This window comes from Pseudomonas sp. AP3_22 TE3818, assembly GCF_053628995.1.
This window is the reverse complement of the sequence record NZ_JBRJHL010000001.1, coordinates 1,632,224-1,746,359: the sequence shown is the minus strand read 5'-3', so window position 1 is coordinate 1,746,359 and position 114,136 is coordinate 1,632,224. Positions and strand designations below refer to the sequence as shown.

Here is a 114,136-nt window from a genome sequence, read left to right as displayed (position 1 = left end):
CCGACAGCAAACCGGACCGGACTGACAGCCCCTGAGCCACGCCGCTGACGGAAAAGTCTGACAAGCAGGTTGATTGTAGGGACGAGCTGTCAGGACGCGGAGAATCGCGGCCCGAACAGGATGATACTCGCGCCCATCACACACAGCGCCACGCCGAGCCAGTCCGAACCCAGCGGACGAATCCGCTCGACCACGGCCAGCCAACCAATCGAGGCAATGATGTAGATGCCACCGTAGGCAGCGTAGGCGCGGCCGGCGTAGGTGGCCTCGATACGGGTCAGCAGCAGCGCGAACAGGGTCAGGCTGAGGAGCGCCGGCACCACCCACCACATGCTTTTGCCCTGGCGCAGCCACATCCAGAAGGCGAAGCAACCGGCGATTTCGAACAGCGCGGCGAGGAAAAACCACAGGTAATTGAGCATGCAAGCGTCTCGCAAGGATGGCCGATGGCGGCCACCCTAACCACAGCGTTGCCTGCGGGCAAGATCAGCTTGCCGATTGCCTGGCCTTGGCGCGCATTTTGTCGGCCATGACGGTCATTTCGTTGTAGAGCAATTGCGGGTTCTTCTGCTTGATCGCCCAGGCCATGCGGCCCTGTTCGTGGGGCAGGATCATGAACTCGCCGGCAGCGACCTGCTGGTAGATGTAGTCGGCAATGTCGGCGGCGCTGATCGGCGAACTTTCCAGCAACTTGCCGACCTGGGCTTTCATGGCCGGGGTCGGGCCGCGGAAGGAGTCCAGCAGGTTGGTCTGGAAGAACGACGGGCACACCACATGGACGCCGACTTCCTGATGCGCCAACTCGATCAGCAGGCTTTCGGACAACGCCACCACGCCCGCCTTGGCCACGTTGTAGTTGCTCATCGCCGGGCCTTGCATCAGTGCGGCCATGGACGCGATGTTGATGATCTTGCCTTTGCTTTGTTCCAGCAGCGGCAGGAAAGCCTTGCAGCCCTTGACCACGCCCATCAGGTTGATCGCGATCTGCCAGTCCCAGTCCTCCAGGGACAACTCACTGAAGAAGCCGCCAGAGGCTACACCGGCGTTATTGACGATCACATCGATGCCGCCGAACTTGACCTCACAGGCCTGGGCGAACGCCGTCAATTGGCTGTAGTCGCGCACGTCACAGCGCTGGATAAAACCATCGCCACCGGCTTCACGGACCAGCTTCAGGGTTTCCTGCAAACCGGGCTCGCTGACGTCCGACAAGGCCAGTTGCCAACCTTCACGCGCCCAGCGCAGCGCGATTTCGCGACCCAGGCCAGAGCCTGCACCAGTGATCATCATGCGATTTTGCATAGCAAACAGCCTTGTTGTTCTCGGAAGATGCATCGAGTGTAGCGAAGGAAATTGCCCGACCCACGCTCCATCAGATTGCTGAATGGCCCGAGCAAACCGCGGGCGCGTCACAAGCAACTAAGGCAATCAAAAAAGAAATAAGAACCTGTCCGAAATACTTCAAAAAAACTTGGAATTTTCCTGCAGGTGCGAGAGTCGGAATTTTTAAGCAGCTCGAATTTACTTCATTCCCGCTGAGCTGATTGGCATGGTCATTCCACTGCATTTTCAACAAGGAAATAAACATGGGCACAATACTGATCATCATTCTGATCCTGTTACTGATTGGTGGTTTACCGGTCTTCCCGCACTCCAGAAGTTGGGGTTACGGCCCGTCCGGAATCATCGGCGTCGTGTTGGTGGTGCTGTTGATCCTGCTACTGCTCGGCCGAATATAAAAACCGCCAGGCAAAAAAAAGAGGCCCTCGAAGGGCCTCTTTTCTATTGCGTCACAACTTAGTCCGGCTTGCCGTCAACGACACCTGCGGTGTTGTCCAGCAGGCTCTTGGTCGCTGTTTGCAGGAACGCTTCGAGCTTGAGTTTCAACTCGGCGGTACGCGGCGCGTCAGCAATGATTTCGGCGCGAGGCGTGGTCCCCAATTCATACTGATACAACTTCGGCGCCATGTCCTTGTCCTTCGGCAGGACCAGAATCTGGTCGGCGGTGAGGATGGCCGTGGTCTGCTCGCTGCCCGACGGCTTGATCACACCAATGCCGAGGTCGCCTTGTGGCAGGTTGAGCAGGTCGCGTCCCCAGCACTGATGGCGCACTTCGCCACCGATGCGGCCCATGATGGTCGGCACGATGTCGATCTGGGTGCCCACGGTGTGGTCACGCTGGCCGAATTTTTCCTGGATGCCCGGTGCAATCATCAGCATCGGCACGTTGAAGCGGCCCAGGTCCATCTCGGTGATCTGCTGTTCGTTACCAAAACCGTGGTCACCGACGATGACAAACAGGGTTTCCTTGAAGTACGGCTCCTTGCGGGCCTTTTCAAAGAACTGGCCCAGTGCCCAGTCCGAGTAACGCATGGCGGTCAGGTGTTCGTTCAGGCTGCCACGATCGGTGACGCGCTCGACCGGCAATGGCGTCGGCAAGGCGTAAGGCGTGTGGTTGGACAGCGTTTGCAGCAGGGCATAGAACGGCTTGCCGTTTTCCCGCGCCTTGAGTTCGACCAGGCCACGGTCGAACATGTCCTGGTCGGACACGCCCCAGGTCGGATCAGAGAACACCGGGTTCACAAAATCGTTACGACCGATGAAGTTGGTCATGCCCTGGTTGCTGAAGAAACCCGACTGGTTGTCCCAGGCGAAATCACCGTTGTAGACATACACGTCGTCGAAGTCACGGGCACTGAGCAACTGCGGCAGACCAGACAGCTTGTGGCTGCCTTCCGGGGTCTGCATCAGGTATTCGAAGCCCGGCAGGTTCGGGAAGCAGGCCATGGTGGCGAACATGCCCTGGTGGGTATGGGTGCCGTTGGAGAAGAAGCGGTCGAACAGCAAGCCTTCCTTTGACAGTTTGTCGAGGTACGGCGTGATGTTGCCCGGCCCGCCCAGCGCTCCCACCGAGTGACCGGCCATGCTTTCCATCAGGATCACAACGACGTTCTTGATCGGCAGGGTCTTGTCGGCCGGCGGGGTGTAATCGCGACGTACCGCTGCGGTGTCGGCATCCACCAGTTTGTCGGCCGGGACCACCAGCATGTCACGCACCACTTGCTGGGCTTGTGGCTGAGGCAGGGTCGCCTTCCAGATATTGTCGCGATCCTCGGACATCCGGCTCTTGGCTGCGGCGACCAGCGACAGCGTGCCGTTGAGGCCCAACTGGTTGGCGAAATTCGAGTCGGTGGTATAGACGTCACCCCACCGTAGCGGCGGGCCCTGGCGCAGCGTGCCGCGCGCGGCGACCACACAGATCAGCAGGCACACCACGAATACCGCAATACGTGCGTACCACGGCGCAACCTGGCGAGTGCCGATGCTGCCGCCACTGAACGGTCCACGAGGGCGGGTCGCACGGTCGGCGCCCTTGAATGCCAGGCTCAGGATCCAGGTGCCCACGGCCCATGCCAGCAGGTAGCGGACCACGGGAAAACCGTACCAGAGCATGCTCATCACGGTTTTCGGATCTTCCTTGACATACTGGAAGACCAGGCCGTTGAGGCGCTGGTGGAACTCACGATAGAAGTCCATCTCCATCAGTCCCAGGAACAGCGCAATGCTGGAAACGACCGTCAGCCAGAGACGGAACAGCCCGCGTGCGGCCATGGCCCGGGCACTGAACAATGCCAGCAGCAACGGAATACTGAGATAGACCACCAGACGCAGGTCGAAACGCAGACCGTTGGCGAATGCCTCGAGGAAGGTCGAAGCCGGTGTATCGAGGATCATCGAGCGGTTGTAGACCAGCAGCGCGACGCGCAGCAGGCTGAACATGACCATCATGACCAGGGCACACAACAGCGTGTAGGCCAGATGCGATTTGACGGTCGGTTGCAGCAGGCGACTAGAAGCTCGCTGCTGATTCAGGGCGTCCGGGATTGCCATGTCGTTTTAGGACCCATTGGAAGTTGAAGTTTCAAAAATACAGCTGCGCCTGGCCCTCTTTTCGGCCCATACAAGGCCCGGGGGTTTGCGCGGTGCGCAAATGTTGCACGATCAACGGCTGTATTGCCATTGATTACTACCCTCATCCCGACTGTTTCATCCTGCACTCAGGAATACGCTGCGTGTGGCGGGAGAGCCGGCGAATTGTCTTGGAGACTTGGTGAAAATTTCGTGCAACGCATATCCGGAAACAAATTAAAGCGCCCTGCCCGGTCAAAAACGCAAACGCCCCGAACCGGTCGGGGCGCTGCGAAGTCACCTTGAAAGCACCACGCCGTTACTTCTCGGCGCGTTCCTTGAGGGCTTTCAAGGTATTGAACGGGGCATCCACCACGAACTTGTTGGCCACCATCGACGGCACGCTGCCGCCCGGTTCGGTGTGCACCTGATAGGTCACTTCGATCTGGTCGCCCTTGGGTACGAACTTCCAGAATCCGTCGACCTTGGCGACCCGGACAAAGCCTTTTTCTTCAGGAATGTATTTCGGTACGCCTTCGAGCTTGCGGGTCAGGCTGCCATCGGCACCTTCGGTGGTGGTGATATGCAGCACCGAATCACGCGGAGTAACCGGCCATGGGGTGTTGAACTGAGTGTAGGTCCAGCTCTGGTTACCTTCGTGCTTGAGCAGTTTCTGGGTTTTGCATTCGTGAATCCAGGCGCAGGCTCCAGTCACGTCATCCTGCAACGCACGCAGCTTGGCCATGGTGGTTTTCATCAGCGTAACGCCCTGGTAGGCCTTGTAGTCGGACCCGGCCACTTCACTCAGGGAGATTTTGATGCCGTCTTCGTCTTTCTTGACTTTCCAGTCTTCGGCCTGGGCTGTCGAGGTAACCAGCACAACCGTCAAACCACACAGCACAGCCATACGATGCAGCAAACCCATAGTCTTATTCCTTATTGTTGAAGTTCCGTTCGTTGGAACACATCACGCCGCCGTCATTTGCTCCCACCAGCCAATCAGCCGGATGGCCTCTTCGCTGCTGCTTCCGCACACCTCGGGGTCGGCCTCGAAGGCAGAACACACCGCCGGCCGTTCCGGCTGGCCGAAAATATTGCACAGGTTGTCGGCGGAAAGTTGCAGGCAACGCTGCCCCGCGGCCTTGCCGTTAGGCATACCGGGGATCGGTGAACTGATGGACGGGGCAATGCAACAAGCGCCACAGCCCTCACGGCATTTCATGACGACAAGCTCCTCGCGACGAGCAATGTGTAAAAGTACGGGGCACAGAGTACCCGCTAAAACAGTTGTTTTAAATTACTTGCGAGCGGGTTTTTCGACGTAAACGGGCATGACCGACCAGTCTCCGACAAAGCGTCTGGTCTGCGGCTCGCGGATCTTGCTGGTGTTACTGCTTGAACTCGAAATCCAGGGCTGCCCCTTCAACCTCGCGGCGCTCTTCATTGCGCAGTTGCAGCTGCATTTCATTGGTGAGCAGGCGGCCATTGAGCTGGAACGGGCTGCTGCCGCTTTTGTCACCGAACATCTGGGGCAACAACGGCTCGCGTTTGGGCATCGGCACCGTTCCGACCGGTTTCAGCTCCTGTACCATATCCTTGGGCAGGCTCAGGTCCAGCTTGGCGGATGGAAGCTCGGTCTTTACCACTTCGCTGGCCGCTTTCGATTTGGAAGCAATGGGTGGGCGTTTTTTCGCGGGCGTCGCGGGTTTCTTGGCCGGCGAGGCTTTTTTTGCCGGTGTGGTTTCTATCGGTGCAACGTGGAAACTGCCGGTGGCCTGCTGATCCTGCTCGGTGGCGGCAACGACGGATACTGGCTGAATACTCGCAATCAGGCAGAGCAAAAGCCAGGCGGCAGGAAAAATCGGTTTCATGTATCCCACGGTGGGTGCAAACGGCAGAGGTGCCTATGCTCGCCTGTTGCAGCCCACAAGACAAGCGCAGTAGCAGCCCGTTACAAACCGCCAGCCATCTCTTGGCAGAGTTGGGTGGCCAGCATGCCCAGGGTCATCAACGCGCGCTCGGCCTCACGATTCCAGGGCGTGCCGCAGTTGAGGCGAATGCAGTGATTGAATTGCTCGGTATTACTGAAGATCAGCCCGGGCGCAATACTGATGCCCTGCTGCAATGCCCGCACGTGCAACTCCTGGGTGTTGACCCGCCCCGGCAGACTGACCCACAGAATGAAGCCACCGGTAGGCCGGGTCATCTGCGTGCCTTCCGGGAAATACTGCTGCACGGCCAGCTGGAAGGCACTGAGGTTCTTGCGGTACTCCTGACGAATGAAGCGCAAATGCCGGTCGTACCCGCCATTTTCCAGGTAAGCGGCAATGCCCATCTGGGTCACGCTGCACGCTGAATGCGTGCTGAAGGTTTGCAAGCGCTGGATTTCCTGCTGGTACTTGCCGGCAATCATCCAGCCGATCCGCACGCCGGGCGACAGGGTTTTCGAGAAGCTCGAGCAATAGATCACCCGATCCAGCCGGTCATAGGCCTTGAGGGATTTGGTGCGCCCCTGCTCGAACATCAGCTCACCGTAGATATCGTCTTCGACAATCTGGATATCGAAGTCCGACGCCAGGCGCAGCAGTTGTTTCTGCCGTTCTTCAGGCATGGTGCCGCCCAACGGGTTACTCAGCCGGGTGGTCAGCACCAACGCCTTGATCGACCATTGGTTGGCTGCCAGTTGCAGGGCTTCCAGGCTCATGCCCGTGGCTGGATCGCTGGGGATCTCGATGACCTTGAGGCCCAACAGATCGGCCAGTTGCAGCAACCCGTAATAGGTCGGCGACTCGGCTGCGATCAGATCGCCCGGACGGGTCAGCACGCGCAAGGACATCTGCAGCGCATCGACGCAGCCGTGGGTGATCACCACTTCCGACGGGTCGACCACCACGCCGGCATCGCGCATGCGGATCGCCACCTGCCGGCGCAACGGCTCGAAACCGGGGCTGAACATATAACTGAAGGCCCGCGGGCTATGGAAACGAGTGACTTTGGCCAATTGCTGATGCAGCGCCCGCACCGGCAAATAGTCGACACTCGGCACCGCCGCACCCAGCGGGAAGACACCTTCACGACGGGATTCGACCAACACTTGTTGAATGATGCTGCTACGGGTGACCAGGCCGGGGCGCTCGACCCGGGCGATGTCCGGCGTCGGCGCCGTGAGTGCCGGTGTCTGGTGCACGTAGTAACCCGACTGCGGCCGGGCACGGATCAGCCCCTGATCTTCGAGATTGGCATACGCCTGCAACACGGTCGCATGACTGACATTGAGCTGCGAGCTCATCTTGCGCACCGAAGGCACGCGCTCTCCCGGCTGATAGACCCCGCGGCGGATGTCTTCGGCCAGTTGTTGAGCAATACGTTGATAGAGCAAAAGATTGGTCATGACGCAGCACTCGATTTCACGGGCATTTTATTCTTGTGTAAAACAATACCGGAACAGTTTAGAAGTGTACGGGGACAGTTACCACAATAGTCGACCGTACAGTGCAGTGTCAGCAAAATCTGTACTGTTTTGTGCAGTAATCGGCAGGCGTAAAAAAACCCGGCGCTGCATGGCAGGCCGGGTTTTCCATCGATGCCCCCCCTACCGGGCGGCGCCGAGCTGGCCGCTTTCGTCGGAAAACACGATTTCCACCCGACGGTTCTGCGCACGGCCGCGTTCCGACGCATTCGCGTCCACGGGATACTCGTCGCCATAACCTTCGACCTGGATGCGCTTGTCATCGATACCCAGGTCCATCAGCACGTCAGCCACCGATTGTGCACGGTCGCGAGACAGCTTGAGGTTTTCCTGCTTGCCCCCGGTACTGTCCGTGTAACCTTCGATCCGCACCACACGCTTGGGGTTGAGTTGCAGGAACTGCACGATCTTCAACACCACGCGGTTGGCCGAAGGTTTCAATTCCGCTTCGCCGGTGTCGAACAGCATGTCGCCCAACGTCATCACCAGACCGCGGTCGGTCTGGGAGGTGGTCAATGCCAGGATCTGCTCTTCAAGCCATTTGCCTTGCTGCTGCACACTGAACAGTTTGGACTCACGCAATGCCAGTTGCAGGCGCTGGCGTTCCAGTTCGAGTTTTGCCGCTTGTTCTTCGTTGAGCGCCTGATTGGTGTGTTCCCGGGCAATGGCGCTATAGCGCTGGCTCAGGTAGGCGTAATGCACCACGTCCGAACCGCTGCCCCAATAGCTGGACAGGCGATCGGCACGGGCCAGGGACTCACCGGCGCGAATCACGTCCTTGGGGGCGATTCGCAGCACATTGGAGTCTTCCTTGACCTTCTGAAAGTCGGTTCCGGCTTGCTGCAACGCGGTCTCGCTGTGCTGGCTGACGCAACCAGACAGGCTGGCGGCCAGGATCAAACCGCCAAGGGTTTTGCGCTTGAGGCTCATTGAGCATCTCCCAGTTGCTTGTGCAGACGGGCGATGCGGGTGTTAAGCACGTTCAATTGTTCCTCGCTCTTGGCCGTAAGCACCTTGGCTTCAGCCAGGCGCGCATCCAGTTCGGCCTGTTCGGCGCGCATGCGTGCGTTCTTGAACGATTGATCAGTCATGTTGCCCTTGGCGCGGTTGTACTTGTCCTCGGCCAGTTTCATTTCCGGCACATCGTCGGCTGTGGCACCCACGGCCTTGGCCTGTTCGAGTGCCTGTTCAGTCAGGCGCATTTGTTCGTTCGGCGCCGGATCGGTTGCACAACCCGCCAGGGCGACAATGGCCACGGCAGCGAAAAGAGGTCGAATACTCACTAAATATCCCTACTGTTTTGGGGTACTGACGGGTTGTTGCGAGGGTTGCTGCGGTTGTGAGCGCTGTGCCTTCCAGCGCTCGATATTGCGCATCAGCACGGCTTCCGTCAGTCCGGACGCGGGCAATTCTGTCATCTTTTTGGCCAACTGTCCGCGCAACCACGGATCGTTGCAGGCCGAGTTGTGGGAAATCGCCAGGAACAGGCCAGGCTTGTCGACCGGTTGCGAACGCGCGCTCAGATCACCGGCCATGCCCAGTGCCTGTGCAGTCGCCATGCCCGAGTAACGTCCGGCCAGGACAAATTCGACTTCGCCCAACAACAGTTTCTGAAAGGCCAGGGTCAGGTTGGACGTGCGCGTGAGGGTTAATTGCTGTGCGGCAAGGGTGCTGAATTCGGGGGTCAATCGAGCCTTTTCCGACACGGCACCCGGATGGCCGTGCAGATCTGCTGCTTCGTTGTAGACCAGTGTCGAATCCTTGCGCGTCCAGACCAGGTAGTCGTTTTCCAGCAAGGGTGGATGGATGTAATCCAGGGTTTCCAACTCGCTGACGGTCAACGTTGCGTCCGCCAGCATGTCCATGCGTCCACTGCGCACTTCGTCCAGGGCCTGGGCGCGTTTGCCGGCATACAGCAGTTCGACCTTGAGCCCCAACTCCCCCGCCACTTGCTGCAGCAAATCGGCACTGGCACCGATCAGGTGTTTGGGATTCTGCGGGTCTTGCCACAGGTACGGCGGCGCGTCGGGGCTGCCGGTGACCACCAGGCGTTCGCATTTGCCTGCGGCGAAAGACAGCGTCGGCAACAGCGTCAATCCCAGCAAGCGCCACACACAGCGCAGATCCATGGCTTCACACTCCACTCATACCCGGTTATGCCCCCCCTGTAGGAGCGAGCCTGCTCGCGATGGACGTCAATGCGCCGCGTTTTTCCAGAATGAACGCGTCATCGTTAACGTCCATCGCGAGCAAGCTCGCTCCTACAGAGAGCAAAAAAAAGCCCGGCCAAAAGGCCGGGCTCTTTATAAGTCAAGCCGCCAGGTTAGACCAGCTTCTCGAACTCAGGGATGGCTTCGAACAGGTCCGCCACCAGGCCGTAATCGGCCACCTGGAAGATCGGCGCTTCTTCGTCCTTGTTGATCGCAACGATCACTTTGGAGTCTTTCATGCCGGCCAGGTGCTGGATCGCGCCGGAGATACCGACGGCGATGTACAGCTGTGGAGCAACGATCTTGCCGGTCTGACCGACCTGCATGTCGTTCGGAACAAAACCTGCGTCGACCGCAGCGCGGGAAGCGCCCACAGCAGCGCCCAGCTTGTCGGCCAGGGCGTACAGGTGCTTGAAGTTGTCGCCGTTCTGCATGCCACGGCCGCCGGAAACGACGATCTTGGCAGCGGTCAGTTCCGGACGATCGGACTTGGCCAGCTCTTCGCCGACGAAGCTGGAGATACCAGCGTCGTGGGCAGCAGCAACCGCTTCAACAGCAGCCGAACCACCTTCAGCGGCAACCGGGTCGAAACCGGTGGCACGCACGGTGATCACTTTCACTGCAGCGTTCGATTGAACGGTAGCGATGGCGTTACCGGCGTAGATCGGGCGCTTGAAGGTGTCAGCGCTTTCTACCGAGATGATCTCGGAGATCTGGTCAACGTCCAGTGCAGCGGCAACGCGCGGCAGGATGTTTTTGCCGTTGGAAGTGGCGGCAGCCAGGATGTGGCTGTAGCCCTTGCCCAACTCAGCAACCAGAGGAGCGACGTTTTCCGGCAGCTGATGCGCGTAAGCGGCATTGTCAGCGTTCAGGACTTTGCTCACGCCAGCGATTTTCGCAGCGGCTTCAGCCACGGCGCCAGCGCCCTGGCCTGCAACCAGAACGTGGATGTCACCACCGATTTTGGCGGCGGCAGCAACGGTGTTCAGTGTGGCCGGGGCCAGCACTTTGTTGTCGTGTTCAGCAATAACCAAGATAGTCATTTAGATTACCTTCGCTTCGTTTTTCAGTTTCTCGACCAGTTCAGCCACCGACTTGACCTTGATACCCGCGCTGCGTGCAGCTGGCGCTTCGACTTTCAGGGTCTTGTTGGTGGAGGCGGTGGAAACGCCCAAAGCGTCCGGAGTCAGCACTTCGAGAGGCTTCTTCTTGGCTTTCATGATGTTTGGCAGAGACGCGTAGCGCGGCTCGTTCAAACGCAGGTCGGTGGTGACGATGGCCGGCAGCTTCAGGGAAACTGTCTGCGCGCCGCCGTCGATTTCGCGAGTCACGGCAACGCTGTCGCCGCTGATTTCGACTTTCGAAGCGAACGTGCCCTGACCGTAGCCGCTCAGTGCAGCAAGCATCTGGCCAGTCTGGTTGTTGTCGCTGTCGATGGCTTGTTTGCCAAGGATCACCAGCTGAGGCTGTTCCTTGTCGACAACGGCCTTCAGCAGCTTGGCAACGGCCAGGGAAGTCAGGTCTTCGGCGGACTCGACGAGGATGGCGCGGTCGGCACCCAGAGCCAACGCGGTGCGCAGTTGCTCTTGAGCGGTGGACGGGCCGACGGAGACGACGACGATTTCAGTCGCAACACCTTTTTCTTTCAGGCGTACGGCTTCTTCCACGGCGATCTCGCAGAACGGGTTCATCGACATCTTGACGTTGGCAAGATCGACGCCGGAATTGTCCGCCTTGACGCGAACCTTGACGTTGTAATCCACAACGCGTTTGACAGCTACAAGAACCTTCATGGATTCCTCGTTACTCTCCGGTGAAAAGAAAGTCGCCTAGGCGAACCTGGCGGTTGATGCTCATCGGGCGCAAGGGCACCTCCAAAAACGCCGGCAAAGGTGTCAAGTGACCAGCGCTCATGATCTGCATGACCGTTCGTCAGTGGTGACTGACGAGTCATTCAACATCGCGGCGTGTAAACTGCGCATCAAACCCGCGCAGCGCATCACTCTCTACTGCCATCGCCCTGTCTTTAGAGGTGCTCTTGAAACCAACTGCCAGCCTACGGCGAGCGCAAAACCGCCCGTATCTTGACCGGAACGCCTATTCCGGTCAATACGCCAAAATGGCCGTTCATAAGGCGCGTGACTTTGATTTCTCTGGCTTTGAGCCAATTCAAACAAACGTTTGTATTGGACGCTGAGAGTGGTGTAGATATAATGCGCCACCCAAAGAGAAAGGTGGTCAATCGATTGTCCGCTTTCGGCGTTGCGCCGGAATTCATGGATGCGACACCCAACCTCCAAATTAGAAAAAAAACTGTTGAGCCTTGAGTAGGAGATAACCTGTGGAACGCGAATACATGGAATTCGACGTGGTCATCGTCGGTGCCGGCCCCGCTGGTCTTTCCGCCGCCTGCCGCTTGAAGCAGAAGGCCGCCGAAGCCGGTAAGGAAATCAGCGTCTGCGTGGTCGAAAAAGGCTCCGAAGTCGGTGCTCACATTCTGTCCGGTGCCGTGTTCGAACCACGCGCCCTGAACGAACTGTTCCCGGACTGGAAAGAACTCGGCGCGCCGTTGAACACCCCCGTCACCCGTGACGACATCTTCGTGCTGAAGAACGCTGAAAGCGCGCAGAAAGTTCCAGACTTCTTTGTGCCCAAGACCATGCACAACGAAGGCAACTACATCATCTCCCTGGGCAACCTGTGCCGCTGGCTGGCCCAGCAGGCCGAGAACCTGGGCGTGGAAATCTACCCGGGCTTCGCCGCTCAGGAAGCGCTGATCGACGAGAACGGCGTAGTTCGCGGGATCATCACCGGCGACCTGGGCGTCGATCGCGAAGGCCATCCGAAAGAAGGCCTGTACACCCCGGGCATGGAACTGCGTGGCAAATACACGCTGTTCGCCGAAGGTTGCCGTGGCCACATCGGCAAGCAGCTGATCAAGCGCTTCAACCTCGACAGCGATGCCGACGCCCAGCACTACGGCATCGGCCTGAAGGAAATCTGGGAAGTCGACCCGGCCAAACACCAGCCTGGCCTGGTGGTGCACACCGCCGGTTGGCCGATGGACATCATGGGCACCGAGAACACCGGTGGCTCGTTCCTCTATCACCTGGAAAACAACCAGGTCGTCGTCGGCCTGATCGTCGACCTGTCCTACAGCAACACCTACCTGTCGCCGTTCGACGAGTTCCAGCGCCTCAAGCATCACCCGGTGCTCAAGCAGTACCTGGAAGGCGGCAAGCGCATCAGCTACGGCGCTCGCGCCATCTGCAAGGGTGGCCTGAACTCGCTGCCGAAGATGGTCTTCAAGGGCGGCGCGCTGATCGGTTGCGACCTCGGCACCCTGAACTTCGCCAAGATCAAGGGCAGCCACACCGCGATGAAGTCCGGCATGCTCGCCGCTGAATCGGTGGCTGACGCACTGTTCGCAGAGAAGGACGGCAGCGAAGAACTGACCACCTACGTCGACGCGTTCAAGAAGAGCTGGCTCTACGATGAACTGTTCGCCAGCCGTAACTTCGGACCGGCGATCCACAAGTTCGGCGCCATCGTGGGTGGCGGCTTCAACTGGCTGGACCAGAACATCTTCGGCGGCAAACTGCCGTTCACCTTGCACGACACCAAGCCGGATTACGCTTGCCTGAAACTGGCGGCCGACTGCAAGAAGATCGACTACCCGAAACCGGACGGCAAGATCAGCTTCGACAAACTGAGCTCGGTGTTCATCTCCGGTACCAACCACGAAGAAGAGCAGCCGTGCCACCTGAAGCTGACCGATCCGAGCATCCCGATCAGCAAGAACCTGCCGCTGTACGATGAGCCGGCACAGCGTTACTGCCCGGCCGGCGTGTATGAAGTGATCACCAAGGAAGACGGCGAGAAGCGCTTCCAGATCAACGCCCAGAACTGCGTTCACTGCAAGACCTGCGACATCAAGGACCCTGCACAGAACATCACCTGGGTGACGCCGGAAGGCGCTGGCGGCCCGACTTACCCGAACATGTAAGCCGACCGCTGAACATCAAGGCTCCCGAAATGGGGGCCTTTTTGTTGCCCGCTATTAAAGATCACACAACCCTGTAGGAGCCAGCTTGCTGGCGATAGCGGTGTGTCAGGCACCTATGATGCTGAATGACATACCGTTATCGCCAGCAAGCCGGCTCCTACAAGGTTATGTGTCAGACCTTGAGGCCCAGCTCCGCCGAGAGCCGCGCCGTAACACCCTTGATCAACGGAATCAGCTCGGCCATTTTTTCCAGCGGCATGTACGGCACGGTACTGGCGATGCTGATGCCGGCGACGATGCGCTTGCTGGCATCGCGCACCGGCGCTGCCACGCAACGGATCGACGGCTCGTTGTCTTCCAGATCGAAGGCGTAGCCGCCGGCCACGTACTCGACCATGCGCTGCTCGAACTGCTCCCAGGATTGCTCCGGGTGCTGCGGCCAGAATTGATTTTTCCCACCCACCGGCAGGCTGACTTGGTACAGGCGTTGCCACTCTTGCGGCGAATCGTCGAGCATCAGCGCCTTGCCGATCCCGGTGCGCGCCAGCGGCATGCGATGGCCGACCCGCGAACGCATTTCCGGGCCATTGCGCCCCGGGTTCTTGTGCAAGTACAGCACTTCGTCGCCTTCACGGATCGCCAGATGAACGGTGTCGCCGGTCAACGCCGACAACTCATCCAGATACGGCCCGGCCAGGGTCACCAACGGCAACTCTTCACGGGCCTGAAAGCCCAACTCGATCAGCTTCGGCCCCAGCAGATAACCGACTTGCGGCACCACCCGTAGGTAACGCTCGTCCACCAGGCAACTGGCCAGGCGATGGGTAGTGCTGCGCGTGGTGCCGATCAGTCGGGCGATTTCCTTGAGGTCGCGGGCGCCGCTGGCCACGGCATGAACCACCCCCAAACCGCGAAGCAGGGTCTGGGTGCCGGTCGGTGCGGCGTCCTTGGCGATTTTTGGGGCGTCTTCCTGCATATCCAGCCTTTACCGTTGAGCGAGTGAACGGGCGGCATTATGGTCGCCCGCGCGACACGACTACAACTTGATACGCTCGACCTTGCCCACCAGCAAGATGTAGGACAGTGCGCCGATCAACGCCAGCACCGAGATGTAGGTGATCGCCGGGGCAAAGGAATCACCCGTCGCGAGGAAGCCGATCACGATCGGCGTGGCAATCGCCGACAGGTTGCCGATGAAGTTGAACACCCCGCCGGTCAGCCCGAGCAAACGCGCCGGGGCGAGCGTCGACACCAGCGACCAGGTGATCGAAGCCAGGCCGTTGCCGAAAAATGCCAGTGCGAGGAAGGCAATTACCAACGGCGTCGACTCAACGAAGTTGGCGCCGATGATCGAGGTGGAAATCAGCAGGCCGCTGATGATTGGCAACTTGCGGGCGAAACCTACCGTGTAACCGCGACGGATCAAAAAGTCCGAGAAGAAACCGGAACACAGTACGCCGACGAACGCCGCGAGAAACGGCAGCGACGCCAGCAGGCCGGACTTGATGAAGTCCATGCCGCGGTATTTCACCAGGTAGGTCGGGAACCACGTCAGGAAAAACCACAGGGTCGAATTGAGGCAGAACTGCCCGAGGTAGATGCCCCAGAGCTTGCGCTTGGTGAGGACAATCCCCAGGTCGGTCCAGCTGAATTTGGCTTTGACCTTGGCCTGCTCGGCCTGGATATCCACCAGCCCACCGCCCTCGCGGATCAGGTCAATCTCTGCGTCATTGGCGCCTTTGAAATCCCGTGGTTCGCGATATACAGCGTACCAGATCACTGCCCACAGAATGCCTACCGCACCAGTGGTGACGAACACCATGTGCCAGCCGAATTCGTGCTGCAGCCAGGCCAGTACCGGCGTCAGGAACGCCAGGCCGACGAATTGCCCGGAGGTGTAGAAACCGATGGCCGTGGCGCGCTCGCGCTCAGGGAACCAGGTGGTGACCACGCGGCTGTTGATCGGATAGGCCGGCGCCTCCAGGGCGCCGACCGCCATGCGCAACACGAACAGCGCGATGAAGCTGCCGGCGAAGCCGAGCATCACGGTGGCAATCGACCACAGCAACAGCGCTGCCGTGTAAAGGATGCGTGGCGGGACCCGGTCTACCAGCCAGCCGCCGGGGATCTGCATGGCGGCGTAGGTCCAGCCGAAGGCAGAGAAGATCAGGCCGACATGAATCGGGTCGATGCCCAGGTCACTGGTCAATGCCGGGGCGGCAATCGACAGGTTGCTGCGGTCCAGGTAGTTGATCACCACGGTGATGAACAACAGCACCATGATGAAAAAACGCTTGCGGCTGGGCGTCACCAACGACGCCTGCCCTGTGAGGGTTTGCGGTTGCATGGGAGGGTGCCTCTTCTTATGGTTATTGAGGTCGGCCTGTGGCCTTGCACCGAACCCTGTGGGAGCTGGCTTGCCAGCGATAGCTGTGGATCTGTCACATCAATGTTGAATGTGCTGCCGTCATCGCTGGCAAGCCAGCTCCCACAGGGTTATTGGTGAATCAGAACGGGATCACCACTCGGCAAAACTGCCATCGGCGTGGCGCCAGATCGGGTTGCGCCAGCGGTGGCCGATGGCGGCGCGTTCGATCACGTATTCCTCGTTGATCTCGATGCCCAGGCCCGGGCCGTTCGGGATCTTCACGAAGCCTTTGTCGTAGTCGAACACCCGTGGGTCTTTCACGTAGTCGAGCAGGTCGTTGCTCTCGTTGTAGTGGATGCCCAGGCTCTGCTCCTGGATGAATGCGTTGTAGCAAGCCGCGTCCAGTTGCAGGCAAGCTGCCAGGGCAATCGGACCCAGCGGGCAATGCAGCGCCAGCGCCACGTCGTAGGCTTCGGCCATGTTGGCGATCTTGCGGGTTTCGGTGATGCCACCGGCGTGGGACGCATCCGGCTGGATGATGTCGACGTAGCCTTCGCTGAGCACGCGCTTGAAATCCCAGCGCGAGAACAGGCGCTCCCCGAGGGCAATCGGTGTGCTGGTCAGTGGCGCGAGTTCTTTCAGCGCTTCGTAGTTTTCGCTGAGCACCGGCTCTTCGATGAACATCAGCTTGTACGGGTCGAGTTCCTTCATCAGCACCTTGGCCATGGGCTTGTGCACCCGGCCATGGAAATCCACGCCGATGCCGACGTTCGGACCAACCGCATCGCGCACGGCAGCGACATTGGCCAGGGCCTGGTCGACTTTGTCGAAGGTGTCGAGGAATTGCAGTTCTTCGGTGCCGTTCATTTTCACCGCAGTGAAACCGCGCTCGACCGCTTCTTTGGCCGCGCGCGCCGTGTCCGCCGGGCGGTCGCCGCCGATCCACGAATACACGCGAATCTTGTCCCGCACCTGACCACCCAACAGGTCGCTGACCGACACCCCCAACGCCTTGCCCTTGATGTCCCACAAGGCCTGGTCGATACCGGCCAGGGCGCTCATGTGGATCGCACCGCCACGGTAGAAGCCGCCGCGATAGAGCACGGTCCAGATGTCTTCGATGTTGCGCGGGTCCTTGCCGATCAGGTAGTCGGACAATTCTTCAACGGCTGCGGCTACGGTGTGGGCGCGGCCTTCGACCACGGGCTCGCCCCAACCGGTGACGCCCTCGTCGGTTTCGACCTTGAGGAAGCACCAGCGTGGCGGAACGATGAAGGTGGTCAATTTGGTGATTTTCATCTGTTGTCTCTCTTATGGATGCAGCGCTCGCAGCGCCAAAAGTCTTAGCGAAGGGCTTTCCAGGCAGCGACATAGGCCTTGGCATTGGCCGCCACTTGCTCCGGGGTCATGCCCGGCTTGAACAGACCGGAGCCGAGGCCGAAACCTTTGACGCCCGCGTCGATAAACACCTGCATGTTGTCCGGGGTGATGCCGCCTACAGGCGCCAGGATCGTCCCGGCCGGCAGGACCGCCAGCCAGGCCTTGACGACTGCCGGCCCCATTTGCTCGGCCGGAAACAGCTTGAGGATGTCCGCGCCTTCGGCCAGCGCCGCGAAGGCTTCGGTCGGCGTGGCGACACCGGGCGACAGGTACAGCCCCGCCGCTTTCGCCGCACGCAGGACCTTCGGATCGCTATGGGGCATGACGATCACTTGGCCCCCCGCCGCTTTCACCCGTTCGACCTGTTCCGGCGTCAGCACCGTGCCGGCACCGATCAGGCAATCGGCAGGCAAGGTACTGCGCAGGATGCGGATACTGTCGTACGGCTCAGGGGAATTGAGCGGCACTTCGATGACGCGAAATCCGGCGGCGTACAGGACTTCGCCGATAGCGGCAGCTTCCTGTGGACGCAGGCCGCGCAGGATCGCGATCAGGCCGTTTTGCGCCAGCGCTTGTTTGAGCATGTCAGACCTCCAGGCAGGTTTAACGGGATGCGGTGGACGTGACCAGACCGGCGGCGAGCGCCAGTTGCCACAATCCGCGTTCGGTGGCCTGTTCGGCCAGGGTCACCCGGGCAAAACCGCAGGCGTCGAGCGCACGGCGGTAGCGGGCACAAAGTTGGGTATTGCCGATAAGGATGATCGACGGCAGATGGACGCTGTTGCGCCGACGTCGCTGGACAATGGCCAGGGCCGACAACTCATGGCCGATCAGCAGGCCGGACAGATAGTCCGCCTGAGCGGTGGCGCTCAATTCGCCGGTCAGGCCCAGGCTACGGGCGCTGAACAGGGTCGACAGCGGACCGGTTTCACCGTCCGTCGACAACGCAACCTGCACGCCGCGATCAAACGCGTCGCCATCGAAGGACCCGCCCCGCTGCTGGGTGCGTCCGAGAATGCTGTGCTCGCTGAGCACGGCGAAGACTTCGCCGGTCATGAAGGTATCGAAATGCACGATGCAGCCGTCGGCCACTTCCACCCATTTCGAATGACTGCCCGGCAGGCCGATCAGCAGGTCCACGCTCGCCTCGCCCGGCAGGTTTTGCAGCACACCGAGCACCTGGGTTTCTTCGCCGCGCATCACGTTCGGCAGACGCGAACGCTCGATGACGCCGGGCACGATGTGCACTTCCACGCCACGCAGGCTGCGCACGGATTGCAAGGAAGTGCCGAGCGTGGCGACGTTCGCCGGCGTGTCGCGGTAGGCCGCTTCGCACCAGCCCTGGGCGCTGCCGACCATGCCACAGGCAATCACCGGCAAATGCGGCTGGGCATCGAGCCAGTCACCGCATGCCTCATCGAAGGCCAGTTCAAAACCGTCGGTGCATTCCTGGCCGCCAATGATTCGCGGCGTCTTGGGCAACTGCATGATCCCCGACGCCAGCGAACGCTGTTCGAGCACCTGGCCGTCTTCAGCCAGTTTGTAAGCACGTAATGAGGTTGTCCCCCAGTCGAGCGCGATCAATTGCGCCTGCATCGCTTCACCTGTTTTGTTTTTTGGCAGTGAGTGAGCAGGACTATAAACCCATGCGCCGGACAATCTCAATATATAAATATCCATCCCATATATTGAAACGAGAGCAAAAAAAAACCACCGCCTACGGTAGCTCCCTGGAATGCATTCCCCTGTAGGAGCTAGCTTGCTAGCGATGGTCGTCAACGATAAAGCGGAAAACCTGACACCCCGTGGTGCTTTCGATTTCTTCGCGAGCGGGCTCGCTCCTACAGGGGGATACCGCTCAACGGCCCTCGGCGAACTCGCGCAATACTTTCCCATCCATCCGATACCGAACCCACTCCTCCTGCGGCTGCGCACCCAGGGACTTGTAGAAGTCGATGGCCGGCGTATTCCACTCCAGCACGCTCCACTCGAAACGGCCGCAGTCGTTGGCGCAGGCGATTTTCGCCAGATGCCGCAGCAGGGTCTTGCCTGCACCACCGCCGCGCTGTTCCGGCGTGATGTAAAGGTCTTCGAGGTACAGGCAATTGCTGCCCAACCAGGTGGAATAGCTGAAGAAGAACACCGCGAAACCGATGGCGGCACCTTCGCGCAGGCAGATCAGGCCATGGGCAGTGGCGCCTTCGCTGAACAGGCTGCGCTCGATATCGGCAACGCTGGCGATGACTTCATGGCGGGCACGTTCGTAGTCGGCCAGTTCAGTGATGAACGCGAGGATTTGCGGTGCATCACTGGGGGTCGCCGGGCGGATTTCGATCGTCATGGACGTGCCTTGTCTAAAGTTGAAAACGCCATACTAAGGCGACACGATATTTGTGGCGAGGGGGCTTGCCCCCGTTGGCCTGCGAAGCAGGCCCTTTCTCAGCGATCGCATTCCACCAGAAAGATTCCAGGGTTCTTATTGGGGTTGCTGCGCAACCCAACGGGGGCAAGCCCCCTCACCACAAGCAAGCTCCCTCGCCACAAAAGCTGGATCGCCACAACAACGCAGAGGCTTCACTCCGCTCGCCACTAACCCTGGCATCGATAACCTTGGACCTGACATTCGGGCACCGCGTGGTTAGATAGCGGCGCTGCTCACTTATCCGGTCAAGGAACTGCGTCATGTCTACCGCAACACCCCCTGTCTCAAGCAAGTTGTTCGGCCTGTTTTGCCTCGCCAGTTACCTGTTGTCGTTGTCCTACGGCTCGACCTTCCTGCTGTCGCTGTTGATCGGCTCGCGTGGCGGCAACGAGCACGACGCCGGCAGTGTGATTTCGGCGGCGATGCTCAGCACCTTTGCGGCGGTGATCGTTTCCGGCCATCTGTCCGACTTGCTCGGTGCTGCCCGGTCGGTGGCGCTGTTCGGTGTGTTGCTGGTAGCGGCCAGCCTGGGCTTCGCCCTGACCCCGGGCTTCGGCCATCTGCTGTTGTTTTTCGGCCTGCTGTTGGGCCTGGGTTGGGGCGTGTTCTACACCCTCGGGCCGATCATCGTGGCAAGCCTGGTGACACCCGCACAGCGCGCCAGATACTTCGCCCTGCTGTCGGGCAGCATGATGACCGGGATCGGCAGTGGCCCACTGCTCGGTCGCGCGGCGAGCGCCCTCGGTTATCCGGTGACCGCTGCGTTTTATCTGGCGGCGCTGGCCAGCCTGGTCGGTGTGCTGCTGTTCTGGCGCCTGGATCGGCAGTTGAAACAGGCACACACTCAATCGACCAGCGTGTCGCGGATTTCCTGGCGAGCAGCAGGTCAGGTGTTGTCGTCCCGGGCGGTGCTCCCGATCATCATGGTCGGTCTTGGCGGCTGCGTGTTCGGCGGGCTATCGAGTTTTCAAACCAGTTATGCCGCAGCCCGCTCACTCGACTACTCGCTGTTTTTCCTCGGCTTCATGAGCGCGGCGATCAGTGGCCGAATGCTGGTTGCCGGATTCGTGGTCAAGTGCGACCCATTGCGTGCCTCGTGCCTGCTTTCGGGGCTGATGCTGGCGTCGATCGTCATGTTCGGCTTTGTCGTCGACAGCAGCTTCAGCTACGTGCTCGCGGCGGTGATGCTCGGGACCGGTTACGGCCTGACCTACTCGGTGATCAACGGCCTGGCTGCCAATGAGGCGCCGACCGGCACCACCGCGCAATCCTTGCTGCTGTTCAGCCTGTCGTACTTCATCGGAGTGTTCGGCTTTCCCATGCTGGCCGGGAAAATCATCGTCGAGCAAGGGATGACCACACTGCTGCTCACCGTGCTGGCGGTTGCTGCGCTCAACTGGTTGATCACCGCAGGCCGATTGATCTGGCGAAGGGCTGCAGCGGTCAGGGCATTGACACAGGCCCGAGCCGTCCGTCGCTAACAACGCACCTATCCCGGTCGAGGACGGACTAATCAGGTAAGGACTCTACCCGTTGGAGACAACACCATGATCCTGTCCAGGTTGATCGCCCTCGCCCTCACCGCCCTGCTGCCTTTTGCCTCGTTCGCCGGGACCCTCGGCTCAAGTACCGGCCCGACCAATCCGGTGGAAAAGCCCAGGGCGCCGGCCATCCAGAGCGCCCCCGGCATGAACACCGATGGCACCACCATCGACCATAACCTGCCTCCGTCCACCGGCACCGACCCACGCATCCAGGGCAATGACACGGGGCGTCAAGGCGGGGCGGACTTGCCGGACAAAAAAACGCCCGGCAGCGGTGGTCTCGGCTCGAGCACCACCGAGGACGAGGACCGCAATATCAGCCAATAGTGAAGCCAGGATAAATGTACCGAAGCTGATGGCCCCTTCGCGGGCAAGCCCGCTCCCACAGGATCTATGCCAGACCAGCACTCAATGTGTGAAGGCAGAACCCTGTGGGAGCGGGCTTGCCCGCGAAGGCGTCTTCATATCCACCATTTACATTTCAGACAGACCTTCGCAGGCAAGCCCGCTCCTACAGAAAAATGAGTGTCAGCGTTGCTTGAGGCGGTCAATAACCACCGCCAGCAGCAAGATCGAACCACGAATCACATACTGATAAAACGTATCGATGTTCTTCAGGTTCATCGCATTCTCGATGATCGCCAGAATCAACACCCCGGCAATCACGTGCCGGATCATGCCGATACCGCCACTCAACGATACCCCGCCCAGTACACAGGCCGAGATCACGGTCAGTTCAAAACCCTGGCCGATCATCGGTTGGCCGGAGGTCATGCGCGACGCCAGGATCACCCCGGCCAACGCGCCGATCACGCCATGCACGGCAAAGATGATGATCTTGGTCCGGTCGACATTGACCCCGGCCAGCAACGCCGCCTCCTGATTGCCGCCGATGGCCATGGTGTTGCGCCCATAGGTCGTGTAGTTCAGCAGCCAGCCGAAGAACAGGAAGCAGACGATGGTGATCAGGATCGGTACCGGCACGCCGAACATCTGGCCGTTACCGAACACGAAGAACGACTCCTGGGACACCCCCACCGCTTTGCCGTTGGCGAAGATGTAGGCCAGGCCGCGTACAATCTGCATGGTCGCCAGCGTGGTGATCAGCGCGTTGACCCGCAGCTTGGCGATGACGATGCCGTTGATCAGCCCGACGATCAGGCCCATTACAAGCGCCGCACAGACACCGAGAAACACGCTGTTGGTGTCGCGCATCACCACCGCCGCAACCACCCCGGCACAGGCAATCACCGAGCCCACCGACAGGTCGAAATGCCCGGACGCCAGGCAATACAACATGGTGCACGCCGCAATGCCGGTGGTGGAAATCGCCAGGCCCAGGCCACGCATGTTCAGCGGCGACAGGAAGTTGTCGATCATCAGGGTACAGAGCACGAAGATTCCGACGGCCGCCAGCAGCATTACCCAGTCATCTAGAAAACGCCGCATATCCAGCGGTTTGCGTGTAGTCGGCAGGGTGTTGTTTTGGGTTGTCATCATAGTCACCTCTCAGTTCGCCACGCCGTCGGCGCGTTGGCGCGGCAAAGCCAGTTGCAGCAGGTTGGATTCGTTGGCCTGGTCGCGGCTCAGTTCGCCACGCAGCGCGCCTTCGCACAGCACCAGGATGCGGTCGGAAATGCCCATGACTTCCATCAAGTCGCTGGACACCACAATCACCGCGATCCCCTCGGCCGCCAGGTTATGGATGATCTGGTAAATCTCGGCCTTGGCACCGATGTCGATGCCGCGGGTCGGTTCGTCGAGCAGCAGCACTTTCATCGGCATCGACAGCCAGCGACCGAGAATGGCCTTCTGTTGATTGCCGCCGGATAGAAACTTGATCGGCTGCCCGGCGTGTGGTGTTTTCACCTTGAGCGCCTTGATCTGCTGGTCGGCGTTGCCTTTCTCCCACAAGCCACGCAACAGGCAGCCGAAGGTGGAATGGGCGCCGCGGGCGCTGATATTGATGTTCTCGGCGACGCTGGCCAGCGGCAGAATGCCTTCCTTCTTGCGGTCCTCGGGGCACAACAGGATCCCGGCGGCAATCGCGTCCCGGGGTGAACGCAGCTTCAGTTCATGGTCACGCAGTTTCAGCTGTCCGGCGCTGTTGCGTGCCAGGCCGCTGAGCAGGCGCAACAGTTCGGTGCGACCGGCGCCCACCAGCCCGAACAACCCGAGGATCTCGCCTTTGTGCACCTCGAAACACACGGGCTCGCGTAACCCCGGCCCGAGCAGACCGTCGACCTTGAGTGCCACCGCGCCGCGCTGGCGCGGGCGGTAATCGTAGATGTCCTGGATGTCGCGCCCGACCATGCAGGTGACCAATTGATCGTGGGTCAACTCGCTCATGTCATCGAACGTGCGCACGTATCGCCCGTCCTTGAACACCGTCACGGCATTGCAGATGCGGAACACTTCTTCCATACGGTGGGAGACATAGAGCACCACTTTGCCCTCGTCCCGCAGGCGGCCGATGATCGCCATCAAGCGGTCTATCTCCCGCGCCGAAAGGCTGCTGGTGGGTTCGTCGAAGGCAATCACATGGGCGCCACGGGACAACGCCTTGGCGATTTCCACCAGTTGCCGTTGCCCCAGGGACAGGCGCCCGACTTTCTCCTGCGGGTCGATCTCATCGGCCAGGCCTTTGAGACAGGCCAGCGCCTGCTGGCGCAAGGTGCCGCGATTGATCAGGCCGAAACTGGCTGGCAGATGCCCGAGAAACAGGTTCTCGGCCACGGTCATTTCCGGCACCAGATGCAGCTCCTGGTGGATCACCGCGACGCCACTGCCGATGCTGTCGGCGGTGGACTTGAAGTCCATCGTCCGCTCGCCGATCTGCAAGGCTCCGCTGCTGGGTATGTAGGCCCCGCCGAGGATTTTCAGTAGCGTTGATTTGCCAGCGCCGTTCTCGCCCATCAAGGCATGAACCTGCCCCGGATAGGCGACGAAGCTGATGTTGTCCAGCGCCTTCACCCCGGGAAAGGTCTTGCCGATCCCGTTGAAGCGCAAGCTGCCGCTGTGTTGTTGTGTATGTGTTTGCGCGTGCATAACCCACCTCTTCAAACCGGACAGGCAACCTCGTCACCGAGGCCGCCGCTGAAATCAATGGCCGTCAGTTCCACAGGCCGATCTTTTCCAGTTCCTGCTTGAAGTTGTCGCGGGTGATCAGCGTCACGTCGTCCATGGCAGTATATTTCGCCGGTTCAGTGCCGGTGGTGACCCACTCGTACATCATGCTCGCGGTGTTGTAGCCCTCGATGTGCGGGCTCGGCAGCATCGAACCATAGAAGCCACTGTCGGGCTTCTTCAGCTCGCCGATGGCGTCGGTACCATTGATGCCGATGCCGATCACGTTGGCCGCAGCGAACCCGGCGCTCTCGGTGGCGCGCACACCGCCGAGCACGGTGTTGTCGTTCATGCCGCCGATGATCAGGTTCTTCGCTGCACTCGGCAGTTTCACCAATGCCGAGTTGGTGGCGTCCATGCTGCCCGGCACGTCGAGGGTCTTGAGGGCCGAGAACAGGATGTGGTCCTTCGGCATGCCGGCGTCTTCCAGGGCTTTCACCGAACCGTCAGTGCGCTTCTTGCCGGTGTCGAGTTCGTTATAGGTGTTGATCACCGCGTACGTGTCTTTCCAGTCCCAGCCGCGCTTCTTCGCCTCGGTGGCCATGGCATGGCCTTGCTTCTGGCCGACTTCGAACGCGGCCATGCCGAGGTACGGCACGTCTTCCATGAATTTGCCGCTGGCATCGACGAAACGGTCATCGACGGCGATCACCTTCAACCCGTTGAGCCTGGCCTTGGCCATGATTGCCGGGCCGAGGGACACGTCCGGCGGGCAGATCACGAAGCCTTTGGCGCCATTGGCCGCGAGGCTGTCGATGGCCGACAGGGTTTTCTCACCGTCCGGCACGGCGATCTTGATCAGGGTGAAGCCTTTCTCTTTCCCGGCCTTTTCGGCAAACGCCCACTCAGTCTGGAACCAGGGTTCTTCCGCCTGCTTGACCAGGAAACCGATTTTCACTTCCTCGGCCGCCAGCAGCGTGCTGCTCAGGCTGACCGCCGATACCGCCAACGCGGCACAGCACAGGGAACGGATAGCATGACGACGATTCATAAGCTGACTCCTTGTTATTTTTCTTGAGCGTTCTTTGAAAGCGTTCTGTAAAGCCAAGGCGGTAAACCGTACCACCAATAGTCATATCGTATGATGATTGGATTTCAGACGTACCAGGACGCCTGAAAGCCCGGTCACTTAGTCGTGATACATCACCGAGCGCCCGCCATCGATGGTGATGCACGAGGCATTGATGAACGGCGCTTCATCACTGGCCAGGAACACCGCGGTCATCGCCACTTCAATCGGCTGGCCGATGCGCTTGGGTGGATGCAGGTCAAACGCACGCTGGCGCTCAGCGTGAGGGTCGGCGAAACCGTTCCAGTAATCGATATTGATCTGGGTTTCGATATAGCCCGGTGCGATGGCGTTGACGCGGATGCCCCTGGACGCATATTCGATACCCAGCGCGCGGGTCAGGCCAAGCAAACCGTGCTTGGCCACCGGGTAGGGAAAGCAGCCCGGAATGATGTGGGAGGAATGGGTCGAGGCAATATTGATGATGCTGCCGATGCCCTGCTCGATCATCTGCGGCAGCACCGCCTTGCAGCCATACCACGCGCCATCGAGGTCAATGGCAAAGCAGCGACGCCAGTCATCCTCGGTCATTTCCAGCGGATCACGGAACACGTTGACCCCGGCGCAGTTGACCAGCACATCGATCCGGCCGTGTCGCTCGACCGCCAGCCTGGCCATCGCCTGCAGATCCTGCGGCTGTGAAACGTCAGCCTTGATCGCCACCACGTCGGCGCCCTGTCCGCGCCAGTGCGCCGCGACCTTCTCGACCTTCTCGGCCTGAATGTCGCTGATGATCAGCCTGGCCTGCTGGGACGCAAAGGTTGCCACAATGGCCTCGCCAATGCCCTGGGCGGCACCGGTCAGCAGCACGACTTTGTCTTTGAGGCGCTCACCCTTGGGGGGTTCGGGCACCGGGGGCAATGACAGCGGTTCAGCCATGGTTCAAGACTCCTGTTCGAAAACACGACGAAAACCGGACATCAGTCGATGGCCGGTCAAAAGGCGTTGTGGAAGAAAACAGGTAAGCGCGAAAACGTTTCAGCTTGAAAACGCTTTGCGGCACTGTCTCCGCAAGGGAGCACGGGGGAGTTTCGCTGCATCACTTCACCTGTTTTGTTTTTTTGAGTGTGAGTGCATGTAACTGGTGAGGCCGACTATAAACCTGGCCCGCGATAAATCTCAATATATATATTTGCATCCCATATTATGGGACTTAACCCGCAAAACGTGTGCAACGCTTCCCGGGCACATCCACTGGAATCGACAGCACCGCCCCATCCAGCGGATGGCCCAGCGGACTCGCCGCACTGGTGATGTACAGGGTTTTCAGGTCTGCACCACCGAACACGCAACTGGTGGGACGACTGATCGGCAGTTCGATGGTCCGGTCGATTTTGCCGTCAGGGCTCAACCTGAGCAGACAGTGGCCATCCCAACGGGCATTCCAGATAAAACCTTCGGCATCCATCGCCGAACCGTCCGGGCCGCCGCGCCCATGCGGGCCAAACCAGACCTGCGGCGCATCGAGGGCTCCGTCGCTGCGGATGAAGTGTCGATACAAGGTGCCATCGAGGCTGTCGCCGAAATAAACGCTGGTGCCGTCATCGCTCCACAACAGCGTGTTGGGAATGCCCAGATTGCGCAGCAACGGGACAACCCGCCCGGTACGATCGATGCGAAACAGTCCACCCGAGCGGCGCACGATGGGCAGGTCTTCACCCTGTTCTCCGATATTGTTTTGCATGGTTCCGAGCCAGAGCCGGCCCTGGGCGTCGCAGCGGGCTTCGTTGGGGCGGTTGCCCGGTTGCGGATCGGCCACGCAGAACAATGTCAGGCGCGGCGCCAGGCCCGGTGAATCGAGATCGAGCCGATACACGCCACTGTTCAATGTCACCAGCGCGTCGCCGCTTTCACAGGGGATAAAGGCGGACACATGCTCCGGCATCTGCCAGATCTGCACGTTGGCGCCGATCAACCGCAACGCCTGCTTACCCGCGATATCCACCCAATACAGGGCCTGGGTCAGCGCATCCCAGAACGGACCTTCGCCCAGTTTCGCCCGATGCCCGGTAACCGTCGTCAACGTCATGAAACCTCCTGCATGGTTCTTGTTTTTATGATGTAGGAGCCAGCTTGCTGGCGATGGTGTGTCAGTCGGTCTCGTGGTAGCTGATACACCATCGCGAGCAAGCTCGCTCCTACAGGGGTTCGAGTTCTCAGCTGGCCTTTTTATCGGCCATGACTTGCGGGTAGTAACGCTTGATCGCCAGGGCGGCGTTATCGATCAGGGTCATGCAGGCCCAGACGCCCCGAGCTGTATCACGGGCCGCGATAGCCTCGGCCAGGTCCCGGTGAATCGGCAAGGTGCGACGCAGTTCATCCGGATCGGCAGCGGACACTTCAAAGGCCACCGCCAGCAACGCGCCGAGGGCGGGAACCATTTGTTCGATGAATTGATTGTGGCTGGCGGCGAGGATGCACTCGTGGAAGAGCTGGTCGGCACGGTTGTAATCGATGCCGCTGTCCACTGCCCGTTCCAGTGCGTTGCAGGCCAACAGGATCGCGTCCACCTGTTCGCCGGTCGCACGCTCACAAGCCCAACGCACGGCCATCGGTTCGATGGTGCGACGCAGATCGAGCAGATCGTCGACGAAGTTTTCCGGCAAGCCGCTGCGCGACAGCCAGCCGACGACTTGTGGATCGAAGAGGTTCCAGCGCCGCACCGGCAACACCCGCGTGCCGACTTTCGGGCCGACCTCGAGCATGCCTTTGGCAACCAGGGTTTTGATCGCTTCGCGGATGACCGTGCGGCTCACGCCAAGTTGCTCGCCGAGGTCGGCTTCGACCTTGAGTGACTCACCCGGCCTGACCTGCCCCGTGGCCAGCCAGCATCCCAGCCAGTCGACCGTAGTAGCATGAAAGCTGTTGGACATGGGCACCTCGAAGTCGTATGCGATGGAGGACCACGCTAATCATCATACGATTGGGTGTCAATTTGATTTTTTGAAGAAATCAGAAACCTAATGTGGGAGCGGGCTTGCTCGCGAAGACGGAGTCACATCCGACAAAGATGTCGGATGACCCAGCGCTTTCGCGAGCAAGCCCACTCCCACAGGGTTTTGCGTCAGGGTTCGAGACCGATGGGGAAAAACTCGCCGCCACTCCAGACACCGAGCCAACGCTGGCCGTCGATCTCGCGACTCACCGCCAGCTCTACCAATTGGTAGAACACATTGCGGTGAATCAACGCCTCCAGATTACTGCGCACATGCACGTAAGGGGCTGGCTCCTGCGTGTCGGGATCGATCACTACGCGCAAGGAATGCTCCGCACCGGCCTCGGTGGTTTCATCGACGTTGGTGGTAAAGCGCAACACCTGCGCCTCGCCCTCGCCTTCCACGTCCACCGCAATCGCCACGAACGGCGCATCGTCGACTTTGATGCCGACTTTTTCCACCGGGGTAATCAGGAAATAATCATCGCCGTCGCGGCGAATGATGGTGGAGAACAGCTTGACCATCGGCTTGCGCCCGATCGGCGTGCCCAGGTAATACCAGGTGCCGTCCCGGGCGATGCGCATGTCGATGTCACCGCAGAAATCGGGGTTCCACAGGTGCACCGGCGGCAAGCCTTTGGTCTTGGGGATCTGCCCCAGCAAGTCGTTGGCTTTTTGCGGGCCACTCATGGCGTTCTCCTTCAAGTTACTGGTCGCTGAGCCCCAGCAGGCCGCGCGCATACTGCTCCAGCGGCGGGCCCATCAGGTCTTCGGGTTTTTTATCGTGGAACGTCAGTAAACCGCCACGACTCTTGATGGTCGCAGTATCAATCAAATACTGGGTGCTGGTCTCGATCAACATGATCTGAATCATACCGCTGTCGATGCCGAGGCGATCCAGGGCTTCCTGATCCAGCCATTCGTCCGAGTTGCCGATACGGTCGTCCGACTTGGCAAATCGGGTGTAGAGCAGATAGTGCGCACCGGCGGCACGGGCTTCGCCCATGGCCTGGTCGAGGCCTTCCGGCGTGCGGGCACGGCGGACCATCGGGAAGTATTCGACGAAGCCATCGAACGCGACTTCGGCAATCACGTTGGGCCGTGGGTAAACGGCGCTGCCGGGCGGCATGAAAGCGCCTTGGGCGATGTAGACAAACGAGTCCGGCTGAATGCGCAGGTTGTTTACGCGGCGGCTGTCGCTGTGATCGAGCAACCCCGCATCGCTCATATGGTAACGAGTCCCTTCGGCCATATCGCTGACGTTCATGCAGCCACCAAGTGCCAAAACGGCCAGCAGCAAAACCAGGCTACGCATCCTATCCTCCAGAGGCCGGTGTCGGAAAACCGGCGAATGGCCGTAGGATGCAGCTTTTGCGCCAGCTCAAGTTGATCGTTGCCTGATCAAACGCAATCGCGGGCAAGCCACGCTCCCACAGGATTTACGCACATTCTTGTGGGAGCGTGGCTTGCCCGCGATGAGGCCGGTTCAACCGCCGATGATCTTCATGACTGTCGCGCCGCCGGAGAACGCCACTTCCTGCTTGTCCCCCAAGGCTTTCACCAGGAGTCTCTGCAAGGCCGGCAGCGCCTGGTGGCGCGGTTTGTCCAGCAGGTCACCGACGTAATGGCGATTGCTCGACGACAGGCAGCCATGCAGCCACCCGGTGGAAGACAAGCGCAGTCGCGAGCAGGTCCGGCAGAACGGCACACTTTCGTTGGCGATCACGCCGAAGTAACCCTGGCCGGGAATTTCATATCGAACCGCCGTTGCATCGACCGGGGCATCGGCCTGCAGATATTCATAGCGCTCGCCGATCAGGCTCAGCAATTGCTGGAGGCTGACGAACTGCTGCAAAAAGGCATTGGAATCGTTGGCCAGGTGGCCCATGCGCATCAGCTCGATGAAGCGCAGTTCATAACCACGCTCCAGGCAGTAGTCGAGCAGTGGCATCACTTGATCCAGGTTCTGCCCACGCAGCGGCACCATGTTGACCTTGATCTTCATGCCGGCCGCTCTGGCCTCGTTCATGCCGTCGAGCACGGTGGCCAGGTCGCCGCCCCGGGCAATGCCGCGGAACGCACTGGCGTCGAGGGTATCGAGGGAAACGTTGAGGCGCCGAATGCCGGCGTTCACCAGCAGCGGCAGTTTCTTCGCCAGCAACTGGCCATTGGTGGTCAGGCTGATATCTTCCAGGCCCATCTGCCCGACCGCTGTCATGAAGGCTTCGAGTTTCGGGCTGACCAGCGGCTCGCCGCCAGTAATGCGCAGACGCTCGATCCCTGCCGCCTCAATCAGATAAGCCACACCGCGTGCCATCGCTTCGGCCGACAATTCATCCTGCGCAGCCACCAGCCGCTTGCCGTTGGGCACACAGTAGGTACAGGCGTAATTGCAGGCAGAGGTCAGACTGATTCGCAAGTTGCGAAAACGCCTGCCTTGACGGTCAACGATCATGGTCACTCCGGCGGAAGAATATCGGGCCGCTAAAACTTGACTCAGAAATCAAGTTTTAGCAAGTCCTCTACCTGAGTATATTCCTGCAGTACTGCGCCAAGTAGCAAAATCATGGCGCAATAAGGCAACTGAATGGCTCAGCTGCCGGAAGTGTCGGTGTCACGCTTGCGTTTGTTGCCCATGCGCACGCCGATGTCCATCAGGAACTGGAAGAAACCTTCCTGATCTTCCAGCACATTGCTCCAGAACGGCGAGTGATACAGCGCGACGGCGCCGTGCACCAACGCCCAGGACGCGCAGTAGTGGAAGTAAGGTGGCACGTCTTCCAGCTTGCCTTCGCTGATCCGGCCCTTGATCAGCAGGGTCAGGCGTTCGAAGTTCGAGGCACGGATCTTGTGCAGCTCCTCGATCATCTCCGGCACCTGGTTGCCCTTGACCACTTTCTCTTCGAGGCGGTCGAACAGGCGATAGCGTTGTGGATCGCGCATGCGGAATTCGAAGTAGGCCCGGGACAGGGCTTCCTTGTCCTTATCGACATCGGCCGAATGCAGCAGTGCGTTCAAATCGCGCTCGTAGTCGAGCATCAGGCGCAGATAGATTTCCGCCTTGGATTTGAAGTGCTTGTAGATCGTGCCTTTGCCGATACCGACGGCATCAGCAATCATCTCGACGGTGACACTGTCTTCACCTTGTTCGAGGAACAGCTTAAGCGCGGTATCGAGAATTTCCTGCTCGCGGCGACGAAACTCACGGACCTTACGAGGTTCTTTATGCATAAGAAAAGGTCTGTCGGGGTCAAAATTCGAAGCCGCGTATTATGCCTAACTTACGCAAAAATGCACGGATCATCCGACCATATCTGCGCTTTCCAGTCATTCCGCGGACGATTGCCGGTTGATGAGAACTCTTCCGAAGCGCACGTATTCCAAATTTGTTTAAAAACCCTGACCAGCAAACTGGACGAGGCGCAATCCTGATCAATACTTGAACTGTCGGCGGGGCATCTCCCCCAAGTGTCACGCCGATATTGGTACCAACGGACCGCGTGCCATTGTTTTACTCCTAATGGTCTTAACCCGGATTCACCCCCCAGAACCCGGGTTTTTTTTGCCTGCGATTTAACCTTTTACGTGCGCCAGCGGGAACAGCCGCTTGAAATTGGCCGTGGTCTGCTCGGCAAACCGCTCGTAGGGTTCACCACGCAACATTGCCAGAAATTCCGCTACTTCACGCACGTACTGCGGCAGATTTGGCTTGCCGCGATGGGGAATCGGCGCCAGGTAGGGCGAGTCGGTTTCCACCAGCAACCGGTCGGCCGGCACCTTGCTGGCCACGTCGCGCAACGCATCGGCATTGCGAAAAGTGACAATCCCGGACAAGGAAATGTAATAGCCCATGTCCAGCGCGGCCTTCGCCATTTCCCAGTCTTCGGTAAAGCAGTGCAATACGCCCGCCTGGGGCAGTGCCGCTTCGCGCAACAAGTCCAGGGTATCGGTGCGGGCCCCACGGGTGTGGATGATCACCGGTTTGCCGGTCTGCTGCGCCGCTTGCAGGTGCAGGCGAAAGGATTCCTGCTGCAACTGCGCCGCTTCCGGCTCGTAGTGGTAATCGAGGCCGGTTTCGCCGATGGCGACCACGCGCGGGTGATTGAGCTCCTGCAACAGCCAGTCCAGCGCTGGCGCGGCACCGGGCTGTACATCCAGAGGGTGCACGCCCACCGAGCAATCGACGTCGTCATAACGTTCGGCCAGGGCTTTGACGTCGGCGGCGTTGTCCGCGCTGACACCGATACACAGAAAGTGCCCTACCCCGCGCTGCCGGGCGGCATCCAGGGCAGCATCCAGGGAGCCGTCGTGGGCGGCCAGATCGAGGCGATCGAGGTGACAATGGGAATCTACGAGCATAAAGGGCTGCAACTTACATCGAATGGGTGGGACGGTCGGGTGTACTGATAGATTCTAGGCGCAGACAGTCATCTTTGGGCAGGCAACGACGCCCATTGCACCAGCAAGGCCTCCAGCAGCAAGGCCGGATTGAGGTTGGCCTTGCTCAAGACTTTCTGTCGCTGGGCGAGAATCCAGTCCTGAATATCGAGGACTTTGCCCTGGGCGGTTTTCTGCGCCAGGTATTGCACGACCTTGCGCATGTCGGCCAGGCCGAGGCCAGCTTCGTCCTGGGTCAATTGATAGCGCAGGATCAGGCTCGACCAGTCGCAGAACCAATCGAACAGGCGCAACATCGGAATGTTTTTCCATTCTTCGGCCAGTTGCGTCGGCGACTGCTGTTGCTTGAGGAGCTTCTTCACCCCTTCCACGACTTGCATGCGCTGCTCACGCACGCCCTGGGCCTGGAGATTGACCGCCGCCAGTGGCGAACCTGCGGCCAGCGTCAGCAACTCGACGCGCTCCTCTTCGGAACATTCCGGCAACGCCTGGGCGAGCCACTTCAAGCTCATGGCCTCGCCCGGCAGCGGGCAGGCCTGCTGCACGCAGCGACTCTTGATGGTGGGCAACAAGCGGCTCGGCTGATGGCTGACCAATAACAAAACCGTATCGCCGGACGGTTCTTCAAGGCTCTTGAGCAAGGCATTGGCGGCGTTGATGTTCATCGACTCGACCGGCTCGATCAGCACCACTTTGCGCCCGCCCAACTGCGCGGTCTGCACCACGAAACCGACCAGATCGCGAACCTGATCGACCTTGATCGCCTTGTCGGCTTCCTCCGGTTCAAGGATGTAGTTATCCGGGTGGCTGCCAGCCTTGAGCAGCAGACAGGATTTGCATTCGCCGCAGGCCTCCAGCGCCTTCGGGCGCTGGCACAGCAAACTGGCCATCAGGCGCTCGGCCAGTGCCCGCTTGCCGATCCCGGCCGGGCCATGCAGCAGGTAGGCGTGCGCATGCTGCGCACGACCCGCCAGGTGCTGCCAGAGGTTTTCCTGCCACGGATAGGCCTCAGCCACGGTTCAACTCCAGCAGGCGTGGCAACAAGGCATCCAGCGATTGCTGAACCTGTGCCAACGGTTGGGCCGCATCGACCAGCACATAACGCGCCGGATCGGCCTTGGCCCGGTTGAGGAACGCATGGCGTACGGCATCGAAAAAGGTCCGGCCTTCGAGTTCGAAGCGATCCAGGCGGCCGCGGGCGCTGGCGCGGGCCAGGCCGACCTCGACAGGCAGATCGAAAATCAGTGTGAGGTCCGGGCGCAGATCGCCTTGAACGAAGGTTTCCAGAGCCGCGATGCGCTCAAGCGACAAGCCACGGCCGCCGCCCTGGTAGGCGTAAGTCGAATCGGTAAAACGATCACACAAGACCACGGCACCACGGGCCAGCGCCGGGCGAATCACTTCAGCCAGGTGCTGGGCACGCGCCGCGAACACCAACAGCAACTCGGTATCCGGGTTCATGACTTCGTCGACGGGAGCCAGCAGCACTTCACGGATGCGCTCGGCCAACGGCGTGCCCCCCGGTTCGCGGGTCAGCACCACCTCGATGCCGGCGGCGCGCAAGCGCTCGGCCAAGTATTCGCGATTGGTGCTCTTGCCGGCGCCTTCCGGGCCTTCCAGAGTAATAAACAAGCCAGTCACAGGCAGTCCTTGGTCAGAGTCATTGCGGGCTTTTCGGTGCGCTTGCATCGGGTTCCGGTGTTTCGGGAGCTGGCGCCGGATCTTGCGCCGGCACTTGCGGCAGCGCCTCGGGAGCCGTGTTCGGTGAAGCGGCCGGGATCGGTGCCAGCTCCTGCGAAGCCTTGGCCTCCTGCGTACCGTTTTGCTCAGTCTGGGTCGGCGCTGTCTCTGACGTGGCAGTGGGCGCCGGACTGGAGCGGTAATCGGCGCGACGCTTGAGCTGGAACTCCTTCACGGCATTGTTGTGGGCATCCAGGTCGTCGGAGAACACGTGAGTGCCATCACCTCGCGCCACGAAGTAGAGACTGTTGCCCTCCACCGGATTGAGCGCCGCATGGATGGCTTCGCGACCGACCATGGAAATCGGCGTCGGCGGCAGGCCCGCATTCATGTAGGTGTTATAAGGCGTCGATTCCTTGAGGTGAGCCCGGGTCAGCTTGCCGCTGTAGCGGTCGCCGAGACCGTAGATCACCGTCGGATCGGTCTGCAGCAGCATGCCCATCGCCATCCGCCGTACAAACACGCCGGCAATCTGCCCGCGCTCCTGTGGTACGCCGGTCTCCTTCTCGACCAGCGAGGCCATGATCAGCGCTTGATAGGGTTCGGTGTACGGCGCATCCGCGGCGCGCTGTTCCCATTCCCTGGCGAGTACTTCGTCGAGGCGGTCGTAGGCGGTTTTCAGCAGCTCGATATCGGACATGCCGCGCACGTAACGATAGGTGTCAGGGAAGAAGCGCCCTTCCGGAAAAATCCCGGTGTGGCCGAGCTTGTCCATGACCTGGCTATCGCTCAAACCGTCGAGGCTATGATCGAGTTTCTCTTCCTTGGCCAGCGCTGCGCGAACCTGGCGGAAATTCCAGCCTTCGACCAGGGTCAGGCTGTACTGAACCATTTCCCCGCGTTTCCACAGGTCGATCAGGCCTTCGACGGTCATGCCCGGCTTCATGCGGTATTCACCGCTGTGCAGGGGTTGTTTGGCGAGATTGAAGCGCCAATACACGCGCAGCCAGAAGGCGTCCTTGATGACGCCATCGGCTTCAAGTCGGTAGAAGGTGCGGGTCGGCGTGGTGCCCTTGGGCACATCCAGCAATTGTTCCTGGACAATGTTCAGCGGCTGTACCAGCGCCGAATGAATTTTCCAGGCTGAAGCACCCATCAGCAGCCCTGCCAAAACCACTCCGGTTTCCAGCAGCAGCAAGAGTTTACGTCTCACGTATCAAGCATCCAGTAGCACACGGGCAATGGTTTGGAGTTTACGGGTGAGCGGCCCAACCGGCCAGTGAAGAGCAGCATAAGCACGCACCGGCCAGATACCATACACGCTGTTGCAGACAAAGACTTCGTCAGCCCATTGCAGCTGTTCGAGGGGAATGTCGGTGATTTGCGCGGGGATTCCCAGCGATCTGGCCTGAAACAATAGTTCGGCACGCATCACCCCCGCCACGCCGCAGCGCTTGAGATCAGCCGTGATGAGCACACCGTCACGCACCAGGAACAGATTGCTGAACACGCCTTCGATCACGCGCCCGGCCTGATCGAGCATCAAGCCTTCGGCATGCTCGGTGTCCTGCCATTCGGCACGGGCGAGGACTTGCTCAAGTCGATTGAGGTGCTTGAGGCCGGCCAGTAATGGCTGCCTGGACAATCGTGTGGTGCAGGGAAACAGACGAACACCCTGCTCGCCATGCGCGGCAGCATAGGCTGCAGGTGGATTGCCTTGCAGAATGCGTCGGGCCTGGGCCGAAGGATCGGGAGCGTAACCGCGCAGACCGTCGCCGCGGGTGAGAATGAGCTTGAGCACCCCGTCACCCAATGCGGCGGCGTAGGCCAGCAGTTCGCTGCGGATCAATTCCTGATCGGCAGCAAGCGCCAGACGCGAACAGCCATCCGCCAGACGCGACAGATGCCGCTCCAGCAACACGGGTTGCCCGTTGCGCACGGCGATGGTCTCGAACAGACCATCGCCATAAGCCAGGCCGCGATCCTTCAGCGACAGAGCGTCTGCCGGCTGACCGTCGACCCAGCAGTCCATCAGCCTGCGAACCGGCGGAACACCAGCGAGCCATTGGTGCCGCCAAAACCGAAGGAGTTGGACACGACCACATCGATATCCATGTTGCGCGCGGTGTGCGGCACGAAATCGAGGTCGCAGCCTTCATCCGGCTCATCAAGGTTGATGGTCGGCGGCGCTACCTGGCTGTTGATGGCCAGCACGCTGAAGATCGCCTCGACCGCGCCCGCCGCACCCAGCAGGTGGCCGGTCATGGACTTGGTGGAACTGACGGCCAACTTGTAGGCATGCTCGCCGAACACCGACTTGATCGCATTGACTTCAGCGAGATCGCCGGCGGGAGTCGAGGTGCCGTGGGCGTTGATGTACTGCACTTGATCGCCATTGATCTTGGCATCGCGCAGCGCATTGGTGATGCAGCGCGCAGCACCCGCACCATCGGCTGGCGGCGAGGTCATGTGGTAGGCATCGCCACTGGTACCGAAGCCGATCAGCTCGGCGTAGATGGTCGCACCACGGGCCTTGGCGTGCTCCAGTTCTTCCAGAACCAGTGCACCGGCACCATTGGACAGCACGAAGCCGTCGCGGCCCTTGTCCCATGGACGGCTGGCGCGGGTCGGCTCGTCGTTGCGGGTAGACAGCGCGCGGGAGGCACCGAAGCCGCCCATGCCCAGGCCGCAGGCCGCCATCTCGGCGCCGCCGGCAATCATCACGTCGGCTTCGTCGTACATGATGTTGCGGGCTGCCATGCCAATGCAGTGGGTACCGGTGGTACAGGCCGTGGCGATGGCGTAGTTAGGTCCCTGTGCCCCCAGATGGATCGACAGGAAACCGGAAATCATATTGATGATCGAGCCTGGCACGAAGAACGGGGAAATCCGTCGTGGGCCAGTCTCGTGCAGGGTGCGGCTGGTTTCTTCGATATTGGTCAGTCCGCCAATACCCGATCCCATGGCCACGCCGATGCGTTCGCGGTTGGCGTCGGTGACTTCAAGACCGGCGTTGCGCACCGCCTGAAAACCTGCGGCCAGACCGTATTGAATGAACAGGTCGAGCTTGCGGGCTTCCTTGACCGACAGGTATTCCTCGACATTGAAGTCCTTTACCGAGCCGCCAAAACGGGTGGAATAGGCAGAAAGGTCGGTGTGTTCGATCAGACCAATGCCACTGCGGCCAGCCAGAATGCCCTGCCAGCTGCTCGGCACATCCGTGCCCAGTGGCGACAACATACCCATACCGGTGACTACGACGCGTCTACGCGACACAGCACTCTCCTTTTTTCAAATGACGACTTTGCATCAGGCCTAAAGAAAAAACCGCACGCCATGATGGCAGTGCGGTTTTTCCATGACAGCGAGCAACGATTACAAACTATTACGCCTGGTGGCTAGTAACGTAGTCGATTGCAGCTTGTACAGTAGTGATCTTCTCGGCTTCTTCGTCAGGGATTTCGGTCTCGAATTCCTCTTCCAGAGCCATCACCAGCTCAACGGTGTCAAGGGAGTCGGCACCCAGGTCTTCAACGAAGGAAGCAGTGTTGACCACTTCTTCTTCTTTAACGCCCAGTTGCTCAGCAACGATTTTCTTGACGCGCTCTTCGATGGTGCTCATACCTTGTTTTCACTCCTAATGGACAAATTCAGGCAGCTGGCCAGTGGGTAAGTGTATAGAAAGGCTTTTCAGCTTTTCAACTGAAAGCTTCACTCCTCGAACCCGGTGACCCTCTGCCTATAAATAGATTGCAGCTTTATAACGGATTTTAGACAGCTCGTATGACATTTTTTTGAAGCAATCCGTCACATTTGAATTACATGTACATCCCGCCGTTCACCGGGATTGTAGCTCCGGTAACGTAAGCCGCACCGTCCGACGCAAGAAAAGCGACCACGGACGCGATCTCTTGAGCTTGCCCCAGACGACCCAGCGGAATCTGCGACTGCAAGGCTTCACGCTGCGCCTCGGGCAGTTCACGGGTCATATCGGTATCGATGAACCCTGGGGCCACCGAGTTTACCGTAATCGCACGCGAACCGACTTCACGCGCCAATGCACGGCTGAAACCTTCCAGACCGGCCTTGGCGGCAGCGTAGTTTACTTGGCCTGCGTTGCCCATGGCACCCACAACCGAACCAATACTGATAATTCGGCCCCAACGGGCTTTGGTCATGCCACGCAAAACGCCCTTGGACAGGCGGAACAGACTGTTCAGGTTGGTATCGACAACGTCGTGCCACTCGTCGTCTTTCATGCGCATCATCAGGTTATCGCGGGTGATACCGGCATTGTTGACCAGGATCGCCGGCGCACCAAACTGCTCCTGGATGCTCGCCAGGACCGCCGCCACGGACTCGTCACTGGTGACATTGAGTTCCAGGCCGGTGCCTTGAATTCCGTTTTCCTTCAGGGTCGCGGCAATACGCTCGGCACCCGACGCGGAAGTCGCGGTACCGACAACGATGGCGCCCTGACGACCCAGTTCCAGGGCGATAGCCTGGCCGATGCCACGGCTTGCACCGGTGACCAGTGCAACTTTACCTTGCAGACTCATGCAAGCTTCTCCTGATTCAGGCCAACGCTGCACGGGCGGCAGCGAAAGCGTCTGGGGTATTGAGGTTGGATGTCGATACGCCTTCGGCGCAACGCTTGTTCAGACCGGCCAGCACTTTACCCGGGCCGCACTCGACCAGATTGGTCGCGCCCCTGGCAGCCAGCGCCTGTACGGACTCGACCCAGCGTACGGGTTTGTACAGCTGTTCGAGCAGATCACGCTTGAGGGTTTCCAGATCGGCCGGCACTTCGGCGCTGACGTTCTGGACCACAGGAATCTGTGGCGCCTGCCAGTTGATCGCGGCGATCGATTCGGCGAAACGCTCGGCAGCCGGACGCATCAGCTCGCAGTGGGACGGCACGCTGACCGGCAGCGGCATGGCACGCTTGGCACCACGCGCCTTGCAGCCTTCGATGGCGCGTTCAACCGCAGCCTTGGCACCGGCGATGACCACCTGGCCCGGGGAATTGAAGTTCACCGCACTGACCACTTCGCCTTGCGCCGCTTCGGCACAGGCGGCCAGTACGTCGGCATCGTCCAGGCCGAGGATGGCGGCCATGCCGCCCTGCCCGGCCGGAACGGCTTCCTGCATCAATTGGCCACGACGCTCGACGAGTTTCACCGCATCGCCCAGGCTCAGGCTGCCCGCTGCCACCAGCGCGCTGTATTCACCCAGGCTGTGCCCGGCGACGTAGGCCGGACGCGCACCACCTTCGGCCAGCCACAGACGCCACAGGGCGATCGAGGCGGTCAGAATGGCCGGCTGGGTTTTATCGGTTTGATTGAGTTGCTCTTCCGGCCCTTGCTGGGTCAGTGCCCACAGGTCGTAACCCAGTGCATCGGAAGCTTCTTTGAATGTTTCAAGGACAACCGGGTGTTGTGCGCCCAGCTCGGCCAGCATGCCGAGGGACTGCGAACCCTGTCCCGGGAAGACGAATGCGAGGGAAGCAGACATGTAACAAGCCCCTAATGATCTTGTCGTCGGAGAATTGGCGCCCCGCTTTGGGGACGCAAGAAACTGACAGTTGGATGGCCCATCGAACCAAGCGGTCACATTTAAGCATTGTCCGACGAAAACGCCTAAAGCAACAAATCCTCCAGACGACCGTGCAGGCGCTCGGGAAGATTTTCCTGAATCTCGATCATGGCGCGCGAAATGGCGCTTTGGAAACCCTGGACCCCGGCAGAACCGTGGCTCTTCACCACAATCCCCTGCAAGCCGAGAAAGCTCGCGCCGTTATGCCGGGCAGGCGCCAGGTCGGCCTGCAGACGCTTCATCAACGGCAGCGCCAGTGCGCCGACCGCACGTGAGGCCAGGTTCTTCTTGAACAACGCCTCGATACGCCCGGCAATCATGGTCGCCAGACCTTCGCTGGATTTGAGCAGGATGTTGCCGACAAAACCGTCACACACCACCACATCCGCTTCGCCACGGTACAAACCGTCGCCCTCGATAAAGCCGATGTAATTGATGCCCCGGGCGCCTTGCAACAAAGTCGCCGCCAGCTTGACCTGCTGATTGCCCTTGATGTCTTCGGTACCGATGTTCAGCAACGCCACCCGTGGACGGCTAATGCCCAGCGTCTCTGCCGCCACCGAGCCCATGACCGCAAACTGCAACAGATGCTCGGCACTGCAATCGACGTTGGCACCCAGGTCGAGCAATTGGCAGTAACCCTTTTGTGTCGGGATCGCCGCCACCATGGCCGGACGGTCAATGCCCGGCAGGGTCTTGAGCACGAAGCGCGACAACGCCATCAACGCCCCGGTATTGCCCGCACTGACACAGGCCTGGACTTTACCGTCGCGCAGCAACTCAAGGGCCACGCGCATCGACGAGTCGGGCTTGCCTCGCAAGGCCTGGGCGGGCTTGTCGTCCATGCTGATGACTTCGCTCGCCGGAGCAATCGACAGGCGCGCGCGATCCACAGCCGAACAGCCAGCGATCAATTCTTCAAGAAGGGAGGGTTGACCGACGAGGGTCAGGTGCAGCGAGGGTGTAGCGGACAGGCAAGCAAGGCTGGCCTGGACAATGCTGCGGGGACCGAAGTCCCCGCCCATTGCGTCAATCGCGATGACTTGAGCGGACAAGTGATTACTCGTCAGCGCCCTTGTCGATCACTTTACGGCCACGGTATACGCCTTCTGGCGATACGTGGTGACGCAGGTGAACTTCACCGGTGGTTTTTTCTACAGACAGGGTGCTAGCCTCGAGAGCGTCGTGCGAACGGCGCATGTCACGGGCAGAGCGGGATTTTTTGTTCTGCTGAACAGCCATAATTGATTAACTCCTAAACGTTTGGGTCACGCTTTAACTGCGCCAATACACTGAACGGGTTGGACCGCGTTACCTCGTCCTCGCTCGGTTCGGGCTCATCTGCTCCCGCCGGCTGCTGGCATTCTTCCGGATGATGAGCAGGCACAATGGGCAAGGCGAGCAGAAGCTCCTCCTCGATCAGTGACTGCAGATCCAATGGATCTTCGCCCAGTTCCAGCACGTCATAACCTTTCGGCAACGACTGGGTATTCGCACCCTCCTTCACCACAGCGTAACTGCATTCGCTGTGGATCGGCAGGGTGACCAGCTCAAGACAACGCTGGCAAACCATTTTGACTTCAGTGTCGATAAAGCTGTGGATGACCACAGATTTACGTTCATCTCGTTCAAAAACGAATTTAGCCTGCACCGTACCGACATTGTCGGAAAGCGGGTCGCAGAGTCTCTCCAAATCGGCCAGCAGCATTTCACCTTGAAGGGTGGTGCCACGATCAGCCAATTTGCGCGGGTCAACGTGAGGTGGAATCGGGTCATTCAACATAGGCGCAGCATTATAGGGATGCACCCGCCCATGTCAAAGGAAATTCAGCCCTGTCCGTCACTTGGAAGCCTCGCTAGAATTCGCACCTGCCTTATGGAGATGCGCATGCTGCCTTTATTACTCGCTTCCGGCTCGGTCTATCGCCGGGAATTGCTGGCCCGCCTGCAACTGCCGTTCACCTGCAGTTCGCCGGATATCGACGAAAGCCATCGCCCGGGCGAATCCGCCATCACACTGGTCAAGCGCCTTGCCGAAGAGAAAGCGCGCGCCCTGGCCGCCAGCCATACCGCTCATCTGATAATCGGCTCCGACCAGGTCGCCGTGCTGGGAGAGCGGATAATCGGCAAGCCCCACACCTTCGAAAAAGCCCGCGAACAACTGCTGGCCGCCAGCGGCACCAGCGTGACCTTCCTGACCGGCCTGGCCCTGCTCAACAGCCGGACAGGGCACTGCCAGGTCGATTGCGTGCCGTTCACCGTACACATGCGCACACTCGACGCGACCCGCATCGAGCGCTACCTGCACGCCGAGCAGCCCTACGATTGCGCCGGCAGCTTCAAGGCCGAAGGCCTGGGTGTCAGCCTGTTTCGCAGCACCGAGGGACCTGACGCGACCAGCCTGATCGGCCTGCCGCTGATTCGCCTGATCGACATGCTATTGGTCGAAGGCGTGCAAATACCCTGAGCACTGTAGGAGCCGGCTTGCTGGCGAACCAGGCGACGCGGTGTGCCAGGTATGCCGCCTTCGCTGGCAAGCCAGCTCCTACGGATCCTGCGAAAGCAAAAAAACCGGCCACGCAGGCCGGTTTTTTTTCATGTCACCCCGCAATCAGCGCAACGACGGACCGTTAAACCCCATCCACATCGCCAAATGCTCAGCCACGCTGGCACCGAGCTTTTTCGAGAAGCGATCGAATGGCGACTCCTGAACGGTAAAGTCCACCAGTTCTTTCTCGCCGATCACATCCCGCGCAACCGAACTGGCATTGCCCAGCCCATCGATCAATCCCAGCGGCAGCGCCTGTTCGCCGGACCAGACCAGGCCGGAGAACAGCTCCGGATGCTCCTTGTCCTTCAGGCGGTCGCCGCGCCCTTGCTTGACGCTGTTGATGAATTGTTTGTGGGTCGTATCGAGCACACTTTGCCAGAAGGCGGTTTCTTCCGGCTTCTGTGGCTGGAACGGGTCAAGGAACGACTTGTGTTCGCCCGAGGTGTAAGTGCGACGCTCGACACCCAGTTTCTCCATGGTGCCGACAAAGCCGTAACCGGCCGCCGTCACACCGATGGAGCCGACCAGGCTCGCCTTGTCGGCGTAGATCTGATCCGCCGCGCTGGCGATGTAATAAGCACCGGAAGCCCCCAGGTCGGAAATGACCGCATAGAGCTTGGTGTCCGGATGCAGGCCGCGCAGACGACGGATCTCGTCATAGACATAACCCGACTGCACCGGACTGCCGCCCGGGCTGTTGATGCGCAGGATGACACCCTTGACCTTCTTGTCCTCGAAAGCCGCGCGCAGGCTGCCAACGATATTGTCTGCGCTGGCCGGCTCCTTGTCGGCAATCATGCCGGTCACATCGATCAATGCCGTGTAATTGGCACTCAGGGTAGCGGCCTTCTCCATATCCATCAGCGGCGAAAACAGTGCAATAGCGCCGAAAAGATACACAAACGTCAGCAACTTGAAGAATATTCCCCAGCGACGGGACCGGCGCTGCTCCTGCACACTGGCCAGCAGCGTCTTCTCCAGCAGCTTCCAGCTTTTGTCGTCACCGCCCTCTGCGCTCGCCTTGGCGGGCGCCTTCCATTCGTCGGTCATGCCGTCCACCCCAAAAACAACTGGTTAAGCCTGCTGACTCAGCCAGGCGTGCAATTCTGAAAAACGGTCGATGGCCAGTCGCGGCTTATACAACTTCAACGCATCGATCGATTGAGCGCCATAGCTTACGGCCACCGACCCCATGCCGGCGTTGCGTGCCATCTGCAAATCAAAGGACGAATCACCGACCATCAACGCCTGCTCCGGGCGCACCTCGCAATGCGCGAGAATTTGCTCGAGCATCAGCGGATGGGGCTTGCTGGCGGTCTCGTCGGCGGCACGGGTGATATCGAAGTAATCCTCCCAGCCATGGGCCTTCAGCACCCGATCCAGCCCGCGACGGGCCTTGCCGGTCGCCACAGCCAGATGATAACCCTCGGCACGAAATGCCTCGAGCGACTCGACCACACCCTCGAACAACGGCGAAGGCACGGCCTCCGACGCAATGTAATGTTCGGCGTAGTGTTCGCGAAACGCGATCAATTCGGCGTCATCGATCTCGGGGTACAGGGTGCGGATCGCTTCCGGCAAGCCCAGGCCGATGATGCCCTTGACGGCAAAATCGTCACGCTGTTCAAAACCAGAGCGCCGGGAGGCAACATGCATCGCCTCGACAATCCGGCCAATGGAGTCGGCCAGCGTGCCGTCCCAGTCGAAGATCAGCAGCTTGTAATCAGATGGGCGCACTCAATCGCTCCACAGTCTTGGCCCACATCTCGTCAACCGGCGCCTGCAACTTCAACTCGCCGCCATCAGGCAACGGCACGGTCAGCATGTAGGCATGCAGGAACAGGCGCTTGCCGCCCAGATCGCGGATTTCCTTGCTGAAACCTTCGTCACCATACTTGCTGTCGCCAGCGATGCAATGCCCGGCGTGCAAGGTATGCACGCGGATCTGGTGAGTCCGGCCGGTAATCGGTTTGGCTTCGATCAGGGTGGCAAAGTCGCCGAAGCGGCGCAGGACCTTGAACACGGTCACGGACTCCTTGCCCTCCTCCTCGTCGACCTCGACCATGCGCTCGCCGGAGCGCAGATTGCTCTTGCCCAGCGACGCACGGACTTGCTTGATCGAGCTCGCCCAGTTACCGCGCACCAGCGCCATGTAGCGCTTGTCGACGCCATCACCACGCAACGCGGTGTGCAAGTGACGCAACATGCTGCGTTTCTTGGCGATCATCAACAGGCCGGACGTGTCACGGTCGAGACGGTGAACCAGTTCGAGCTCCTTGCAATCGGGGCGCAACTGACGAAAGGCTTCGATCACCCCGAACGTCAGGCCGCTACCGCCGTGAACCGCAATGCCGGCGGGCTTGTTGATCACGATCAGGGCTTTGTCTTCGAAGACAATCGAGGCTTCGAGCCGCTGCAGCAGGCCTTGTGCCAGTGGCACCGGCTCGTCGCGCTCAGGCACGCGAACCGGCGGCACGCGCACGATATCGCCCGCCTGCAGCTTGTACTCGGGCTTGATCCGACCTTTGTTCACGCGCACTTCGCCCTTGCGCAAAATGCGGTAAATCAAGGTCTTGGGCACGCCTTTGAGCCGGGCGAGAAGGAAATTATCAATACGTTGGCCGGCATATTCCGGCGAGACCTCAAGCAGTTGTACGCCTGGAGTCGGGGGGGTAGTCGTCGTCATGCCGCGGATGATAACAATTTTTTATGGAATTGAAGCACTTAATCATTGCTGCTATAGTCGCGAACGCCGCCAAAAGCGGCCTGGACAGCGGACCAACGGTCAAAAACCGGCCCTGACCAACGCAATTCACCAGGACGCGAGGCCGTCCTACGGGGCTTTCGCTACGTAACGGTGGAGTTTGCAGGTGTAACGAGCGCAGGTGACATGAGGCCTGAATCACGCCACAAAGCAGAGTTTTCCACTCGTTTTGCGAGCCATATTCACGGCCAGTTCACAAAGTGCAGTCAGCTGCGAATGACCCCGAGCGAAGGCATCGGAAACAACGCCTAAATTAGCCATGATGCGTGACCTCCCCTTTCGGAGCTCACGGTAAATGCCAACCCGCTGCGGATTCTGCGCGCGGCAGCACCCGAATTATCAGGGATACGTGTAGGGTGGAGATGCACAACCGCCGGACTGTGTAGCAACAGGCTTTCTCCAGACGCTTCATCTCGTCCACAGCCGCTGGTTGATTCCTCCTCCTGACTGAGTGCTTAAGTAGCCACAGCAAGCAGGACGCGTACGTCGCGATGAAGGCCCACATTGGCCGGACTTCGCTGGACACGGGAAATGGCCAACCACTCCCGACGCACCTGACACCGACCGTGAGAAGTCGTGTGTGCCGAACGCCGTTTCCGGCAGCCCGGAAACCGACGGTACTACATGAAAAGAATGCTGATTAACGCAACTCAACCCGAAGAGTTGCGTGTTGCACTGGTAGATGGCCAGCGCCTCTACGACCTGGACATCGAATCCGGTGCACGCGAGCAGAAGAAGGCCAACATCTATAAAGGCCGGATTACTCGCATCGAACCAAGCCTCGAGGCTGCCTTTGTCGATTTCGGCTCTGAGCGCCACGGCTTCCTGCCCCTCAAAGAAATCTCCCGCGAATACTTCAAGAAAGCCCCGGAAGGTCGCGTCAACATCAAGGACGTCCTGAGCGAAGGCCAGGAAGTCATCGTTCAGGTCGAAAAAGAAGAACGTGGCAACAAGGGCGCCGCCCTGACCACCTTCATCAGCCTGGCCGGTCGTTACCTGGTGCTGATGCCGAACAACCCGCGTGCCGGCGGTATCTCCCGTCGCATCGAAGGCGAAGAGCGCAACGAACTGCGTGAAGCCCTCAACGGCCTGGTTGCCCCGGCCGACATGGGTCTGATCGTGCGCACTGCCGGCCTGGGCCGCAGCAGCGAAGAAATGCAGTGGGACCTCGACTACCTGCTGCAACTGTGGACCGCCATCAAGGAAGCCTCGCTGGACCGCGCCGCGCCGTTCCTGATCTACCAGGAAAGCAACGTGATCATCCGCGCGATCCGCGACTACCTGCGCCAGGACATCGGCGAAGTGCTGATCGACAGCGTTGAAGCCCAGGACGAAGCCCTGACCTTCATCCGCCAGGTGATGCCGCAGTACGCCAGCAAGATCAAGCTCTACGAAGACAGCGTTCCGCTGTTCAACCGTTTCCAGATCGAAAGCCAGATCGAAACCGCTTTCCAGCGCGTCGTCGAACTGCCTTCCGGCGGCTCCATCGTGATCGATCCGACCGAAGCCCTGGTGTCCATCGACATCAACTCGGCGCGCGCCACCAAAGGCAGCGACATCGAAGAAACCGCGCTGCAGACCAACCTTGAAGCGGCCGAAGAAATCGCCCGTCAGTTGCGCCTGCGCGACATCGGCGGCCTGATTGTCATCGACTTCATCGACATGACCCCTGCCAAGAACCAGCGCGCCGTGGAAGAAAAAGTCCGCGAATGCCTGGAAGCCGACCGCGCTCGCGTGCAAGTCGGTCGCATCTCGCGCTTCGGCCTGCTGGAAATGTCCCGTCAGCGCCTGCGTCCGTCCTTGGGCGAAAGCAGCGGCATCGTCTGCCCGCGTTGCAACGGCACCGGCATCATCCGTGACGTTGAATCGCTGTCCCTGGCGATCCTGCGCCTGATCGAAGAAGAAGCCCTGAAAGACCGTACCGCCGAAGTTCGTGCACAAGTGCCGATCCCGGTGGCTGCGTTCCTGCTCAACGAAAAACGCAACTCGATCACCAAGATCGAACTGCGCACCCGCGCCCGCATCGTCATCCTGCCGAACGATCACCTCGAGACGCCGCACTTCGAAGTGCAACGCCTGCGTGATGACAGCCCGGAAGCGGCGACCAACCAGTCCAGCTACGAAATCGCCGCTGCCGCTGCCGAAGTCGAAGAAGTCCAGCCAGCCGCTGCGACCCGCACCCTGGTTCGCCAGGAAGCCGCGGTCAAGACTGCTCCGGCCCGCGCCAACGCTCCGGTTCCGACCGAAGTTGCCGCTCCGGCCCCGGCTCCGGCCGTCGTGCCTGAGCCAAGCCTGTTCAAAGGCCTGGTGAAGTCGCTGGTGAGCCTGTTCGCCACCAAGGAAGAGCCTGTCGCGCCGGTTGTGGTTGAAAAGCCAGCCGCCGAGCGTCCGGCCCGCAATGAAGAGCGTCGCAACGGTCGCCAGCAGAGCCGCAACCGTAACGGTCGCCGCGATGAAGAGCGCAAGCCTCGCGAAGAACGTGCACCGCGTGAAGAGCGTGCTCCGCGTGAAGAGCGGCAGCCACGCGAAGTGCGCGAGCCTCGCGAGACCCGTGAAGAAACGCCGGCAGTAGCTCGCGAAGAACGCGCACCACGCGCGCCTCGTGAAGAACGCGCACCGCGCGCTCCGCGTGAAGATCGCAAGCCACGTGGCGAGCGTGAAGAACGCGTGCGTGAACTGCGCGAGCCTCTGGATGCCGCTCCAGCTGCTCCGGCCGCCGCTGCTACCGCAGAAGAGCGTCCGGCTCGCCCGCCACGTGAAGAGCGTGCTCCACGCCCACCGCGTGAAGAGCGTCAGCCTCGTGCCGAACAAGCTGCCGCCGCTGCCGAAGAAGAACTGACCACCAACGAAGAGCAACTGCAGGAAGAAGGTCAGGAAAACGCCGAAGGCGATCGTCCACGCCGCCGTTCCCGTGGCCAGCGTCGTCGCAGCAACCGTCGCGAGCGGCAGCGTGACGCCAACGGCAACGTGATCGAAGGTTCGGAAGAGTCCGAGTCCGGCGAAAACGCTGAAGCGCCAAGCACTGCCGATCTGGCCGCCGGCCTGGCTGTCACCGCAGCCGTTGCCAGCAGCGTGATCAGCGCTCCAGCCGAAGCTGAAGCCAATGTGCAAGCCGAACGCGCCACTGCCGCGACCCTGGAAGCAGCTCCGGTTGAAGCGCCAGTCGTTGAAGCGACCACACCGGTCGAAGTCACCGCCTCGCCGGAAATCGAAGTGGCACCAGCGCCAGAAGCTCAGCCTGCTGTTGAAGCGGCTTTCGAGCCGGCCCCAGTGGTTGAAGCACCTGCCGTAGCTGCAGAAGCTGTCGTCGAGACCGTGACTGAAACCGTTCGCGAAGTGCGTGAAGAGCAAACGGCGTTCAACTGGGTGGCCGAGCCAGCCGTCGCTGAAACTGCTGCACCAGCCGCTGAAGCCGAAGTGGCTGAGGCCATGGTTTCCGAGCCGGTGGTTGCCGCCGCGGAGCCGGCTCCAGCGCCGGAGGTTGAAGCTCCTGTCGTTGAAGCTCCTGTTGTTGAAGCTCCGGTCGTTGCCCAAGCGCCTGCGCCGGTCGTCGAAGCCGCTCCTGTCAGCGCACTGACGCCAAGTGGCCGTGCGCCTAACGACCCGCGTGAAGTGCGTCGTCGCAAGCGTGAAGCCGAGCGTCTGCAGAAGGAAGCTGAACTGGCTGCCGCTGCGGCTCCGGTTGAAGCGGTTGAAGAAGCGCCTGCCCCGGCCGCCGAAGTGGTTGCCGAGCCGACTGAGTCGGTGATCCACGAAGCGCCGCGCTCCGTTCAGGAAGCGGTAGAGCAACACGAGCAAGCCCTGGAAAAAGAGCACGAGACCAAACCTCTCGCCTGATTCCATCGGCCACTGAAAAGCCCCGCCTGGTGAACCCAGGCGGGGCTTTTTTTATATCCGGACTTCACCGCAGTCCCTTGTGGGAGCGGGCTTGCTCGCGAAGGCGGTGGATCATCCAACATCTCAGTTGACTGCCAGGCCGTCTTCGCGAGCAAGCCCGCTCCCACAGGGAATCACCTCCAGAACTACTTGAAGACCAACGCCTCAGGCACATCCACATCCCACAACACACCGGGATCATCCACAGCCACTTCAACCACCCGCCCTTGGGCAAACAGTGGTTTCGCGCCGCGATCGCCCGATAGCAGCATCAACCCCGCTGCGAAGTCCCGTCCAAATCCGACCGGATGCCCATACTTACCACCCTGTACCGGCACACTGATGCTGTCATCGCCAATACCCGCCACCACCTGCTCGATACTGGACGGCAGGATGAAGGGCATATCCCCCAGCACCATCAGCCAGCCATCGAGTTGTTTGCAGGCAGCGACCCCGGCGGCAATGCTGTCGCCCATGCCGGTCGATTCGATCAGCACAATCTCGCAGCCATAGGCCTGAGCCATGCGAATCACTTGCGGGCGGTCAGCAGTGGTCACCAATACGCGTTTGCCCAGCGTCGCCGGCAGGTTGACCAATGTGTGCTCGATGACAGAGCGCACCACGCCGTCACGCCCGGTGCAATCAGCCACCAACTTATCCTTTTCAGCACCCGCCACCTGACGAAACCGGCTGCCCTGCCCCGCCGCCAGTACGACGACGCCAATGGACTCGCTCATACCTTCTCCCGCAAGACTTTCTTCTGTTTCAGTTCGACGCCATTTTTGACCGCCACGATCTCCGCCATGAGCGACAAGGCAATTTCCGCTGGATTATGACTGCCGATGTGCAAGCCGATCGGACCATGCAAACGGTCAATCGCCGGTTGCGACAAGCCCAGTTGAGCCAGGTTTTCCCGGCGCTTCTGGCTGTTGACCCGCGACCCCAGCGCTCCAACGTAAAAGGCTTTGGAATCCAGGGCCGTGAGCAGCGCCATGTCGTCCAGGCGCGGATCGTGGGTCAAGGCCACGATGGCCGTGCGTTCATCGGTCTGGATATTCAATACCGCCTCATCCGGCATGCCCGAGACGAATCGTCCGTGCTGCTCTTCCCAGCCATAGACGAACTCGCTGCGCGGATCGCAAATCAGCACCTCGAAATCCAGCAGACGGGCCATTTCCGCGACATAGCGCGACAGCTGCCCCGCGCCGATCAGCAGCAAGCGCCAGCGCGGCCCATAGATCGCCCGCAAGGTCTGACCGTCGAACGTCAAGACGTCAGCTTTAGTGGCCGGCTGCAAAAGCACTTCGCCGGTGGCCAGGTTCAGTTCACGCGCAACGATTTCATGGGCCTCGCATCGGGTCAGCAGCTGCTCAACCCAATCCCCATCGTCGATGCGCTCCTCGGTCAAGCGCAAGGTGCCGCCGCAGGGCAAGCCGAAACGTGCGGCTTCCTCGCGGGTCACGCCGTACGTGATCAGTTGCACCGGCGGCCCGTCCAGTGCGAGGCGGCCGTCGTGCAGCCGGGCGATCAAGTCATCCTCGACACACCCGCCGGAAACCGAGCCAATCACCACGCCGTCTTCACGCAGGGCCAGCATGGCGCCGGGTGCCCGGGGCGCAGTGCCCCAGGTTTCGACCACGCTGTACAACACCACCCGCTGACCGGCGCGCTGCCATTGCAGCACACTGCGCAGGACGTTCAGGTCGGCGCTGTCCATCAAGCTCCGGCCTGCTGCCAGCCCGACAACTGATAACGAACCGGCAGGTTGCGGATGCGCTTGCCGGTGGCTGCAAAGATCGCATTGCACAGGGCCGGCGCAATCGGTGGCACGCCCGGCTCACCAACCCCGCCCAATGGCACGTCGCCCGGCGGCGTCACCAGATGCACCGCCACCTCCTTCGGCGCCAGGGACATGCGGGCCACTTCGTACATGTGGAAGTTATCCTGCTGGACCTTGCCGTCCTTGAAGCTGATTTCCCCCAGCACCGCATTACCCAGGCCCATGACGCAGGCGCCCTCGAACTGCGCGCGAATCCGCTCGGGATTGATCTGCGGTCCGCAATCGACGGCAATATCGGCCTTGTGCACCACCAGCGTACCGTCGTCTTTGACCTCTACCTCGATCACCGCCGCCACATAGGTCACGAAGCTGTAATGCACCGCCAGGCCCAGGCCACGCCCCTTGGGCAGCTCACGCCCCCACCCGGCGGCGTTGGCGGCGGTCTCCAGTACCGTGCGCAGGCGCGCGGTGTCGATCGGATATCGCTCGGGGGATTCGCCGTAGTTCCACTCTTCGCTCAAGGTGCGCGGATCGATCTGACGGTCCGGGCCGAGCAATCTGATCTGGTACTTCAGCGGATCTTCCCCGGCCTTGTGCGCCAGCTCATCGATAAAACTCTGGATCGCGAACCCATGGGGAATGTTCGACACCGAGCGATACCAGCCGACGCGGGTATGCACCGTGGCCTCGGGGTTTTCCAGGCGAATGTTGGGGATCGCATAGGCCATGTTGGTGAAGCCCATGCCCAGTTCGAACGCCGCCTCATGGTTCATGCCCGGCGCAAACAACGCCGTGATGCTCGGCGCCACTGTACGGTGCAACCAGCCGGACGGCAGACCGTCCTTGCTCAAGCTGGCCTTGAGGTATTCGGCCGATACGGTGTGGAAGTAGGAACAATGAATGTCGTCTTCGCGGGTCCATTGCACCCGCACCGCTTTGCCGGGGAACTCCTTGGCGAGAATCGCGGCTTCGATGATGAAGTCAGGCTTGGACTTGCGCCCGAACCCACCGCCCAGCAGGGTCACATTGAACGTGACCTTGTCGAACGGCAGGCCCAGCCTTTCACCCATCCGTTCCCGGGTGACCTGCGGTGCCTGGCTTGGCCCCCAGGCCTCGCACGCACCGTCCTTGAACCGCGCAATGGCGACCATCGGCTCCATTGGCGACTGTGACAAATGCGGCAAGTAGTAAGAGGCTTCCAGCGTACTGTCGGCGCTGCTCATGGCTTCGTCTATGTTGCCGGTATTGCGCACCACCTTGCCAGGCTTGAGCGAGGCCGCTTCGAGCTCCTTGCGATAGGCGATCGAGTCGTAGCTGGCGTTGGGGCCGTCATCCCACTCGATTTTCAGCGCCTCGCGCCCCTTGATCGCCGCCCAGGTATTGCTCGCCACCACGGCGATGCCACCCAGGGGCTGGAACTCCGAAGGCAACGGACGGCTTTCGATCTGCAGCACCTTGACCACGCCAGGGACTTTCATCGCCGCGCTGCCGTCGAAACTTTTGACTTTGCCGCCATACACCGTGGGTCGGGCAATGGTCGCGTACAGCATGCCGTCGAAATGCACGTCGGCACCGTACACCGCACGGCCGTTGACGATGTCTTCACCGTCGATGGCCTTGGTGCCTTCCTTGCCGATGTAACGGAATTCCGAAGGCTGCTTGAGCCTCAGGCTGTCACGCGCCGGTACGGCCAAAGCGCTGGCAGCGGCGGCGAGCGCACCATAATCCAGTTCGCGGCCCGAGGGTTTATGGATGACTTTATGCAGTTGCGCATGGCACTCGCCCACCGACACCTTCCACTGGTCAGCAGCGGCCTGCTCCAGCATGGCGCGTGCAGCAGCCCCGCAACGACGCATTGGTTCGTACCAGTGGCGCATGCTGCGTGAACCGTCGGTGTCCTGGTTGCCGAAGCGTGCTTCATCGCCCGGGGCCTGCTGTACCTTGACCCGTGCCCAATCGGCTTCCAGTTCATCTGCCACCACCATGGTCAGGCTGGTGCGCACGCCCTGACCCATTTCCGAGCGGTTGCAGATCACGGTCACCGTGCCATCGGCGGCGATGCTCACATAGACTTTCGGATCGTCGACCCAGCCGTGGGGCATGCCGTCGGCGCCGAACTTCTTGTCTTTTTCTTCGGCAAAAGCATCTTGCCAGCCCCAGCTCGCCGCCAATACCAGCGCACTGGTGGCGCCCACGCCTTTGAGAAAGCCACGGCGACTGAGCTGGCTCAGATTGCTCAGGGTGAAATCATTCGGTAACCGGCTCATGCCTTGGCCTCCTTCAGGTGAGTGGAGGCCTGGCGGATGGCGGTCTTGATGCGGTTGTAGGTGCCGCAGCGGCAGATGTTGCCGACCATCGCTTCTTCAATCTGCTCGTCGCTGGGGTTCGGGTGGATCTTGAGCAGCGCTGTCGCCGACATGATTTGCCCACCCTGGCAGAAACCGCATTGGGCGACCGCCGTGTCGAGCCAGGCTTGCTGGACGACTTTGCCGATCGGGTCGGCGTGCAGGTTGTCGATGGTGCTGACATTCTGACCGACGACGGAACCGATGGGCGTGATGCAACTGCGTGCGGGAGCCCCTTCGATATGAATGGTGCAAGCACCGCACAGGCCCATGCCGCAGCCGAATTTGGTGCCGTTGTATCCGGCCACGTCGCGGATCGCCCAGAGCAGCGGCATGTCCTCGGCGACGTCGAGTTGATGGTCTTGACCATTGAGTTTCAGGGTAATCATGGGCACGCCCGCATGGATCTTGAGTGATGGGGTCGAGCAATCTGCCGCTGGATCTCGGTGGGTCGCACGCAGATCGACTCAGGCTAATCGGCTCTCTTGTGCGGACGCAGACGTCTGCACCGGGCCTTTGGTGAAGCAAGACTGTGCATCGTTAGCTGACTAAGTTAACCGAGCATTAACATTCCGGGAAACACCGATAACGCTATACCTGTAGGAGCCGGCTTGCCGGCGATGGGCTCCCGTGCGCCGCGTTTATCCGGTGACGCGCGTTATCGTTGACGACCATCGCTGGCAAGCCAGCTCCTACAGAAGCGTCCAGGTCGAAATTGAAAGCCCAAAAAAAAGCCCTGCACAATAAACATCGTGCAGGGCTTTTTGATCTGTCCTGAAAGCTTAGCTCAATACCGGTTCGGTTCCATTTCCAGGTCGACATGGAATCGTTCTGCAATGTCTTTCTGGATGCGCTGCGCGAGGTTCAGCAATTGCAGGCCCGTTGCGCCGCCATAGTTGACCAGCACCAGTGCCTGCAGCTTGTGAACACCTGCGTCGGCATCGCGAAAACCTTTCCAGCCTGCCCGCTCGATCAACCAGCCAGCGGCCAGTTTCATCTGCCCGTCGGGTTGCGCATAGGCTACCAGGTCCGGGTATTCGCCCTTGAGCCGTGCAGCCAGCGCCGCTGACACCAAAGGGTTCTTGAAAAAACTGCCCGCATTGCCGAGCACAGCCGGGTCCGGGAGTTTTTCGTTGCGGATGCTGCAAATGGCCTGGCTGACATCGCTGGCGGTCGGATGGTCGATACCTTGTTCGGTCAAGCGCTGACGCACCGGGCCGTACTCCAGATGCAAATGCGCGGCACGGTCGAGGGCGAAACGCACACGCAGGATCAACCAGCGCCCTGGTTCCTGCTTGAACAGGCTGTCGCGGTAAGCGAAGTTGCACTGCGCCAGGCTGAAGTCGCGCAGTTCGCCGGTCTGGCGGTCGAGGGCGGTCAGGCCGGCGAATACGTCCTTGATCTCGACCCCGTAGGCGCCGATGTTCTGCATCGGTGCCGCACCCACGGTGCCGGGAATCAGGCTGAGGTTTTCCAGGCCGGACAACCCAAGCGCCAGGGTGTGTTGCACAAAGGGGTGCCAGGGTTCGCCCGCCTCGGCCTCGATCACCACTTTGCCGTCGTCATCGCTCAGCACGCGAATCCCGCGAGTGGCCATGCGCAGCACCAGCGAATCGATATCCGCCGTCAGCAGCAGGTTGCTGCCACCGCCGATCACCAGTACCGGGACTTTGTGCTCCAGCCCATAGGCCAGGGCTTCGCGCACATCGGCGTCGCTATGGGCCTCGGCAAACAGCCGGGCCTGGACATCCACGCCAAAGCTGTTGAACGGCTTGAGCGATACCTGCGATTGAATCTGCAAACTCATAACCGTCCCTTCAATTCAATCACCAGCAAATCACTGGCGCGCTCGATCAGGTCCAACACCTGCTCGAAGCCTTGCTCGCCGTCGTAGTAAGGGTCCGGCACTTCATCGATCGGCGACTGGTAACGGCGCAGGAACAGATCCAGCTCGGCCTTGCCCTTGGCGGGCTGCAAGGCCTTGAGGTTGCGCAGGTTGCTGTTGTCCATCGCGAGGATCAGGTCGTAGGTGGCGAAATCGGCGCGGCTGACTTGCCGGGCGCGTTGGGCCGACAAGTCGTAACCGCGCAACTTCGCCGCGGCCTGGCTGCGCTTGTCCGGCGCCTTGCCGACATGCCAGTCACCGGTGCCGGCGGAAGCGACCTCAACTTGATCGGCCAACCCCGCTTCGCGCAGCTTGTGCCGCAGCACGCCTTCGGCCGTGGGAGAACGGCAGATGTTGCCCAGGCACACGAACAAAACGCGCATCACGCCTCCAGCAGGCGACGAACGCGCTCAAGGTCTTCAACGGTATCGACGCCGGCTGGCGGCGCGATCAGTGCATCGGCCACGTGAATGCGCACGCCGTGCCACAGGGCTCGCAGCTGCTCCAGGCACTCGGTGTTTTCCAGCCAGCATGGACCCCAGTTGACGAAATCCTGCAGGAAACCGGCGCGGTAGGCATAGATGCCGATATGGCGGCGATACGGCACGCCTTCCGGCAACTGCCCAGGGTTCACGGCAAATGCATCCCGCGCCCAAGGCAAGGTGGAGCGACTGAATGTCAGCGCCAGACCATTGAGGTCGCTGACGACCTTGACCACGTTGGGATTGAACAGGGTGTCCGCGTCTTCGATCGGCTCGGCCAGGGTGGCCATGCGCGCTTCAGCGTGGGCCGCCAGATTGGCGGCGACCTGATCGATCACGCTCGGCGGGATCAGCGGCTCGTCGCCCTGGACGTTGACGACGATGGCATCAGGCGCCAGGCCCAGCTTCATCGCGACTTCGGCCAGGCGATCGGTGCCGGAATTGTGATCTTCACGGGTCAGCACCACTTCTGCACCGAAGCCATTGCAGGCCTCGACGATGCGCGCGTCGTCAGTGGCCACCACCACCCGCCCGGCACTGCTTTTGCGCGCCTGTTCCCAGACGTGCTGGATCATCGGCTTGCCGGCGATCAGCAGCAGCGGCTTGCCTGGCAGGCGGGTGGAGGCATAACGCGATGGAATGACAACGGTAAAGGCTGTGGTCATTTATCCAGACGCTCATCGGTGGTCAGGGTGCGCGCTTCCGACTCGAGCATCACCGGGATGCCGTCGCGAATCGGGTAGGCCAGGCCGGCGCCCTTGCTGATCAGCTCGGTCTTGTCGGCGCTGAGCTTGAGCGGGCCTTTGCAGACCGGGCAAGCGAGGATGTCGAGCAATTTGGTGTCCATGAGCATTCCCTGGAAAAAACGGAGTTAAGGCAACAAACGATCCGGCAGCAGGCGCATCAACTGTGTGTCGAACCAGGCCACGAAGGCCGGCGACGGCACGGCATCGACCGCCAGGTACCACCAGTCGGCGGCGGCAAAGGCACGGCATTTCACCGCGTCTTTTTCCGTCATCACCAACGGCAATGACGGCGTGAAATTCAACGCCTGCACGCTGTATTCGGCGTGGTCGGCAAACGCATGTGGAACAGGCTGCCAGTGTAGCGTTTCGAGGGTCTTGAAGAAACGTTGCGGATTGCCGATACCGGCCACCGCGTGCAGGGCCTGGCCGGCGGGGAAATGATCGAGGGGACGGCGTTCGCCGCTGCGCAGATTGACCAGCGCGGAGGGTTGCAATTGAAAGGCGAAGCCATCATCGCGGTCGAATGCGGCACCGTTGTAGAGCACCGCGTCGACGCTTTGCAGGCGCTCGACCGGTTCGCGCAACGGCCCGGCAGGCAGGCAACGGCGGTTGCCCAGGCCACGGGCGGCGTCGATCAGCACCAGCTCGAGGTCGCGGGCCATGCGGTAGTGCTGCATGCCGTCGTCGGACAGGATCAGGTCCAGCGGCTCACTGGCCAGCAAGGCTTTGACGGCGTTACTGCGATTGGGGTCGATCATCAGCGGCACGCCCGTGCGCTGGACAATCAGCAGCGGCTCGTCACCGGCGACGTCGGCGCCCTGCTCGGCCTCGACCCGCCAGGGTAATTGTGGCGGTTTGGCGCCATAGCCGCGGCTGACCACGCCGACCCGCAGGCCGCTGCGCTGGCAGTGCTCGATCATCCATAGAATCAGCGGCGTCTTGCCGGTGCCTCCCACGGTGATGTTGCCGACCACGATCAGCGGCACCGGCGGCTGGTAGATCTCGCCCTCCCCCGCCAGAAAGCGCTTGCGCTTGTTCATGACCACGCGCCGGTACAACCATTCCAGTGGCTGTAACAGCTTCAGGGCCGGATGACCTGCGTACCACGCGGCGAGCAATCGATCGGACATGGCCATCAGGGCGCGGGAGGCGCCGCCTCGATGGTGGTCATGCGCAAGTGACTGAAGCCGAGTTTGCCAGCGGCATCCATGGCCGTCACCACGGACTGATGCTGAGTCTTGCCGTCAGCACTGATGGACAACGGTCGGTTGGTGTCGCCGTTGGCTTCTTTTTGCAGCGCGTCCATCAGCGAGGCCAGGTCGCTTTTCGGCAGGATCTGGTTGTTCACCGAGAACACGCCGTCGGCGCTGATGGCGATGTCCAGCGGCTTGCTCTGATCGTCCGCCGGCGTGCCGCTGACGGCTTCCGGCAGATCGACACGCAGCTGGGTCTCACGGGTAAAGGTGGTGGTCACGACGAAAAACAGCAGCAGCACAAACACCACGTCGATCAGCGACACGAGGTTGATGTCCACGTTCTCCCGTTGCTTGCGGCGGAATTTCACGCTTTACCCTCGGCCAGATCAACGTCGCGGTCGCCCTGCACCACTTCAACCAGCTTGATGGCCTCCTGTTCCATGCCCACGACGAGTTCATCGATGCGCCGTTGCAGAAACCGGTGGAAGAACACCGCCGGAATACCGACGATCAGGCCCGAAGCCGTGGTAATCAAGGCTTTGGAAATACCGCCGGCCAGCACGGCGGCGTTGGTCATCATGCCCGTGCCCATGAACGAACTGAAGATATCGATCATGCCCAACACAGTACCCAGCAGACCCAGCAACGGTGCCATGGCGGCGATGGTGCCCAGTGCGTTGATGTAGCGTTCCAGCTCGTGGATCACCCGGGCTGCGGCCTCTTCGATGCACTCCTTCATGATCTCGCGACCATGTTTTGAGTTGGCCAGGCCGGCCGCCAGGATCTCGCCCAACGGGGAGTTGGCGCGCAGTTCCTTGAGTTTTTCCTTATTGAGCTGCTTGTCCTTGATCCAGACCCAGACCTGCCCGAGCAAGTGCTCCGGGGTCACGCGGCTGGCGCGCAGTGTCCAGAGACGTTCGGCGACGATGGCCATGGCCACGATGGAGCTCAGAATGATCGGCAGCATCATCCAGCCGCCGGATTTGACCAATTCCCACACAGTGACAGTCCCCTCGAAAAAGTGCGCCACTCTAACATAGGGGGTGGACGCACCGAAGACCGTGATGTCGCAACCGGTCGGGCTTTGATAACGCTCGGTTATGGGTTCGGGGCCGGCGGATCGCGCCAGAAACGCCGTTCCTGGCGCATCGACCACGGCGGCTCGAAGCGCCCCAGTTGCAGACGAATGGCACCCTGTTCGACGCTGTCGTAGATCGCCATCCCGCGTTTTTGATAACGCGCGATGACCGTGGGATGCGGATGGCCAAACGAATTCCCCTGGCCGCGGGAGATCAGCGCCCCTTTAGGTTGCAGGACATCCAGCAGGGCGTTTGACGACGAACTGCGACTGCCGTGGTGTGGCGCCTGCAGCCAATCGGTGGGCAGGGCCAACGGACTGTCCAGCAAGGCTCTTTCGGCGGCGGCATCGATGTCGCCACTCAACAGCAACCGCTCGCCATTGGCCTCGATCAGCAAGACACAGGAGTTCTGGTTGCTGTCGCCGGCCGATGGCCAGTGCCAAAGCCGGAAATCGACTTCATCCCAGGTCCATTGCCGGCCGCTCTCACAACGCCCGGCCTGCAACTCCACAGGCAAGTCTGACGGTTCACCACTGACCACCTGTTGCACCGGCAAGCTCTGGGCAATCGCCCGGGCACCCCCGGCATGATCGGCATGGGCATGACTGATCAGCATCAGGTCGAGGCCCTTCACCCCGAGTTTGCGCAACGCCGGCAACACCACCCGCTCCCCCTGGTCGAGCTCACCGAATCGCGGTCCGGCGTCATACAGCAAAGTGTGATGCCGGGTGCGCACCAGAACAGCCAACCCCTGCCCCACGTCCAACTGCCAGACTTCAGCGATGCCTTCCGGCAGCGTTGACCGGGGTGGGAATACCAGCAACAGCAGCAGAGGCCAACCCAACGGGCGCAACGGAACGCCACGCGGCAACAGCAGTAGAAAAGCGCCCAGCGCGCCAAGGCTCCATACCCCCAAAGGAATCGCCTTCGGCACCCACGCGGGTAGCACCTCGGCCAACACCGCAATAACCCTGAACAACCCACCGATCAAACCGCCCGCCAGCCACAACAGGCCCTCGCCCACGTAGGGCACCGGCAACAGCAATGTCCCGAGCAAGGCCGGTGGCAACACCACCAGACTGATCCACGGCACCGCCAGCAAATTGGCTGCCGGACCGCTAAGGCTGATCGGCAATCCCAATATGAACAGTAATGGGCACAGTCCGATTGCAATCAGCCACTGGGCACGGGTCCAGGTTTGCCACCATCGCCAAGGGCCCAACCGGCCGCCGAAGGTCAATATCAAGACAGCCACGGCCGCGAAAGACAGCCAGAAACCAGGCTGGAGACTCGCCAGCGGCTCCAGCAACAAAATGCCGCAGAGTGCCAGCAATAGCGGCCACCATGCACCGAGATGACGAAACCGCAGACGCCACAACAACACCAGACCCAGCATCAGGCAGGCTCGTCGCACCGGCACCCCGAATCCGGCCAGCATCCCGTAACCGAGCGCCGCGGCGAATGCCAGGCCACACGCCCAAGGCAACCATGGCAGACGGTTCGGCCATAACCCAAAGCGGGCCAGGCCGGCAATCAACAGATACACGACGCCCGCCAGCAAGCCGATGTGCTGCCCGGAAATCACCAACAGATGCACCGTGCCGGTGTCCTGCAATACCTGCCAGTCTTCGCGACTCAGCCCGGCACCATCTCCGAGCACCAACGCCGTCAACGCGCCGCCTCGCCCTTGGGCATCCACCGCTTGCAATCGCTGGCGGATGCCATCGCGCCAGGCCCATTGGGCTGGCGCAAGGCGTTCGCCCTGCTTGACCGTCCCGGTCGCACCGACGTGTTGTGCCAGCAACCAGGCCTGGTAATCGAACGCCTGCGGATTGAGGAGCCCGACCGGGCGCTTCAACTTGACTGCCAGACGCCAGCGCTCACCACTGTTCACCGGCGGCCCGCCGTACCAGGACAGGCGCATTTGCCGCGGCAGCCGGGTACGCCGGGACTGGATGTCGGTCAATTCGAAACGCACGACACCCTCGTCATGCCGGGGCAAGCCGGTGACCCGCCCTTCGACCCAGCGAGTTTCTCCGTCCAGCGCCCGGCGGCAACCGGTCATCCAGCGCCCACTGCGCATTCGCGCAGGCCCAACTCAAACCGAGCAGGTAAAACGCCACCGGATACGTCCTGAATGGCAACAACATCAAACCCGCCACCGGCATCGCCAGCCACAACCAGACCGGCGGCAACGCCGGTAAAAAACGCAAAGTCAGCAGACTCAGCGCCAACGCCATCATCCCTGTGCGCATAAGCCCGTCCTTGAGAATCCCCTCCAAGGCTTAGCCCGTCCGTCGTGCGGACGCCGTTATCAATTGTCACAAAGTCTGAATGGGCAGTTCATAGAATCCAGACATACTTGCCACCCTGACCGACCGAGAAGCCTTATGCCCCGGCGCTTATTCAAACGTTACATGCCAGACCCGATGAGCATCAGGGAACACAAGTCCTTACGCTTTCTCGGCACGCTGCTGCATGACCCGAACCTGTGGCACCTCAACCGCCACTCCGTGGCCCGCGCCATGGCCGTGGGTTTGTTCGCGGCGTTCCTGCCAATCCCGTTGCAGATGCTCCTGGCGGCCATCCTCGCCATTATCGTGCGCGGCAACATGCCGATCGCCGTGAGCCTGGTCTGGCTGACCAACCCGATCACCATGCCTGCCGTGTTCTTTTGCACCTACCAGACCGGCGCCTGGCTGATGGACGTCCCCGCCCGGCAGTTGCCGGACTCACTGACCTGGGAATGGATCAGGGGCGAAATCTCGACCTTGTGGCAACCGTTTCTGTTGGGTTCGGTGGTGACGGGGCTGGCACTCGGCGCGCTGTCCTACTTCATGGTGATGGCGTATTGGCGCTGGTGGGTGGCCAGGCAATGGAAGCGGCGCAAGAAGAGCCGGATGTGAAAATGCAAAACGGCCTCCACGTTGGGAGGCCGTTTTTTATGCGGTGTCTGGGCTGACGCCATCGTCGGAACGCCGCCCGGAGCAAGCCCGCTCCCACAGGGATCTTCAGTGCTACATAGATCCAGTGTGGGAGCGGGCTTGCTCGCGAAACAGACAACTCGGTATTTCTCAGGTACGCATCCCGCGCCCGCTGACCAGCAACCGGGCACAACCGATGTACAGCACTACGGTCGCGACCAGCATGAAGGCGATGGCCACACTGATGCGGATATCCGATACGCCGAGGATGCCGTAACGGAATGCGTTGACCATATGCAGCACCGGGTTGGCCAGTGATACGGTCTGCCAGAACGGCGGCAGCAAGGTGATCGAATAGAAGACCCCGCCCAGGTAAGTCAGTGGCGTCAGCACGAAAGTCGGAATGATCGAAATATCATCGAAGTTGCGCGCAAACACGGCGTTGATGAAGCCCAGCAGCGAGAAGATGGTCGCCGTCAGCACCACCACCAGAATGGTCACGCCCAGGTGATGCACCTGCAAATGGGTGAAGAACAGCGACAGCAGGGTCACGATGATCCCCACCATCAACCCGCGCAGCACGCCGCCCAGGGTGTAGCCGATCAGGATGGTGTGCGGCGACAGCGGCGAGACCATCAGCTCTTCGATGGAACGCTGGAACTTGCTGCCGAAGAAACTCGACACCACATTGCCGTAGGAGTTGGTGATCACCGACATCATGATCAGCCCCGGCACGATGTACTCCATGTAGGTGAAGCCACCCATGTCGCCGATTTGCCGACCGATCAGGTTACCGAAGATCACGAAGTACAGGACCATGGTGATGGCCGGCGGCAGCAGGGTCTGCGGCCAGATCCGGGTGAAACGCCGGACTTCACGGTAAACGATGGTGTTGAGGGCAATGAGGTTGGGGCGCAACTCGGAACTCATACCGCCACCTTCGACAGATTTTTCTCCACCAGGGACACGAACAACTCCTCGAGGCGATTGGTTTTGTTACGCAGGCTCAACACTTCGATGTTCTGCTGCGCCAGCTGGGTGAACAGCGCGGTGATGCCCATGGACTTTTCCACCTGGACTTCCAGGGTGTGGCTGTCGATCAGTCGGGACGGGTAGCCGAGCAACTGAGGCGCGGCGGGCAGATCGCCCTTGAGGTCCAGCAGAAAGGTCTCGACATGCAGTTGGCTGAGCAACTGACGCATGCTGGTGTTCTCGACGATGGTGCCGTGGTCGATGATGCCGATGTTGCGACACAACTGCTCAGCCTCTTCCAGGTAATGGGTGGTGAGGATGATGGTGATGCCTTTCTGGTTCAGCTCGGTGAGGAAGCTCCACATCGAGCGACGCAGCTCGATGTCCACCCCGGCAGTCGGTTCGTCGAGGATCAGCAGGCGCGGTTCATGCACCAGCGCGCGGGCGATCATCAGGCGACGCTTCATGCCGCCGGACAGTGAACGCGACGGCACGTCCTTCTTGTCCCACAGGCCCAGCTGGGTCAGGTACTGTTCGGCGCGTTCCTTGGCGATTTTCGCGGGGATGCCGTAGTAGCCCGCCTGGGTCACGACGATGTCGAAGGTCTTTTCGAACTGGTTGAAGTTGAATTCCTGAGGCACCACGCCGATGGAGCGCTTGAGCTGCGCAGGATTGCGGTCCAGGTCGTGGCCGAAGATATTCACCGTGCCGCTGGTCTTGTTCACCAGGGTCGAGAGAATGCCGATGGTCGTGGATTTGCCGGCGCCGTTGGGGCCGAGCAAGGCGAAAAAGTCACCTTCGGCGACTTCCAGATCGATACCACTCAGGGCCTGGAAACCGTTGCCGTAGGTTTTGGTTAGCTGCCGGATGGACAGAGCGGAACTCATATCTGATTTACGCACCAAGAAGGGAAGAAAGGGATAAGTATGGGCGGCGGCGAACAATACAACCGCAACAACTTGGCACAATGGTGCTTGTCGCCGCCACACAAGTACAGTCAAGCGTGTCGATAGTGAGTATTAAGTCAACGCGGTCATGACCGCCTTTTGATACGCCGGACGCTGTTTCAGCCGCGCGTACCAGGCCTGCAGATGCGGTTGTGGTGCACGCTCGATCGGCATCTCGAACCAGGCATAAATGAAACTGCCCAGGGGAATATCACCCATGCCGATCTCGTCTCCGGACAGGTAAGGCGTGTTCGCCAACGCCTGGTCGGCCATCGCCAGCAGCGCGTCGCATTCCTTGATCGCCGCCTTGATGGCGGGCCAGTCCTGCTGGTCTGCCGGGGTACGCAGCACACCCCAGAACACGGTACGGAACGGGCCGGAAAAGCTTGAGGTGGTCCAGTCCATCCATTTGTCGGCGCTGGCACGGGCTTGCAGATCCGCGGGGTACCAGGCCGTGTCGGCGGCGTGGCGGGCCATCAGGTAACGCACGATGGCGTTGGACTCCCACAACACGAAACCATCGTCCTCGATCACCGGCACCCGACCGTTGGGGTTCATCGCGCGGTACTCGGGTGTATCGACGACCCCAAAGGCGCCACCGGCATCGATAGCCTCATAGACCAGGCCCAGTTCTTCGGCGGCCCACAATGGCTTTCTCACATTCGATGAGTTTTTCCGACCCCAGATCTTCAGCATGACCGCCTCTTTTTCGGTAAGTGGGCAGGCAGCATACGCCGGATCAGGTGCGACTCAAATCGCTCTGCATGTCACCCAACAGCGGTTGCAGTTGCTCACCGAACAGGTGCGGATAGCATTTTTCCAGGTGTTCGAAAAAGAACGCTTCAGGGACGTCGGCGAACTGGCCGTGATCGACGAGGTACTCCATCAGCTTCGCGCCATCGCGGTTGAAGGGATGAAAAACGCTGTCGTTGATCCCGTCGAATTCCAGCGGCGCCACATTGAACAGCTCGCAAAGTTTGCGGTTGAACGCCGGCGTCGCCTTGATCCAGCGCCCCCGCAAATAAAACTCGGTATAGCCGTGCATGGCGAACATGTCGCTCTTGAGCAATTCAAGCAGCCGAGGCGTCGACAAATGATTGCGCACATCCGCCAGGCCGATCCGCGCGGGAATCGCGCAATGCCGTGCGGCAGCTGCCAGCAAGGTGGCCTTGGGCACGCAGTAACTCTCCCCGGTCGCCAATGCATGACTGCCACGCAGGGTCTGTGGATCGCGACTGAAGGTATACGGGTTGTAGCGCACCGCTTCGCGCACGGCGTAATAGAGACTGATCGCCTGCTCAAGCGGATCGCGACTGGCACCCCGGTGTTTTTCGGCGAACTCCACCACGGACGGATGGTCACTATCGATGAAGCGGCCGGGACTCAGGTACTCGTGCATGAGAATAATCTCCTGGGGAAGCCCCGAGTCTAGCGAGAGCTTCAGCACAGAGATAACGACGTTTCGGCCAAACATGGGCGCTTTGTCGCTCGCTCAATGAAGGCTTTTCCCACGTGTGTGGCCCATCAGGCACACGAAAATCATCCTGGGTCACCACCCGCCTGTTTTACGGATGCCGTCTAAGCTCTGAGGGCTGGTTCGCCCTGGTTTCACGGAGGAATGAATATGCTGCTGTTGTGGATACTGGTTCTGCTGGTCGGTATTGCTTATCTGGCCCACCGCCGCATCGCCCCGCTGCCCGCCCTGGTCATCGTGGCCGCCTATGTCGTGGCCATGGGCGCTTTCAGCCGCGCACCGGGCTGGTTGCTGCTGGTTTTCTGGGTATTGATCGCTGCCGTCGCCGCGCCCTTGCTGCTGCCCGACCTGCGTCGCAAATTGTTCAGCGCGCCGATGTTCGACTGGTTCCAGAAAACCCTGCCGCCGATGTCGCAGACCGAACGCGATGCCATCGACGCCGGTACGGTGTGGTGGGACGGAGAGCTGTTCAGTGGCCGTCCGGACTGGAGCAAACTGCTGTCCTATCCCAAAGCGCAATTGAACGAAGAAGAACAGGCTTTCATCGACGGGCCGACCGAAACACTCTGCACCATGGTCAATGAATGGCAGCTCGGTCAAACCATGGACCTGCCGCCCGAAGCCTGGACGTTCATCAAGGACAACGGCTTTTTCGCCCTGATCATCCCCAAAGAGTTTGGCGGCAAAGGTTTCTCTGCCTATGCCCACTCGCAAGTGGCGATGAAACTGGCGAGCCACAGCGGCGACCTCGCCTCCACCGTGATGGTCCCCAACTCCCTCGGCCCGGCCGAATTGTTGCTGCACTACGGCACTGACGAACAACGCAATCATTACCTGCCACGCCTGGCACGCGGCGACGATATCCCGTGCTTTGCCCTTACCGGTCCGCTGGCCGGCTCCGACGCGGGCGGCATGCCGGACTCCGGGGTGATCTGCAAAGGTGAATGGGAAGGCCAGGAGGTTCTCGGCCTGCGCCTGAACTGGGAAAAGCGTTACATCACCCTCGGCCCGGTGGCTACCCTCCTCGGCCTGGCCTTCAAGGCCTATGACCCCGATCACCTGCTGGGCGACAAGGAAGACCTGGGCATCAGCCTGGCGCTGATTCCGACCGACACCGCCGGTGTCGAGATCGGCCGCCGGCATCTGCCGTTGGGTGCCGCGTTCATGAATGGCCCGAACTCGGGCAAGGACGTGTTCGTCCCGCTGGAGTTCCTCATTGGCGGCCAGGAAATGCTCGGCAAGGGCTGGATGATGCTGATGAATTGCCTGTCGGTGGGGCGTTCGATTTCCCTGCCGGCGGTGGGCACCGGCATGGCCAAGTTCACCAGCCTGGTGACGGGCCAATACGCGCAGATTCGTGAGCAGTTCAATGTACCGATTGCCGCATTCGAGGGCATCCAGGAAGCCATGGCCCGCATTGGCGGCAACGCCTGGATGATGGATGCCGCCCGCATGCTGACCGCCAATGCGGTCGACCTGGGCGAGAAACCGTCGGTGCTGTCGGCGATTCTCAAGTACCACCTGACCGAGCGCGGCCGCGATTGCATCAGCGATGCCATGGATGTGCACGGCGGCAAGGCAATCATCATGGGGCCGAACAATTACCTGGGCCGCAAATGGAACGGCGCGCCGATTTTTATCACGGTGGAAGGTGCGAACATTCTCTCGCGCAACCTGATGATCTTCGGCCAGGGCGCGATCCGCTGCCATCCCTTCGTGCTCAAGGAAATGGCCCTTGCCGGCCGTGAAGACAAGGATCAGGCGCTCAGAGAGTTCGATGGCCTGCTGCTCAAGCACATCGGTTTTGCCGTGGGCAACGCCGCCAGTACGCTGGTGCTGAATCTCGGTTTCGGGCATCTCGAACACACCCCGGGCGACAAACTCAGCCAGGGGTACTTCCGCGCCCTCAATCGTCAGGCCGCAGCGTTCGCCCTGCTCGCCGACCTCAGCATGATGTTGCTGGGCGGCGCACTGAAACGCCGGGAACGCCTGTCCGCACGGCTGGGTGACGTACTGAGCAACCTTTACCTGGCCTCTGCGGCACTCAAGCGCTATCACGATCTCGACACACCGGAGTACATGACGCCGCTGGTGAGCTGGGCCATGGAAGAAAGCCTGGGGCAGGCGGAACGGGCCATGGATGAGCTGTTGAACAACTTCCCGAACAAAGTCGTGGCCTGCCTGTTGCGGGTCATCGTGTTCCCGTTCGGTCGTCGACACAAAGGCCCCTCGGACAAACTCGCGGCCGAAGTCGCTGCCTTGATTGGTCGCGCCAAGGGCGACCCCGCCCTGGAGGAATTGCTCCTGGGTTGCTATCGCCCGCAGGCGAGCGACGATCCGGTCGGCGCCTTGCAACACGCCTGCAACCTGTTGAGCGCCGCTCAGCCGCTGCAGAAAAAGCTGCATGTGGCACTCAAGAGCGGCCAGGTCAAACCGCTGGCCGGCGAGTCGCTGATCGATGCCGCACTCGAGGCTGGCGTGTTGCAGCCGGTGGAAGCGCAAACCCTGCGTGAAGCCGAAGCGGCCCGGCGCAAGGTGATCGATGTCGATGACTTTGACCAGGAGGCTTTGGCGCTGGCCGGGGGAAAAGTCCGCTGATCCCTTCAAACATGTAAAAACGGGCGCGGGCGCTTTATACTCCCGCGCCCGTTTTGCTCTTGAGGACTTATCTCGTGTCCAACATCGTTGCCGATCATCTCGTTTTACTCGACCACCTGCGCAGCATCCTGGTCGCCGTAGGTGAGGCCGAGCAGGTTCCCGACGAAAGCCATGCCTTGTTCCTTGAGCGCTTCGACGAGTTGCTGGCGTTACTGCCTGTCGACCCGATCGAAAGCCAGTACCTGGGCCAGGACATTCTGTGCCAGGTCATCACTCGCTATCCGCAAATCGCGCACCTGGTGCCGCGCGACCTGCTGTGGTATTTCGCCGGTGACTGCCTGCATTACATGCCCGATGATGAAATCGACCTGTACCAGGCCCTGGAAGAGCGTCGCTTCGAAGCCGAACAGAACGACGAGCCTTTCGACTGGAACCAGGAAAAGCAGCTTCTGGCCTTGTCGAACCAGGACAGCAAGCACTGATCCCCTGACAGGTCATGCAAAAGGCCCGCATGGTTGAACATGCGGGCCTTTTTTTGGCATTCAAAACAAGCCGTCACTCTCCGGCAGTTCATACTCCGATGGCGACCAGCCCGGACCATTCGACCGACCCGGCTTGCCCAGCGTCGGCTCCTTCGCCAGACATTCCACCAGGTAATCGATCAACACCCGTAGCTTGGGCGGCAGGTATCGGGTTGGCGAATGCAGCAACCAGGCGCCGCCGTGATAGGACGCCAGAAAGGTCCAGTCCGGCAGCACTTGCACCATCAACCCCTTCTCCAGGGCATGGCGCGCCGTGAAATACGGCAGGCTGCCAATGCCGATGTGCTGCAACACCGCGCCATAACGTACACCGGTGTGATTGGCGGCATATCGCCCGCGCACACCCACGGTTACCGTCTTGCTGCCTTTCTTGAATTTCCAGCGTGCGTCGCTGGGTGTTTCGCCCAGGTAAATGCAACTGTGATTGAGCAACTCATGGGGATGCGTCGGCGTCCCGTGCTCGGCCAGATACTGCGGAGTAGCGCAGAGCATATTATCGATGGTCAGCAACTGCCGCCCCACCAGACCCGCAGGCGGCCGATCGGTGATGCGAATCGCCAAGTCGACGTGATCGTCGATCAAATCGACCTGGCGGTCCTCAAGCAACAGTTCCACATCCACTTTGGGATAACGCCGCAAGAACTCCGGCATGTGCGGGTGAATCACGATTCGGCCTACCGCTTTCGGCACGCTGATACGTACCAGCCCCTCGGGTTCATCCGTGAACTGACCACTGATTTCCATCACTGACCGCGCGGCATTGACCATTTCCTGGCACCGCTTGAACACCTCCTCGCCACCGTCACTCAGACGCAACTTGCGCGTGGTTCGTTGCAGCAACCGGGTGGCAAGCGCCTTCTCCAGGCGCGAAATGCTGCGACTGACCGCCGAGGGTGAGGAGCCCAACTGACGAGCGGCCTCGGAGAAACTGCCCGTCTCGACAACCTTGACGAAAATCGCCATTTCGCCGAGCAGCGGCAGGGGAAGATTTATGCTCACAACGCAACAGTCCTTTGATGTTTGCCCGGATTATCACGTATTTACAGGCTTTCTATAATAGAAACTGATTACCAAATACGAGCCCGGAATATGACGCTGCGCCTTTTTTTCCATAGTGATGAGCTCAAGGCCAACGTGGAAGTCATGGAATGCACCCCCCACGAAAACGAGTTTGCCGTGGTCTTGCGCGCGACCCTGTTCCACCCCCAAGGCGGTGGACAGCCTTGCGACACTGGCTGGATCGGCGAAAGCCAGGTGCTGCGTGTGGTTCAGGATCCCGAGCGGATCATTCATTTTGTCGACCAGCCGGTAAAAACCGGGATGACGCCAATCCGCGTCGACGAACAACGCCGGCGGTTCAACACGCGCATGCATTCGGCTGGCCATTTGATCGGCCACTTTGTCCAAGCCATGGGCTGGATGCCGATCAAGGCGCATCACTGGCCAGGTGAAGGGCGTGTGCAATTCCAGCCGGGCAAATCAGCGCAGGACATCGAGGCCCAGGTCATCGAGCAAGGCATCGGGCAGTGGATCGACCACGACCTGCCGCGCCTGACCTCGCTGCGCGAAGGATCCCGGGAAATCGGCTTCGGTGACCTGCCCGCCTACGGTTGTGGCGGTACCCATGTACGCAGCTTGAAGGATTTGGGCGCTGTCACCATCGCCTCCCTTTCGCAGAAAAAAGGCACGCTGTCCGTCCACTATCACGTGGACTGAGCACTGGGCGCTCGTGAGGGGCGCCTGATTTTATCGATGCAAGCAGTGCCCGAAACGCAAAAGGCCCACCCAGTCGTCAGACAGGCGGGCCTTTTTTGCTTTGACCATAAATCATGGACACACAAAAACGCCGCTCAATGAGCGGCGTTTTCGTTAAATATGGAGCGGGAAACGAGACTCGAACTCGCGACCCCGACCTTGGCAAGGTCGTGCTCTACCAACTGAGCTATTCCCGCAAATGGCGTCCCCTAGGGGACTCGAACCCCTGTTACCGCCGTGAAAGGGCGGTGTCCTAGGCCACTAGACGAAGGGGACACGCTGCCCGGAACACATGGTGTGTGTTTCGGTGCCCAGATCCGCATCCGAAGACTTGGTTCTGGTTTCACTCAGCCCTGCCCGAAGGCAACGCTGTTTAAAATTGGAGCGGGAAACGAGACTCGAACTCGCGACCCCGACCTTGGCAAGGTCGTGCTCTACCAACTGAGCTATTCCCGCATTGGCGTCCCCTAGGGGACTCGAACCCCTGTTACCGCCGTGAAAGGGCGGTGTCCTAGGCCACTAGACGAAGGGGACACACTACAACATTCACTCCCTGCTTCGTTTCGCTGTGTGCTTTACGCTGCAAGTGGCGCGCATTCTATGGATGGATTGAGAGGTCGTCAACCCCCTGATATAAATTTATTTAAATCAATGACTTCGCCCTGCTTTTGGACACCATTGCGGTTTTTCCGCTGCCCGGTGTTTGACGCCTATATTCTGACACCCCCCAAGACGTTATAGTCCTCCAGTGATGGCAATCTGTATATCGAGTGCCACCATTTATAGAAGCGAGGCTGCGGCCGATATAGGCGCAGGCATGTCCGATCCAACCCTTCATGCGGGCCTAGGCGCTCAAATGCCAAGCCACTAAACTCGCATGCGTACCCTAAAAAGAGGTCTTACCGGTGACGCCACTCATGATCACCCTGCTAGTTGTAGCCGGGATCGCCCTGTTGATCGCCATTGGCTACATGAACCATGTGGTGGAAAACAGCAAGCTGGAAAAGGCCCGTACCAAGATCGAACTCAATGATCGTCTGCGTCGCTGCGGAGAAATCACCGAGACTTTCCCCGGCCAGTTGATGACCCCGGCACTCAAACTGTTGTTGACCCGCCTGGAACTGAACGTCTGCCAGCGCCTGCTCAACCTGGAAAAATCCAGCGCCAACCTCAAGGCACGGATCGTCGAACTGGAGGCCCTTGTCGGCCAGGGTGAATCGATCCCGGTCAACAATCCGCCGGCCCCGATCCAGACCGAAGCCAAGGCCAAGGATGTACGTTTCCTGCTTGAAGCCCTGCACGGGCAAATCACCCGCGCAGCACAGGACGGCTTCCTGCCCCCCAACGAAGCCAAGCGCTGGATTCGTGAAGTGCGCCACATCCTGGTGCTGCTGCACATCGAGTTCTTCAACAACCTCGGCCAGCACTCCCTGCAACAGAACCAGCCGGGGCAGGCTCGCCTGGCATTCGAACGTGGCGTGCAATACCTGCGCAAGCAACAGGAACCACAGGTCTACGCCGAGCAACTGCAATACCTGGAAAAACTCCTGGCCCGCGCCAATGACCAGGTCATGGATCGCATTGCGCCGGTCGAAGGCGAGGTCAACCAATTGACCGAAGGCCTCAAAGACGTCGAAGCTGACGCGGACTGGAAAAAGAAAGTGATCTACGACTGATCGGCGAAAACAGAAAAGCCACCGCAAGGTGGCTTTTTTTTGTTCTTCACGCAGTCCTGGGAAACTGTAGGAGCCGGCTTGCCGGCGATGGTCGTTAACGATAACGCGTATGAACCGGATAAACGCGGTGCACTCGAGTCCATCGCCGGCAAGCCGGCTCCTACAGGTATTGCGCTATCCGTGTATCCAGATAATCACTTCAAAGCCTGAAATGCCCCACCATCCCCTTCAGCTCAACCCCCAGTTGCGCCAACTCGATGCTGGAGGCGGCATTGCCCTGCATCGCCAGCGATGATTGATCGGCACTGGCGCGAATACTGGTGACACTGCGGTTGATCTCTTCGGCCACCGAGCTCTGTTCCTCGGCCGCCGCGGCGATCTGCTGGTTCATCTGCTGGATCAACGATACCGCCGCCGCAATACTTCCCAGCGCACTCTCGGTCTGCAAGGCATCGCTGACCGCCAGCTTCACCAACTCGCCACTGCTCTGGATCTGCTGCACCGACGACTGCGCCGCCGAGCGCAAAGCGCTGACCAGACGTTCGATTTCCTCGGTCGATTGCTGGGTTCGCCTGGCCAGCGCACGCACTTCATCGGCCACCACCGCAAAGCCCCTGCCCTGCTCACCCGCCCGGGCCGCCTCGATCGCCGCGTTCAATGCCAGCAGGTTGGTCTGCTCTGCCACGCTTTTGATCACACTCAAGACCGTGCCGATGTTCTGGATTTCCGCACTCAGGCTTTCAATGCTCGAACTGGCCGAGTTGGCCGAGTCCGCCAACTGCTCGATCCGCACCATGCTCTGGCGCACCACCTGCTGACCACTTTCAACCTTGCCGTCAGCCGTTTGCGCCGCCAGGGCTGCTTCCTCTGCGTTGCGCGCGACATCATGCACCGTGGCCGTCATCTGATTCATCGCAGTGGCGACCTGCTCGGTTTCCTCTTTCTGCGTGCTGACTTCGAGATTGGTCTGTTCAGTCACTGCCGACAGCGATTGGGCGGAAGTGGCCAACTGTTCGATACCCGACTGCAAGCCGCTGACGATATGGCTGAGCCCCGCGGCCATTTGTTGCATAGCCTGCATCAACTGGCCAATTTCGTCACGGCGTGTCACGTCGATGGTCGCACTCAAATCCCCTGAGGCAATCTGCTGCGCCACATGAATCACACTGCGCAGCGGCGCCACGATCAACCGGGTGATGAACCACGCAGCAACCAGCCCGACCAGCAACGCCAGAGCGGAGGAGCCAAGGATCAGCATCGAGTTCTTTTTCAGTTCGGCCTGCATCGCCTGATCTTCAGCGACATAAGCCTGATCCACCCGCTCAACCACTTGGGCTGCGCGTTGGTGCAACTGTTGATAGACGGTTTTTTCCTGTTCCAGCAGACCGGTGTACTCGGCGAGCTTGTCACTGAAACCGGCGATATGACCCGTCACCTCGTTGAGGACGGTCTGGTAACCCTCATCCTTGACCGTGGTCTTGAGCTGTTCGGCCTGGGCCAATGCCTGGCTGGCCTGTTCGATCTTGCCCTGCCCGGCGCTGTCGTCGCCTTTGCGGCTTTGATCCAGGCGCACGCGCGCTTCATTCATGGCTTGCAGCATCAAGCGTGAAACCTGGCTGACCTGACCGGCCTGCTCGATGAATTGTGCGCCGTCCTTGCCTTCGGAATCTTTCAGCGTATAAGCGCCGTCATCGGCGAGCCCGGATTGCAATACATCAAGATTATTGGCCACGCTGGACACCGACCAACTGGCCATTTCCAGCGCCAGGTCCTTGGCCTGGGTGAGCGAGACAAACTCGTCGAAGGCCTTGCGATAGGCACCCAAAGACTGTTCGACATCATTCATCACCGGCACATTGGCCGCAGACGCGGCCTTGAGCTGGCCGGCCAGAGCGATCAAGCCATCGACGCCCTCGTGCAAGGCATCGACGGTTTTCGGATTGCCGTGCAAGGCATATTCCTGCTCCAGCAGCCGTACCTTGAGCAAACCGCTGTTGAGCGATGACATTTGCTTGAGCCCGTCGAAGCGCTGGCTGATGGTTTGCAAGGACCACACGCCAATGCCCGCCACCAGCGCAGTCAACAACAGCACCAGGACAAACCCGATACCCAGTTTTTTCGCCATACCGAGGTTGGCAAAACGTCCTTGCACGGCCGAATTCATTGCACTTAGTCCCCTGCCAAAGTCTGTAGACGCAGATTCGCAACGGGCCAGTGGCAACACAAGGCTCTGGCGCCGGAATAATGGCAAAAAGCTACGCCAACGTCGCTTTCAGAACGCTTGAGGTCGATCCCGAGCAGTGGCCTGAAAGAACGCACGGGCACGCGGGTCACAGGCATAGGCCACATTGATACGCTGCCAGTCACTGGCCCCACCCGAGGAATTGAAGGCCGTCTTCGATGACAACACCACACCCAGACGCCGTGCCCGGGCCAGCACCTGATCGTAGTCGGACATTCGTGATCGCGCCCAGATAAACAGGCCTCCCGCCGGCTTGCCGAAAACCTCCCATTCGGCATCCTCGAGCATTTGCAACACCGCCAGCCGGTCGTTGTTCAAGCGCTGGCGCTGACGTTGCACCAGTTTGCCGTAGGCACCGTTCGCCAACAGGCACGCCAGCACCGACTCGCAAAACCGTGAGGCGCCCATGCCAGAGATCATCTTGACCTCGGCCAGACGCGTAATGACTGCGCAATCGGCCACCACGAAACCGATCCGTAAGGAACTGCTGAGGGTCTTGGAATAGCTGCCCACGTAGATCACGTTGTCGTCCAGCGCAGCCAGTCGCGTACCGGGACCGCTACGCAAATCCGCATAAACGTCGTCCTCGATCACCTGTACGCCAAAGGCCCTGGCCAGTTGCAGCACGCGACGCGCCACCCCGGGTGATAGGTTGCTGCCGGTCGGGTTGTGAAAGAAGCTATTGATGAGCAGCCCTTGAGGCCGGTGCTTGGCCAGCACCGCTTCGAGCACGTCGACGTCCGGTCCGCGCGGTGTTCGCGGTACCTCGACCATGTGGATGCGGTGCAGCCTGAGCAGATCGAACAGCAGCGGATAACCGGGACTCTCCACGACCACACAATCACCGGCCTTGAACAGTGTCCGCACAATCAGGTCGAGCCCCTGACTGGCACCCGCGGTGGTCATGATCCGGTTGTCCTGTACCGGGATGTCCAGCTGCCTGAGGCGCTTGAGTATCTGTTGCCGCAAGGCTGGCAAACCCAACGGCGTGCTGTAGTTGAACAGACTGGCCGTATCGGTACGACTGACTTGCCGGATCGCGTAGATCAGATCGTCGGTCTCGCGCCAGCTTTCAGGCAGCCCGCCACAGCCCAGCCCCAACTCACCCGACCACGGCCCGTACTCGGGTTCGGTCCCCTCAAACCACGCAGGCTCGTGCCTTGCGTTCGTGACCAATACCGGGTCGGCGACTGCATAGCCGGCCCCATGACCTGACACCAGCATCCCCTGCGTCACCAGGCGTTCACAGGCCTGGGCGACGCTTGACTGACTGAGCAAATTGATCCGCGCAATCTGTCGCACCGAAGGCAGACGCGTACCAGGCGATACCCCGCTGGAATGGAGCCAGCAGGACAGCGCGTCAACAATTTGCTGTACGACGGGCACCAGCGCCTGTCGGTCGATTCTCAACTCCATGAGCAAGCAGACTCCTGTTGATTTTGCGGGAAGCAGTTAATCACAGGAGGGTTCGAAGGCATGTGCGACAACGCCGCCAAAACCATTCGATCTAATTATTTGAAACACATTGCCCGGCCCCTTTGTGGAACCAAAAAAACCTGTGGGAGCGGCGGTGCGGCGATCCGACTTGCTCGCGAAGAGGGCGTGTCAGTCGGACATATTTATTGATTGATCCACCGCATTCGCGAGCAAGCCTACTTCCCACAGATTCCGTGTTTTCTGCATTGTGGAGTGCAGTTTCAGAACGCTGTTACGCCACCGTCCACGGCCAATGAGTGCCCTGTGGTGAACGCCGCGCCATCGCTGCACAGATACAGCACCGCGCTGGCGATTTCCTCGACCTTGCCGATGCGACCGACCGGGTGCATGGCGTTGGCGAACTCGGCTTTTTTCGGGTCGGCTTCATAAGCGCGACGGAACATATCGGTGTCGATCACCGCCGGGCACACGGCGTTGACCCGGATCTTTTTCTTGGCGTACTCAATGGCCGCCGATTTGGTCAGGCCGATCACCGCATGCTTGGAGGCTGCGTAGATGCTCATTTTCGGCGCTGCCCCCAGGCCTGCCACCGACGCCGTATTGACGATCGCGCCGCCCCCTTGCGCCAGCAGCAGCGGCAACTGGTACTTCATGCACAGCCAGACGCCTTTGACGTTGACGCCCATGATCGCGTCGAACTCGTCGAGCGAACCGTCGGCCAGTTTGCCTTTCTCGATTTCGATGCCGGCATTGTTGAAGGCATAGTCGAGGCGACCGTAAGTATTGATCACCTCCTCCATCAGATTTTTCACATCGTTTTCCAGGGTGACGTTGCAGCGCACGAAGGTCGCCTCGCCACCGGCCGCACGAATCAGCGCCACCGTGCCCTCGCCGCCCGCCGTGTCCATATCGGCCACTACGACCTTAAGGCCCTCGGCAGCAAATGCCTGGGCGGTCGCGCGGCCAATACCGGCCGCCCCGCCTGTCACCACCACCACCTGGCCGGAAAACGTCATGCTCATTGTTATGTCCTCGAAGAGAATTAAGCGGGGAATCGCGCTGGACCAGTCTAGCCATGGAGGTGCTGAACGCGGCAGCACTATCAGGACTCCGGTTGGGCGCCCATGAGTTGCAGTGATGGAACTGCCGTACCAACTATCACTGCACTGGATCAACCTGCATTCGCCGCATCAGCCGAACTTGCGGCATCGGCGCTGACCGGCTATCAACAAAGCTTCATTCATCTTGAGTGCCTGTCATGACCTCCCAGACCAATCGCCAATTCCTGCTCGCCAAACGTCCGGTTGGCGCGGCGACCCGCGAGACATTCACCTACCAGGAAGTACCGGTCGGCGAGCCGGCGGCGGGCCAGATCCTGGTCGAAAACCAATACCTGTCCCTGGATCCGGCCATGCGTGGCTGGATGAATGAGGGCAAGTCCTACATCCCGCCGGTCGGGCTCGGCGAAGTCATGCGCGCCTTGGGCGTGGGCAAAGTCATCGCATCGAATAATCCGGGCTTCGCGGTCGGGGACTACGTTAACGGCGCCCTCGGTGTGCAGGATTTTTTCCTCGGCGAGCCGCGAGGTTTCTACAAGGTCGATCCGAAACTGGCACCGCTGCCACGTTACCTGTCAGCACTGGGCATGACCGGGATGACGGCCTACTTCGCCCTGCTCGACGTCGGCGCGCCGAAGGCCGGTGACACCGTGGTGCTGTCGGGTGCGGCGGGCGCCGTAGGCAGCATTGCCGGGCAGATCGCCAAGATCAAAGGCTGCCGGGTGGTTGGCATCGCCGGCGGCGCGGACAAGTGCAAGTTCCTGATCGATGAACTGGGTTTCGACGGTGCTATCGACTACAAGAGCGAAGACGTCCTCGCCGGCCTCAAGCGCGAGTGCCCGAAAGGTGTCGACGTGTATTTCGATAATGTGGGTGGCGACATTCTCGACGCGGTGTTGAGCCGCCTGAACATGAAGGCGCGGGTGGTGATTTGCGGTGCCATCAGCCAGTACAACAACAAGGAAGCGGTCAAGGGTCCGGCCAATTACCTGTCGCTGCTGGTCAACCGCGCGCGCATGGAAGGTTTTGTGGTGATGGACTACGCCGCCCAGTACGCCAGCGCCGCCCAGGAAATGGCCGGCTGGATGGCCAAGGGGCAGCTCAAGAGCAAGGAAGACATCGTCGAAGGACTGGAGACGTTCCCGGAGACGCTGATGAAATTGTTCAACGGGGAGAATTTCGGGAAGTTGGTGCTGAAGGTTTGACCCAGCCCTTGTAGGAGCTGGCTTGCCAGCGATGCAGACACCGCGGTTACTCAGGTAAACCGTGGTGATGCAATCGCCGGCAAGCCGGCTCCTACGGATTGGGCGGTTACGCCAGTTCGGCCACTACGTCGGCCAACGCCTTCGCTGGATCCGCCGCCTGGCTGATCGGACGGCCGATCACCAGATAATCGGAACCGGCATCCAGTGCCTGACGAGGCGTCAGGATACGACGCTGATCGTCCTGGGCACTGCCCGCCGGACGAATCCCCGGGGTCACCAGTTGCAGCGACGGATGTGCCGATTTCAGCGCCTGGGCTTCCAGGGCCGAGCACACCAGGCCGTCCATCCCGGCTTTTTCCGCCAGGGCGGCCAGGCGCAGCACCTGCTCTTGCGGCTCGATGTCCAGACCGATGCCCGCCAGGTCTTCACGCTCCATGCTGGTCAACACGGTCACGCCGATCAGCAGCGGTTTCGGACCGGTGCGCTTATCCAGCACGTCACGGCACGCGGCCATCATGCGCAGACCGCCGGAGCAATGTACGTTGACCATCCACACGCCCATTTCCGCAGCGGCCTTGACGGCCATTGCGGTGGTGTTCGGGATGTCGTGGAACTTGAGGTCCAGGAACACTTCGAAACCCTTGTCGCGCAGGGTGCCGACGATTTCCGAAGCGCAACTGGTGAAGAGTTCCTTACCGACTTTGACCCGGCACAGCTTCGGGTCCAACTGATCGGCCAGCTTCAGTGCGGCGTCACGGGTAGGGAAATCCAGGGCGACGATGATAGGAGTCTGGCAGGCGGACATGAGTGGGCTCTCAGGCAAGTCGAAATCGGCGCGCATTGTAGCGGAACCAGCGCCGCTGCGGGACCCGATGATCGGTAAATCGTCGAGACGGCTCAAGCAAGACTAGCCCCCGTGGCCATTGTGTCGAGTCAGATACACACACGACACGCCCGCAACACCCGGGCCGGACGCCTATGGGTAGAAACCGGAGACATCCTTTACGTTTTAAACGGGCGGCGTTCCGACGAAGAGGCCCTGAACTGAATACAAATCTCAGGGCAGGCGATCTTCTACCCGTGCCTGAGTCTTGCTCCAGTCGATCAACAGGCTATAGGCCACCGCCAGCAATGTCGGGCCGATGAACAGGCCGATAAACCCAAAGGCAATCAACCCGCCAAACACCCCAAGCAACACGATGACCAGCGGCAGATTACCGCCACGGCTGATCAGGTACGGCTTGAGCACGTTGTCGACACCACTGATGACGAATGTACCCCAGATGCCGAGGAATATGGCCATTCCGTACTCGCCTTTCCAGGCCAGCCACGCGGTCGCCGGAATCCACACCAGCGGCGGCCCCATCGGGATCAGGCTGAGCATGAAGGTGACAATGCCGAGCACCAGCGCACCCGGTACGCCGGCAATCAGGAACCCGATCAGCGCCAGGATCGCCTGGGCCGCTGCTGTGCCGATCACACCGTTCACCACTCGCTGTACCGTGCCTGCCACCAGCTCAATGTAGTAGCCGGCCCGTTGACCGATCAGCCGTTCCAGCAATGTGTGCACAAACGCCGCCAGGCGCGGTCCGTCACGATAGAAAAAAAACACGAAGACGATGCTCAGGGTCAGTTCCAGAATACCGCCGCCGATCTGCGCGCTACGCGCCAGCAACCAGTTACCCATCTGCCCCAGATAAGGCTTGAGCGACACCATCATCGCCGCGCCCTGCTCATCGATGCTGTTCCAGAGTCCCACCAGCCGCTCGCCCACCAGGGGAATCGAACCCAGCCAGACCGGTGCTTCGGGCAGCCCCTCGACCTGTGCATCCTTGATGAATGCGGTAGCATCACGCACGTGATCGGCGAGGTTGAAACCCAGCCACACCAGCGGTGCCGCGACCAGCACCATCCAGCCCAGCGTCAGCAATGCCGCCGCCAGAGACTCGCGGCCATTGAGCCAACGGGTCAGCAAGCGCATCAGCGGCCAACTGGCGAATGCCAGGACTGCGCCCCAGAACATCGCCGACCAGAACGGTGCCATCACCCAGAAGCTCGCGCCGAACAGCACCACGAGCAGGATCTGCACCAACAGGCGATCGTTATTGATCATCGAAAATCCCGAAAAAGTCAGTCAGCAAAAGAGTAGGCGAACGCAGCGTGCACGCTCGCCCGGTACAGCCTACCGCAATAGCTCGATGCGCAGGCCAGAGCCTTCGGCGCTGCCGGTTTCCATCCGCGCGGCACGCACGCCCTGGGCAATCAGTGCCTGACGCCAGGCTTCGGCGTTCGCTCCGGAAATACTGACCCGCAAGGTGGTGTCCAGATTCAGTCCGCGAGAGATCAGGCGCAGCCAGGTCTCGTCAGGTGCGCTGTTGAGCCTGGAAAAATCAAGTTCGCCGGTGCTCTTGAGTTCACGCAGCAAAGTCGCGGAGGTCGGCAACAACTCACCCAGCGGTGCCGAAGCGTCGAACTGCTCGACATGCAGGTAGGCTTTGCGATTACCGCGGGTGATGCTGTACAGCGCGACGAGCGTGTTATCCCGTGGCGCGGCAAGTCGCAGCAGCAAATAGGCTTGTTGATCGTCGGCCCCGTACAGCTTGGCGTTGCCGAAGACTTCATTGGCCCAGAGGCTGCTTTCGCCGCAATCGCGTGCCTGGCACCAAAAGAGCAACCCGGCGTCCTGCTTTTGCAAAGCCTCGCGGGCGGCGGTGAACGCCTCGATGGATGAATGCTCCGCTGGCAACTCGTAGGTCACCGAAGTGACGTTGCCGCGGGCACTGACCTGGCCGTCGAAACGCAACTGGCCACTGATCTTGCGGATCGAGCCCAAGGGGTAGATCCGCTCCAGTTCGGCAGTGGGGCGATAGTCGACAATCTGGGCGTCGACCATGCGCGGCACTATCGGCAGGTCCTGACTGCCCGGAACATCGGCGGCGAACAACAAGGGACTGAAACTGCACAGCACCAGCAAACTGAATGAACGCATGGATGGACTCATCGGATCAGCATGGCCTGGGCGCCCTTGATGACACTGGCTTCATCGGCGCGTTGCGGTACCTGCAGGCCACGTTGCACCGCCGGCCGTGCCTCCAGGGTTGCCATCCAGCGTTGCAGCGCCGTCAAGCCCTCCACCGAAACGCCCGACCACTCGTAACCGCGCACCCACGGAAAGGTGGCGATGTCCGCAATGCTGTATTCGCCGGCAAGGAACTCCACGCCTTGCAAACGCGTGTCGAGCACTTCGTAGAGGCGACGGGTCTCATGCTGATAGCGGTCGATGGCGCCCTGGAGTTTTTCCGGAAAGTAGCGGAAGAACACGTTGGCCTGGCCCTGCATCGGGCCGATGCCACCCATCTGGAACATCAGCCACTGCAACACCCGCGAACGTCCCTTCGGGTCGCTCGGCATCAGTTTGCCGGTCTGTTCTGCGAGGTAAATCAGGATGGCGCCGGACTCGAACACGGCGAAATCGCCGTTGGCGCGGTCGACAATCGCCGGAATCCGGCCATTGGGGTTGATCTTGAGGAAGTCCGCGGACTTCTGCTCCTTCTTGTCGAAACTCAAGGCATGCACCCTGTAGGGCAGGCCGAGTTCCTCGAGCACGATAGAGACCTTGTGGCCATTCGGGGTCGCAGCGGTGTAGAGATCTATCATGGTTGTCTCCCTTTTCAACCCGCCAAGCCTCGACAGTTGCCCGGCGCAAGTCAAGGAATGGCGAAAAACCGATTGAAACAGTCTGCGACAAGATCGGCACCGGACTCGTCATTCAGGTGCAAATGGTGCCCACCTGGCAGCTGTTCCCGGCTAAAGGGTAGACGCTCCAGCAACTCGGGGTGTTTGGCGAGCATGCCGTCGGCAGCGACCACCAGCGTTGCAGGACATGTGACCCGCTGGACGAAGGCCATGGCCTGTTCGGTGGTCAGGCGCAGTGGCGATGGCAGCGTGAGGCGATTGTCGGTGCGCCAGGTATAACCACCCGATACCGGCATCAGACCACGCTGCGCCAGCAGTTCCGCGGCCTCGCGGCTGACCGCCACCAGGCCTTTCATGCGCGCTTCGATGGCGCGGTCGAGGGTGTCGTAGACCGGTTTGCGCTTCTCCCGCAGATCCAGTTGCGCCTGCAGGGCCATGCCCATGCGCTCGGCAGCGTTTTCACCCTTGTCTGTCGGAGGAATGATGCCGTCGATCAACGCCAGGTGGGTGACCCGCTCGGGCATCGACCCGGCAATGATCAGCGAAGCGATGGCGCCCATCGAATGCCCCAACAGCGCAAATTTCTTCAGTCCAAGCTGTTCGGCGACTTGCAACACATCGTGGGCATAGTCCCACATGGCGTAACCGGCTCCCGGCGGGCGATGCCCGGAATGACCGTGACCGGCCATGTCCAGCGCGATGATGCGCAGGCCTTTGAGTTTGGGGGCCAGACGGGCAAAGCTGTTGGCGTTGTCCAGCCAGCCGTGCAGGGCAATGACCGGCAAACCGTCCTCAGGACCGAACAGGTGTGCCGCCAGCTCGATGTGCGGCAGGCTCAGGCGAACTTCTTCGACGGCGTGGCTCATGCGCAATCCTGTTGTCGACGGCCGCCCCAGCGATGGAACAGGCCTTTGAGCATTTGGGCGGTATCAAGGGGACGTTCGAGCGGAAACATGTGGCCGCCAGGCATGGTCAACGACTCGCCCAACGGCAGGCGGTCGACCGAACTGGCGTGATGGCGCATCACCACGCGGCTGTTGTGCCCGCGAACCACCGCCAGCGGCACTTGCAACGTGCGGGTGCTGCCCGGGCTGGTGTGTGGCACGCCGCGATAGATGCTGATTTCGGTGGCCGGGTCGAACCGCAGGCGCAGCTTGTCGCCGACCTGGTGCAAGCCATGTTGCAGGTAGGCATCGAAGCATTCGGGGTCGAAACCGCGAAACAGGGTTTTACCGGCAAAGTATTTCCGGGCGCTCTCCAGATCGGTGAACTCCTCACGGCGGCCCAGGGTACGGCCGGCCGGCGTCAGGCGGTCGATGAAACCGAAGCGTTTGGCCGCACGTATGACCCATTGATCGGCTCGGGTCAGCACTGGCGAGTCGAGCATCACCACCCCTCGATACAATTCGGGGCAGCGCAAGGCCGCATGCAGGTGCAACACCCCGCCGAAGGAATGACCGACACCCCACACGGGCTCGGCCTGTTGTTGCAGGTGATGGATCAGCTCATCCACCAGGTTGTACCAGTTGTCGTCCGCCGGGTAACGCGGGTCGTGGGCGTGCTGCTCCAGATGCGTCACCTGAAACTCGGGTGCCAGCGCCGCAAACAACTTGCCGTAGGTCCCCGAAGGAAAACCATTGGCGTGGGCGAAAAAAATCTGTTGCGACATACCTGCAAATCCATAAGCGAGAACAGACATTGATTGTCCGCAAGACCGCGTCTTGCAGCAATGACCGTAACTGCCAGGAATGATGACAGACCTGCCGTGGCTATGACGGCGCCACCTGTTATTTCTGACAGTTGACTGGCAACCGGCATCAGGTGGATAACAAGGGCTGTTCCGCCGAGTCACGGGCATATTCACAATGACCCACGCCAACACGCCGGCTATCCAGGCATTTGACCCACGCAGGTTGAGCGTGCGCGGTGTAGCCTATCACCGTCGCCAGAACGCGTCGGCTCCGCAACCGTGCATCACTCAACAGGAATATGACGGCGCTGGTCGCGCCGTTCTCAGTCGTGATCCACGCCTGTTCCGTTTACATCAGGAGGGTCAGGCGACAGCCAATCAGCAAAACCTTTTCAGTTTATCGGGCGCTGTCGTTCTTTCGCACAACAGCGACGCCGGCTGGCGGCTGGGTTTGCTCGGCGCGCACGGACAAAGGGTTGAAGGCTGGGATCAGAAACTCAGCCAGAGCCGCGTTGCCTATGACCCCCTGTGCCGCCCGGTCGCTACGTTCGAGCGCGCGTGGCAAGGAGCCGAACACTGCATCGCACGTTTCACCTATGCCGCTAACGACGCCGATGTCGGGCATAACCTGCGCGGTCATTTGATTCGGCAGGACGACACCGCCGGCACCCTGCTCTTTACCGGGTTCGGTCTGAACGGTACGCCGTTGCAGCACAGCCGAACCTTCATCGCCGACCCGCAATGGCCGGTGGACTGGCCCGAGTCAGTGCCTGATCGCGACGACTTGCTGGAAATCGAACCTGCAATCACGCGCCTTCATTGCAACGCCGCCAGCGAGGCCGTCAGCCAGACCGATGCATTGGGTAACCGGCATACGTTCATTCATACCTGTGCGGGCGAACTGCGTGAGGTTCGTCTGAAACTCGCCGGGCAGACTGAGGAAACGGCGCTGATCCGGGACATTCAGTACAACGCCTTTGGTCATGTCGAACAACAGCGCGCTGGAAATGGCGTTATTACCCGGGCGACTTTTCGGCCCGACGATGGCCGTCTGGAACAGCTGAAAGCCTATGTAACGGGTCAACCAACGCTGCAAGACCTGACTTATGAATACGACGCGGTGGGCAATGTCACCTGCATCACCGATGCCGCGCAAGCGACTCACTTTCACCGCAACCAGCGCATCGAGCCCGTTAATCGCTACCGCTACGACAGCCTCTACCGCCTGATCGAGGCCAGTGGCCGGCAATTGCGCAATGCGCCAGGTGGGCCTCAGCTCCCGGATTTCCAAACCACGATCGATCCCGGACAACTGGAAAATTACACGCGTTTCTACACCTATGATGAGGCCGGCAACCTGAAGGTGATGCAGCATCAGGCAGACAGCGCCTGCCGTACCGAACGCACGGCAGTCGCCCGGTTCAGCAATCGCAGCCTCCCCGAAAAAACCAATGACGAGCTGCCCGACGAACAGGAAATTGCCGCAGGTCATGACCTGAACGGCAACCGTACCGGGCTTCAACCGGGGCAATCCCTGCAATGGAACCTGCGCAATCAACTGCGGCAAGTCGATCAGGTGGTGCGTGAAGAGGAGCCGGACGATTGCGAGTTTTATGTGTACGACGGCGGTGGCCAGCGTCAACGAAAAATCCGTCAGGCCTTCTCCGGCACACTGACCCGCACCCACGAAACCCGTTATTTGCCGGGCGTGGAAGTGCGGATTTCAAACAAGGAGACGCTCCACGTCGTGACGATCAAGGCCGGGCGCAGCACGGTGCAAATCCTCCACTGGCCGACTGAACCGCCAGCCGGCATTGCCCAAAACCAGCAGCGCTACGGTTTTACCGATCATTTGGGCTCGAGCACCCTGGAGTTGGACAATGCGGCCTTGCTCATCTCCCGGGAAAGTTACTACCCCTACGGCGGTACTTCCTGGTGGGCCGGGCGCAACAAACTCGAAGCCAGCTACAAGACGCGACGCTATTGCGGCCAGGAACGGGATGCCACCGGGTTGTACTATTACGGGTTTCGCTACTACGTACCCTGGTGCCAACGCTGGCTGAACGCGGACCCGGCGGGAATTGCCGATGGTTTGAACCTGTATGCCATGGTGCATGGCAATCCAATCGGCCACCTGGATCTACAGGGATTGATCACCGCTGGAGAAGTGCTCGGTGCGGCCGCCGCGACGATTGGCCGTGACAGTGTGAGTGCGTTGGCCGGTGGCGCTGTCCGGTATCTTGCAGAACAGGGACTGGTACAGTGGGCAAGCACCTCCACGGATGATCCGCAGAACCAGACGGTCGACCCTGGCGCCAACCTGGCGCTGACCGTAACAGGTGCCGTGGTCGGGGCATTGGCGGGTGGATCCATGGGGATGGGCGCGGGCAGCAACATCGTTTCCCGATACAGCAACAACCGCGCTGCGCAGTGGATCGGGGCGGCCACGGGTGGATTGGTCGGCGCGGCAGCAGGAGCCGCTACCTCGCTCTATTCCTACTGGAGCAACCCCGAAAGACTGAATGCGGTAGCCATCAGCCTCATCACCGGCGCGGCCGGCAGCCTGACAAGGGAAACAGGACAACGCATCAGCGCAGAACTGGGCCCCAGCCTTTCACTCCCGCCTTCAGGTGTCGCGACTGCCCTGCGCACGGGCGTCTATGGAGGACTGCTGTTTGCCGGCGGCATGATTCGCCAAGAGCTTCCGCCCTTGGCAGACGTCGCCATCAATGCTGCCGTCGAGGGCGTTGATGGCGCATCCATCGTCATTATCAACGCCTTGCGCGGAGGCACCTACAACCAGGGTACTAACGAGTTGACCAGACCCAAAGGCGTGGAAGTGCTGTATGGCTGGGCCACGCGCACGGCCGGGACCGGCTTGACCGCCTCGCTGACATTCATGTCCACCCCGCTGACCGACGCGATTACGCCCCCCCATCTGCAGACGGGCGCCATTGCTGCAATGGCTACCCCCACAGAGGCCAGAACCTATTTGGGACAACATGTACAGCGTGGCACCGCCCAGTTGTTCAAGTATGACGATGCGGACTTTTCGCTGGACCACTTCACCCAACCGAACAGGGAGTGGACGGGGCACCCGGACATGCCCACTCGCAACGACATTCCGATGATAACGTTCAGACCCCGTGCTTCGAGCTTGCCTTAACGCACCGGCGGCGTCTCACCCAACGGCACCACTGCCATGGTCAACCGCGACACACAACTGGCCTTGCCCTCATCGCTGGTCAGCCGAATATCCCAGACATGGGTCGTGCGGCCGATGTGGATCGGCTTGGCCACCGCCGTCACCCGGCCACTGCGCAGGCCGCGCAAATGGTTGGCGTTGATTTCCAGGCCCACGCAATAGAATTTGCTGGCATCGATGCACAGGTAGCTGGCCATCGACCCGACCGATTCGGCCAGCACCACCGAGGCACCGCCATGCAGCAAGCCGTAAGGCTGATGGGTGCGGTGATCGACGACCATGCTGGCGGTCAGGGACTCATCGTCGAAGGACTCAAAACGGATGTCCAGCACTTCGCCGATGGTGTTTTTCTGGATTGCGTTCAACTGCTCGATGTTCGGGGTGGTGCGCCACAGACTCATCGCAGGGTTTCCTTGTCGGTTTTGTTGGTGGATCAATCCTGCCACAGCACCGCTTCGCTACGCTCGCTCCATTCTTCAAAACGCTCACCGTACGCCGCTTCGATCACGTTGCGCTTGATCTTCAACGTCGGGGTGAGAAAGCCGTTTTCCACGGCCCAACTGTCCTTGACCACCACCAGGCGCCGCAGCCGTTCATGTTTGTCGAGGTCGCCGTTGACCTCTTCGAGCAGCTTTTCCAGGCTGGAATGCAAACCGGCGCGTGCGGCCCCCCCGGCATCCTGTTGGCCGACCGCCGACAACACGCACAAACCCAGCGGTGCACTCAAGCCATCGCCCACCACGCAGACCTGTTCGATACGCGAATGCACGGCCAGGCGATTTTCAATCGGTGCCGGCGCCACGTATTTGCCTTTGCTGGTCTTGAAGATTTCCTTCAGGCGCCCGGTCAGGCGCAGATTGCCTTCGGCGTCCTCCTCGCCCTTGTCGCCGGTGCGCAGGAAGCCGTCCTCGGTAATGGTGTCAGCGGTTTTTTCCGGCTCCTTGAAGTAGCCGAGCATGGTTGCGCCACTGCGCACCATGACCTCCCCCGTCTCGGCGATCCGCACTTCGACTTCCGGGCACGGTTTGCCGATCCAGCCCGGTTTGTTCTGGCCCGGCATGCCGATGTGGGAGTAACCGCAACTCTCGGTCATGCCGTAGACCTCCAGCACGTCCAGTCCCAGTTTGCGGTACCACTGCAACAAGGTCTGCGGCACCGGAGCCGCGCCGGACAACGCGATGCGCAACGCATCCAGACCCAGCCCGGCGAGGACTTTATGCCCGACCCGTTTGCCGATGATCGGCAGCCCGAGCAGGAAGTCGAGACGTTTTGCCGGGATCTTGCTGTACACGCCCATCTGGAATTTGGTCCAAATGCGCGGTACGCCAAACAGTGCGGTCGGGCGCGCACGCTGCAGGTCGGTGAGGAAGGTATCGAGGCTCTCGGCGAAAAATACCGTTTGGCCGGTATAGATCGACGCCAGTTCGACGAACATCCGTTCGGCAACGTGGCACAGCGGCAGGTAGGACAACAACCGGTCCGACTCGTTGAGGCCAAACAACGCAGTGCCGCGTGTGGTGGCGAAGCCCAGATTGCCGAAGCTGTGCATCACGCCTTTGGGCATGCCCGTGGTGCCGGAGGTGTAAATGATGGTCGCCAGTTGATCGGCGGCAGGTTTCGGATCGTCCTGGATCGGCGAGCTGCCTTGCAGGTCGGCCCAGCTGAAATCGAACGTACCCGGCGGATGCAGGGGCAGGCTGATGGTCGGCAGGTCGGGGCTGACGCCACGGGACATGCCTGGCCAATCATCGAGCTTGCCGATGAACGCCAGCGCCGCTTCCGAGTGTTCGAGCACCTGGGCAACCGACTCGGCGGTGAGGTTGGGGTACAACGGCACCGACACATGCCCGGCCATCCAGATCGCCAGGTCGGCGATGATCCAGTGCGCACAGTTCTTCGAGATCAGGGCGATATGGCTGCCCTGCGGCAACTCCCGCGCTCGCAACCAATGGGCCGCGCAACGGGCCTGATGACCGACGTCGGCCCAGGTCAAGGTCTCGACCTGGCCGCCTCCGACAGGCTGGACCAGGAAGCGCTGACGGGGATGACGGGCCTCACGCTCGTAGAAAACGTCCAGCGGCAAACGAAAAGCAGCAGACATGCGACTCGCTCCTGTGATTTTGCTCTGGAGCAAGCGTAGCCAACCAAGCAAGTGCTTGGTTGACTATTTCATACAAAATTTTTCGGATTATAACGTACCTGTGGGAGCGTGGCTTGCCCGCGATGAAGGCTCCGCGGTTTATCAGGCATAACCGAGTCGATGCCTTCGCGGGCAAGCCACGCTCCCACAGAAAAGCGGCGCTAAGGATGCTTGATGTCGTTGAGCCTCATCGACCCGACCAACAACTCATTGCTCTCGAGCTCGGCCAGGCCGGCGGTGCTGACCCGCTCCGGTGGATGTCCCGCGCCATGTTGCAGGTAGCTCAACAAATTCCCCACCAGCGGATTGTGGCTGACCAGCAGGACATCGCTCACCGCCACCATTTGCTCGGCGACCTTGTCCGGCTCGGTGTCCGGTGTCAGCCACTCGACAGTGCGGATTTCCGGCTCGAACCCCAGTGTTTCGCGCACCAGTTGCGCCGTCTGCTGCGCTCGCAGGTAGGGACTTGCGTAAATCGCCGTCAGCGGTTGCCCGATCAGTTGCGCGGCGCTGCGCAGCACCTCCTCACGACCGTGGTCCGTCAGTTCCCGCTCCGAATCGTGGGGGCGGGAGCCGTGCGGTACAGCTTCACCATGACGCAATACCCAGAGTTTCATAGCTTGGGTTCCTCATCTCGAGCCGGATGCGGTGCCGGTGCCACAACATGCGGCGCTTCACCTTCCGGTGTACGCGGCGTCGGCCAATCGGCGAACGGCCAAGGCTTCTGGTCGCTGTGAAAGCTGCCGAAACGACCGATCTGCGCCAAAAACTGGCTCAGACTGTCGCCAAAGTTCATCAGGCTGGCGCTCGGGGCGCCATAGAACAAACGATAGATCAACTGCACCAGCACGACGGCGCCGAGGATGAACTGCGCGACTTGCCACACCAGCACGAAGACGATCATCCACAACACGCGCAGCAGGATGGATTCATACTTGGCTTCTACTTTTGGATCGTTCATGCGCAACTCCCTGCTTTTCTGGCAAGCGTGATTAATTGAAACCACTGGTGGAAATAAAGTCGACGTCGGTTTTCGGCTCGCCACGCATTAACAGACCGATGACCTGCTCCAGCGTGCGGCCTTCGAACAGGATCGCGTGCAGCCCGGCGACCAGCGGCATGTACACGCCAACCTCCTGGGACTTGGCCTTGAGTACCTTGAGGGTATTGACCCCTTCGGCGACTTCGCCCAGGCGCGTGACAGCCTCGTCCAGGCTCAGGCCCTGGCCGAGGGCGAAGCCGACCTGATAGTTGCGGCTCTTTGGCGAAGAACAGGTCACGATCAAGTCGCCCACGCCGGCCAGGCCCAGGAAGGTCATCGGGTTGGCGCCCTGATTCACCGCGAAGCGGGTCATTTCCGCCAGTGCCCGGGTGATCAGCATGCTCTTGGTGTTTTCCCCCATGCCCAGCGCTACCGCCATGCCGGCGATGATCGCGTAGACGTTTTTCAACGCACCGCCCAGTTCCACGCCGAAACGGTCGGCGCTGGCATAAACCCGAAAGGTGCGGCCGTGCAGCGCGGCCTGAACCTGCTGGCACAGTTCTTCGTCTTCACTGGCGACCACCGTGGCCGTCAGCGCATGTTCGGCGATTTCGCGGGCCAGGTTGGGGCCGGACAGGACACCGATGCGTGCCTGCGGGGCGATCTCTTCGAGGATCTCGCTCATCAACTTGAACGTGTGGGCTTCGATGCCTTTGGTCAGGCTCACCAGCATTTTGCCGCTCAAGCGTTCGGCGTGCGGCACCAGCACCGAGCGCAGCGCGCTGGAGGGCAGTGCGACGAAACACAGGTCGCAGGCGTCCAGGGTGGCTTGCAGGTCGGTGACCGGGGTGACACCGGGCAGAATCTTGATGCCTTTGAGGTAACGCGGGTTTTCGCGATTGACCCGAATGGCCTCGGCCTGTTCGGGGTCACGCATCCACTGAAGGACCTGATGCCCGTTCTCGGCCAGCAGATTAGCCACGGCGGTTCCAAAACTTCCGCCTCCCAGGACCGCAATCGGGCGCTGTTCAGTCATATGCAATCCGTTAATCCATACCAGTGGCGATGTCGGCATTATACGGGGCAGCCCATCGGCGGCCAGCCCCGACATCAAATACCTGCCCCCCTAGGAAGAAGACCAATAAAACCGAGGAAAATGCAGACATCGTGAATGGAAAAGTCATTCGGCTCGGTTAACATGCGCGCCATCAATCACTGACAGGGATGTGTTGTGTCTCCGGGTGCTCCCTCACCGCGTTCGCCTCTGGTACTGGCGCTGATTTTCAGCTCGCCGGTGCTGGCCGACGACCTGTTCCTGGACAGCGAACCGCTGCCGCAAGTGCTCACGGCCACGCGCCTGAAGCAGTCCCCCGCTGCAGTGCCGGGCAGCATGACGGTGATCGACAGCGCCCTGATCCACGCCACCGGTGCCCGCGACATCAGCGAACTGCTGCGCCTGGTGCCGGGGATGATGGTCGGCAACATCAGTGGCAACCAGGCCGCGGTGAACTATCACGGCACCAATGCGACGCAAGCGCGGCGCATGCAAGTGCTGATCGACGGGCGCTCGGTGTATCGCGCCGGCCTGGCCACTGTCGACTGGAGCGACATTCCAGTGGCCATGGAGGACATCGAGCGCATCGAAGTCTTTCGCGGGCCCAATACCGTCAGCTACGGCGCCAATGCCCTGATGGCGGTGGTCAACATCATTACCCGGCGGCCGGCCGACAGCCACGGTACCCGCATGAAGGTCACCCGGGGCCAGCGCGGCATCAACGACTTTTACGCCAGCCAGGGCCTGGGCTGGGAGGATGGTGACATGCGCCTGTCCCTGTCCGGCCAGCAAGACGACGGCTTCGACACCGACGGAACCGGCGCTGATTATCATGACAGTCGTCGCCTCGATCGCTTCAACCTCGCCGTCAGCCAAAGCCTCGACGAACGGCAAAGCCTCGATTGGCAAGTGAATGCCAAGGACGGCACCAACCAGCGGCCCTATACCTACCGGCCAGTGTTCCCGGGAATTACCCGTGCCGGCAACGACTCCGACGTCACCGCCAGGGACTACGCCGGGTCGTTGCGCTGGAACCTGGACATCAATCCCGATCACAGCCTTTATATCCAGGGTTCGGCCCAACACTGGGATCGCCAGCAAACCTGGCGCGCCTGCGACGCAGAGATTTCGTTCAGCCCGCAATTGACCGAGCTGTGGCAACTGAACCCGAACTACACCGAACGCCTGGCCCGCAACATCACACACTTCACCAGCCGTGGTGCCCCGGCTGGCACACCCGCCGAGCAGGCGCTGGCCAACCAGGTCCTCGATCAATGGCGCCACGGTGCGAACCAGACCGTTTGCGGCGACATCGACCAGAGCACCCGGGAAACGCGCTACGACCTTGAACTGCAGGACACCCTGAGCCTTGCCGATAACCTGCGGCTGGTCAGCGGGATGAACTATCGTTACGACCTGGCGGATTCCGAGACTTACTTCAACGGCACACTCGATGACAGGATCTGGCGGGTGTTCGGCCAGGTCGAGTGGCGTGCCAGCGAGCACTGGTTGCTGCAAGGCGGCGCCATGTTCGAAGATACCCGGCTGATCGGCAGCTCGCTGACACCCCGCGTGGCGGTCAACTACCTGATCAACCCGCGCCACGGCTTGCGTGCGGTGTACTCCGAGGCCATCCGTTCGCCGGACATGTTCGAGAACAACGTCAACTGGAGTTATCAGGTCACCAACCTCAAGCCCGGTGCCTTTGGCCAGTCCAGCGCCCGTTACTTCGTCAAGACCCGCGGCCCCGGTGACCTCGATCAAGAGCACATGCGCTCCCGGGAACTGGGCTACAACGGCTACTTCCCTGAAGCGGGGCTGGCACTCGACGTGAAGCTGTTCCACGACGAAATCACCGGCATGATCAGTGAACCGCTGCGCAACAATCAGTACATCGCCAGCAACGCCAACAAGGAGCGTTTTTCGGGAGCCGAAACCCAGCTCGACTGGCGTGTCGGCAACTTCGATCGCCTGCGATTGACCTATGCCTACGTCGATGCCGACGCCAGCAACCCGCTGGATGCCAGGCAGACGGCAAGCAACAGTGGTTCGGCCGGATGGCTGCGCGATTGGGGCCAGGGCTGGAACAGTGCGCTTTTCTATTATGGCGACGACGCCCTCAACGGCTACCGCTTCGAACGGGTCGATGCGCGCATCGCCAAACGTATCGCCTTGGGCAAGGCCAGCCTGGAGTTGGCCGGGGTGCTCCAGCAACGCCTGGACAATCAGCCGACCACCTTCATCGACAACCATTATGACCAGCGTCACGTGATGTACTTCAGTGCTGAGCTGGAACTTTAAGATGCCGTATCGCCCGGCCTGGAAAACACCGACCTTGGGCCGGGTGCTGGCGGTGCTTTGCCTGCTGTTCACCGGCATGCTGGGCAGCCTGGCGAGCAATGCGGCCGACATTTTGCTCACGGGGGCCGAAGACAGCCCCGGTGTGCGGGCGTTTACCCAGGCCCTGAGCGAGTTGCGACCGAACGACAACGTGCGATTCCAGGCGCTGACCAGTTTGCCGATACCGGGAAAACTGCCGGAAAACATCCGCTTGATTCTCCTCGACCTGCCTAGCCTCGACTGGCGCCTGCAGGACGCACGGGGCCCGGCGACACTGGTGCTGCGCATCAGCCGCCTGCAAGCCCGGCAACGCTTGAACAGCTCGTTGCCGGCGCGCCTTTGCCTGCTGTGGAGCGATCCACCGCCGGACCGCCAATTACGCCTGAGCCGCACCCTGTTGCCCCAAGCCAAACGCATCGGCGTGCTCTACGACAATCACAGTGAATTCCTCTTGGATGAGCTGCGTCAGGCCGCCCTCCCCCTGGGTCTTGAGGTGGTCACCCAACGCTGGAACAACATTCACGACAGCCGTCCGTTACAGACCCTGCTGAAGAACAGCGACGTGTTGCTGGGACTGGACGACGCCGACCTTTACAACCCGCAAACCGCAAAGAACCTGCTGCTGAGCAGCTACTCGCGACAAATGGCACTGATCGGCCCCAGCGCGGGCTTCGTCAAGGCCGGGAGCCTGGCCAGCACCTACAGCGATCAGAGCGACTGGCTGGCGGTCCTCGACGAATTGCTCGACCGGCCACCAGCCACCTGGCCGCGCTCGCACTACCCCCATCGATTCAAGGTCGCGAGCAATCCCCAGGTGGCGCGTTCGCTGGGTATCGAAGAAATAAACGAAGCGTCTGTCGCCACCTTGCTGGCTGAAGGAGAACGCCGTCCATGAACCTGCGCCGTCGCTGGGACATCAACACCCGCACCCAACTCATCAGCCTCGGCCCTGCCCTGCTGCTGACCTTGTTGCTGATCAGCTTCTTCACCTTCGTGCGCATCCAGGACCTGCGTCAGGAAATCTCCCACACCGGCCAGTTGATCGCCAACCAACTGGCCCCCGCCACCGAGTACGGGGTGATTTCGGGCAACAGCGAAGTGCTTGAAACCTTGCTCAAGGCAACGCTGGCCACGCCCAACGTGAGTTTTCTGGAGGTCCAGGACAGCGCCAACCGGGTTCTGGTGTACGTCGAACAACCGAACGAACACCACAATCGCGCGCAACAGCTCGAAGTGTTCCAGGCCCCCATACGGCTCCAGCGAATCGCTTTGCACAATGACTTTTTCCAGAGCAGCAAAACCGCCACTGCCGCCCCCACCGAGGACTACCTCGGCCGGGTGATCGTCGGGCTGTCCAACGATGCCTTCAACCGGCGCCAGCAGGAAATCGTGCTCAAGGCTGCCATTCTGGCGCTGTTTGCCCTGCTGTTTACCTTCCTTGTAGCCCGACGCCTGGCGGGCAGCCTGTCGCAACCGATCCGTGATATCGGCAATGCCGTCAAGGCGATCCAGGCCGGCGATTACAAAACACCGCTGCCGATTGTCGATGACACCGAGCTGGGGGCGCTGTCGCAACACATCAACAACCTCGCCAGCGGTCTCGAGCAGGCCAGCCGCGAACAGCATCAGGCCATGGCGCAGTTGATCCAGACCCGCGAAGAGGCGGAAAAGGCCAACAACGCCAAATCCGACTTCCTCGCCATGATGAGCCATGAACTGCGCACGCCGATGAATGGCGTACTGGGCATGCTGCAATTGCTGGAAACCACCGACATGACCGAGGAACAGGTGGAGTACGCGGCGCTGGCCTCGGAGTCCACCGAGCACTTGCTCAAGGTCATCAACGACATCCTGGATTTCTCGCGGATCGAACGTTCGGAGCTGGAACTGGAGCACATTGCTTTCAACCTCGCCGACCTGATCGGCAGTTGCGCCCAGTCGTTCCAGCACAGCGCCGCGCAACGCGGTCTCGACCTGCAATTGATGATCCCCGACGACATGCGCGGCTTGCAGGTCAAGGGCGACCCGACCCGTATCCGGCAGATACTGGTCAACCTGGTCGGCAACGCGCTGAAGTTCACCGAGCAGGGCCGCGTCACCCTCGAGGCGCAATGGCAGTCGCTGGATCACGAACTGCTGTGGTTCACCTGCACCGTACGCGACAGCGGCATCGGCATCCCGGCCGAAAGCCTGGAATTGATGTTCAACGCTTTCCAGCAAGCCGACAGCTCCATTTCAAGACGCTACGGCGGCACCGGACTGGGCCTGCCGATTGCCCGTACCCTCGCCGAACGCATGGGAGGCACCTTGCGCGCGCAGAGTGAGGAAAGCCGCGGTTCGGTGTTCACCCTGGAAATTCCCCTGGCCCTGCACCAGCAGACGCAGCCGCTGTTGCCCCCCCGCGCGCAAACCGGCGACAGCGACGGCGAAGGGCGCAATGTGCTGCTGGTCGAAGACAACCCGGTCAACCAGACGGTCATCGAAGCCATGTTGCGCAGCCTGGGCTTCAAGGTCAGTGTCGCTGCCGACGGCGCGCAGGCGGTACGCAGTGCCGAGAGCCTGATTTTCGAAGCGATCCTGATGGACTGCCGCTTGCCGATCATCGATGGCTACGAAGCCACCCGGCAAATCCGCCAGTTACCCGGGTGCACCGGCCTGCCGATCATCGCCCTGACCGCCAACGCCTTGCAGGGCGATCGCGAGGCCTGTCTGTCGGCAGGGATGAACGATTACCTGGCCAAGCCATTCAAACGGACTGATCTGCAACAGATTCTGCAACGGTGGGTGCAGTAGTACAGGCCTTTCGACCATCTGCGACTGGCGTGAAAGGCGAAAGTGCGGCAGTCTTAGGCACCTCGACAGGCCCGAAAAGGGGCTTGAATAATAATTTCAGTGCACAAGTGTACATTCATGTCCTTGGTGCTGTGACTTTCACCACAACGCAATAGTCTATGAGTAGGCTGCCGGTTCGAGGCATGAACGCTTCGATCGGCCGGGAAGATTTGCCCCACCTGCCGCATGGGACTATTGAGGAGCTCGCATGACCAAACAAAACGCCTTTACCCGGGAAGACCTGCTGCGCTGCAGTCGCGGTGAGCTGTTCGGCCCAGGTAACGCGCAACTGCCCGCCCCGAACATGCTGATGGTTGATCGCATCACCCTGATCAGCGAAGAAGGTGGCAAGTACGGCAAAGGTGAATTGGTCGCCGAGCTGGATATCAATCCGGACCTGTGGTTCTTCGCCTGCCACTTCGAAGGCGATCCGGTGATGCCGGGCTGCCTGGGCCTCGACGCCATGTGGCAACTGGTCGGCTTCTTCCTGGGCTGGCAAGGCCTGCCGGGCCGTGGCCGTGCGCTGGGTTCGGGCGAAGTGAAATTCTTCGGCCAGGTCCTGCCGACCGCCAAGAAAGTCACCTATAACATTCATATCAAGCGCGTCCTCAAGGGCAAGCTGAACCTGGCCATCGCCGACGGTTCGGTCACTGTCGACGGTCGCGAAATCTACACCGCCGAAGGCCTCCGGGTCGGCGTGTTCACCTCCACTGACAACTTCTAAGGGTTATCCGCATGCGCCGCGTCGTTATCACTGGTCTGGGCATCGTTTCTTGCCTGGGCAATGACAAAGAGACCGTCTCCGCTAACCTGCGTGCAAGCCGCCCTGGCATCCGGTTCAACCCGGAATATGCCGAAATGGGTCTGCGTAGCCAGGTTTCCGGCTCCATCGACCTCAACCTTGAAGAACTGATCGATCGCAAGATCTATCGCTTCGTCGGCCACGCGGCAGCTTATGCCTACCTGGCCATGAAAGACGCCATCACCGACTCGGGCCTGACCGAAGAGCAGGTATCCAACCCGCGTACCGGCCTGATCGCCGGCTCCGGTGGCGCATCGACCCTGAACCAGATGGAAGCGCTGGACATCCTGCGCGAGAAAGGCGTCAAGCGCGTCGGCCCATACCGCGTCACGCGGACCATGAGCAGCACCGTTTCCGCTTGCCTGGCCACTCCGTTCAAGATCAAGGGCCTGAACTATTCCATCGCTTCTGCCTGCGCCACCAGTGCTCACTGCATCGGTACCGCCATGGAACAGATCCAGATGGGCAAGCAGGACATCGTCTTCGCCGGTGGCGGTGAAGAAGAGCACTGGAGCCAGTCGTTCCTGTTCGACGCCATGGGCGCCCTGTCCAGCAAGCGCAACGACACCCCGGAACAAGCCTCCCGTGCCTACGACGCTGACCGTGACGGTTTCGTCATCGCCGGCGGTGGCGGCATGGTCGTGGTCGAAGAGCTGGAACACGCTCTGGCCCGCGGCGCGAAGATCTACGCGGAAATCGTCGGCTACGGCGCGACTTCCGACGGCTACGACATGGTTGCCCCGAGCGGCGAAGGCGCGATCCGCTGCATGCAGCAGGCGCTGTCCACCGTCGACACCCCGATCGACTACCTGAACACCCACGGCACCTCGACCCCGGTCGGCGACGTCGCGGAAATGAAAGGCGTGCGTGAAGTGTTCGGCGACAAGGCTCCGGCCATCAGCTCCACCAAGAGCCTGTCGGGTCACTCCCTGGGCGCCGCCGGCGTTCACGAAGCGATCTACTGCATGCTGATGATGGAAGGCAACTTCATTGCCGGCTCCGCCAACATCGACGAGCTGGACCCTGAAGTGGCCGACCTGCCGGTGCTGACCAAGACCCGCGAAAACGCCACCATCAACACCGTGATGAGCAACAGCTTCGGTTTCGGTGGCACCAACGCCACGCTGGTACTGAAGCGCTGGGAAGGCAAGTAATTTCCCGCTGCTGAGCCGCACATGAAAACGCCCCGACTGGTTCGGGGCGTTTTTTTTCGTCTGAAAATAGGGCAACACCACATCCTTGTGGGAGCGGGCTTGCTCGCGAAAGCGGTGAGTCAGCCGACATCCATGTTGAATGTCAAATCGCTTTCGCGAGCAAGCACGCTCCCACAGGTTTTGCATTCAGCCTGCAGTTTCATCGTCACAAACATGAAACGTTTGTCATGAAACTCAATGACCTGCGACCGAATGTCGCGTATTTAGCGGGCTGCAGGACTGTTTCCGTTTTTGCAAAAAACCGTTACCAAACTCAGCCATTTACTTAGCAAGCTACCAAACTCTATAACAGAGGCCTGCACACGCCTTGCTGCAGATAACAGAGATTGGAGCTAGCAGATGACTGTAAAAGTAACTGAACGCGACGATTCACATAAGTCCCACGAGGGTGTAGCCGCCGGTATCCGGATCTGGGACGTGCACCAGCAAGACCTGTTGGTCGGTATGTTCCATTCCGAGGCCGATGCGCAAAACTACAGGGCCGAACTGGAAATGCTCGAGCGTAAACGCGAGCTCGCAACCGGTTGAAAACAGACTCGACCTCGGTGCAGCCTACCCTTTCCTGCTGGGCAGGCTGCATCCACATCAGACAACCTCGATCAGCGTCAAATGAAGATCATCTTCGATCGGTACCGAAGGGACACTTTCAACAATCCAGCCCGATTGAAGCCTGACCACCTCGACCTCGCCATCGCCCATTCCGTCATTGCGGATCGAAAACTGCAGCGATGACGGATGACGCTTGGCATAATCGAAACTCATGCCACAGGCGATCAGAAAATCGATTTTTGCCTCGGTCAGCTCAACCTGGATGTCGCGCTCGCCTTCTTTCAGACTGTAGTAATCCAGGCACAAGTTGATTGCAAAAGGGCAGCCATTGACCAGACTATTGATGAACCTCCCTTCATAACCACCGAAATAACTGTGTTCAGCCCGCACGCTGCTGAGCTTCTTCACCCTGACTTCGATTTCCTCGGAGATTTTGAACAGCCAAAAGTCTCCATCCGAAGCCAGGTGCTTGCCAAAATCGATACCTGATACATGGCGCTTTGGCCACATCGACATCAATGGCATATCGACTTCATATTCTTTATTAGTGATCGCCAGCAGGTAATTAATAACGTCGTAATAACTCGACTCACCTTCTCCAACTTTGATGAGTGTCGCACAGCTTCCCGCCAGCAATACGATCTTGCCATAGCGTTCAACCGGCAGTTCGGTCATCAACAAAGCTATACACGCTGGCACCTTCTCCAGATAGGCAGCGTTCAGCTCATGGAGTTCCTCCTCATTGCGAACCTCGCGCCAGGGGATGTTCCAGAAGAACTCAGGCAGGGTAAAGAAAACACAAGCGGTCGCGCCATGATCCTCGCGAGCGGCTTTTGCAGCGATCTTGATTTTCCGGCGTACAAGCTCGGCACGAGCGACAAGTTCATCGTCCAGATAATCGCGAATGGATTGTCCGAGCGGTCGTGACTGTGAAAGCTGCGATTTGAAAGTGGGTTGGCGTAACGAAGCGATACTGACAAACATTTATTCCATCCTTGGATACTAAGTTCATTCCATTTGTTTTCCCCAGACACAAAAACCCTTATAAAAAGATATTATTTCCTGGCAAAAGAAAACCCGAAAGATCGTATCGATACAATCTTTCGGGCTCAATGAATAAATCATGCAAAGTACTAGCAAACATGTAGCCCGCTAGCACATTGAATCTGTTACCACATCAGGTCATCAGGAATCTGATAGGCCGCGTACGGATCGTCCTCGGCGATGACCTCTTCAGTCTGCACATTGAGCTGCACGATGCGCTGCGGATCGCGCTCCTGAATCTTCAGCGCCGCCTCGCGGGGAATCACTTCGTAGCCGCCAGCGTGATGCACGATGGCCAACGATCCGCTGCTGAGCTTGTTGCGCATCAGGGTGTTGACGCAGAGGCGCTTGACCTTCTTGTCGTCGACGAAATTGTAGTAATCCTCGGTCGTCAGTTTCGGCAGGCGCGAGACTTCGATCAGTTGCTTGACCTGCGCGGCACGGGCCTTGGCCTCGGCTTTTTCCTGCTGCTGGCGGTTGAGCTCCTGATCGCGCTTGACCTTCTCGGCCATGGCTTCCTGCGCCGCGCGCTGCTGGGAGTCATCCAGCTCGATCTGGCCTTTGTGGGCCAGGCGCTGCTGTTTCTGCTTGTCTTTGCTGACCTGCTTGGCCTGCTTCTGGTTGACCAGCCCTGCTTTGAGCAACTGGTCGCGAAGGGAAATGCTCATGGTGCTTATTACTCACTTGGGCCACGGCTCAACCGCAGCTGGGCAAATTCTTTTCCTGACGTTTGGCTTCGCCCCACAAGGCGTCCAACTCTTCGAGGGTGCAATCTTCCATGGGACGACGGGTATCGCGCAATGCCTGTTCGATAAAACGAAAGCGTCTTTCAAACTTGCCGTTGGCGCCACGCAGTGCGGTTTCCGGATCGACCTTGAGATGCCGCGCCAGATTGACCACGGAAAACAGCAAGTCGCCGATCTCGTCGGCCACGGCTTCGGGATCGTTTTCCGACATGGCTTCGAGCACTTCATCGAGCTCCTCACGCACTTTATCGAGCACCGGCAAGGCGTCCGGCCAGTCGAAGCCGACCTGCCCCGCGCGCTTCTGCAATTTTGCCGAGCGCGACAGCGCCGGCAATGCAGCAGGGACATCATCGAGCAACGACAACTGCTCGGGTGCCGAAGATTTCTCCGCGCGCTCTTCGGCCTTGATCTCTTCCCAGCGCTGCTTGACCTGCTCTTCACTCAGGCGCGGGACATCCAGAGGCGCATACAGGTCACCGGAGGGGAACACGTGGGGATGACGGCGGATCAGTTTGCGGGTAATGCTGTCGACTACGCCGGCGAACTCGAAGCGCCCTTCTTCGCGAGCCATCTGGCTGTAATACACCACCTGGAACAGCAGATCGCCCAGCTCGCCCTGCAAGTGATCGAAGTCACCGCGCTCGATCGCGTCGGCGACTTCGTAGGCTTCCTCAAGGGTGTGCGGGACGATGGTGGCATACGTTTGCTTGATGTCCCATGGGCAACCGTACTGCGGGTCACGCAGGCGGTTCATCAGGTGCAGCAGGTCTTCAAGTGAATACATCGATCAATCTCTGCCCGCTCCCTGTAGGAGCGAGCTTGCTCGCGATGGACGTTAACGATGACGCGTGCATTCTGAATGAACGCGTCGCCCTCCGGTTCTTCGCGAGCGAGCTCGCTCCTACAGTAAAGCGCTCCCGTTTTATGGCGTACGGTTACGCCGCGTTTCGATGATGTTCGGCAACTGGGAAATCCGCCCCAACAACCGCCCCAATGCATCCAGCCCCGGAATCTCGATGGTCAGGGACATCAGCGCGGTGTTGTCCTCCTTGTTCGAACGAGTGTTGACCGCGAGCACGTTGATCCGCTCGTTGAGCAGTACTTGCGACACATCACGCAGCAGACCGGAACGGTCGTAGGCGCGGATGACGATGTCCACCGGATAGGTGAGCACCGGTACCGGCCCCCAACTGACCTGGATGATCCGCTCGGGTTCGCGCCCGGCCAGTTGCAGCACCGAGGCGCAGTCCTGGCGGTGAATGCTCACACCGCGGCCCTGAGTGATGTAGCCGACGATGGCATCGCCCGGCAACGGCTGGCAGCAGCCAGCCATTTGTGTCATCAGGTTGCCGACACCCTGGATCTGGATATCGCCGCGCTTACCCGGTTTGTAGCCGGTGGCCTTGCGTGGAATCAGTTCCAGCTGTTCGTTGCCGCGCTCCGGCTCGACCAGTTGCTGCGCCAGGTTGACCAGTTGCGCCAGACGCAAGTCGCCGGCACCAAGGGCGGCGAACAGGTCTTCGGCGGTTTTCATGTTGGCCTTGTCGGCCAGCTTGTCGAAATCCACCGCCGGCAGACCGAGGCGATTGAGCTCGCGCTCAAGCAGGGTTTTACCGGCCGCGACGTTCTGGTCGCGAGCCTGCAGCTTGAACCAGTGAACAATCTTCGCCCGTGCCCGCGACGTGGTGACGTACCCCAGGTTCGGGTTCAGCCAGTCACGGCTCGGGGTGCCGTGCTTGCTGGTGATGATTTCGACCTGTTCACCGGTTTGCAAGCTGTAGTTGAGCGGCACGATGCGCCCGTTGATCTTGGCGCCACGGCAGTTGTGGCCGATTTCGGTGTGTACGCGGTAGGCGAAGTCCAGCGGCGTCGCGCCCTTCGGCAAGTCGATGGCGTGACCGTCCGGGGTGAAGATATAGACCCGGTCGGGCTCGATATCGACTCGCAGCTGTTCGGCCAGGCCACCGATGTCGCCCAGTTCTTCGTGCCACTCCAGCACCTGACGCAGCCAGGAGATTTTCTCTTCGTAGTGATTGGAACCGGACTTGACGTCGGTCCCCTTGTAGCGCCAGTGCGCGCACACGCCGAGCTCGGCTTCCTCATGCATCGCGTGGGTGCGGATCTGCACTTCCAGCACCTTGCCCTCAGGCCCGATCACCGCCGTGTGCAGCGAGCGATAGCCGTTTTCCTTGGGGTTGGCGATGTAGTCGTCGAACTCTTTCGGGATGTGCCGCCACAGGGTGTGGACGATGCCGAGCGCGGTGTAGCAATCGCGCATTTCCGGCACGAGCACGCGAACGGCACGCACGTCGTAGATCTGGCTGAACTCCAGACCCTTGCGCTGCATTTTGCGCCAGATCGAATAAATGTGTTTGGCCCGGCCGCTGATGTCGGCATCGACGCCGGTGGCCTGCAATTCGTTTTTCAGCTGGCTCATCACGTCGCTGATGAAGCGCTCGCGATCCAGTCGCCGCTCATGGAGCAGCTTGGCGATCTGCTTGTACTGCTCCGGCTCCAGGTAACGGAAGGACAAGTCTTCCAGTTCCCACTTGATGTGGCCGATACCCAGGCGGTGGGCCAGTGGCGCATAGATGTCGAAGACTTCACGGGCCACGCGGTTGCGCTTTTCGTCATCGGCGGTTTTCACCGCACGGATGGCGCATGTGCGTTCGGCCAGCTTGATCAGGGCGACGCGAACGTCATCGACCATGGCCACCAGCATCTTGCGCAGGTTTTCAACCTGGCCCTGGGTGCCCAGCACCAGGGATTTACGCGGGCTCAGGCTGTCGCTGATCGCGGCCATGCGCTGCACGCCATCGATGAGTTTGGCCACCACCGGACCGAAGCGCTGGCTGACCGCCGGCAACTTGATCTGATTTTCGCGCACGCCTCGATACAGGATCGCAGCGACCAGGGAGTCCTGGTCGAGTTTGAGATCGGCGAGGATCTCGGCGATCTCAAGTCCGGTACGGAAAGTCGAGTTACCTTCCGACCACAGATTCTGTGCCGCATTGGCTTGTTGTTCGGCCTCGCGAGCGTACTCGCAGGCTTCCTTCAAGGCTTCGCGATCCAGTGCCAGATCGACACTCACCGCGTGATCGAGCCAAGCCTCGAGATTGATACTGCCGTCGGTGTTGATCGGCTGGTGTGCTCTCACCTGTACCATCTTGCTTACCTTCCCTACGACGCAGATTCAATGCGTCAAATCGCTGACCTTCGTTGCCGGTGCGCCCACGTCGGGCTCGGTGCGCGGCTGCACGGGCGGGCCAGTCGGACCAGACGAGCATCCTAGCTCGCTTCAAATAACGCCATGGCCTCGACATGTGCCGTTTGAGGAAACATATCGAGAATCCCGGCACGTTTTAACCGGTAGCCCTGCTTGATCAATTCGACCGTGTCGCGCGCCAGCGTTGCCGGGTTGCAGGACACATACACCAACCGCTCGGCGCCCAGGGTCTTGAGCTTGCGCACAACCTCGAAAGCACCGTCACGCGGTGGGTCCAAGAGTACCGCACAAAAGCCTTCGGCGGCCCATTCGGCGTCCGTCAAAGGCTGGGATAAATCGGCCTGAAAAAACTTCGCGTTATGCAGATTATTGCTAGCGGCATTCGCCGCCGCCCGGTCGACCATCACCTGCACACCTTCCACGGCCACCACTTCGCGAGCGGCCTTGGCCAGCGGCAAGGCAAAGTTGCCCAGGCCACAGAACAGATCGAGTACGCGCTCATCCGCCGTCGGCTTCAACCAGTCCAGCGCCTGGGCGACCATCGCTTCGTTGACGCCGGCGTTGACCTGGATGAAATCCCCAGGTCGGTAAGCCAGTTCCAGGTCCCACTGTTCAAGACGATAGCCCAGCGACTGATCGGCCTCGACCGGTTGCGGTTCACCGTCGCCATGCAGCCACAACTGGGCCTCATGGAGCGCGCAGAAATCCTTGAGGATGGTCATGTCACTTTCCGACAACGGCGCCATGTGTCGCAGCAAAACCGCCAGCGTCGAGCCGCTGAACAACTCCACGTGCCCCAGTGCCTGAGGTTTGCTCAAGCGCCGCAGCATTTCAGGCAAGCGGGCCATGATCGGTTGCAAGGGCTGTACCAGTACCGGGCAATCATCGATGCCAACGATGTCCTGGCTGCCGGCGGCACGGAACCCGACTTCGAGCTTTTTCGCCTTCATGTCCCAGCGCACCGCCACGCGGGCGCGACGCCGGTAGGCGAATTCCGCACCGCTCAAAGGCGGCGCCCACTCTTCGGGTTCGACGCCCGCGACCTTCGACAACTGCTCGGCGAGCATGCGCTGTTTCAGGGCAAGTTGTTCGTTATGAGGCAGATGCTGCACGCTGCAACCGCCGCAACGGCCGGCATGGGCGCACGGTGCCGGGCGGCGCAATTCGCTGGCCTTGAACACCCGTTCGGTGCGCGCCTCGACCACTTTGCCGTGGGCACCGAGCACACGCGCTTCAATCTCTTCACCGGCCAATGCGCCGATGACGAACCAGGTGCGACCTTCGAAAAACGCGATGCCGCGACCGTCATTGGCCAGGCGCTCGATGGTCAGGCGCTGCTTTTTGCCGGTCGGGATTTGCGGGGCCTTGCTGCCACCGGTGGGCTGGAAGCGCAGGCCTCTTTCATGCTTGGCCATCAGTTGGGCGCGTCGAAAATGCCGGTCGACAGATAACGGTCGCCACGGTCGCAGATGATCGCGACGATCACCGCGTTTTCAACTTCTTTGGACAGGCGCAGCATTGCCGCCACGGCACCGCCCGAGGACACGCCACAGAAAATGCCTTCTTCGCGGGCCAGCCGACGGGTCACGTCTTCGGCTTCGCTTTGGGCCATGTCGACGATCCGGTCCACGCGGTCAGCCTGGTAGATCTTCGGCAGGTATTCCTGGGGCCAGCGGCGGATGCCCGGGATCGCCGAGCCTTCCATCGGTTGCAGGCCGATGATCTGCACGTTGTCGTTCTGCTCTTTCAAGTAGCGCGACACGCCCATGATGGTCCCGGTGGTGCCCATGGAGCTGACGAAATGGGTGATGGTGCCCTCGGTCTGGCGCCAGATTTCCGGGCCGGTGGTGGTGTAGTGCGCTTCGGGGTTGTCACCGTTGGCGAACTGATCCAGTACCTTGCCGCGACCTTCGGCTTCCATCTTCTGCGCGAGGTCACGGGCGCCTTCCATGCCCTGTTCCTGGCTGACCAGGATCAGCTCGGCGCCATAGGCGGTCATGGCCGCCTTGCGTTCGGCGCTGGAGTTGTCCGGCATGATCAGGATCATCTTGTAACCCTTGATCGCCGCGGCCATGGCCAGGGCGATCCCGGTGTTGCCCGAGGTCGCTTCGATCAGCGTATCGCCGGCATGGATCTGCCCGCGCAGCTCGGCGCGAGTGATCATCGACAGCGCCGGACGGTCCTTGACCGAACCCGCCGGGTTGTTCCCTTCGAGCTTGAGCAAAAGGGTATTGCTGGTGGCGCCGGGCAGGCGCTGCAAACGGACCAGCGGAGTGTTGCCGACGCAATCGGCGATGGTTGGGTACTGCAAGGTCATGGCGTATTCGCAATCCAGACTGCGGGGGCGCCTATCATACCGGCAAACGTTCTCAGGCCATATCACGCAAAGTGTGGTGCTTATGGTTTATGGGAATAAGGGCCGATCTGGCGATGATGTGAGTGTTTGGTCGGGGGGGGGGGCAAGCCCCGGACATCTGCCGTAGCTTTCCATCACGTCCAGAAAAACGAGAGGTAACAAATCGCCGTCAGACAATGCACGTTTCTGTAGGAAAAAAGAATGTGCTCATCGGAAACTTCCCGCACCCTGCAACGGCATGCATGAACTAGTGCACACCAGAAGTTGCGGATAATCTTTTTCAATGCTTAGTCAAACAAGAAGTCTGACTGAGCATAGGGTGCGGGGCTACGCGCCAGTGGCTACGCGACGCTCACGCCTTCACTTTGCAAAAATTGACTTATTCAAGGAAGAAAAAAAATAAATGAAAACTTTACTTGCCCTACCCTTCGCCGCCCTGATACTTGCGAGTGGCCAAACTTCTGCCGCATGCATTTATATTCAAAACACCTATAGTGGAATCGTACCTGCCAATTCACAGGTAGTTGTGCAGGGACCATTCACCATCACGAGTGCAAATGGTTGTCGACAAGCAAATATCACTTCCACCATTACGGGCTTGGGGCTTGGTTCCCCACCTGATCTTGTAATTGAAAAACTGGATGGTTCAATTTGGAAGCACGTTGACGGTGGCAGCCGCAGCACTGCTTCCACACTTGGAGCGCTAGGTACCTATCGGGTTCGCCATGTAAACGAGCATAACGTAGCCAGGGGTTATTCCGGCACTACGCGCTATGGACGATAAGCCGTAAGATTGCCGGTGCCCATCGGCTCTGCTCCTGGGCACCTGTGATCTCAAGCTTGAATGCTGACGGATAGGTCGCTTTGAACCGAGTTCGCAAAATAGGAGAGCGCGCCCAAGACATGATTTGCTCGAATCAGGCCTTTGGTGAACTCATGGAAGCCAGCGGCTTCGGTGGTGCCATGCGACAGCCTGTCCTCTAGCATCTGATTGAGCATGGCTATCGCGTTGAACTTAACGTGTGCTCCAGCTTGATGGCCATTTTCATCCGTCGCCATACTGCCTGAAGTAAAAATGATCGATACATATTTATCTATCAGACCGCTCTCACGAAGCAAGGAGCCAACCATGGCAAGTTCATAAGTACTGACTGACGTAAAATCATACCCCTTGAGCGAATCCTTCAGCGCTTGAAGTGAAAGCTTGTCATTAAGTTTCAAGACATCAACAGCATCATCGGCATTCGTCTTGGTGTAACTGTTAGTCACCTCAAGAGGGTTCTTGATGAAATAGGCATCTGATTTCATCGACAAGGCCGGGTAATTAATATGCATCAAATATCCCCCTGAATTTTATTCTCAAGTTAGATATCGCCACCCAACTTTAAACCTTGAGAATTTTACACAGGGAATGATGTTGCAAATTATCTCAAAGCAAAATTCTTAACATCACTGGTTAAACCGGCGACGCATGAATCAGCAACCGCATATTCATCCGCAACCCGGTCCCGGTGTTCTGCGCCCAAAGCTTTCCGCCTTGACGCTGCACCGCGTTCCTGGCGATGCTCAGCCCCAGGCCAAACCCACCGTCCCCCGGCCGTGAGCCGTCGAGTCGGGTGAAGGGCAGGAAAATCCGCTCCAGATCCTCTTCCGCCACGCCACTCCCCTGATCTTCCAGCCACAGGTGCCAGTAATCACCATCACGCCGTCCGCCGAGATGAACAACGCCACCGCTGGGCGAATGCCGAATCGCATTGCGCAGAATGTTTTCCAGGGCCTGGGCCAGGGTGTTGAGGTGTCCTCGAACCCAGCAGGATGCATCCACCGTGCATTGCAGCCGAGTATCAGGCCAACCGCTTTCATAGCAAGCATTCTCCGTGAGCATCTCCCACAGCGCCTGGATCTGGATCGCTTCGTCGGGCAAGCGGGTGCGCTCGGTGTCCAGCCAGGCGAGCTGCAGCGTGTCTTCCACCAGGCGCTGCATGCCATCGACCTCCCGGCCGATGCGTTCGCGCAATAGCTCCAGCCCCTGCTCACTTTCACTGGCCACCCGCAAGCGGCTCAGGGGCGTACGCAATTCGTGGGACAGGTCGCGCAGCAGTTGCTGCTGCAACGCCACGGTACTTTGCAGGCGTTCAGACATGTGATCGAACGCCCTTCCCAGCTCACCCAGTTCATCCGAACGATTGGTGGTCCGGCTCGAGAGCCTTACGTTCAGTTGATCGGCACGCCAGGCATTGGCCTGCGCGCGCAAGTGATTGAGCGGCACCACCAGCAGGCGGTACAGCCCGACGCACAGCAACAGGGTGAACAATCCCGGAATCAGCCCGTTGGTGATCACTCGCCAGAACAGCCGGTAGTGCCCGGGAACGAAGCGCTCGGGCAACTCGATCACCAGGCTGCCGGCGGAAGGGTCACCGGGAAACGGCACACGCATCCAGGGCCGGCCCTTCTTGTGGACGGGCCAATCCAGGCCGCGCAAAAAAGTCAGGCGTTCGACTTCCTTGTCCGTCAGCGATTGGTTGCTCAAGGACTGCAAATCCGCGCCGATGACACCCACCCAGCCTTTTTCCCGCTGATGCATGCCTTGCAACCATTCATCGACACCCGCGCTCTGCGTCTGTTGCCATGCCTGCTCGGCCTCGGCGGCATAGCGTGTCAGGGTGCCCCGCGCTTCATCCGAGAGGAACTGGTTGCGCACTTCCATGTAGCGGCCCCAGGACCAACTGAGCCAGATCATCAGCAGACAGAACGCCACCAATAGGCAAGCAAGCTTCCAGAACAGCGAATGCCTGCCCGGCAAGTTACATTTCATCGGCGGCGCTCAGTATGTAGCCCTTGCCCCAGACCGTGCGCACTTCGCGCTCGGTGTAGCCAATGGCCTTGAGCTTGCGGCGGATCTGGCTGATGTGCATGTCGAGACTGCGATCATGCGCCGCGTAACCGCGCTGCAGCACCTGCTGATAAAGGAAGGCTTTGCTCAAGACTTCGTCGGCGCTGCGGTGCAGTGTCTCCAGCAATCGATACTCGCTGCGGGTCAGCCCGCCCGCCTGTTCGCCATAAAACACCTCGAAGCTTTCATCGTCGAAACGCAGGCTGTCCATCGAAGGGGCTGGCACCGCGGGGACGGGACGGCGGTCGAGGGCCACCCGCCGCAGAATGGCTTCGATACGCACCCGCAATTCCACCATGCTGAAGGGCTTTGGCAGGTAATCGTCGGCCCCCAGGCGAAAGCCGCTGATGCGGTCGGCCTCGGCACCGAGGGCCGACATCAGCAACACCGGGGTGGTATGGCTCTGGCGCAATTGGGTCAGTACCGCCAGACCGTCCATGCCCGGCAGCAGAATATCCATCAGCACCACGTCGAAAGGTTGCCGCCGGGCCATGTCCAGGCCTTCCTGGCCGTTCTGGCACCAGGTCACCTGGAAGCCGCTGCGGTCCAGATGCTCATGCACGTAGGCGCCCAGCACGAGGTCGTCTTCGATGGACAGGATTCGGGGGAGGCTGGCAGTGATGGGAGTCATGACTATCTGCAAACAATTCTCAGTTGAATTGATTATTCAAGATTGCTTCGCCAGGGGCAACCCACCGCTTGGCTGTAGTACCAATGAGCTGCGCGGGCCGACGAATGGCAGCACCATTTTTACGAAGATTGCCCGCGAGCAAATCGCTACACTGCGCAAGTGCTGCATGGCGGATATTCGTGCAGGTCTATGAATAGCGGGATGCAGGAGAGATGCGTGCTCAAGAAACTGGGAATCAAAGGCCGCGTGCTGTTGCTGACCCTGTTGCCGACCAGCCTGATGGCGTTGGTGCTGGGAGGGTATTTTACCTGGATGCAACAGGCTGACCTGCAAACCCAACTCATGCAGCGCGGAGAAATGATCGCCGAGCAGTTGGCTCCCTTGGCGGCGCCAGCCATGGGCCATCAGGACAACGAACTGCTCGAACGCATCGCCACCCAGGCCCTGGAACAAACCGACGTACGGGCCGTGACCTTCCTGGCTCCTGACCGCACGTTGCTGGCCCACGCCGGCCCGACCATGCTCAACCAGACGCCTTCCGGCAGTGGCATGCAGATGCTGCGCCGCAGTGGTAACGATGCGACCCGCTATCTGCTGCCGGTGTTCGGCAAACACCGCAACCTGGCCGGAGACGTGATTCCCGAGGAAGCCGACCGCCTGCTGGGCTGGGTCGAACTGGAGCTGTCCCATAACAGCATGCTGTTGCGCGGTTACCGCAGTCTGTTCGCCAGCCTGATGTTGATCGCAGCCGGACTGACAGGTGCGGCACTGCTGGCCCTGCGCATGGGTCGCACGATCAACCGGCCACTGAGCCAGATCAAGCAGGCCGTGGCGCAACTCAAGGACGGCCATCTGGAAACCCGCTTGCCGCCCCTCGGCAGCCAGGAGCTGGACGAACTGGCCTCCGGCATCAATCGCATGGCCGGCACCCTGCAAAACGCCCAGGAAGAATTGCAGCACAGCATCGACCAGGCCACCGAAGACGTGCGCCAGAACCTGGAAACCATTGAAATCCAGAACATCGAGCTGGACCTGGCGCGCAAGGAAGCCCTGGAAGCGAGCCGGATCAAATCCGAGTTCCTGGCCAACATGAGTCATGAAATCCGCACACCGCTCAACGGCATTCTCGGCTTCACCCACCTCTTGCAAAAAAGCGAGCTCACCCCACGCCAGCTCGACTACCTGGGTACCATCGAAAAATCCGCCGACAGCCTGCTGGGCATCATCAACGAGATTCTCGACTTCTCGAAAATCGAGGCCGGCAAGCTGGTGCTCGACCATATTCCGTTCAACCTGCGCGACCTGCTGCAGGACACCCTGACCATCCTCGCCCCCGCCGCCCACGCCAAGCAGCTGGAACTGGTCAGCCTGGTGTACCGGGACACGCCGCTGTCCCTGGTCGGCGACCCGCTGCGGCTCAAGCAGATCCTGACGAACCTGGTGAGCAACGCGATCAAGTTCACCCGCGAAGGCACCATCGTCGCCCGCGCCATGCTCGAAGAAGAGCACGAAGACACCGTGCAACTGCGCATCAGCATTCAGGACACCGGCATCGGTCTGTCCAACCAGGACGTGCGCGCCCTGTTCCAGGCCTTCAGCCAGGCCGACAACTCGCTGTCGCGGCAACCCGGCGGCACGGGCCTGGGCCTGGTGATTTCCAAGCGCCTGATCGAACAGATGGGCGGCGAGATCGGCGTCGACAGCACGCCCGGGGAAGGGTCGGAGTTCTGGATCAGCCTGAGCCTGCCGAAAACCCGTGACGATGCCGAAGACCTGCCCGCCGCGCCTCTGCTCGGGCGCCGGGTAGCGGTGCTGGAAAACCACGAACTGGCCCGGCAGGCGTTGCAGCATCAACTGGAAGACTGCGGTCTGAGCACCACGCCGTTCAATACCCTGGAAAGCCTGACCAATGGCGTCACCGCCGCCCACCAGACCGATCAGGCGATCGACCTCGCCGTGCTCGGCATCACCAGCAACGACATGCCGCCGGAACGCCTCAACCAGCACATCTGGGACCTCGAACACCTTGGCTGCAAAGTGCTGGTGCTGTGCCCGACCACGGAGCAGACGCTGTTCCACCTTTCCGTGCCCAACCCCCACAGCCAGCTCCAGGCGAAACCGGCCTGTACCCGCAAGCTGCGACGTTCCCTGTCTGACCTGGTCAGCCCGCGCCCGATGCGCAGCGAGCCGGGCGAACCGGTGTCCAGCCGTGCACCGAAGGTACTGTGTGTCGATGACAATCCGGCCAACCTGATGCTGGTGCAGACCCTGCTCGAAGACATGGGCGCCAAGGTGCTCGCGGTGGAAAGCGGTTATGCCGCCGTCAAGGCGGTACAGAACGAGACATTCGATCTGGTATTGATGGACGTGCAGATGCCCGGCATGGACGGCCGCCAGAGCACCGAGGCGATTCGCCAGTGGGAAAGCGAACGGCATTGCACGCCGTTGCCGATCGTGGCCCTCACCGCCCACGCCATGGCCAACGAAAAACGCGCACTGCTGCAAAGTGGGATGGACGACTACCTGACCAAACCGATCAGTGAACGACAATTGGCTCAGGTGGTACTGAAGTGGAGCGGCCTGGCACTGCGCAATCACAGCCCGGAGCGCTCCGGCGATGGGCACGGCGGCGCCCATGACCTGTTGGTGCTCGACCACGAGGAAGGATTGCGCCTGGCCGCCGGCAAGGCTGATCTGGCCGCAGACATGCTGGCGATGCTGCTCGCCTCCCTGGAGGCGGACCGCGAAGCCATCCGTCTGGCTCAGCAGAGCAATGACCACAACGCCCTGATCGAACGGGTCCATCGGCTGCATGGCGCGACGCGCTATTGCGGCGTACCGCAATTGCGTGCGGCCTGCCAACGCAGCGAAACCCTGCTCAAGCAACAGGATCCGAAAGCCAGCGTGGCACTGGACGAGCTCGACCGGGCGATCAATCGCCTGGCAGCCCACGCGCGAATGAACGCTTGATGCAGCGCAATCGCGGGAATCAAATATCAGCGTAAGCTCACCACCTACTCTGTAGGAGCTGGCTTGCCAGCGATGAGGACTTGAAACCCACCGCAGTCTTTGAGGCCCTCATCGCCGGCAAGCCGGCTCCTACAAGAACGAGGCAAAGAGGAAATCATGCGTACGATTCTTTTCAGCAGCCAGAACTACGACATCGACAGCTTTCTCGCGGCCGGGCAACCGGCCGGCATCGAGCTGCAATTTCAGCCGGCGCGCCTGAGCCTCGACACGGTAGCGCTCGCCCGAGGGTATGAAGCGGTCTGCGCGTTCATCAATGATGACCTCAGCGCGGCAGTGCTCGAGCGCCTGGCCGCTGGAGGCACGCGCTTGATCGCCCTGCGCTCGGCGGGTTACAACCACGTCGACTTGCCAACGGCAAAACGCCTGGGACTGGCCATCGTACGCGTCCCGGCCTATTCGCCCCACGCCGTGGCCGAACATGCAGTAGCGCTGATCCTCGCACTCAACCGCCGCTTGCCCCGCGCCTACAACCGCACCCGCGAAGGGGATTTCAGGCTGCAGGGGCTGACCGGTTTCGACCTGGTGGGCAAGACGGTCGGCGTAGTCGGCACCGGGCAGATCGGCGCCACCTTCGCCAAAATCATGAACGGTTTTGGCTGCCAGTTACTGGCCTATGACCCCTACCCCAACCCGCAGGTCGAAGCCTTGGGCGCGCGCTACCTGAGCCTGCCACAACTGCTGGCCGAATCGCAGATCATCAGCCTGCACTGCCCGCTCAATGAGCAGAGCAAGCATTTGATCAACCGTGAATCACTGGCGCACATGCAGCCCGGCGCGATGCTGATCAATACCGGACGTGGCGGCCTGGTGGACACTCCGGCGCTGATCGACGCGTTGAAAGACGGTCGCCTCGGCTATCTGGGGCTGGACGTGTATGAGGAGGAGGCGCAACTGTTCTTCGAGGATCGCTCCGACCTGCCGCTGCAAGACGATGTGCTGGCCCGGTTACTGACCTTTCCTAACGTGATCGTCACCGCGCACCAGGCCTTTCTGACCCACGAAGCACTGGACGCGATTGCCGCCACCACGTTGCGCAACATCGTCGCCTGGGTGGCGGGCACGCCGGAAAACCTGGTCACGGGAGACTGAAACGGATCGAAGGTCATCGGCCTGCGCGATGCGGCATGCAAGCCCGTGCTAGCATATCGCGCATATTTGGAGGACCCATGGTCGAACACGATTTCCGCTACAGCCTGATGAACCCGCAACACACCCTCACCGAATGCCGTGCCCTGGTGCCGGGGCGTTATCAGGTCACCGGCAACGGTGGCTCGATTCGCAACAACGACGTGCTGGTCGTGACCCTCAAGGGCGCCAAGGACTTGTCCATGCGCCTGACCGTCGAAACGGTTCGCCACCTGATCAATCCGCCCGGCCAATGGGTCGCGGTGGCCAGCGGCCCGGTGTTCGGCGAACTGGCGATCCATACCTGGCAAGTGAACTGCGACAGCTGCGCCAAAGCGCTGAGCTTCGAGTTCGCCGTCGACGCCAAGCTGGGCAACAAGGCCGAAAAACCTGCCGCCACCGCGCGCATTGCCGAGCTGGGCTGGACCACCGTCGGCGAGAAACACCTGTGCCCGAAATGCCAGGAGCCTGCGTGATGAAACGCCTCGCCCTGAGCGCGATGGCCGGTGCCAGCCTGCTGGGCTGCGCCGCCGAGCCGGTGCAGCTTGAACACAATCGCAGCTACATCCTGGAGTGGATCGGCGAGCGGCCGCTGATGGACTACAGCCACCTGACCATCACGCTCGGTGAAGATGGCCGGGCCTACGGCAATGGCGGCTGCAACCACTGGTTCGCGCCGTACACCCTGGAGGGCGACAAACTGACCTTCGGCAAAATCGGCAGCACCCGCAAACTGTGCGCGCCGGCGCTGATGGAGCAGGAAAAACGCTTCCTGCAGGCCCTGGAAAACGTCCAGCGCTGGGACGTCTCCCCGATCGAGCAGATCCGCTTCTGGCCAGCCGAAGGCAAGCCGCTGCGTTGGTGGCTTGAGGAAGGTTGATCGCCCCCGTTCCAATCCAGGTGATACCTGTGGCGAGGGGGCTTGCCCCCGCTGGG

Annotated in this window: 108 protein-coding genes, 4 tRNA genes and 2 pseudogenes; 26 read left to right on the top strand and 88 right to left on the bottom strand. The window is 60.5% G+C overall.

What is annotated here, in order from left to right:
- Positions 1 to 89: 89 nt before the first annotated feature.
- Both AB7M25_RS08185 and AB7M25_RS08180 read right to left on the bottom strand, forming a co-directional pair.
- On the bottom strand, positions 90 to 422 hold the full coding sequence (locus AB7M25_RS08185) for a YnfA family protein (RefSeq protein ID WP_007973686.1): 333 nt from the start codon (positions 420 to 422) through the stop codon (positions 90 to 92).
- Positions 423 to 486: 64 nt separating this feature from the next.
- The gene (locus AB7M25_RS08180) at positions 487 to 1,302 is read right to left on the bottom strand and encodes an SDR family oxidoreductase (protein WP_007973687.1); all 816 of its coding nucleotides are present in this window, start codon (positions 1,300 to 1,302) and stop codon (positions 487 to 489) included.
- Between the two features lie 278 nt (positions 1,303 to 1,580).
- Between AB7M25_RS08180 and AB7M25_RS08175 the strand changes: the two genes are divergently transcribed.
- Positions 1,581 to 1,739: a DUF3309 domain-containing protein gene (locus tag AB7M25_RS08175; RefSeq protein WP_258687384.1), complete on the top strand. Its 159-nt coding sequence runs from the start codon at positions 1,581 to 1,583 to the stop codon at positions 1,737 to 1,739.
- A 58-nt stretch (positions 1,740 to 1,797) separates the two neighbouring features.
- Here AB7M25_RS08175 and AB7M25_RS08170 read toward each other — a convergent pair whose 3' ends face one another.
- The 10 genes from AB7M25_RS08170 to AB7M25_RS08125 form a co-directional block, all read right to left on the bottom strand.
- On the bottom strand, positions 1,798 to 3,891 hold the full coding sequence (locus AB7M25_RS08170; protein WP_429388226.1) for an LTA synthase family protein: 2,094 nt from the start codon (positions 3,889 to 3,891) through the stop codon (positions 1,798 to 1,800).
- 337 nt (positions 3,892 to 4,228) lie between these two features.
- On the bottom strand, positions 4,229 to 4,834 hold the full coding sequence (locus AB7M25_RS08165) for an START domain-containing protein (protein ID WP_454237148.1): 606 nt from the start codon (positions 4,832 to 4,834) through the stop codon (positions 4,229 to 4,231).
- 42 nt (positions 4,835 to 4,876) lie between these two features.
- Positions 4,877 to 5,131 (bottom strand): YkgJ family cysteine cluster protein, encoded by a 255-nt coding sequence (locus AB7M25_RS08160; RefSeq protein WP_007973695.1) that lies wholly within the window; start codon positions 5,129 to 5,131, stop codon positions 4,877 to 4,879.
- Between the two features lie 166 nt (positions 5,132 to 5,297).
- Positions 5,298 to 5,780 carry a translation initiation factor 2 gene (locus tag AB7M25_RS08155; RefSeq protein WP_429388228.1) on the bottom strand — a complete coding sequence of 161 codons (483 nt, stop codon included), beginning with the start codon at positions 5,778 to 5,780 and terminating at the stop codon, positions 5,298 to 5,300.
- Between the two features lie 80 nt (positions 5,781 to 5,860).
- Positions 5,861 to 7,300: an aminotransferase-like domain-containing protein gene (locus AB7M25_RS08150; protein WP_007973699.1), complete on the bottom strand. Its 1,440-nt coding sequence runs from the start codon at positions 7,298 to 7,300 to the stop codon at positions 5,861 to 5,863.
- 201 nt (positions 7,301 to 7,501) lie between these two features.
- Positions 7,502 to 8,308: an OmpA family protein gene (locus tag AB7M25_RS08145; RefSeq protein WP_429388229.1), complete on the bottom strand. Its 807-nt coding sequence runs from the start codon at positions 8,306 to 8,308 to the stop codon at positions 7,502 to 7,504.
- Positions 8,305 to 8,661, bottom strand: coding sequence for a DUF4398 domain-containing protein (locus AB7M25_RS08140; RefSeq protein ID WP_165824753.1), 357 nt, complete (start codon positions 8,659 to 8,661; stop codon positions 8,305 to 8,307). The genes AB7M25_RS08145 and AB7M25_RS08140 overlap by 4 nt, the downstream gene beginning before the upstream one ends.
- Positions 8,662 to 8,670: 9 nt before the next feature.
- The gene (locus tag AB7M25_RS08135; protein ID WP_454237147.1) at positions 8,671 to 9,507 is read right to left on the bottom strand and encodes a substrate-binding periplasmic protein; all 837 of its coding nucleotides are present in this window, start codon (positions 9,505 to 9,507) and stop codon (positions 8,671 to 8,673) included.
- 194 nt (positions 9,508 to 9,701) lie between these two features.
- Complete coding sequence (locus tag AB7M25_RS08130) at positions 9,702 to 10,631, bottom strand: electron transfer flavoprotein subunit alpha/FixB family protein (RefSeq protein WP_429398573.1); 930 nt, start codon at positions 10,629 to 10,631, stop codon at positions 9,702 to 9,704.
- A complete protein-coding gene (locus AB7M25_RS08125; RefSeq protein ID WP_015093946.1) occupies positions 10,632 to 11,381 on the bottom strand; it encodes an electron transfer flavoprotein subunit beta/FixA family protein in 750 nt (249 codons plus the stop codon). It lies immediately after the preceding gene.
- Positions 11,382 to 11,929: 548 nt separating this feature from the next.
- Here AB7M25_RS08125 and AB7M25_RS08120 point away from each other — a divergent pair.
- Complete coding sequence (locus AB7M25_RS08120) at positions 11,930 to 13,594, top strand: electron transfer flavoprotein-ubiquinone oxidoreductase (protein ID WP_429388642.1); 1,665 nt, start codon at positions 11,930 to 11,932, stop codon at positions 13,592 to 13,594.
- Positions 13,595 to 13,766: 172 nt separating this feature from the next.
- Here AB7M25_RS08120 and AB7M25_RS08115 read toward each other — a convergent pair whose 3' ends face one another.
- From AB7M25_RS08115 to AB7M25_RS08090, 6 genes are all read right to left on the bottom strand, one after another.
- A complete protein-coding gene (locus AB7M25_RS08115; RefSeq protein WP_429388640.1) occupies positions 13,767 to 14,570 on the bottom strand; it encodes an IclR family transcriptional regulator in 804 nt (267 codons plus the stop codon).
- 60 nt (positions 14,571 to 14,630) lie between these two features.
- On the bottom strand, positions 14,631 to 15,941 hold the full coding sequence (locus AB7M25_RS08110) for an MFS transporter (protein WP_218479623.1): 1,311 nt from the start codon (positions 15,939 to 15,941) through the stop codon (positions 14,631 to 14,633).
- 171 nt (positions 15,942 to 16,112) lie between these two features.
- A complete protein-coding gene (gene dgoD, locus AB7M25_RS08105; protein ID WP_008047041.1) occupies positions 16,113 to 17,261 on the bottom strand; it encodes a galactonate dehydratase in 1,149 nt (382 codons plus the stop codon).
- A gap of 44 nt (positions 17,262 to 17,305) precedes the next feature.
- Positions 17,306 to 17,926, bottom strand: coding sequence for a 2-dehydro-3-deoxy-6-phosphogalactonate aldolase (locus AB7M25_RS08100; RefSeq protein ID WP_429516648.1), 621 nt, complete (start codon positions 17,924 to 17,926; stop codon positions 17,306 to 17,308).
- Positions 17,927 to 17,945: 19 nt separating this feature from the next.
- Entirely contained in the window at positions 17,946 to 18,938 is a 993-nt protein-coding gene (locus AB7M25_RS08095; RefSeq protein ID WP_454237146.1) for a 2-dehydro-3-deoxygalactonokinase, read from the bottom strand.
- Between the two features lie 262 nt (positions 18,939 to 19,200).
- Positions 19,201 to 19,683 (bottom strand): GNAT family N-acetyltransferase, encoded by a 483-nt coding sequence (locus AB7M25_RS08090; protein WP_104449001.1) that lies wholly within the window; start codon positions 19,681 to 19,683, stop codon positions 19,201 to 19,203.
- Positions 19,684 to 20,024: 341 nt separating this feature from the next.
- Here AB7M25_RS08090 and AB7M25_RS08085 point away from each other — a divergent pair, with 341 nt between their 5' ends.
- On the top strand, positions 20,025 to 21,245 hold the full coding sequence (locus AB7M25_RS08085) for an MFS transporter (protein ID WP_429516645.1): 1,221 nt from the start codon (positions 20,025 to 20,027) through the stop codon (positions 21,243 to 21,245).
- Positions 21,246 to 21,311: 66 nt separating this feature from the next.
- Positions 21,312 to 21,635: a hypothetical protein gene (locus tag AB7M25_RS08080; RefSeq protein ID WP_429388633.1), complete on the top strand. Its 324-nt coding sequence runs from the start codon at positions 21,312 to 21,314 to the stop codon at positions 21,633 to 21,635.
- A 201-nt stretch (positions 21,636 to 21,836) separates the two neighbouring features.
- Here the strand turns inward: AB7M25_RS08080 and araH are convergent, their stop codons facing one another.
- The 22 genes from araH to AB7M25_RS07970 form a co-directional block, all read right to left on the bottom strand.
- Positions 21,837 to 22,805, bottom strand: a complete 969-nt coding sequence (gene araH, locus AB7M25_RS08075) for an L-arabinose ABC transporter permease AraH (RefSeq protein ID WP_033048066.1) — start codon at positions 22,803 to 22,805, stop codon at positions 21,837 to 21,839.
- 12 nt (positions 22,806 to 22,817) lie between these two features.
- A complete protein-coding gene (gene araG / locus AB7M25_RS08070) occupies positions 22,818 to 24,356 on the bottom strand; it encodes an L-arabinose ABC transporter ATP-binding protein AraG (protein ID WP_454237145.1) in 1,539 nt (512 codons plus the stop codon).
- A gap of 64 nt (positions 24,357 to 24,420) precedes the next feature.
- Entirely contained in the window at positions 24,421 to 25,425 is a 1,005-nt protein-coding gene (locus tag AB7M25_RS08065) for a substrate-binding domain-containing protein (protein ID WP_429388629.1), read from the bottom strand.
- Between the two features lie 138 nt (positions 25,426 to 25,563).
- Complete coding sequence (locus AB7M25_RS08060) at positions 25,564 to 26,382, bottom strand: SDR family oxidoreductase (RefSeq protein ID WP_454237144.1); 819 nt, start codon at positions 26,380 to 26,382, stop codon at positions 25,564 to 25,566.
- Positions 26,383 to 26,656: 274 nt separating this feature from the next.
- Entirely contained in the window at positions 26,657 to 27,532 is an 876-nt protein-coding gene (locus AB7M25_RS08055; RefSeq protein WP_454237143.1) for an SMP-30/gluconolactonase/LRE family protein, read from the bottom strand.
- A 127-nt stretch (positions 27,533 to 27,659) separates the two neighbouring features.
- Positions 27,660 to 28,376: a FadR/GntR family transcriptional regulator gene (locus tag AB7M25_RS08050; RefSeq protein ID WP_095966307.1), complete on the bottom strand. Its 717-nt coding sequence runs from the start codon at positions 28,374 to 28,376 to the stop codon at positions 27,660 to 27,662.
- A gap of 191 nt (positions 28,377 to 28,567) precedes the next feature.
- Positions 28,568 to 29,128: a DUF1285 domain-containing protein gene (locus tag AB7M25_RS08045; protein ID WP_218479613.1), complete on the bottom strand. Its 561-nt coding sequence runs from the start codon at positions 29,126 to 29,128 to the stop codon at positions 28,568 to 28,570.
- 16 nt (positions 29,129 to 29,144) lie between these two features.
- On the bottom strand, positions 29,145 to 29,753 hold the full coding sequence (locus tag AB7M25_RS08040) for a DUF4823 domain-containing protein (protein WP_015096374.1): 609 nt from the start codon (positions 29,751 to 29,753) through the stop codon (positions 29,145 to 29,147).
- A gap of 171 nt (positions 29,754 to 29,924) precedes the next feature.
- Positions 29,925 to 30,893, bottom strand: a complete 969-nt coding sequence (locus tag AB7M25_RS08035; protein ID WP_429516640.1) for a GTP 3',8-cyclase MoaA — start codon at positions 30,891 to 30,893, stop codon at positions 29,925 to 29,927.
- A gap of 137 nt (positions 30,894 to 31,030) precedes the next feature.
- Positions 31,031 to 31,669: a TetR/AcrR family transcriptional regulator gene (locus AB7M25_RS08030; RefSeq protein ID WP_007977040.1), complete on the bottom strand. Its 639-nt coding sequence runs from the start codon at positions 31,667 to 31,669 to the stop codon at positions 31,031 to 31,033.
- A gap of 342 nt (positions 31,670 to 32,011) precedes the next feature.
- Positions 32,012 to 32,797: a TatD family hydrolase gene (locus tag AB7M25_RS08025; RefSeq protein WP_007977042.1), complete on the bottom strand. Its 786-nt coding sequence runs from the start codon at positions 32,795 to 32,797 to the stop codon at positions 32,012 to 32,014.
- 68 nt (positions 32,798 to 32,865) lie between these two features.
- Complete coding sequence (locus tag AB7M25_RS08020) at positions 32,866 to 33,852, bottom strand: DNA polymerase III subunit delta' (protein ID WP_429388617.1); 987 nt, start codon at positions 33,850 to 33,852, stop codon at positions 32,866 to 32,868.
- Positions 33,845 to 34,477 (bottom strand): dTMP kinase, encoded by a 633-nt coding sequence (gene tmk, locus AB7M25_RS08015; protein WP_429388615.1) that lies wholly within the window; start codon positions 34,475 to 34,477, stop codon positions 33,845 to 33,847. Before tmk ends, AB7M25_RS08020 begins: the two co-directional genes overlap by 8 nt.
- A gap of 19 nt (positions 34,478 to 34,496) precedes the next feature.
- Entirely contained in the window at positions 34,497 to 35,729 is a 1,233-nt protein-coding gene (gene mltG, locus AB7M25_RS08010; RefSeq protein WP_429516638.1) for an endolytic transglycosylase MltG, read from the bottom strand.
- Positions 35,730 to 35,732: 3 nt separating this feature from the next.
- Positions 35,733 to 36,548, bottom strand: a complete 816-nt coding sequence (pabC, locus tag AB7M25_RS08005) for an aminodeoxychorismate lyase (protein ID WP_429388611.1) — start codon at positions 36,546 to 36,548, stop codon at positions 35,733 to 35,735.
- On the bottom strand, positions 36,548 to 37,792 hold the full coding sequence (gene fabF / locus AB7M25_RS08000) for a beta-ketoacyl-ACP synthase II (protein ID WP_015096381.1): 1,245 nt from the start codon (positions 37,790 to 37,792) through the stop codon (positions 36,548 to 36,550). Before fabF ends, pabC begins: the two co-directional genes overlap by 1 nt.
- 109 nt (positions 37,793 to 37,901) lie before the next feature.
- On the bottom strand, positions 37,902 to 38,138 hold the full coding sequence (gene acpP, locus AB7M25_RS07995) for an acyl carrier protein (protein ID WP_003175607.1): 237 nt from the start codon (positions 38,136 to 38,138) through the stop codon (positions 37,902 to 37,904).
- Between the two features lie 196 nt (positions 38,139 to 38,334).
- On the bottom strand, positions 38,335 to 39,075 hold the full coding sequence (gene fabG, locus AB7M25_RS07990) for a 3-oxoacyl-ACP reductase FabG (protein ID WP_102700897.1): 741 nt from the start codon (positions 39,073 to 39,075) through the stop codon (positions 38,335 to 38,337).
- A gap of 16 nt (positions 39,076 to 39,091) precedes the next feature.
- A complete protein-coding gene (fabD, locus tag AB7M25_RS07985; protein ID WP_007977053.1) occupies positions 39,092 to 40,030 on the bottom strand; it encodes an ACP S-malonyltransferase in 939 nt (312 codons plus the stop codon).
- Positions 40,031 to 40,155: 125 nt separating this feature from the next.
- The gene (gene plsX, locus AB7M25_RS07980; RefSeq protein WP_429388608.1) at positions 40,156 to 41,166 is read right to left on the bottom strand and encodes a phosphate acyltransferase PlsX; all 1,011 of its coding nucleotides are present in this window, start codon (positions 41,164 to 41,166) and stop codon (positions 40,156 to 40,158) included.
- A gap of 4 nt (positions 41,167 to 41,170) precedes the next feature.
- The gene (gene rpmF / locus AB7M25_RS07975; RefSeq protein ID WP_003179396.1) at positions 41,171 to 41,353 is read right to left on the bottom strand and encodes a 50S ribosomal protein L32; all 183 of its coding nucleotides are present in this window, start codon (positions 41,351 to 41,353) and stop codon (positions 41,171 to 41,173) included.
- A 13-nt stretch (positions 41,354 to 41,366) separates the two neighbouring features.
- The gene (locus tag AB7M25_RS07970; RefSeq protein ID WP_007942001.1) at positions 41,367 to 41,894 is read right to left on the bottom strand and encodes a YceD family protein; all 528 of its coding nucleotides are present in this window, start codon (positions 41,892 to 41,894) and stop codon (positions 41,367 to 41,369) included.
- Positions 41,895 to 41,999: 105 nt separating this feature from the next.
- Here AB7M25_RS07970 and AB7M25_RS07965 point away from each other — a divergent pair, with 105 nt between their 5' ends.
- The gene (locus AB7M25_RS07965; RefSeq protein ID WP_429388606.1) at positions 42,000 to 42,578 is read left to right on the top strand and encodes a Maf family protein; all 579 of its coding nucleotides are present in this window, start codon (positions 42,000 to 42,002) and stop codon (positions 42,576 to 42,578) included.
- Positions 42,579 to 42,722: 144 nt separating this feature from the next.
- On the opposite strand, the gene AB7M25_RS07960 is transcribed toward AB7M25_RS07965, so the two are convergent.
- Genes AB7M25_RS07960 through rluC form a run of 3 tightly spaced genes read right to left on the bottom strand, consistent with a single transcriptional unit; the run spans position 42,723 to position 45,348 of the window.
- Entirely contained in the window at positions 42,723 to 43,712 is a 990-nt protein-coding gene (locus AB7M25_RS07960) for a S49 family peptidase (protein WP_429516632.1), read from the bottom strand.
- A gap of 24 nt (positions 43,713 to 43,736) precedes the next feature.
- On the bottom strand, positions 43,737 to 44,399 hold the full coding sequence (locus AB7M25_RS07955) for an HAD-IA family hydrolase (RefSeq protein ID WP_429560650.1): 663 nt from the start codon (positions 44,397 to 44,399) through the stop codon (positions 43,737 to 43,739).
- The gene (gene rluC, locus AB7M25_RS07950; protein ID WP_429388600.1) at positions 44,386 to 45,348 is read right to left on the bottom strand and encodes a 23S rRNA pseudouridine(955/2504/2580) synthase RluC; all 963 of its coding nucleotides are present in this window, start codon (positions 45,346 to 45,348) and stop codon (positions 44,386 to 44,388) included. The genes AB7M25_RS07955 and rluC overlap by 14 nt, the downstream gene beginning before the upstream one ends.
- Before the next feature lie 702 nt (positions 45,349 to 46,050).
- Between rluC and rne the strand changes: the two genes are divergently transcribed.
- A complete protein-coding gene (rne, locus tag AB7M25_RS07945; RefSeq protein ID WP_429388599.1) occupies positions 46,051 to 49,263 on the top strand; it encodes a ribonuclease E in 3,213 nt (1,070 codons plus the stop codon).
- Between the two features lie 185 nt (positions 49,264 to 49,448).
- On the opposite strand, the gene AB7M25_RS07940 is transcribed toward rne, so the two are convergent.
- From AB7M25_RS07940 to AB7M25_RS07885, 12 genes and pseudogenes are all read right to left on the bottom strand, one after another.
- The gene (locus AB7M25_RS07940; protein WP_429388597.1) at positions 49,449 to 50,039 is read right to left on the bottom strand and encodes a nucleotidyltransferase family protein; all 591 of its coding nucleotides are present in this window, start codon (positions 50,037 to 50,039) and stop codon (positions 49,449 to 49,451) included.
- Positions 50,036 to 51,019 carry an XdhC family protein gene (locus tag AB7M25_RS07935; RefSeq protein ID WP_429388594.1) on the bottom strand — a complete coding sequence of 328 codons (984 nt, stop codon included), beginning with the start codon at positions 51,017 to 51,019 and terminating at the stop codon, positions 50,036 to 50,038. Before AB7M25_RS07935 ends, AB7M25_RS07940 begins: the two co-directional genes overlap by 4 nt.
- Positions 51,019 to 53,349: a xanthine dehydrogenase family protein molybdopterin-binding subunit gene (locus AB7M25_RS07930; protein ID WP_429388592.1), complete on the bottom strand. Its 2,331-nt coding sequence runs from the start codon at positions 53,347 to 53,349 to the stop codon at positions 51,019 to 51,021. Before AB7M25_RS07930 ends, AB7M25_RS07935 begins: the two co-directional genes overlap by 1 nt.
- A complete protein-coding gene (locus AB7M25_RS07925; protein WP_429516628.1) occupies positions 53,346 to 53,816 on the bottom strand; it encodes a (2Fe-2S)-binding protein in 471 nt (156 codons plus the stop codon). Before AB7M25_RS07925 ends, AB7M25_RS07930 begins: the two co-directional genes overlap by 4 nt.
- A gap of 398 nt (positions 53,817 to 54,214) precedes the next feature.
- Entirely contained in the window at positions 54,215 to 55,234 is a 1,020-nt protein-coding gene (murB, locus tag AB7M25_RS07920) for a UDP-N-acetylmuramate dehydrogenase (RefSeq protein WP_429516626.1), read from the bottom strand.
- Positions 55,231 to 55,695: a low molecular weight protein-tyrosine-phosphatase gene (locus AB7M25_RS07915; RefSeq protein WP_102673880.1), complete on the bottom strand. Its 465-nt coding sequence runs from the start codon at positions 55,693 to 55,695 to the stop codon at positions 55,231 to 55,233. Before AB7M25_RS07915 ends, murB begins: the two co-directional genes overlap by 4 nt.
- Entirely contained in the window at positions 55,695 to 56,459 is a 765-nt protein-coding gene (gene kdsB / locus AB7M25_RS07910) for a 3-deoxy-manno-octulosonate cytidylyltransferase (RefSeq protein WP_429516624.1), read from the bottom strand. The genes AB7M25_RS07915 and kdsB overlap by 1 nt, the downstream gene beginning before the upstream one ends.
- The gene (locus AB7M25_RS07905) at positions 56,456 to 56,641 is read right to left on the bottom strand and encodes a Trm112 family protein (protein ID WP_003179363.1); all 186 of its coding nucleotides are present in this window, start codon (positions 56,639 to 56,641) and stop codon (positions 56,456 to 56,458) included. Before AB7M25_RS07905 ends, kdsB begins: the two co-directional genes overlap by 4 nt.
- Before the next feature lie 24 nt (positions 56,642 to 56,665).
- Positions 56,666 to 57,676, bottom strand: coding sequence for a tetraacyldisaccharide 4'-kinase (gene lpxK / locus AB7M25_RS07900; RefSeq protein WP_429516623.1), 1,011 nt, complete (start codon positions 57,674 to 57,676; stop codon positions 56,666 to 56,668).
- Positions 57,676 to 58,104, bottom strand: coding sequence for an ExbD/TolR family protein (locus tag AB7M25_RS07895; RefSeq protein ID WP_111281671.1), 429 nt, complete (start codon positions 58,102 to 58,104; stop codon positions 57,676 to 57,678). The genes lpxK and AB7M25_RS07895 overlap by 1 nt, the downstream gene beginning before the upstream one ends.
- On the bottom strand, positions 58,101 to 58,736 hold the full coding sequence (locus tag AB7M25_RS07890) for a MotA/TolQ/ExbB proton channel family protein (protein ID WP_032829396.1): 636 nt from the start codon (positions 58,734 to 58,736) through the stop codon (positions 58,101 to 58,103). The genes AB7M25_RS07895 and AB7M25_RS07890 overlap by 4 nt, the downstream gene beginning before the upstream one ends.
- Positions 58,737 to 58,834: 98 nt before the next feature.
- Positions 58,835 to 61,070, bottom strand: a pseudogene (locus AB7M25_RS07885) (DNA internalization-related competence protein ComEC/Rec2).
- A 135-nt stretch (positions 61,071 to 61,205) separates the two neighbouring features.
- Here AB7M25_RS07885 and AB7M25_RS07880 point away from each other — a divergent pair.
- Positions 61,206 to 61,721 carry a DUF2062 domain-containing protein gene (locus AB7M25_RS07880; protein WP_429388581.1) on the top strand — a complete coding sequence of 172 codons (516 nt, stop codon included), beginning with the start codon at positions 61,206 to 61,208 and terminating at the stop codon, positions 61,719 to 61,721.
- Positions 61,722 to 61,889: 168 nt separating this feature from the next.
- Here the strand turns inward: AB7M25_RS07880 and AB7M25_RS07875 are convergent, their stop codons facing one another.
- The 4 genes from AB7M25_RS07875 to AB7M25_RS07860 form a co-directional block, all read right to left on the bottom strand.
- On the bottom strand, positions 61,890 to 62,669 hold the full coding sequence (locus AB7M25_RS07875; RefSeq protein WP_007972352.1) for an ABC transporter permease: 780 nt from the start codon (positions 62,667 to 62,669) through the stop codon (positions 61,890 to 61,892).
- A complete protein-coding gene (locus tag AB7M25_RS07870; RefSeq protein ID WP_007972354.1) occupies positions 62,666 to 63,598 on the bottom strand; it encodes an ABC transporter ATP-binding protein in 933 nt (310 codons plus the stop codon). The genes AB7M25_RS07875 and AB7M25_RS07870 overlap by 4 nt, the downstream gene beginning before the upstream one ends.
- A 132-nt stretch (positions 63,599 to 63,730) precedes the next feature.
- Entirely contained in the window at positions 63,731 to 64,354 is a 624-nt protein-coding gene (locus tag AB7M25_RS07865; RefSeq protein WP_429388578.1) for a glutathione S-transferase family protein, read from the bottom strand.
- A gap of 43 nt (positions 64,355 to 64,397) precedes the next feature.
- A complete protein-coding gene (locus tag AB7M25_RS07860; protein ID WP_429388576.1) occupies positions 64,398 to 65,057 on the bottom strand; it encodes a transglutaminase-like domain-containing protein in 660 nt (219 codons plus the stop codon).
- Positions 65,058 to 65,282: 225 nt separating this feature from the next.
- Between AB7M25_RS07860 and AB7M25_RS07855 the strand changes: the two genes are divergently transcribed.
- Both AB7M25_RS07855 and AB7M25_RS07850 read left to right on the top strand, forming a co-directional pair.
- The gene (locus AB7M25_RS07855) at positions 65,283 to 67,730 is read left to right on the top strand and encodes an acyl-CoA dehydrogenase (RefSeq protein ID WP_429516620.1); all 2,448 of its coding nucleotides are present in this window, start codon (positions 65,283 to 65,285) and stop codon (positions 67,728 to 67,730) included.
- Between the two features lie 74 nt (positions 67,731 to 67,804).
- Positions 67,805 to 68,212: a PA2817 family protein gene (locus AB7M25_RS07850; protein WP_007972361.1), complete on the top strand. Its 408-nt coding sequence runs from the start codon at positions 67,805 to 67,807 to the stop codon at positions 68,210 to 68,212.
- Positions 68,213 to 68,272: 60 nt separating this feature from the next.
- Here AB7M25_RS07850 and AB7M25_RS07845 read toward each other — a convergent pair whose 3' ends face one another.
- Complete coding sequence (locus AB7M25_RS07845; RefSeq protein WP_429388571.1) at positions 68,273 to 69,271, bottom strand: LysR family transcriptional regulator; 999 nt, start codon at positions 69,269 to 69,271, stop codon at positions 68,273 to 68,275.
- A 90-nt stretch (positions 69,272 to 69,361) separates the two neighbouring features.
- Here AB7M25_RS07845 and AB7M25_RS07840 point away from each other — a divergent pair, with 90 nt between their 5' ends.
- Positions 69,362 to 69,988, top strand: coding sequence for an alanyl-tRNA editing protein (locus AB7M25_RS07840; RefSeq protein WP_454237142.1), 627 nt, complete (start codon positions 69,362 to 69,364; stop codon positions 69,986 to 69,988).
- Positions 69,989 to 70,148: 160 nt separating this feature from the next.
- Here AB7M25_RS07840 and AB7M25_RS07835 read toward each other — a convergent pair.
- From AB7M25_RS07835 to AB7M25_RS07820, 4 genes are all read right to left on the bottom strand, one after another.
- Positions 70,149 to 70,224, bottom strand: a tRNA-Gly gene (locus AB7M25_RS07835).
- Between the two features lie 3 nt (positions 70,225 to 70,227).
- Positions 70,228 to 70,303: transfer RNA gene (locus tag AB7M25_RS07830), tRNA-Glu, on the bottom strand.
- A 104-nt stretch (positions 70,304 to 70,407) separates the two neighbouring features.
- Positions 70,408 to 70,483, bottom strand: a tRNA-Gly gene (locus AB7M25_RS07825).
- Between the two features lie 2 nt (positions 70,484 to 70,485).
- A tRNA-Glu gene (locus AB7M25_RS07820) sits at positions 70,486 to 70,561 on the bottom strand.
- Positions 70,562 to 70,944: 383 nt separating this feature from the next.
- Between AB7M25_RS07820 and AB7M25_RS07815 the strand changes: the two genes are divergently transcribed.
- Both AB7M25_RS07815 and AB7M25_RS07810 read left to right on the top strand, forming a co-directional pair.
- Positions 70,945 to 71,703 carry a hypothetical protein gene (locus tag AB7M25_RS07815; protein WP_429388568.1) on the top strand — a complete coding sequence of 253 codons (759 nt, stop codon included), beginning with the start codon at positions 70,945 to 70,947 and terminating at the stop codon, positions 71,701 to 71,703.
- A gap of 87 nt (positions 71,704 to 71,790) precedes the next feature.
- The gene (locus AB7M25_RS07810) at positions 71,791 to 71,913 is read left to right on the top strand and encodes a hypothetical protein (protein ID WP_429397421.1); all 123 of its coding nucleotides are present in this window, start codon (positions 71,791 to 71,793) and stop codon (positions 71,911 to 71,913) included.
- Here the strand turns inward: AB7M25_RS07810 and AB7M25_RS07805 are convergent.
- The 4 genes and pseudogenes from AB7M25_RS07805 to AB7M25_RS07790 all read right to left on the bottom strand — a co-directional run bounded on the left by AB7M25_RS07805 (position 71,903) and on the right by AB7M25_RS07790 (position 76,404).
- Entirely contained in the window at positions 71,903 to 72,766 is an 864-nt protein-coding gene (locus AB7M25_RS07805) for a methyl-accepting chemotaxis protein (RefSeq protein WP_429388646.1), read from the bottom strand. The genes AB7M25_RS07810 and AB7M25_RS07805 overlap by 11 nt on opposite strands.
- Positions 72,761 to 73,828 (bottom strand): annotated as a pseudogene (locus AB7M25_RS07800) (HAMP domain-containing protein); the annotation flags it as partial. The gene AB7M25_RS07805 and the pseudogene AB7M25_RS07800, both read right to left, overlap by 6 nt.
- 147 nt (positions 73,829 to 73,975) lie before the next feature.
- A complete protein-coding gene (locus AB7M25_RS07795; RefSeq protein ID WP_429388566.1) occupies positions 73,976 to 75,361 on the bottom strand; it encodes an aminotransferase-like domain-containing protein in 1,386 nt (461 codons plus the stop codon).
- A 281-nt stretch (positions 75,362 to 75,642) separates the two neighbouring features.
- Positions 75,643 to 76,404, bottom strand: a complete 762-nt coding sequence (locus AB7M25_RS07790; RefSeq protein WP_116579949.1) for an SDR family oxidoreductase — start codon at positions 76,402 to 76,404, stop codon at positions 75,643 to 75,645.
- A gap of 236 nt (positions 76,405 to 76,640) precedes the next feature.
- Here AB7M25_RS07790 and AB7M25_RS07785 point away from each other — a divergent pair, with 236 nt between their 5' ends.
- On the top strand, positions 76,641 to 77,645 hold the full coding sequence (locus AB7M25_RS07785) for an NADP-dependent oxidoreductase (protein WP_104449035.1): 1,005 nt from the start codon (positions 76,641 to 76,643) through the stop codon (positions 77,643 to 77,645).
- Positions 77,646 to 77,751: 106 nt separating this feature from the next.
- Here the strand turns inward: AB7M25_RS07785 and pyrF are convergent, their stop codons facing one another.
- From pyrF to AB7M25_RS07755, 6 genes are all read right to left on the bottom strand, one after another.
- On the bottom strand, positions 77,752 to 78,450 hold the full coding sequence (gene pyrF, locus AB7M25_RS07780) for an orotidine-5'-phosphate decarboxylase (RefSeq protein WP_007988809.1): 699 nt from the start codon (positions 78,448 to 78,450) through the stop codon (positions 77,752 to 77,754).
- A 252-nt stretch (positions 78,451 to 78,702) separates the two neighbouring features.
- Positions 78,703 to 79,758: an AI-2E family transporter gene (locus tag AB7M25_RS07775; protein ID WP_429388560.1), complete on the bottom strand. Its 1,056-nt coding sequence runs from the start codon at positions 79,756 to 79,758 to the stop codon at positions 78,703 to 78,705.
- A gap of 69 nt (positions 79,759 to 79,827) precedes the next feature.
- Positions 79,828 to 80,634 (bottom strand): DUF4892 domain-containing protein, encoded by an 807-nt coding sequence (locus AB7M25_RS07770; RefSeq protein ID WP_429388559.1) that lies wholly within the window; start codon positions 80,632 to 80,634, stop codon positions 79,828 to 79,830.
- A gap of 8 nt (positions 80,635 to 80,642) precedes the next feature.
- Positions 80,643 to 81,302: a glutathione S-transferase family protein gene (locus AB7M25_RS07765; protein WP_429388557.1), complete on the bottom strand. Its 660-nt coding sequence runs from the start codon at positions 81,300 to 81,302 to the stop codon at positions 80,643 to 80,645.
- 50 nt (positions 81,303 to 81,352) lie between these two features.
- Positions 81,353 to 82,207, bottom strand: coding sequence for an alpha/beta hydrolase (locus AB7M25_RS07760; protein ID WP_429388556.1), 855 nt, complete (start codon positions 82,205 to 82,207; stop codon positions 81,353 to 81,355).
- The gene (locus AB7M25_RS07755) at positions 82,204 to 83,010 is read right to left on the bottom strand and encodes an alpha/beta fold hydrolase (protein WP_429560646.1); all 807 of its coding nucleotides are present in this window, start codon (positions 83,008 to 83,010) and stop codon (positions 82,204 to 82,206) included. The genes AB7M25_RS07760 and AB7M25_RS07755 overlap by 4 nt, the downstream gene beginning before the upstream one ends.
- A 196-nt stretch (positions 83,011 to 83,206) precedes the next feature.
- On the opposite strand from AB7M25_RS07755, the gene AB7M25_RS07750 reads away from it, so the two are divergent.
- Positions 83,207 to 86,197, top strand: coding sequence for an RHS repeat-associated core domain-containing protein (locus AB7M25_RS07750; RefSeq protein ID WP_454237141.1), 2,991 nt, complete (start codon positions 83,207 to 83,209; stop codon positions 86,195 to 86,197).
- Here AB7M25_RS07750 and AB7M25_RS07745 read toward each other — a convergent pair.
- The 5 genes from AB7M25_RS07745 to AB7M25_RS07725 all read right to left on the bottom strand — a co-directional run bounded on the left by AB7M25_RS07745 (position 86,194) and on the right by AB7M25_RS07725 (position 90,394).
- A complete protein-coding gene (locus AB7M25_RS07745; protein ID WP_429388548.1) occupies positions 86,194 to 86,637 on the bottom strand; it encodes a hotdog fold thioesterase in 444 nt (147 codons plus the stop codon). The genes AB7M25_RS07750 and AB7M25_RS07745 overlap by 4 nt on opposite strands.
- 32 nt (positions 86,638 to 86,669) lie before the next feature.
- On the bottom strand, positions 86,670 to 88,337 hold the full coding sequence (locus AB7M25_RS07740) for an AMP-binding protein (protein WP_454237140.1): 1,668 nt from the start codon (positions 88,335 to 88,337) through the stop codon (positions 86,670 to 86,672).
- 200 nt (positions 88,338 to 88,537) lie between these two features.
- A complete protein-coding gene (gene sixA, locus AB7M25_RS07735) occupies positions 88,538 to 88,993 on the bottom strand; it encodes a phosphohistidine phosphatase SixA (protein WP_102699776.1) in 456 nt (151 codons plus the stop codon).
- Positions 88,990 to 89,337 carry a DUF4389 domain-containing protein gene (locus AB7M25_RS07730; RefSeq protein ID WP_007974561.1) on the bottom strand — a complete coding sequence of 116 codons (348 nt, stop codon included), beginning with the start codon at positions 89,335 to 89,337 and terminating at the stop codon, positions 88,990 to 88,992. The genes sixA and AB7M25_RS07730 overlap by 4 nt, the downstream gene beginning before the upstream one ends.
- 31 nt (positions 89,338 to 89,368) lie before the next feature.
- A complete protein-coding gene (locus AB7M25_RS07725; protein ID WP_033047849.1) occupies positions 89,369 to 90,394 on the bottom strand; it encodes an NAD(P)H-dependent glycerol-3-phosphate dehydrogenase in 1,026 nt (341 codons plus the stop codon).
- Positions 90,395 to 90,589: 195 nt separating this feature from the next.
- On the opposite strand from AB7M25_RS07725, the gene AB7M25_RS07720 reads away from it, so the two are divergent.
- The 6 genes from AB7M25_RS07720 to AB7M25_RS07695 all read left to right on the top strand — a co-directional run bounded on the left by AB7M25_RS07720 (position 90,590) and on the right by AB7M25_RS07695 (position 98,128).
- Complete coding sequence (locus tag AB7M25_RS07720) at positions 90,590 to 92,713, top strand: TonB-dependent receptor plug domain-containing protein (RefSeq protein WP_454237139.1); 2,124 nt, start codon at positions 90,590 to 90,592, stop codon at positions 92,711 to 92,713.
- A gap of 1 nt (position 92,714) precedes the next feature.
- Positions 92,715 to 93,647 (top strand): ABC transporter substrate-binding protein, encoded by a 933-nt coding sequence (locus AB7M25_RS07715; RefSeq protein ID WP_429388538.1) that lies wholly within the window; start codon positions 92,715 to 92,717, stop codon positions 93,645 to 93,647.
- A complete protein-coding gene (locus AB7M25_RS07710) occupies positions 93,644 to 95,545 on the top strand; it encodes an ATP-binding protein (RefSeq protein WP_429388536.1) in 1,902 nt (633 codons plus the stop codon). The genes AB7M25_RS07715 and AB7M25_RS07710 overlap by 4 nt, the downstream gene beginning before the upstream one ends.
- A 247-nt stretch (positions 95,546 to 95,792) precedes the next feature.
- Complete coding sequence (gene fabA / locus AB7M25_RS07705; RefSeq protein ID WP_003227150.1) at positions 95,793 to 96,308, top strand: 3-hydroxyacyl-[acyl-carrier-protein] dehydratase FabA; 516 nt, start codon at positions 95,793 to 95,795, stop codon at positions 96,306 to 96,308.
- An 11-nt stretch (positions 96,309 to 96,319) separates the two neighbouring features.
- A complete protein-coding gene (gene fabB / locus AB7M25_RS07700; RefSeq protein ID WP_015096439.1) occupies positions 96,320 to 97,540 on the top strand; it encodes a beta-ketoacyl-ACP synthase I in 1,221 nt (406 codons plus the stop codon).
- Between the two features lie 399 nt (positions 97,541 to 97,939).
- Positions 97,940 to 98,128 carry a hypothetical protein gene (locus AB7M25_RS07695; protein ID WP_007974549.1) on the top strand — a complete coding sequence of 63 codons (189 nt, stop codon included), beginning with the start codon at positions 97,940 to 97,942 and terminating at the stop codon, positions 98,126 to 98,128.
- 57 nt (positions 98,129 to 98,185) lie between these two features.
- Here the strand turns inward: AB7M25_RS07695 and AB7M25_RS07690 are convergent, their stop codons facing one another.
- The 6 genes from AB7M25_RS07690 to cysM form a co-directional block, all read right to left on the bottom strand.
- Complete coding sequence (locus AB7M25_RS07690) at positions 98,186 to 99,133, bottom strand: hypothetical protein (RefSeq protein ID WP_429388533.1); 948 nt, start codon at positions 99,131 to 99,133, stop codon at positions 98,186 to 98,188.
- A gap of 185 nt (positions 99,134 to 99,318) precedes the next feature.
- Positions 99,319 to 99,861, bottom strand: a complete 543-nt coding sequence (locus AB7M25_RS07685) for a DUF2058 domain-containing protein (protein WP_429388532.1) — start codon at positions 99,859 to 99,861, stop codon at positions 99,319 to 99,321.
- Between the two features lie 28 nt (positions 99,862 to 99,889).
- Complete coding sequence (gene mazG / locus AB7M25_RS07680; RefSeq protein WP_429388530.1) at positions 99,890 to 100,723, bottom strand: nucleoside triphosphate pyrophosphohydrolase; 834 nt, start codon at positions 100,721 to 100,723, stop codon at positions 99,890 to 99,892.
- A gap of 138 nt (positions 100,724 to 100,861) precedes the next feature.
- Entirely contained in the window at positions 100,862 to 103,105 is a 2,244-nt protein-coding gene (gene relA / locus AB7M25_RS07675; protein ID WP_429388528.1) for a GTP diphosphokinase, read from the bottom strand.
- A gap of 122 nt (positions 103,106 to 103,227) precedes the next feature.
- A complete protein-coding gene (rlmD, locus tag AB7M25_RS07670) occupies positions 103,228 to 104,580 on the bottom strand; it encodes a 23S rRNA (uracil(1939)-C(5))-methyltransferase RlmD (protein ID WP_454237138.1) in 1,353 nt (450 codons plus the stop codon).
- Positions 104,580 to 105,482 carry a cysteine synthase CysM gene (gene cysM / locus AB7M25_RS07665; protein WP_015096444.1) on the bottom strand — a complete coding sequence of 301 codons (903 nt, stop codon included), beginning with the start codon at positions 105,480 to 105,482 and terminating at the stop codon, positions 104,580 to 104,582. Before cysM ends, rlmD begins: the two co-directional genes overlap by 1 nt.
- 442 nt (positions 105,483 to 105,924) lie before the next feature.
- Here cysM and AB7M25_RS07660 point away from each other — a divergent pair, with 442 nt between their 5' ends.
- Positions 105,925 to 106,305 (top strand): hypothetical protein, encoded by a 381-nt coding sequence (locus AB7M25_RS07660; protein WP_429388525.1) that lies wholly within the window; start codon positions 105,925 to 105,927, stop codon positions 106,303 to 106,305.
- Between the two features lie 50 nt (positions 106,306 to 106,355).
- On the opposite strand, the gene AB7M25_RS07655 is transcribed toward AB7M25_RS07660, so the two are convergent.
- The 3 genes from AB7M25_RS07655 to AB7M25_RS07645 all read right to left on the bottom strand — a co-directional run bounded on the left by AB7M25_RS07655 (position 106,356) and on the right by AB7M25_RS07645 (position 109,045).
- Positions 106,356 to 106,856, bottom strand: coding sequence for a hypothetical protein (locus AB7M25_RS07655; protein ID WP_429388524.1), 501 nt, complete (start codon positions 106,854 to 106,856; stop codon positions 106,356 to 106,358).
- A gap of 121 nt (positions 106,857 to 106,977) precedes the next feature.
- Positions 106,978 to 108,336: a histidine kinase sensor domain-containing protein gene (locus AB7M25_RS07650; RefSeq protein WP_429388523.1), complete on the bottom strand. Its 1,359-nt coding sequence runs from the start codon at positions 108,334 to 108,336 to the stop codon at positions 106,978 to 106,980.
- Positions 108,326 to 109,045 (bottom strand): response regulator transcription factor, encoded by a 720-nt coding sequence (locus tag AB7M25_RS07645; protein ID WP_104449055.1) that lies wholly within the window; start codon positions 109,043 to 109,045, stop codon positions 108,326 to 108,328. Before AB7M25_RS07645 ends, AB7M25_RS07650 begins: the two co-directional genes overlap by 11 nt.
- On the opposite strand from AB7M25_RS07645, the gene AB7M25_RS07640 reads away from it, so the two are divergent.
- The 5 genes from AB7M25_RS07640 to AB7M25_RS07620 all read left to right on the top strand — a co-directional run bounded on the left by AB7M25_RS07640 (position 109,044) and on the right by AB7M25_RS07620 (position 114,080).
- On the top strand, positions 109,044 to 109,238 hold the full coding sequence (locus AB7M25_RS07640; protein WP_429516608.1) for a hypothetical protein: 195 nt from the start codon (positions 109,044 to 109,046) through the stop codon (positions 109,236 to 109,238). The two genes, AB7M25_RS07645 and AB7M25_RS07640, sit on opposite strands and share 2 nt — an antisense overlap.
- Positions 109,239 to 109,261: 23 nt before the next feature.
- On the top strand, positions 109,262 to 112,015 hold the full coding sequence (locus tag AB7M25_RS07635; protein WP_429388519.1) for a response regulator: 2,754 nt from the start codon (positions 109,262 to 109,264) through the stop codon (positions 112,013 to 112,015).
- 156 nt (positions 112,016 to 112,171) lie between these two features.
- On the top strand, positions 112,172 to 113,164 hold the full coding sequence (locus tag AB7M25_RS07630) for a 2-hydroxyacid dehydrogenase (protein ID WP_454237137.1): 993 nt from the start codon (positions 112,172 to 112,174) through the stop codon (positions 113,162 to 113,164).
- 77 nt (positions 113,165 to 113,241) lie between these two features.
- Positions 113,242 to 113,676, top strand: a complete 435-nt coding sequence (locus tag AB7M25_RS07625; protein WP_015096451.1) for a hypothetical protein — start codon at positions 113,242 to 113,244, stop codon at positions 113,674 to 113,676.
- Entirely contained in the window at positions 113,676 to 114,080 is a 405-nt protein-coding gene (locus tag AB7M25_RS07620) for an META domain-containing protein (RefSeq protein WP_095963697.1), read from the top strand. Before AB7M25_RS07625 ends, AB7M25_RS07620 begins: the two co-directional genes overlap by 1 nt.
- The last annotated feature ends 56 nt before the right edge of the window (positions 114,081 to 114,136 follow it).

Coding starts and splice junctions, on each gene's coding strand:
- AB7M25_RS07760 (WP_429388556.1), bottom strand. CDS start 82,207: ATGAGCCACGCCGTCGAAGAAGTTCGCCTGAGCCTGCCGCACATCGAG.
- AB7M25_RS07640 (WP_429516608.1), top strand. CDS start 109,044: ATGACTATCTGCAAACAATTCTCAGTTGAATTGATTATTCAAGATTGC.
- AB7M25_RS07710 (WP_429388536.1), top strand. CDS start 93,644: ATGAACCTGCGCCGTCGCTGGGACATCAACACCCGCACCCAACTCATC.
- AB7M25_RS08080 (WP_429388633.1), top strand. CDS start 21,312: ATGATCCTGTCCAGGTTGATCGCCCTCGCCCTCACCGCCCTGCTGCCT.
- AB7M25_RS08030 (WP_007977040.1), bottom strand. CDS start 31,669: ATGCATAAAGAACCTCGTAAGGTCCGTGAGTTTCGTCGCCGCGAGCAG.
- lpxK (WP_429516623.1), bottom strand. CDS start 57,676: ATGGCCATGTCCGATCGATTGCTCGCCGCGTGGTACGCAGGTCATCCG.
- AB7M25_RS08155 (WP_429388228.1), bottom strand. CDS start 5,780: ATGAAACCGATTTTTCCTGCCGCCTGGCTTTTGCTCTGCCTGATTGCG.
- AB7M25_RS07785 (WP_104449035.1), top strand. CDS start 76,641: ATGACCTCCCAGACCAATCGCCAATTCCTGCTCGCCAAACGTCCGGTT.
- AB7M25_RS08050 (WP_095966307.1), bottom strand. CDS start 28,376: ATGTCCAACAGCTTTCATGCTACTACGGTCGACTGGCTGGGATGCTGG.
- AB7M25_RS07730 (WP_007974561.1), bottom strand. CDS start 89,337: ATGAACGATCCAAAAGTAGAAGCCAAGTATGAATCCATCCTGCTGCGC.
- sixA (WP_102699776.1), bottom strand. CDS start 88,993: ATGAAACTCTGGGTATTGCGTCATGGTGAAGCTGTACCGCACGGCTCC.
- AB7M25_RS08060 (WP_454237144.1), bottom strand. CDS start 26,382: ATGGCTGAACCGCTGTCATTGCCCCCGGTGCCCGAACCCCCCAAGGGT.
- AB7M25_RS07860 (WP_429388576.1), bottom strand. CDS start 65,057: ATGCACGAGTACCTGAGTCCCGGCCGCTTCATCGATAGTGACCATCCG.
- kdsB (WP_429516624.1), bottom strand. CDS start 56,459: ATGACCACAGCCTTTACCGTTGTCATTCCATCGCGTTATGCCTCCACC.
- AB7M25_RS08185 (WP_007973686.1), bottom strand. CDS start 422: ATGCTCAATTACCTGTGGTTTTTCCTCGCCGCGCTGTTCGAAATCGCC.
- AB7M25_RS07935 (WP_429388594.1), bottom strand. CDS start 51,019: ATGGACAGCGCCGACCTGAACGTCCTGCGCAGTGTGCTGCAATGGCAG.
- AB7M25_RS08170 (WP_429388226.1), bottom strand. CDS start 3,891: ATGGCAATCCCGGACGCCCTGAATCAGCAGCGAGCTTCTAGTCGCCTG.
- AB7M25_RS07810 (WP_429397421.1), top strand. CDS start 71,791: ATGGTCGTTAACGATAACGCGTATGAACCGGATAAACGCGGTGCACTC.
- AB7M25_RS07740 (WP_454237140.1), bottom strand. CDS start 88,337: ATGTCTGCTGCTTTTCGTTTGCCGCTGGACGTTTTCTACGAGCGTGAG.
- AB7M25_RS07630 (WP_454237137.1), top strand. CDS start 112,172: ATGCGTACGATTCTTTTCAGCAGCCAGAACTACGACATCGACAGCTTT.
- acpP (WP_003175607.1), bottom strand. CDS start 38,138: ATGAGCACCATCGAAGAGCGCGTCAAGAAAATCGTTGCTGAGCAACTG.
- AB7M25_RS07815 (WP_429388568.1), top strand. CDS start 70,945: ATGATCACCCTGCTAGTTGTAGCCGGGATCGCCCTGTTGATCGCCATT.
- AB7M25_RS08040 (WP_015096374.1), bottom strand. CDS start 29,753: ATGCGTAGCCTGGTTTTGCTGCTGGCCGTTTTGGCACTTGGTGGCTGC.
- AB7M25_RS07660 (WP_429388525.1), top strand. CDS start 105,925: ATGAAAACTTTACTTGCCCTACCCTTCGCCGCCCTGATACTTGCGAGT.
- rluC (WP_429388600.1), bottom strand. CDS start 45,348: ATGACGACGACTACCCCCCCGACTCCAGGCGTACAACTGCTTGAGGTC.
- AB7M25_RS07655 (WP_429388524.1), bottom strand. CDS start 106,856: ATGCATATTAATTACCCGGCCTTGTCGATGAAATCAGATGCCTATTTC.
- AB7M25_RS07940 (WP_429388597.1), bottom strand. CDS start 50,039: ATGAGCGAGTCCATTGGCGTCGTCGTACTGGCGGCGGGGCAGGGCAGC.
- araH (WP_033048066.1), bottom strand. CDS start 22,805: ATGACAACCCAAAACAACACCCTGCCGACTACACGCAAACCGCTGGAT.
- cysM (WP_015096444.1), bottom strand. CDS start 105,482: ATGACCTTGCAGTACCCAACCATCGCCGATTGCGTCGGCAACACTCCG.
- fabB (WP_015096439.1), top strand. CDS start 96,320: ATGCGCCGCGTCGTTATCACTGGTCTGGGCATCGTTTCTTGCCTGGGC.
- AB7M25_RS07970 (WP_007942001.1), bottom strand. CDS start 41,894: ATGTTGAATGACCCGATTCCACCTCACGTTGACCCGCGCAAATTGGCT.
- AB7M25_RS07855 (WP_429516620.1), top strand. CDS start 65,283: ATGCTGCTGTTGTGGATACTGGTTCTGCTGGTCGGTATTGCTTATCTG.
- dgoD (WP_008047041.1), bottom strand. CDS start 17,261: ATGAAAATCACCAAATTGACCACCTTCATCGTTCCGCCACGCTGGTGC.
- AB7M25_RS08065 (WP_429388629.1), bottom strand. CDS start 25,425: ATGAATCGTCGTCATGCTATCCGTTCCCTGTGCTGTGCCGCGTTGGCG.
- AB7M25_RS08025 (WP_007977042.1), bottom strand. CDS start 32,797: ATGCTCGTAGATTCCCATTGTCACCTCGATCGCCTCGATCTGGCCGCC.
- AB7M25_RS07745 (WP_429388548.1), bottom strand. CDS start 86,637: ATGAGTCTGTGGCGCACCACCCCGAACATCGAGCAGTTGAACGCAATC.
- AB7M25_RS08135 (WP_454237147.1), bottom strand. CDS start 9,507: ATGGATCTGCGCTGTGTGTGGCGCTTGCTGGGATTGACGCTGTTGCCG.
- pabC (WP_429388611.1), bottom strand. CDS start 36,548: ATGGACTGCTGGGTCGACGGTCAGCCGGCAGACGCTCTGTCGCTGAAG.
- AB7M25_RS07965 (WP_429388606.1), top strand. CDS start 42,000: ATGCTGCCTTTATTACTCGCTTCCGGCTCGGTCTATCGCCGGGAATTG.
- AB7M25_RS08130 (WP_429398573.1), bottom strand. CDS start 10,631: ATGACTATCTTGGTTATTGCTGAACACGACAACAAAGTGCTGGCCCCG.
- AB7M25_RS08150 (WP_007973699.1), bottom strand. CDS start 7,300: ATGACCAATCTTTTGCTCTATCAACGTATTGCTCAACAACTGGCCGAA.
- AB7M25_RS08110 (WP_218479623.1), bottom strand. CDS start 15,941: ATGCAACCGCAAACCCTCACAGGGCAGGCGTCGTTGGTGACGCCCAGC.
- AB7M25_RS07795 (WP_429388566.1), bottom strand. CDS start 75,361: ATGGAGTTGAGAATCGACCGACAGGCGCTGGTGCCCGTCGTACAGCAA.
- AB7M25_RS07755 (WP_429560646.1), bottom strand. CDS start 83,010: ATGTCGCAACAGATTTTTTTCGCCCACGCCAATGGTTTTCCTTCGGGG.
- AB7M25_RS07690 (WP_429388533.1), bottom strand. CDS start 99,133: ATGTTTGTCAGTATCGCTTCGTTACGCCAACCCACTTTCAAATCGCAG.
- AB7M25_RS07880 (WP_429388581.1), top strand. CDS start 61,206: ATGCCCCGGCGCTTATTCAAACGTTACATGCCAGACCCGATGAGCATC.
- AB7M25_RS07770 (WP_429388559.1), bottom strand. CDS start 80,634: ATGCGTTCATTCAGTTTGCTGGTGCTGTGCAGTTTCAGTCCCTTGTTG.
- AB7M25_RS07645 (WP_104449055.1), bottom strand. CDS start 109,045: ATGACTCCCATCACTGCCAGCCTCCCCCGAATCCTGTCCATCGAAGAC.
- AB7M25_RS07930 (WP_429388592.1), bottom strand. CDS start 53,349: ATGAGCCGGTTACCGAATGATTTCACCCTGAGCAATCTGAGCCAGCTC.
- AB7M25_RS08165 (WP_454237148.1), bottom strand. CDS start 4,834: ATGGGTTTGCTGCATCGTATGGCTGTGCTGTGTGGTTTGACGGTTGTG.
- AB7M25_RS07725 (WP_033047849.1), bottom strand. CDS start 90,394: ATGACTGAACAGCGCCCGATTGCGGTCCTGGGAGGCGGAAGTTTTGGA.
- AB7M25_RS07925 (WP_429516628.1), bottom strand. CDS start 53,816: ATGATTACCCTGAAACTCAATGGTCAAGACCATCAACTCGACGTCGCC.
- murB (WP_429516626.1), bottom strand. CDS start 55,234: ATGAGTTTGCAGATTCAATCGCAGGTATCGCTCAAGCCGTTCAACAGC.
- AB7M25_RS07650 (WP_429388523.1), bottom strand. CDS start 108,336: ATGAAATGTAACTTGCCGGGCAGGCATTCGCTGTTCTGGAAGCTTGCT.
- AB7M25_RS07875 (WP_007972352.1), bottom strand. CDS start 62,669: ATGAGTTCCGAGTTGCGCCCCAACCTCATTGCCCTCAACACCATCGTT.
- AB7M25_RS07805 (WP_429388646.1), bottom strand. CDS start 72,766: ATGGCCGCGGGGCTCAGCCATATCGTCAGCGGCTTGCAGTCGGGTATC.
- AB7M25_RS08100 (WP_429516648.1), bottom strand. CDS start 17,926: ATGCTCAAACAAGCGCTGGCGCAAAACGGCCTGATCGCGATCCTGCGC.
- AB7M25_RS08085 (WP_429516645.1), top strand. CDS start 20,025: ATGTCTACCGCAACACCCCCTGTCTCAAGCAAGTTGTTCGGCCTGTTT.
- AB7M25_RS07870 (WP_007972354.1), bottom strand. CDS start 63,598: ATGAGTTCCGCTCTGTCCATCCGGCAGCTAACCAAAACCTACGGCAAC.
- AB7M25_RS08160 (WP_007973695.1), bottom strand. CDS start 5,131: ATGAAATGCCGTGAGGGCTGTGGCGCTTGTTGCATTGCCCCGTCCATC.
- AB7M25_RS08035 (WP_429516640.1), bottom strand. CDS start 30,893: ATGATCGTTGACCGTCAAGGCAGGCGTTTTCGCAACTTGCGAATCAGT.
- mazG (WP_429388530.1), bottom strand. CDS start 100,723: ATGTATTCACTTGAAGACCTGCTGCACCTGATGAACCGCCTGCGTGAC.
- fabG (WP_102700897.1), bottom strand. CDS start 39,075: ATGAGTCTGCAAGGTAAAGTTGCACTGGTCACCGGTGCAAGCCGTGGC.
- AB7M25_RS08045 (WP_218479613.1), bottom strand. CDS start 29,128: ATGAGTGGCCCGCAAAAAGCCAACGACTTGCTGGGGCAGATCCCCAAG.
- AB7M25_RS07625 (WP_015096451.1), top strand. CDS start 113,242: ATGGTCGAACACGATTTCCGCTACAGCCTGATGAACCCGCAACACACC.
- AB7M25_RS07915 (WP_102673880.1), bottom strand. CDS start 55,695: ATGCGCGTTTTGTTCGTGTGCCTGGGCAACATCTGCCGTTCTCCCACG.
- rlmD (WP_454237138.1), bottom strand. CDS start 104,580: ATGGCCAAGCATGAAAGAGGCCTGCGCTTCCAGCCCACCGGTGGCAGC.
- AB7M25_RS08145 (WP_429388229.1), bottom strand. CDS start 8,308: ATGAGCCTCAAGCGCAAAACCCTTGGCGGTTTGATCCTGGCCGCCAGC.
- AB7M25_RS08115 (WP_429388640.1), bottom strand. CDS start 14,570: ATGCAGGAAGACGCCCCAAAAATCGCCAAGGACGCCGCACCGACCGGC.
- AB7M25_RS08180 (WP_007973687.1), bottom strand. CDS start 1,302: ATGCAAAATCGCATGATGATCACTGGTGCAGGCTCTGGCCTGGGTCGC.
- araG (WP_454237145.1), bottom strand. CDS start 24,356: ATGCACGCGCAAACACATACACAACAACACAGCGGCAGCTTGCGCTTC.
- AB7M25_RS07685 (WP_429388532.1), bottom strand. CDS start 99,861: ATGAGCATTTCCCTTCGCGACCAGTTGCTCAAAGCAGGGCTGGTCAAC.
- rne (WP_429388599.1), top strand. CDS start 46,051: ATGAAAAGAATGCTGATTAACGCAACTCAACCCGAAGAGTTGCGTGTT.
- AB7M25_RS07905 (WP_003179363.1), bottom strand. CDS start 56,641: ATGGACACCAAATTGCTCGACATCCTCGCTTGCCCGGTCTGCAAAGGC.
- AB7M25_RS07715 (WP_429388538.1), top strand. CDS start 92,715: ATGCCGTATCGCCCGGCCTGGAAAACACCGACCTTGGGCCGGGTGCTG.
- AB7M25_RS08125 (WP_015093946.1), bottom strand. CDS start 11,381: ATGAAGGTTCTTGTAGCTGTCAAACGCGTTGTGGATTACAACGTCAAG.
- AB7M25_RS07620 (WP_095963697.1), top strand. CDS start 113,676: ATGAAACGCCTCGCCCTGAGCGCGATGGCCGGTGCCAGCCTGCTGGGC.
- AB7M25_RS08055 (WP_454237143.1), bottom strand. CDS start 27,532: ATGACGTTGACGACGGTTACCGGGCATCGGGCGAAACTGGGCGAAGGT.
- relA (WP_429388528.1), bottom strand. CDS start 103,105: ATGGTACAGGTGAGAGCACACCAGCCGATCAACACCGACGGCAGTATC.
- AB7M25_RS07750 (WP_454237141.1), top strand. CDS start 83,207: ATGACCCACGCCAACACGCCGGCTATCCAGGCATTTGACCCACGCAGG.
- AB7M25_RS07775 (WP_429388560.1), bottom strand. CDS start 79,758: ATGATCAATAACGATCGCCTGTTGGTGCAGATCCTGCTCGTGGTGCTG.
- fabD (WP_007977053.1), bottom strand. CDS start 40,030: ATGTCTGCTTCCCTCGCATTCGTCTTCCCGGGACAGGGTTCGCAGTCC.
- fabA (WP_003227150.1), top strand. CDS start 95,793: ATGACCAAACAAAACGCCTTTACCCGGGAAGACCTGCTGCGCTGCAGT.
- AB7M25_RS07865 (WP_429388578.1), bottom strand. CDS start 64,354: ATGCTGAAGATCTGGGGTCGGAAAAACTCATCGAATGTGAGAAAGCCA.
- AB7M25_RS07840 (WP_454237142.1), top strand. CDS start 69,362: ATGACGCTGCGCCTTTTTTTCCATAGTGATGAGCTCAAGGCCAACGTG.
- rpmF (WP_003179396.1), bottom strand. CDS start 41,353: ATGGCTGTTCAGCAGAACAAAAAATCCCGCTCTGCCCGTGACATGCGC.
- pyrF (WP_007988809.1), bottom strand. CDS start 78,450: ATGTCCGCCTGCCAGACTCCTATCATCGTCGCCCTGGATTTCCCTACC.
- AB7M25_RS07765 (WP_429388557.1), bottom strand. CDS start 81,302: ATGATAGATCTCTACACCGCTGCGACCCCGAATGGCCACAAGGTCTCT.
- AB7M25_RS08095 (WP_454237146.1), bottom strand. CDS start 18,938: ATGCAGGCGCAATTGATCGCGCTCGACTGGGGGACAACCTCATTACGT.
- AB7M25_RS07695 (WP_007974549.1), top strand. CDS start 97,940: ATGACTGTAAAAGTAACTGAACGCGACGATTCACATAAGTCCCACGAG.
- AB7M25_RS07790 (WP_116579949.1), bottom strand. CDS start 76,404: ATGAGCATGACGTTTTCCGGCCAGGTGGTGGTGGTGACAGGCGGGGCG.
- AB7M25_RS07960 (WP_429516632.1), bottom strand. CDS start 43,712: ATGACCGACGAATGGAAGGCGCCCGCCAAGGCGAGCGCAGAGGGCGGT.
- AB7M25_RS08090 (WP_104449001.1), bottom strand. CDS start 19,683: ATGACGATCGAAATCCGCCCGGCGACCCCCAGTGATGCACCGCAAATC.